94 protein-coding genes, 2 tRNA genes, 1 other RNA gene and 6 pseudogenes (2 of these 103 cut by a window edge) are annotated in these 115343 nt (G+C 51.3%); 41 read left to right on the forward strand and 62 right to left on the reverse strand.

Features of this window, described 5'->3' with window-relative positions; genetic code table 11:
• The 4 genes from EGM51_07440 to phoU all read left to right on the forward strand — a co-directional run.
• Nucleotides 1–121, forward strand: partial view of a phosphate ABC transporter permease subunit PstC gene (locus EGM51_07440; protein ID QBG47237.1) — the end only. It extends 1025 nt beyond the left edge of the window; the window shows 121 of its 1146 coding nt (coding positions 1026–1146); its start codon lies off the left edge, out of view; its stop codon occupies nt 119–121.
• A 251-nt stretch (nt 122–372) separates the two neighbouring features.
• The gene (pstA, locus tag EGM51_07445) at nt 373–1635 is read left to right on the forward strand and encodes a phosphate ABC transporter permease PstA (GenBank protein ID QBG49268.1); all 1263 of its coding nucleotides are present in this window, start codon (nt 373–375) and stop codon (nt 1633–1635) included.
• Between the two features lie 13 nt (nt 1636–1648).
• Nucleotides 1649–2458: a phosphate ABC transporter ATP-binding protein gene (locus EGM51_07450; protein QBG49269.1), complete on the forward strand. Its 810-nt coding sequence runs from the start codon at nt 1649–1651 to the stop codon at nt 2456–2458.
• Between the two features lie 50 nt (nt 2459–2508).
• Nucleotides 2509–3204, forward strand: coding sequence for a phosphate signaling complex protein PhoU (gene phoU, locus EGM51_07455; GenBank protein QBG47238.1), 696 nt, complete (start codon nt 2509–2511; stop codon nt 3202–3204).
• 237 nt (nt 3205–3441) lie between these two features.
• On the opposite strand, the gene EGM51_07460 is transcribed toward phoU, so the two are convergent.
• From EGM51_07460 to EGM51_07470, 3 genes are all read right to left on the reverse strand, one after another.
• On the reverse strand, nt 3442–5079 hold the full coding sequence (locus EGM51_07460) for a hypothetical protein (protein QBG47239.1): 1638 nt from the start codon (nt 5077–5079) through the stop codon (nt 3442–3444).
• Nucleotides 5079–6026, reverse strand: a complete 948-nt coding sequence (locus EGM51_07465; GenBank protein ID QBG47240.1) for a hypothetical protein — start codon at nt 6024–6026, stop codon at nt 5079–5081. Before EGM51_07465 ends, EGM51_07460 begins: the two co-directional genes overlap by 1 nt.
• A 307-nt stretch (nt 6027–6333) precedes the next feature.
• Nucleotides 6334–6867: a hypothetical protein gene (locus EGM51_07470; protein ID QBG47241.1), complete on the reverse strand. Its 534-nt coding sequence runs from the start codon at nt 6865–6867 to the stop codon at nt 6334–6336.
• Nucleotides 6868–7048: 181 nt separating this feature from the next.
• Here EGM51_07470 and EGM51_07475 point away from each other — a divergent pair, with 181 nt between their 5' ends.
• A complete protein-coding gene (locus tag EGM51_07475; GenBank protein QBG47242.1) occupies nt 7049–8860 on the forward strand; it encodes a c-type cytochrome in 1812 nt (603 codons plus the stop codon).
• Here EGM51_07475 and EGM51_07480 read toward each other — a convergent pair.
• Both EGM51_07480 and EGM51_07485 read right to left on the reverse strand, forming a co-directional pair.
• The gene (locus tag EGM51_07480) at nt 8857–10038 is read right to left on the reverse strand and encodes an aldo/keto reductase (protein QBG49270.1); all 1182 of its coding nucleotides are present in this window, start codon (nt 10036–10038) and stop codon (nt 8857–8859) included. The genes EGM51_07475 and EGM51_07480 overlap by 4 nt on opposite strands.
• A 2-nt stretch (nt 10039–10040) precedes the next feature.
• The gene (locus EGM51_07485; GenBank protein QBG47243.1) at nt 10041–11513 is read right to left on the reverse strand and encodes an excinuclease ABC subunit UvrC; all 1473 of its coding nucleotides are present in this window, start codon (nt 11511–11513) and stop codon (nt 10041–10043) included.
• Between the two features lie 124 nt (nt 11514–11637).
• Here EGM51_07485 and EGM51_07490 point away from each other — a divergent pair, with 124 nt between their 5' ends.
• Complete coding sequence (locus EGM51_07490) at nt 11638–12642, forward strand: permease (protein ID QBG47244.1); 1005 nt, start codon at nt 11638–11640, stop codon at nt 12640–12642.
• Nucleotides 12643–12752: 110 nt separating this feature from the next.
• A complete protein-coding gene (locus tag EGM51_07495; GenBank protein ID QBG47245.1) occupies nt 12753–13415 on the forward strand; it encodes a response regulator transcription factor in 663 nt (220 codons plus the stop codon).
• 35 nt (nt 13416–13450) lie between these two features.
• On the opposite strand, the gene rnpB is transcribed toward EGM51_07495, so the two are convergent.
• From rnpB to nrfH, 5 genes are all read right to left on the reverse strand, one after another.
• Nucleotides 13451–13792: RNase P RNA component class A (rnpB, locus tag EGM51_07500), an RNA gene on the reverse strand.
• 69 nt (nt 13793–13861) lie between these two features.
• Nucleotides 13862–14578, reverse strand: coding sequence for a hypothetical protein (locus EGM51_07505; GenBank protein ID QBG47246.1), 717 nt, complete (start codon nt 14576–14578; stop codon nt 13862–13864).
• 151 nt (nt 14579–14729) lie between these two features.
• The gene (locus EGM51_07510) at nt 14730–15305 is read right to left on the reverse strand and encodes an orotate phosphoribosyltransferase (protein ID QBG47247.1); all 576 of its coding nucleotides are present in this window, start codon (nt 15303–15305) and stop codon (nt 14730–14732) included.
• 140 nt (nt 15306–15445) lie between these two features.
• On the reverse strand, nt 15446–16882 hold the full coding sequence (locus EGM51_07515; GenBank protein ID QBG47248.1) for an ammonia-forming cytochrome c nitrite reductase subunit c552: 1437 nt from the start codon (nt 16880–16882) through the stop codon (nt 15446–15448).
• Complete coding sequence (nrfH, locus tag EGM51_07520) at nt 16875–17390, reverse strand: cytochrome c nitrite reductase small subunit (protein QBG47249.1); 516 nt, start codon at nt 17388–17390, stop codon at nt 16875–16877. Before nrfH ends, EGM51_07515 begins: the two co-directional genes overlap by 8 nt.
• Before the next feature lie 222 nt (nt 17391–17612).
• On the opposite strand from nrfH, the gene mtaB reads away from it, so the two are divergent.
• Genes mtaB through rnc form a run of 3 tightly spaced genes read left to right on the forward strand, consistent with a single transcriptional unit; the run spans nt 17613 to nt 20517 of the window.
• Nucleotides 17613–18896 (forward strand): tRNA (N(6)-L-threonylcarbamoyladenosine(37)-C(2))-methylthiotransferase MtaB, encoded by a 1284-nt coding sequence (gene mtaB / locus EGM51_07525; protein ID QBG47250.1) that lies wholly within the window; start codon nt 17613–17615, stop codon nt 18894–18896.
• 32 nt (nt 18897–18928) lie between these two features.
• Nucleotides 18929–19807, forward strand: a complete 879-nt coding sequence (locus EGM51_07530; protein QBG47251.1) for a class I SAM-dependent methyltransferase — start codon at nt 18929–18931, stop codon at nt 19805–19807.
• Nucleotides 19804–20517 (forward strand): ribonuclease III, encoded by a 714-nt coding sequence (gene rnc, locus EGM51_07535; GenBank protein QBG47252.1) that lies wholly within the window; start codon nt 19804–19806, stop codon nt 20515–20517. The genes EGM51_07530 and rnc overlap by 4 nt, the downstream gene beginning before the upstream one ends.
• On the opposite strand, the pseudogene EGM51_07540 reads toward rnc, so the two are convergent.
• The 6 genes and pseudogenes from EGM51_07540 to EGM51_07565 all read right to left on the reverse strand — a co-directional run bounded on the left by EGM51_07540 (nt 20514) and on the right by EGM51_07565 (nt 27393).
• Nucleotides 20514–22078, reverse strand: a pseudogene (locus tag EGM51_07540) (ABC transporter ATP-binding protein). The gene rnc and the pseudogene EGM51_07540 sit on opposite strands and share 4 nt — an antisense overlap.
• Nucleotides 22071–22949 carry an ABC transporter permease gene (locus EGM51_07545; protein QBG47253.1) on the reverse strand — a complete coding sequence of 293 codons (879 nt, stop codon included), beginning with the start codon at nt 22947–22949 and terminating at the stop codon, nt 22071–22073. The pseudogene EGM51_07540 and the gene EGM51_07545 overlap by 8 nt, the downstream one beginning before the upstream one ends.
• 4 nt (nt 22950–22953) lie before the next feature.
• Nucleotides 22954–23979: an ABC transporter permease gene (locus EGM51_07550; protein QBG47254.1), complete on the reverse strand. Its 1026-nt coding sequence runs from the start codon at nt 23977–23979 to the stop codon at nt 22954–22956.
• Between the two features lie 251 nt (nt 23980–24230).
• Nucleotides 24231–26111, reverse strand: a complete 1881-nt coding sequence (locus EGM51_07555) for a hypothetical protein (protein QBG47255.1) — start codon at nt 26109–26111, stop codon at nt 24231–24233.
• 21 nt (nt 26112–26132) lie between these two features.
• Entirely contained in the window at nt 26133–26522 is a 390-nt protein-coding gene (secG, locus tag EGM51_07560) for a preprotein translocase subunit SecG (protein ID QBG47256.1), read from the reverse strand.
• A gap of 115 nt (nt 26523–26637) precedes the next feature.
• Nucleotides 26638–27393, reverse strand: a complete 756-nt coding sequence (locus EGM51_07565) for a triose-phosphate isomerase (GenBank protein ID QBG47257.1) — start codon at nt 27391–27393, stop codon at nt 26638–26640.
• A 457-nt stretch (nt 27394–27850) separates the two neighbouring features.
• Here EGM51_07565 and EGM51_07570 point away from each other — a divergent pair, with 457 nt between their 5' ends.
• The 3 genes from EGM51_07570 (at nt 27851) to polA (ending at nt 31654) form a co-directional block, all read left to right on the forward strand.
• Nucleotides 27851–28291: a hypothetical protein gene (locus EGM51_07570; GenBank protein QBG47258.1), complete on the forward strand. Its 441-nt coding sequence runs from the start codon at nt 27851–27853 to the stop codon at nt 28289–28291.
• On the forward strand, nt 28264–28677 hold the full coding sequence (locus EGM51_07575; GenBank protein ID QBG47259.1) for a PEP-CTERM sorting domain-containing protein: 414 nt from the start codon (nt 28264–28266) through the stop codon (nt 28675–28677). The genes EGM51_07570 and EGM51_07575 overlap by 28 nt, the downstream gene beginning before the upstream one ends.
• 187 nt (nt 28678–28864) lie before the next feature.
• Complete coding sequence (gene polA / locus EGM51_07580; GenBank protein QBG47260.1) at nt 28865–31654, forward strand: DNA polymerase I; 2790 nt, start codon at nt 28865–28867, stop codon at nt 31652–31654.
• Nucleotides 31655–31886: 232 nt separating this feature from the next.
• Here polA and EGM51_07585 read toward each other — a convergent pair whose 3' ends face one another.
• Together EGM51_07585 and EGM51_07590 are read right to left on the reverse strand one after the other, a co-directional pair.
• The gene (locus tag EGM51_07585) at nt 31887–33275 is read right to left on the reverse strand and encodes an IS1380 family transposase (protein ID QBG47261.1); all 1389 of its coding nucleotides are present in this window, start codon (nt 33273–33275) and stop codon (nt 31887–31889) included.
• 644 nt (nt 33276–33919) lie between these two features.
• The gene (locus tag EGM51_07590) at nt 33920–35011 is read right to left on the reverse strand and encodes an IS630 family transposase (GenBank protein ID QBG47262.1); all 1092 of its coding nucleotides are present in this window, start codon (nt 35009–35011) and stop codon (nt 33920–33922) included.
• A 179-nt stretch (nt 35012–35190) separates the two neighbouring features.
• Between EGM51_07590 and EGM51_07595 the strand changes: the two are divergent.
• Both EGM51_07595 and EGM51_07600 read left to right on the forward strand, forming a co-directional pair.
• Nucleotides 35191–35374: pseudogene (locus tag EGM51_07595) on the forward strand (type II toxin-antitoxin system VapB family antitoxin).
• Nucleotides 35374–35727, forward strand: a pseudogene (locus EGM51_07600) (type II toxin-antitoxin system VapC family toxin). The pseudogenes EGM51_07595 and EGM51_07600 overlap by 1 nt, the downstream one beginning before the upstream one ends.
• Before the next feature lie 2 nt (nt 35728–35729).
• Here EGM51_07600 and EGM51_07605 read toward each other — a convergent pair.
• Together EGM51_07605 and EGM51_07610 are read right to left on the reverse strand one after the other, a co-directional pair.
• Entirely contained in the window at nt 35730–36137 is a 408-nt protein-coding gene (locus EGM51_07605) for a hypothetical protein (protein QBG47263.1), read from the reverse strand.
• A 325-nt stretch (nt 36138–36462) separates the two neighbouring features.
• Complete coding sequence (locus tag EGM51_07610) at nt 36463–38223, reverse strand: response regulator (protein QBG47264.1); 1761 nt, start codon at nt 38221–38223, stop codon at nt 36463–36465.
• A gap of 248 nt (nt 38224–38471) precedes the next feature.
• On the opposite strand from EGM51_07610, the gene EGM51_07615 reads away from it, so the two are divergent.
• A complete protein-coding gene (locus EGM51_07615; GenBank protein QBG49271.1) occupies nt 38472–39260 on the forward strand; it encodes an endonuclease III domain-containing protein in 789 nt (262 codons plus the stop codon).
• Nucleotides 39261–39321: 61 nt separating this feature from the next.
• Here the strand turns inward: EGM51_07615 and gatB are convergent, their stop codons facing one another.
• The 5 genes from gatB to EGM51_07640 all read right to left on the reverse strand — a co-directional run bounded on the left by gatB (nt 39322) and on the right by EGM51_07640 (nt 44364).
• On the reverse strand, nt 39322–40746 hold the full coding sequence (gene gatB, locus EGM51_07620) for an Asp-tRNA(Asn)/Glu-tRNA(Gln) amidotransferase subunit GatB (GenBank protein ID QBG47265.1): 1425 nt from the start codon (nt 40744–40746) through the stop codon (nt 39322–39324).
• Between the two features lie 32 nt (nt 40747–40778).
• A complete protein-coding gene (gatA, locus tag EGM51_07625) occupies nt 40779–42242 on the reverse strand; it encodes an Asp-tRNA(Asn)/Glu-tRNA(Gln) amidotransferase subunit GatA (GenBank protein ID QBG47266.1) in 1464 nt (487 codons plus the stop codon).
• Nucleotides 42243–42250: 8 nt separating this feature from the next.
• A complete protein-coding gene (gene gatC / locus EGM51_07630; protein QBG47267.1) occupies nt 42251–42547 on the reverse strand; it encodes an Asp-tRNA(Asn)/Glu-tRNA(Gln) amidotransferase subunit GatC in 297 nt (98 codons plus the stop codon).
• A gap of 78 nt (nt 42548–42625) precedes the next feature.
• Complete coding sequence (locus EGM51_07635) at nt 42626–43420, reverse strand: exosortase-associated EpsI family protein (protein QBG47268.1); 795 nt, start codon at nt 43418–43420, stop codon at nt 42626–42628.
• The gene (locus EGM51_07640) at nt 43390–44364 is read right to left on the reverse strand and encodes an exosortase/archaeosortase family protein (GenBank protein QBG47269.1); all 975 of its coding nucleotides are present in this window, start codon (nt 44362–44364) and stop codon (nt 43390–43392) included. The genes EGM51_07635 and EGM51_07640 overlap by 31 nt, the downstream gene beginning before the upstream one ends.
• A gap of 228 nt (nt 44365–44592) precedes the next feature.
• Here EGM51_07640 and EGM51_07645 point away from each other — a divergent pair.
• Together EGM51_07645 and EGM51_07650 are read left to right on the forward strand one after the other, a co-directional pair.
• Nucleotides 44593–44667, forward strand: a tRNA-Gly gene (locus EGM51_07645).
• A gap of 93 nt (nt 44668–44760) precedes the next feature.
• Nucleotides 44761–44837 (forward strand) — tRNA-Arg (locus EGM51_07650).
• Here EGM51_07650 and EGM51_07655 read toward each other — a convergent pair.
• Nucleotides 44796–45545 (reverse strand): hypothetical protein, encoded by a 750-nt coding sequence (locus EGM51_07655; protein QBG49272.1) that lies wholly within the window; start codon nt 45543–45545, stop codon nt 44796–44798. The two genes, EGM51_07650 and EGM51_07655, sit on opposite strands and share 42 nt — an antisense overlap.
• On the opposite strand from EGM51_07655, the gene EGM51_07660 reads away from it, so the two are divergent.
• Nucleotides 45537–45725 carry a hypothetical protein gene (locus EGM51_07660; GenBank protein QBG47270.1) on the forward strand — a complete coding sequence of 63 codons (189 nt, stop codon included), beginning with the start codon at nt 45537–45539 and terminating at the stop codon, nt 45723–45725. The genes EGM51_07655 and EGM51_07660 overlap by 9 nt on opposite strands.
• Nucleotides 45726–45770: 45 nt before the next feature.
• Here the strand turns inward: EGM51_07660 and EGM51_07665 are convergent.
• A pseudogene (locus EGM51_07665) lies at nt 45771–46163 on the reverse strand (hypothetical protein).
• Nucleotides 46114–47208, reverse strand: coding sequence for an undecaprenyldiphospho-muramoylpentapeptide beta-N-acetylglucosaminyltransferase (murG, locus tag EGM51_07670; GenBank protein QBG47271.1), 1095 nt, complete (start codon nt 47206–47208; stop codon nt 46114–46116). Before murG ends, EGM51_07665 begins: the two are co-directional and overlap by 50 nt.
• Before the next feature lie 285 nt (nt 47209–47493).
• Between murG and EGM51_07675 the strand changes: the two genes are divergently transcribed.
• Nucleotides 47494–47904 carry a hypothetical protein gene (locus EGM51_07675; GenBank protein ID QBG47272.1) on the forward strand — a complete coding sequence of 137 codons (411 nt, stop codon included), beginning with the start codon at nt 47494–47496 and terminating at the stop codon, nt 47902–47904.
• 9 nt (nt 47905–47913) lie between these two features.
• Here EGM51_07675 and genX read toward each other — a convergent pair whose 3' ends face one another.
• On the reverse strand, nt 47914–48762 hold the full coding sequence (gene genX, locus EGM51_07680; GenBank protein QBG47273.1) for an EF-P lysine aminoacylase GenX: 849 nt from the start codon (nt 48760–48762) through the stop codon (nt 47914–47916).
• Nucleotides 48763–49329: an elongation factor P gene (gene efp / locus EGM51_07685; GenBank protein ID QBG47274.1), complete on the reverse strand. Its 567-nt coding sequence runs from the start codon at nt 49327–49329 to the stop codon at nt 48763–48765.
• 218 nt (nt 49330–49547) lie between these two features.
• Here efp and EGM51_07690 point away from each other — a divergent pair, with 218 nt between their 5' ends.
• Together EGM51_07690 and deoC are read left to right on the forward strand one after the other, a co-directional pair.
• A complete protein-coding gene (locus EGM51_07690) occupies nt 49548–50270 on the forward strand; it encodes a hypothetical protein (protein QBG47275.1) in 723 nt (240 codons plus the stop codon).
• Nucleotides 50271–50354: 84 nt separating this feature from the next.
• Nucleotides 50355–51026 carry a deoxyribose-phosphate aldolase gene (gene deoC, locus EGM51_07695; protein ID QBG49273.1) on the forward strand — a complete coding sequence of 224 codons (672 nt, stop codon included), beginning with the start codon at nt 50355–50357 and terminating at the stop codon, nt 51024–51026.
• Between the two features lie 26 nt (nt 51027–51052).
• Here deoC and EGM51_07700 read toward each other — a convergent pair whose 3' ends face one another.
• The gene (locus tag EGM51_07700) at nt 51053–51745 is read right to left on the reverse strand and encodes a DUF4230 domain-containing protein (protein ID QBG47276.1); all 693 of its coding nucleotides are present in this window, start codon (nt 51743–51745) and stop codon (nt 51053–51055) included.
• A 41-nt stretch (nt 51746–51786) separates the two neighbouring features.
• Nucleotides 51787–52526: pseudogene (locus EGM51_07705) on the reverse strand (endonuclease/exonuclease/phosphatase family protein).
• Between the two features lie 91 nt (nt 52527–52617).
• Here EGM51_07705 and cls point away from each other — a divergent pair.
• Both cls and EGM51_07715 read left to right on the forward strand, forming a co-directional pair.
• A complete protein-coding gene (gene cls / locus EGM51_07710; protein QBG47277.1) occupies nt 52618–54114 on the forward strand; it encodes a cardiolipin synthase in 1497 nt (498 codons plus the stop codon).
• Nucleotides 54115–54174: 60 nt separating this feature from the next.
• Nucleotides 54175–55452 (forward strand): hypothetical protein, encoded by a 1278-nt coding sequence (locus EGM51_07715; protein QBG47278.1) that lies wholly within the window; start codon nt 54175–54177, stop codon nt 55450–55452.
• Nucleotides 55453–55526: 74 nt separating this feature from the next.
• Here the strand turns inward: EGM51_07715 and EGM51_07720 are convergent, their stop codons facing one another.
• From EGM51_07720 to EGM51_07740, 5 genes are read right to left on the reverse strand one after another with little or no spacing between them, the layout of a single operon-like run.
• Complete coding sequence (locus tag EGM51_07720; GenBank protein QBG47279.1) at nt 55527–55838, reverse strand: hypothetical protein; 312 nt, start codon at nt 55836–55838, stop codon at nt 55527–55529.
• A 16-nt stretch (nt 55839–55854) separates the two neighbouring features.
• Nucleotides 55855–56634, reverse strand: coding sequence for a hypothetical protein (locus EGM51_07725; protein ID QBG47280.1), 780 nt, complete (start codon nt 56632–56634; stop codon nt 55855–55857).
• Nucleotides 56635–56652: 18 nt separating this feature from the next.
• Entirely contained in the window at nt 56653–57162 is a 510-nt protein-coding gene (locus EGM51_07730; GenBank protein ID QBG47281.1) for a ferritin, read from the reverse strand.
• Nucleotides 57163–57210: 48 nt separating this feature from the next.
• On the reverse strand, nt 57211–58098 hold the full coding sequence (gene folD, locus EGM51_07735) for a bifunctional methylenetetrahydrofolate dehydrogenase/methenyltetrahydrofolate cyclohydrolase FolD (protein QBG47282.1): 888 nt from the start codon (nt 58096–58098) through the stop codon (nt 57211–57213).
• 23 nt (nt 58099–58121) lie between these two features.
• Nucleotides 58122–58517 carry a DUF4870 domain-containing protein gene (locus EGM51_07740; protein QBG47283.1) on the reverse strand — a complete coding sequence of 132 codons (396 nt, stop codon included), beginning with the start codon at nt 58515–58517 and terminating at the stop codon, nt 58122–58124.
• Nucleotides 58518–58862: 345 nt separating this feature from the next.
• Between EGM51_07740 and EGM51_07745 the strand changes: the two are divergent.
• Nucleotides 58863–60218, forward strand: a pseudogene (locus EGM51_07745) (DDE transposase).
• Nucleotides 60219–60457: 239 nt separating this feature from the next.
• Here the strand turns inward: EGM51_07745 and EGM51_07750 are convergent.
• The 4 genes from EGM51_07750 to gcvT all read right to left on the reverse strand — a co-directional run bounded on the left by EGM51_07750 (nt 60458) and on the right by gcvT (nt 64860).
• On the reverse strand, nt 60458–60664 hold the full coding sequence (locus EGM51_07750) for a hypothetical protein (protein ID QBG47284.1): 207 nt from the start codon (nt 60662–60664) through the stop codon (nt 60458–60460).
• Between the two features lie 303 nt (nt 60665–60967).
• Complete coding sequence (locus EGM51_07755) at nt 60968–62416, reverse strand: glycine dehydrogenase subunit 2 (protein ID QBG47285.1); 1449 nt, start codon at nt 62414–62416, stop codon at nt 60968–60970.
• A gap of 12 nt (nt 62417–62428) precedes the next feature.
• Nucleotides 62429–63778 carry an aminomethyl-transferring glycine dehydrogenase subunit GcvPA gene (locus tag EGM51_07760; protein ID QBG47286.1) on the reverse strand — a complete coding sequence of 450 codons (1350 nt, stop codon included), beginning with the start codon at nt 63776–63778 and terminating at the stop codon, nt 62429–62431.
• Nucleotides 63775–64860, reverse strand: a complete 1086-nt coding sequence (gene gcvT / locus EGM51_07765) for a glycine cleavage system aminomethyltransferase GcvT (protein ID QBG47287.1) — start codon at nt 64858–64860, stop codon at nt 63775–63777. Before gcvT ends, EGM51_07760 begins: the two co-directional genes overlap by 4 nt.
• Between gcvT and EGM51_07770 the strand changes: the two genes are divergently transcribed.
• The 13 genes from EGM51_07770 (at nt 64828) to EGM51_07830 (ending at nt 80291) form a co-directional block, all read left to right on the forward strand.
• On the forward strand, nt 64828–66000 hold the full coding sequence (locus tag EGM51_07770) for a hypothetical protein (GenBank protein ID QBG47288.1): 1173 nt from the start codon (nt 64828–64830) through the stop codon (nt 65998–66000). The two genes, gcvT and EGM51_07770, sit on opposite strands and share 33 nt — an antisense overlap.
• On the forward strand, nt 65997–67004 hold the full coding sequence (locus tag EGM51_07775) for a hypothetical protein (GenBank protein ID QBG47289.1): 1008 nt from the start codon (nt 65997–65999) through the stop codon (nt 67002–67004). The genes EGM51_07770 and EGM51_07775 overlap by 4 nt, the downstream gene beginning before the upstream one ends.
• A gap of 84 nt (nt 67005–67088) precedes the next feature.
• Nucleotides 67089–68024: a hypothetical protein gene (locus EGM51_07780; protein ID QBG47290.1), complete on the forward strand. Its 936-nt coding sequence runs from the start codon at nt 67089–67091 to the stop codon at nt 68022–68024.
• Between the two features lie 7 nt (nt 68025–68031).
• Complete coding sequence (locus tag EGM51_07785) at nt 68032–69033, forward strand: hypothetical protein (protein ID QBG47291.1); 1002 nt, start codon at nt 68032–68034, stop codon at nt 69031–69033.
• A gap of 56 nt (nt 69034–69089) precedes the next feature.
• Entirely contained in the window at nt 69090–70781 is a 1692-nt protein-coding gene (locus EGM51_07790) for a carbon starvation protein A (GenBank protein QBG47292.1), read from the forward strand.
• A gap of 86 nt (nt 70782–70867) precedes the next feature.
• Nucleotides 70868–71410, forward strand: a complete 543-nt coding sequence (gene folE, locus EGM51_07795; protein QBG47293.1) for a GTP cyclohydrolase I FolE — start codon at nt 70868–70870, stop codon at nt 71408–71410.
• Nucleotides 71411–71518: 108 nt separating this feature from the next.
• Nucleotides 71519–72844 (forward strand): tetratricopeptide repeat protein, encoded by a 1326-nt coding sequence (locus tag EGM51_07800; GenBank protein QBG47294.1) that lies wholly within the window; start codon nt 71519–71521, stop codon nt 72842–72844.
• A 192-nt stretch (nt 72845–73036) separates the two neighbouring features.
• Entirely contained in the window at nt 73037–73231 is a 195-nt protein-coding gene (locus EGM51_07805; protein ID QBG47295.1) for a DUF2007 domain-containing protein, read from the forward strand.
• A 110-nt stretch (nt 73232–73341) separates the two neighbouring features.
• A complete protein-coding gene (locus EGM51_07810; GenBank protein ID QBG47296.1) occupies nt 73342–74859 on the forward strand; it encodes a sulfatase in 1518 nt (505 codons plus the stop codon).
• A gap of 1 nt (nt 74860) precedes the next feature.
• Complete coding sequence (locus EGM51_07815; GenBank protein ID QBG47297.1) at nt 74861–76366, forward strand: heparan N-sulfatase; 1506 nt, start codon at nt 74861–74863, stop codon at nt 76364–76366.
• Nucleotides 76363–77745 (forward strand): sulfatase, encoded by a 1383-nt coding sequence (locus tag EGM51_07820; protein ID QBG47298.1) that lies wholly within the window; start codon nt 76363–76365, stop codon nt 77743–77745. The genes EGM51_07815 and EGM51_07820 overlap by 4 nt, the downstream gene beginning before the upstream one ends.
• A complete protein-coding gene (locus tag EGM51_07825) occupies nt 77746–78636 on the forward strand; it encodes a hypothetical protein (GenBank protein ID QBG47299.1) in 891 nt (296 codons plus the stop codon).
• 230 nt (nt 78637–78866) lie between these two features.
• Entirely contained in the window at nt 78867–80291 is a 1425-nt protein-coding gene (locus EGM51_07830) for a DUF4976 domain-containing protein (GenBank protein QBG47300.1), read from the forward strand.
• A gap of 33 nt (nt 80292–80324) precedes the next feature.
• Here EGM51_07830 and EGM51_07835 read toward each other — a convergent pair whose 3' ends face one another.
• The 11 genes from EGM51_07835 to EGM51_07885 all read right to left on the reverse strand — a co-directional run bounded on the left by EGM51_07835 (nt 80325) and on the right by EGM51_07885 (nt 95585).
• Nucleotides 80325–81482, reverse strand: a complete 1158-nt coding sequence (locus tag EGM51_07835; protein ID QBG47301.1) for an aldo/keto reductase — start codon at nt 81480–81482, stop codon at nt 80325–80327.
• A 36-nt stretch (nt 81483–81518) separates the two neighbouring features.
• Nucleotides 81519–83987, reverse strand: a complete 2469-nt coding sequence (locus EGM51_07840; protein QBG47302.1) for a DUF4982 domain-containing protein — start codon at nt 83985–83987, stop codon at nt 81519–81521.
• Nucleotides 83988–84063: 76 nt separating this feature from the next.
• Complete coding sequence (locus tag EGM51_07845) at nt 84064–85542, reverse strand: phosphomannomutase/phosphoglucomutase (GenBank protein ID QBG47303.1); 1479 nt, start codon at nt 85540–85542, stop codon at nt 84064–84066.
• An 89-nt stretch (nt 85543–85631) separates the two neighbouring features.
• Nucleotides 85632–87614 carry a transketolase gene (gene tkt / locus EGM51_07850; GenBank protein ID QBG47304.1) on the reverse strand — a complete coding sequence of 661 codons (1983 nt, stop codon included), beginning with the start codon at nt 87612–87614 and terminating at the stop codon, nt 85632–85634.
• A gap of 306 nt (nt 87615–87920) precedes the next feature.
• Nucleotides 87921–89234: a D-tagatose-bisphosphate aldolase, class II, non-catalytic subunit gene (locus EGM51_07855; GenBank protein ID QBG47305.1), complete on the reverse strand. Its 1314-nt coding sequence runs from the start codon at nt 89232–89234 to the stop codon at nt 87921–87923.
• Nucleotides 89235–89315: 81 nt separating this feature from the next.
• On the reverse strand, nt 89316–90350 hold the full coding sequence (locus tag EGM51_07860; GenBank protein QBG47306.1) for a galactitol-1-phosphate 5-dehydrogenase: 1035 nt from the start codon (nt 90348–90350) through the stop codon (nt 89316–89318).
• Between the two features lie 39 nt (nt 90351–90389).
• Nucleotides 90390–91901 carry a hypothetical protein gene (locus tag EGM51_07865; protein QBG47307.1) on the reverse strand — a complete coding sequence of 504 codons (1512 nt, stop codon included), beginning with the start codon at nt 91899–91901 and terminating at the stop codon, nt 90390–90392.
• 42 nt (nt 91902–91943) lie between these two features.
• Complete coding sequence (locus EGM51_07870) at nt 91944–92561, reverse strand: histidine phosphatase family protein (GenBank protein ID QBG47308.1); 618 nt, start codon at nt 92559–92561, stop codon at nt 91944–91946.
• 77 nt (nt 92562–92638) lie between these two features.
• Nucleotides 92639–93073: an L-fucose mutarotase gene (locus EGM51_07875; protein QBG47309.1), complete on the reverse strand. Its 435-nt coding sequence runs from the start codon at nt 93071–93073 to the stop codon at nt 92639–92641.
• A 14-nt stretch (nt 93074–93087) separates the two neighbouring features.
• Entirely contained in the window at nt 93088–94473 is a 1386-nt protein-coding gene (gene fucP / locus EGM51_07880) for an L-fucose:H+ symporter permease (protein QBG47310.1), read from the reverse strand.
• A gap of 98 nt (nt 94474–94571) precedes the next feature.
• Nucleotides 94572–95585 carry an aldo/keto reductase gene (locus EGM51_07885; protein QBG49274.1) on the reverse strand — a complete coding sequence of 338 codons (1014 nt, stop codon included), beginning with the start codon at nt 95583–95585 and terminating at the stop codon, nt 94572–94574.
• Nucleotides 95586–96066: 481 nt separating this feature from the next.
• Here EGM51_07885 and EGM51_07890 point away from each other — a divergent pair, with 481 nt between their 5' ends.
• Both EGM51_07890 and EGM51_07895 read left to right on the forward strand, forming a co-directional pair.
• Entirely contained in the window at nt 96067–97557 is a 1491-nt protein-coding gene (locus EGM51_07890; GenBank protein ID QBG47311.1) for a DUF4976 domain-containing protein, read from the forward strand.
• Nucleotides 97558–97656: 99 nt separating this feature from the next.
• Nucleotides 97657–98529, forward strand: coding sequence for an AraC family transcriptional regulator (locus EGM51_07895; protein QBG47312.1), 873 nt, complete (start codon nt 97657–97659; stop codon nt 98527–98529).
• A gap of 356 nt (nt 98530–98885) precedes the next feature.
• Here the strand turns inward: EGM51_07895 and EGM51_07900 are convergent, their stop codons facing one another.
• From EGM51_07900 to EGM51_07910, 3 genes are all read right to left on the reverse strand, one after another.
• Nucleotides 98886–99293: a hypothetical protein gene (locus EGM51_07900; protein ID QBG47313.1), complete on the reverse strand. Its 408-nt coding sequence runs from the start codon at nt 99291–99293 to the stop codon at nt 98886–98888.
• A gap of 71 nt (nt 99294–99364) precedes the next feature.
• On the reverse strand, nt 99365–101056 hold the full coding sequence (ilvD, locus tag EGM51_07905; GenBank protein ID QBG47314.1) for a dihydroxy-acid dehydratase: 1692 nt from the start codon (nt 101054–101056) through the stop codon (nt 99365–99367).
• Nucleotides 101057–101470: 414 nt separating this feature from the next.
• Entirely contained in the window at nt 101471–102718 is a 1248-nt protein-coding gene (locus EGM51_07910; protein ID QBG47315.1) for an amidohydrolase, read from the reverse strand.
• Nucleotides 102719–102834: 116 nt separating this feature from the next.
• Here EGM51_07910 and EGM51_07915 point away from each other — a divergent pair, with 116 nt between their 5' ends.
• Complete coding sequence (locus EGM51_07915) at nt 102835–104757, forward strand: GHMP kinase (protein QBG47316.1); 1923 nt, start codon at nt 102835–102837, stop codon at nt 104755–104757.
• A 54-nt stretch (nt 104758–104811) separates the two neighbouring features.
• On the opposite strand, the gene EGM51_07920 is transcribed toward EGM51_07915, so the two are convergent.
• From EGM51_07920 to EGM51_07950, 7 genes are all read right to left on the reverse strand, one after another.
• Nucleotides 104812–106245 carry an exopolysaccharide biosynthesis polyprenyl glycosylphosphotransferase gene (locus EGM51_07920; GenBank protein ID QBG47317.1) on the reverse strand — a complete coding sequence of 478 codons (1434 nt, stop codon included), beginning with the start codon at nt 106243–106245 and terminating at the stop codon, nt 104812–104814.
• Nucleotides 106246–106330: 85 nt separating this feature from the next.
• A complete protein-coding gene (locus EGM51_07925; protein ID QBG47318.1) occupies nt 106331–108499 on the reverse strand; it encodes a hypothetical protein in 2169 nt (722 codons plus the stop codon).
• A gap of 89 nt (nt 108500–108588) precedes the next feature.
• On the reverse strand, nt 108589–109554 hold the full coding sequence (locus tag EGM51_07930; GenBank protein QBG47319.1) for an NAD-dependent epimerase/dehydratase family protein: 966 nt from the start codon (nt 109552–109554) through the stop codon (nt 108589–108591).
• Nucleotides 109554–111158: a hypothetical protein gene (locus EGM51_07935; GenBank protein QBG47320.1), complete on the reverse strand. Its 1605-nt coding sequence runs from the start codon at nt 111156–111158 to the stop codon at nt 109554–109556. The genes EGM51_07930 and EGM51_07935 overlap by 1 nt, the downstream gene beginning before the upstream one ends.
• Before the next feature lie 55 nt (nt 111159–111213).
• Nucleotides 111214–113598 carry a DUF2961 domain-containing protein gene (locus tag EGM51_07940; GenBank protein ID QBG47321.1) on the reverse strand — a complete coding sequence of 795 codons (2385 nt, stop codon included), beginning with the start codon at nt 113596–113598 and terminating at the stop codon, nt 111214–111216.
• A 150-nt stretch (nt 113599–113748) separates the two neighbouring features.
• Nucleotides 113749–114765, reverse strand: coding sequence for a glycosyltransferase (locus EGM51_07945; protein QBG47322.1), 1017 nt, complete (start codon nt 114763–114765; stop codon nt 113749–113751).
• Between the two features lie 30 nt (nt 114766–114795).
• Nucleotides 114796–115343: the 3' portion of an NAD(P)-dependent oxidoreductase gene (locus tag EGM51_07950; protein QBG47323.1), read on the reverse strand. It continues 421 nt past the right edge of the window; 548 of the gene's 969 nt are visible here — the last part of the coding sequence; its start codon lies off the right edge, out of view — the gene reads right to left on this strand; the stop codon is at nt 114796–114798.

Raw genomic sequence — 115343 nt, forward strand, 5'->3', positions numbered from 1 at the left:
CGGCTCCTCCCGCTTTCACGTCCTTTTCGCCATGGCATTCTGCCTTCTGGCCTTCTCATTCATCATGAACCTGGTCAGCGAAATCATTGTTAAACGCTCACGCAGGAAACTGGGTAAATAAGCATGAGACTGGAAACCCGCAAACTCCTGGACAAAGCGTTCTCCGGCCTTGGGCTTATTGCTATTGCCGTCATGGCCATGGCCCTGCTGGCGATTCTTACCCCGATCATCTGGCGCGGCTCCAAAGCATTCATTTTCAAAGGAACCATTGAACACCGCCGGGTTATGCTCGAACAGTTCGACCGGGGAAACCCGGACCGGTTCAACCGGGAACTCGACCTTGTCACTGCGGCCCGCGCTCCGGTCTATGATATGCTTGAAGCCTTTGAGGCTGAAACCGCCGAACTCAAAGCAGCACTTGAAGCACAGGAAGATGAAAAGAAGAAACTGGCCAAAGCCCTGAAAAAACAGGCCCGTGCTCTGAAACGGGAGGGCGGCAGCGAAGAGGAAATTGCACGGCTTGAAACTGAAGAAGACCGGTTAAAGGATGAAGCCAAAATCCTGAAAGAACAGGCCCGTAGCCTGGATGAAACCCGCGATGAACCTTACGAAGCCCTTGTGGATGCCGTAAAAGAACTGTTCGGTCCGATGCCCGGACAGAAAAAACCGGTGCTTATCCGGCAGCAGTACGGCCAGACCCGCTGGGACCGCACGCTCGTAAAACTGCATGAAGTGATGTTTGAGGAGGAGTGGGACTACTCCAACCCCGATGCCATGGGAGTTCTTATTGAAAAACCGCGCATTGAAAAATTCCGCGGTACCGAACTCGAACCTTTTTTCCAGTATCTGGAAGAACACATCGATGACATGATGCGGCCTAAAACGACGTTCTACTGGCAGTTCATCACCGATACCTCTAAAGACTCCCACATTTTCGGCGGAATATGGCCGGAAGTGCTCGGCACCATCTACCTCACCCTCGGCGCCATGATCTTCGCTATCCCGATGGGGGTTATTGCCGCCATCTATCTGTGCGAATATGCGCAGGAAGGACGGATGGTCAGCTTCCTGCGCATCTGCATCAGCACACTCGCCGGTGTACCCTCCATCGTGTTCGGCCTCTTCGGTCTCGCCTTCTTCCTGAACACGATCCATATTTCCGATTCCAAAAGTGTCCTCGCCGGTTCGCTGACACTTTCGCTGCTGATTCTGCCGACCATTATCCGATCTTCGGAAGAAGCCATCCTGGCCGTGCCACGAGCCTATAAAGAGGCCGCACTCGGCCTCGGGGCCGGTCGCTGGCATACGGTAATGACCGTGATCCTCCCGGCGGCACTTCCCGGCATTCTCACCGGTGTGGTCATTTCCATGGGCCGCGCAGCGGGAGAAACCGCTCCGATCATTTTCACCGCCGCCGTATCAGTCGGGGCTCCGCTGAAAATCTGGGAAACCCTGAACCAGCCCACCCCCGCCCTGCCCTGGAATATTTACAATCTCTGCACCGAGCATGAAGCGGTCGACGAAATCCGCCACGTCCAGTACGGTATGGTATTCACCCTTGTCGCCATTGTACTTCTGCTTAACCTGGTCGCTATCATGATGCGCGCACGAATTTCGAAGAAACTGAGAGGCTGATATGTCTGAAGAAATCACCATGAAACAAATCGATACCTTTGCGGATCACAACGATATCGATACAAACGCAGAAACCCATATCGAAGCCCGGGACTTTTCCCTATTCTATGGCGATTTCGAGGCGGTGCGTAAAGTCAGCATGAAGGTGCCCAAAAAGAAAGTCACAGCCATGATCGGTCCGTCGGGCTGCGGAAAAAGTACACTGCTGCGTTCAATCAACCGTATGAACGACCTGATTCCGAACACCGGAGCCACCGGTGAAATGATTTTTGACGGACATAACATCTATGCCAAAAACATTGATGTGGTTACGCTTCGCGCCCGCGTCGGCATGGTTTTCCAGAAGCCGAATGTTTTCCCGAAATCCATTTTTGACAATGTGGCCTACGGGCCGCGCCTTCAGGGAGTAAAAAACAAACAGGAACTCAATGAAATCGTTGAGCAGAGCCTGCGCCAGGCCGCAATCTGGGACGAGGTTAAAGACCGGCTGCAGGCCAATGCGCTCGGTATGTCAGGCGGTCAGCAGCAGCGCCTCTGTATTGCCCGGGCCCTTGCCATTAAACCGGAAATTCTGCTGATGGATGAACCCACCTCTGCGCTGGACCCGAAAGCCACGGCCAAAATTGAAGATCTGATTGGCGAATTGCGTAAAGCATACACCATCATTATCGTCACCCACAATATGCAACAGGCCGCCCGGGTATCCGACCTGACCGCTTTCATGTACGAAGGTGTGCTGGTGGAATTCGGCAAAACAAAACAGCTTTTCACAAACCCCGAAAACCCGCAGACAGAAAATTACATTACAGGACGATTTGGATAAAAAATGAGGCGTGAACAGTGGCCCATAAGTCGTGATTCCGATCGCGGATTATGCCGCACACATCACGCTCCGAAGGAGCGAATATGGCTAAACATCTGGAAAAAGAACTCGAACGCCTGAAAAAACTGATCTACGCCCTGAGTGCCCGTGTGGATGAAAACCTCGAACTGGCCGTTAAATCATTTCTGGAAAATGATGTCGATCTGGCCCGGCAGGTGATGGATTCCGATGTACGGATTGATGAGCTTGAAATTGAGGTTGAAGAGGAATGCCTGAAGGCACTTGCACTATACCAGCCGGTCGCCATCGATCTCCGCTTTATCATCGCCGTCATGAAAATGAACAACGATCTGGAACGCATCGGCGATCTGGCAGCGGACATCGCTAAAAACGGCATGCATATAAACCAGGCCCCCAGACCGAAGGTGCCGCTTGATCTCTACCAGATGACCTACCTGGCCAAAGCCATCGTTCGGAAAACACTGGATGCTCTGATCAACATCGACACCTACCTCGCCCGCGAGGTCATCCGGGATGACGAAGAAATCAACGAAATGAAGCGCGAAATGAAAGCGGAAATCGTTGAAGCACTGAAACGTGAACCGGAACATGCCGACTCGCTCATGACCCTTTCAGCTATCACCCATCGCCTGGAACGTATTGGCGACCATGCCTCCAACATTGCCGAGGATATCATCTATATGGTGGAGGCGGAAATCGTCCGTCACCAGTCTCCCGAACAGTAGACAGGAAACTTTATTAGATCCGTTGCAAACGGACTCCTTCTGTCCGGAAAATCTTTACCGACGCGGCTTCTCAAGTCACCAACCTGTCAGTGTTGATCCCAACCGCATCGACTGCACTGAATATCGGCGCGTGATCATCCCCCGGAAAAACAACCCCGCCATAATGACGGGGTTTTCAACAACCGGAACCCTGCCGGTTCAGGCAGAGCTCCTTTTATATCAGTTCAGATACCGGCTCTACTGCTTTTCCAGATACAGCTTCACAAAGATCCTTCCTGTTCCGGAATCCGACACAGTATTCGTGATTTCACTCATTTCAAAGTCATTGAGTGTCACCACTGTTACCTCACCGGTAGTCCAGGGACCCATAACGAGATCTTCTGTGGTAATCAGAGCATATCCAACCGTGCTGTCATTTCTGATCGAGAACACATAATCGGAACCGCTCATCACCGGAACAACGCCAACATCCGAAGAGTCATTCGGGTCGCCATCAAGCACCCATTCGCCCCAGTTTGAAATACCGTCGGCATCGTTATGCCCCTCCGGATCAGTCACACCATAGGTGTCCGCCCAGAGATCGTAGCCATACAGCGGCGGAACAATGTGCTTCACCAGCAGGTTATCAACAGAAATTCCGTTGGTGTTTCCATAGTTGGAAGCTCCGTAGAATCCAAAGAACAGCTCTTCAGCATTATAGGTGCTTGGCTGAACCACATCCACACCCGTGAGAGAGTCAGACCAGCCGCTTACCAGGTTGGATACCGTCACATCAACCAACCAGGTATCGGCCGTTTCAGATTTCTCCAGCGTGTAGGTAACCCGATGCCATTCAGAGGTGGTTGTGCCATCAGCGGCAACATCGCCGAGATCGCTGAGCGACGCAAAAAAGTCGTCCGCACCAGGGCTGTCGGCATAGGTCTCAATCTGATAATCGCCGGTCGCCTTTTTGCTGATGCGGATTCCGATTGCATTTTCATTATCATAGGACGTTGCGGCATTGGTATAAACCGAAGACAGCATCACATCAAGCATCGTCGAATTAAGAGCATCACGCCCGTAAATCTTCTCGTCGAAACTGATTTCAATCGTTTCGCCCGGTTCTACAGCACCGATCGAACTGAAGGTATTCATTTCTCCGCGCCAGACCACACCGAGTCCTTCAGACGGCCAACAGCTTGCCACACCATTAGAGATCGCAAAGTGATCGCCTTTATTGAGCGGCTCCCATTCCCGATCATCATTCAGCAGGGTTCCGTCGGCGAAATCATCAAAGTCCTCATCAATAATCACACCGTCCGGAAGCTCATCTTCCGGATCTGCAGCACGGATAATTCCCTGCAGATTATCAAACTCATTACCTTCCATACCGACTGCATAGTTATTGTTACCAGCAAATGCCGCGTAGAAACTTTCCTGCGAATACAGCGCCGCATTATCCACCAGGAACTCTACATTCACAGATTCTCCATTAACGGTATTGGTAATATTCAAACCGGCAAACAGAGCACCATCCTTCTCTGTGCGCTCAATCGAATAGGTGACACGCACGGTATCACTGGTGTGGTCTCCATTCGCGGGATCAATCCCCAGAACGGCATCGTCAAAATCCACCGCCGTGACTTCATTGCTGGTCTCATAATAGTAAATCCTCCATCCACCGCTGCCTTTCTGATACAGACGGAAGCCCATGGCAGAATCGGCCGAATCCGCATAGACCTGGGTACGTTCCTCCCATACCCCATTGGTACGAACCGAACCGACCATACAGATATCCATCATGCTGTTATTAGCTACTTCACCCGTAAATACGCGCCAGTCAAATTCAACCACTGCGGTTTCTCCGATCTGCGGCTGCATGGCGGTTGTATTCACTACGCCCCCCAACCGGTGCCCGTTTTTTCTTCAGAAAAATTCGGCCGCTGCATGGCATAGCCATTATAACCGACCCATTTATCGTTGTTACCATTCACATCCCACTCGGGCAGTGTCTGTACCGACGCATAATCAGCAAGATCATCAAAATCCTCTGCCCAGATAACGGTTTCAAGCGGAGGTGTACCGACATAGAAATTGTCAAAATGAACCTCACTGACCTGCGTTACCGCCTCAACCGTATTGGACGGATCTTCATTGAATCCCGTCGTCACACCGGCATATACCATTGTTCCTTCAGCAAGCCCCGTATCCATCGGCGTACCGTCCGCAATCAGACCGTTTCCGCCTTCGCCATAAATATCGGTATCAATCCAGATGGTTCCATTGGAAACGATCAGACTCGATTGCACAGAAAACCAGTCACTCGTCCCACCGGCAGTTGCATCCACGCCGAGATCACTGACCGGCACCCAGCCCTCAACCCACACTTCAGCGGTTCCATCGTGCTTGAAACCGATAGCTGCATTCCGCATGACCAATGCTTTGTTTACATGACTGCCTTCCCACCAGTTGGTGCTGGTGCTCAGGTTCAGCGAAAAAAAGGACTGATTGGGGGTTTCAGGCGCACCTCCAGGAGCGTGCACAAACCGCATGTCGGCTTTGATGATCATATTGTCATCGCCTTCGAGTGTAAATCCGTGCGTGGTCGGTGCATGGTAGTTCCGCAGAGCCCGGCTGTTATCCAGTACAGCATAGGTGCCGTCCGATGTCAGCAGATCGGTCTGCGCCGGAGTAACTGAATCATCCCATTTCGGGCGCCAGTCGGCACCATTGACGGTACCGCCGGTGTAGGTACTGAAGTCATCTTCAAAGATGATCTGTTCAGCAAATGTTGCACCTGCTACGGCTGTTGCAAGCAGGAATAAAGCAGATTCTTTTTTCATCTCAAGTCTCCACAAGAACGGCCGCCCATCCGGACACTTTCATGCGCCCCGCCGCCGAGACAGGAACACGGCCTAATTTAAAAGTCGCCGAAGGTATCATGTGATCGATAACATTCAACTTCATTCTAGAAGAAAATGCTATTCTAACAGATGCAATGAGAAAAAATGCTTTAGATTACGCGAATCTGAACGCGTTTATGCTGCTGCAAAGAAAAGTGGAAACAGATTAAAATCAACAGTTTATGTTTCCGATAACATTAAATTCTGCAACAGTATTACGCACTTAAATAAAGAGACCGGATCTGATTTATTTCACCTGGATACGCACATTATCGAACCGCCACCACTCGGTACTTTTAACCGGTTTGGCAACCTCGACCATCAGCATGACATACGTTTCCGCGGTTTTCGCAGGAACAATCAGCTCAGGAACCGAAACCGTCTGGAATTCCGATGGCGGCACTGCAACCTTTTTTTCCACTTCCTGCAGAATATTTCCGGCGGCATCCACACAGATTACGGATATTTTTACCCGGGAACTTCTTTTCTTTGCCTTTCCGACAAGATCCAAATCCACCTTAACCACAAATCCCGGTTGTGCTTTAATCACCTTCGCGCAGGCCATGACTCCGCCCGCAGGCTCACCCTTCGACACCGTGCACATCGCAGATTTCGAACCGTCAGATGCATCTTTTGCATAGATTGACCACCCTTTGCCCTGCACGTTCCAGCCGGTAAAATCACCCGTTTCGAAACTGCTCTTGCCTTGCGCCAATGCCCCCTCCGCAACAAGAAACGCCATTGATGCAGCCAAAATTAAAATTGTACGGCCTGTTGCCATTATCAGAATCCATCCCCACTTATTTTCTGAGATAATACATGTATGCAATACATGCATTCAATATGCCAGAAAACATTGAAAATTTAACTCAATCCAAATTTTATGCGCCTGATCAGCATAAAAAAGAACATATATATTCTTCGGCTGTCTCCATATAGACCCCGTATCCGTCTACCTGTATATGAAAAAGCACCAAATGATGAAACGGTTTTCAATTCTCCTTCTATGCAGTCTGAATACTCTCAGCTCTGCAGCGCAAACCTATCATTCTCCAAGTGTTATTAAAAATGCGCCTAAAGGTAAATCACTATATATCGCCACTCACGCCGGAAAACAGATTAGACAGCTCAACAAAGAAAATCTCAAAGTAACCACCTGGCTTGAACTCCCCGCAGAACCCAGCGGCTTTATTCTGAACGGCGATCAGCTCATCATTACCGGCGGCGGCTATAACGGCTCTGTATGGCTAGCTGCAGATGGAAAAATTATCCGAACCCTGAAAGCCGGCCACACTCCGCTCTCCCCGGTGCTCTCTCCTGATGCCCGGACACTCTACGTCTGCAACCGTTTCAACAATGATATCTCTTTTATCAATCTCGCCACGGGCAAAACCACCGCACGCGTCCCTGTACTTCGCGAACCCATCGCCGCTGACATCACCCCGGATGGCCGCTACCTTTTTGTGGCCAACCACATCCCCGACGGCCGGGCCGATGTCGACTATGTTGCATCAAAAATTTCTGTAATCGACACACAGACCCGGACCGTAAAAACCATTCTTCTTGTCAATGGAGCTGAAGGCCTGCGCGATCTCAAATTATCACCCGACGGAAAAAAGGTTTTTGCAACACACCTCATGGCCCGCTTTCTCGTCCCAACCACACAGCTTGAGCGGGGCTGGGTTTCCACCGATGCCCTCAGCGTCATTGATGTGGATTCCCAGACACTGGAATACACCGTGCTGCTCGATGACGTGGATCAGGGCTTCCCCAATCCCTGGGCCATCGATTTTTCCAGCGACGGAAAAACCCTGGTCGTCTCCTCAGCCGGCAATCATGAACTCAGCCTGATCGACCTCCCGGCACTTACGGAAAAAATAAAAACCGAAGCAGCCCGCAACAACGGAAAAGCCCACCTAAACGCACACAATAACCTATCGTTCCTCTCCGGCATCAGAAAGCGGGTCAAACTGAAAGGCAACGGTCCGCGCGCACTGACCGTGGACGGAGACACCATTTATGTGGCCCACTATTTTTCCGACGATATCGAAATCGTCCGCGTTTCCGAAAACCGGGAAACCAGCTCCGGCCTCGTGCCTCTTGGCGACGAACAACCCATCACACCGATTCGTCAGGGCGAAATCTTCTTCAACGACGCCCGTCTCTGCTTTCAGAACTGGCTCAGCTGCGCCACCTGCCACCCCGACGCCCGCACAGACGCCCTCAACTGGGATCTGCTCAACGACGGCATCGGAAATCCGAAAAATGTAAAATCCATGCTTCATGCCCACGAAAATCCTCGTGCCATGTGGCTCGGTGTTCGGGCCGATGCCTATGCCGGAGTACGGGCCGGCCTCCGGCATATTCAGTTTGCCGTCCGGCCGGAGGCCGACGCACAAGCCATTGATGCCTATCTGAAAAGTCTGAAACCCGTACCCAGCCCCTGGCTGGTCGACGGAAAACTCAGCAAAGCCGCCGAACGCGGAAAACGTATTTTCAACACCGCAGGCTGCATCCACTGCCACTCAGGCCCCTATCACTCCAACAACCAGATGTATGATATGGGAACAACCAAAGGGCAGGACGAAGGTCTTCCGGTTGATGTGCCCCACCTCACCGAGGCCTGGCGTACTGCGCCCTACATGCACGACGGCCGGGCCGCCACTATGCAGGAGCTCTTCTCTACATTCGGCCATGGTGATAAATACGGCAGCGTTTCCGCACTCTCCCCCGAAGAACTGAACGATCTGATCGAATACGTTCTGTCGCTCTAGCTTTCGCTCAGCCGCTTCGCTTCTCTGTCCTCCCAATAAAGCGAATGCGCCTCTTTCAGTATCCCCGGAATACGATCCGCAAACCGGCTCTCTTTCAGACAGCTCCAGTCCACGGAATCCACTTCCGCAGCCTGCTGTCCGGGAAACCAGTGCGAAGCATTACCCAGCAAGTTGTACCGCATTTTTGCAAATTCCCGCAGTCCAAGCCCCTGATCAAACGTCCACAGGCGCAGAATCTCACGCACATTGATTTCGCCGGGCACATCCAGATAAAACGGCAGTCCTTCATGCCAGTGCCGCACCCAGTCGCTCCCGAGATCACTTTCCAGCGACCGGACAATACGCCGCTCAATATCGCCGACCATCGGATCATCCAGATAACGGGACACCGCTTCAACGTGTTCATCAAAATCCGTCGGTTTGGCCGCCCCAATACTCAGCGTATGCACTTCCGGACGCTGCAGGCAGTAAAGATCATTCCACTGCATCGGAGTCAGCGGCCGGCACAGAGCCGACATCTTTTCAGTCGGTTTATACAGCATACCGCCCTTATCATTGGGACTGATGATAAAGACGCCCATATCCTGCTTTGCCGCCGCCTCCACCATCGGCCGGTGCAACTGATCATAAATAAAATACCAATGAAGATTCACATAATCAAATTCACCGGTTTTACAGGCCGGAATCACCGCCTCCGGACCGCCGTGCGTTGAAAATCCGCAAAACCGGACCCGGCCCTCCTTCTGCAGCTTTCGGATAGCCTCCACACAACCGCCCTTTTTCAAACAGGTATCAATATGTTCCGGCAGATTGATCCCGTGAATCGAAAGAAAATCCACATAATCCACCTGCAGATTTTTCATTGAAGTTTCAAACACCTCCAAAAACTCCTCCGCCGTTTCCTTCACCCCGATCTTGGTCTGGAGCAGATATTGATCCCGGTCGATTTTCGGAAGTACCCAGCCAAGCTGCATTTCCGAGGGCCCGTAACCACGCGCCGTTTCGATATGAGTAATCCCCAGCTCCAGCGCACGATGTACTGTTACCTCAAGATTTTCCTGAATCTTCGGATCAATTTTATCCGGCTCCAGATCCTCCCATCCCTGTTGATACCGCATGCCGCCGCAGCTCAACACCGGCATCTGCACTTCTGTTCTTCCAAATCGTCTTCTCGGTATTCTCATTTTTTATCCAGTTCTGTACGGATCAGCTCCGCTGTTTTTTTCCCGATCCCCGGGACTTCCGAAATCTGCTCAACCGAAGCCCGGTTCAGACGGGCCATCGATCCGAAGTGTTTCAAAAGCATCTCCTTCTTTGAACCTCCAATCCCCGGAATTTCATCCAGCCGCGATTCCATAATCCGCCGGCGGCGCAAATCACGATGATAGGTAATCGCAAAACGATGCGCCTCATCACGCAATCGAGTCACCACAGTCAGCGCCGCCGAATTGCGCGGAAGCACCAGGCTGCCCGAGTTTTCTTCATAATCCCAGACGATCTCTTCATAGCGTTTGGCCAGACCGACGATTGGCAGGTCATCCAGTCCCAGCAAGCGCAATTCAGCCTTCGCGGCGCGCAACTGTGTGATCCCTCCGTCTACCATCACCAGCCCCGGCATCGCCTTCTTTTCACGCTGAAGCCGCGAATACCGCCGCCGCACCACCTCGGCCATCGACCGCGGGTCATCCGCCCCTTCCACCGTTTTGATCCGGAAACGGCGATAACGGTTCGGATACGGCACTCCGTCCACCGCACACACCATACTGGCCACCGAATTCGTTCCCGAAATATTCGAGATATCGAAACACTCAATGACACGCGGCTCCGCCGGAAGCTTCAACCGCCGCTGTAACTGCTTCAGCCCTTCGCGTGCCTCATCCTGCTTCATCTTCGGCGTTTTACGCACCTTTGCCCGCTCACGCACGGCATGATTCAAATGCAGCAGCATATCCCGCAACGCCGCAGCCTCTTCAAATTTAAGCTCCGCCGCCTTCTGCTCCATCTCGGAGCGGAGCTCTTTCAGCATTTCCATCCGCTCACCGCGAAGGAAAGCACAGGCCTCCTCCACCCGCCGCCGATACTCCTCGGGTGACACCTTTCCGATACAGGGAGCCGAACAGTTGGCAATGATATCATCGTTGCAGTGTTTATAGGTTTCTTCATCCGGAATACGCGGGCGACACCGGCGCAGCCCGAATTTCCGTTCCAGAAACTCCACGGCCATTTTAGCCGCCATTCCCGAAGTATAGGGCCCGAAATATTCCGCTCCGTCCTTCTTTTTTATCCGGCATTTTTCAAGACCCGGAAACGGATGCTGTACATCGGCGCGAATCATCTGAAATCGCTTATCATCTTTCCAGAGCGTATTGTAGTGCGGCCGGTACTCTTTAATCAGCCTGCCTTCGGTCAGAATCGCCTCCGCCTCGCTTTTGAGCACCACAATATCAAAATCCTCAATGGAACTGATCAGACTGCGGATTTTCGGCTGGGCGGTACGGCGCGTATGCGAACGGAAATAACTCCGCACCCGTTTCCGCAGCGAAGCCGCTTTCCCGATATAAATAATTTTCCCATCGCGGTCGCGCATCAGATAACAACCCGGTTTATCCGGCAGTTTTTTCAGTTTTTCCTGAATGGTTTGCGAAAATTCCATACCCAATAGATATAACAAGCCACCCTCTAACGCAAAACAACTTCAATCCGCAGGCATCAAACCCTGCCGATAAGGCTTGTACCGAAAGCCACATTGCATAAGCTTAATTTTTAAGGAATTTAAAATGGAACTGCTGAAAAATATCCTCAACGAAATCTGGCTCGTCACCACAGAAATGGCGCCCTATCTCCTGTTCGGCTTTCTTATGGCGGGTATTCTGTCGCAACTGATCTCGCGTAATTTTGTAAAACGCCATCTCGGCGGCGGAGGACTTGCAGGCTCCGTAAAAGCCGCCCTCGTCGGAGTTCCGATGCCCATCTGTTCCTGCGGGGTCATCCCTTTTGCCGCACTGTTGCGCAAGCACGGGGCCAGCCGTGGCGCCACCGCCTCGTTTCTGTCTTCAACACCACAAACCGGTGTTGATTCGCTGATGGTAACCTACGCCCTGCTCGGCTGGGTTTTCGCGGTATTCCGCGCTCTGGCAGCTTTTCTTTCCGGCATTCTCTGCGGAATTGCCGTCGAAGCCGTTCCAACCTCTGACAAGGATAAACCGGAGGAAGAGGAAAAAACCGAGGTAACCGACAAGCGCGATCCAATCCTCCTTCGCATGCTCAGATACGGTTTTATTACCCTGCCCGGAAAAATTGCCCAGGCCATGCTGATCGGCATCGTGATCTCCGGCGTCATCAGCGGAATTATTCCCGATAACTTTTTCGCCGACCGCCTGGGGCATTCCCCCTTTGCAATGATTCTGATGCTCTTCATCGGCATCCCGCTCTATGTCTGCTCCTCAGCCTCGGTTCCGATCGCACTGGCCTTCATTAAAGCCGGCCTTTCCCCGGGAGCCGCCCTCGTCTTTCTCATTACCGGTCCGGCAACCAATGCAGCCACACTGACTACACTCTGGCAGATCATCGGAAAAAAACAGCTCATCGTCTTTCTCATCACCCTTTCCTTATGTGCTCTGGCAGCAGGATATATCATGAATTTATTTTCTCCTGCACTGGGTATTCAGGAACAGGTTTGCCACATGCACGAATCGGCTTCCCCCCTGAGCGCTGTATGGACAATACTGCTTCTGGCGGTGTTGATCAAAAGTATCATTCCTTCCCGCTCAAAAAATACGTAATTACCTATCCGAAACACGGAATATCAGGGATTGGCTCTAAAAATGCGTTGTCGGAACCCCTGTTGTTCCCTATTATAAGAGTGAGTCATGCGTTCTAGGGTTGGAATCGAATGAGTAAGTTGAAATGCAGTATTATGGTCATAGATGATCATCCGATTATCCATGACGGGTTGAAAACGTTATTGGCAACCGAGAGCGATATGGAAATATCCAGCACCGCCTCATCGGCTGACGAAGCGCTGGAAAAATTATCTAACATCAACGTAGATATCGCCATCGTCGATCTGTCACTCGGCGGAACCGATGGCACCTACCTGATTCAGCAGATCAGAAAGCTTTATCCGGATCTTAAGATTCTGGTTTATACCATGTCTGAAGAAAAGCTCTTTGCAGAGCGTTCGGCCACAGCCGGAGCACATGGTTATGTCATGAAAACTTCTCCGCCGAATACACTGAAAAAAGCGATTAGGACTGTTTTTTCCGGTGAACTCTATTTTACTGAAGACACGATTAATCGCATCAGAAAAAAATCCGAAGGCTACACAGACGCACCGCGAACGCTGCTCGACAACCTCTCCAACCGGGAAATGGATATTTTCAAACTGATCGGAGAAGGGCTCGATACCGCCCTGATCAGTGAACGGCTCAATATCAGTCGAAATACAGTCGACACCCACCGGATTAACATCAAAAACAAACTTGAGCTGCCTAACGGAAAAGCTGTTGAACGCCTGGCCTACGAAGTCATTCAGCAGGGGCGGATGCCGAACTGAATAAACACACATTGCTGCCCGCAATGTGTATTCAGAAAACAGGCAGGGCGGTAAGCCGGATTCTGTTCACCCGAAGGTGTCGATCATTTATCTATGCGATCTACCCGGAACCTTAAACAGAGCGGGCCGCTCCTAAGTCCCCTATTTGATCTTGCTCCGGACGGGGTTTACCCTGCCACGGTCGTTACCTTCCGCGCGGTGGGCTCTTACCCCACCATTTCACCCTTACCCCGCGAACGGGGCGGTATATTTTCTGCGGCACTTTCCATCCCATGCGATCTGGCACATGGATTCCCGCGTTAACCCCGGGACGTCCTGCCCTGTGGAGTCCGGACTTTCCTCCCCGCATATGCGGAGCGACCGATACACCCTGCCTGAAAATTAAAACTGATTCCTGAAAAAGAGCCGAAATTCACCGAAAATGAATTACGTCTCTCTCACCTATGCTATCCACCGTACGGCGGATTGTAGACAATACGCCCACAAAAGTTACACCCTACAATTTTTGTCGGGTTACGCGCATCGTTGATTACCTGCGGCGGAAGCTTCATATGACATCCGCCACAGTATCCGCCCTCTTCCACCAGAACAATCGCCACATCTTTTTTGTTCTGCAGTATACGCATATATTTTGCGAGGAGTTTCCTGTCGCAGCCTTCTGCCATCCGGTTGCGTTCAACCTTCATTTTCTCGACCTTCTCTTCGAGATAGGCCTTGCGCTCATCGAGTTCCTGCAGCTCATCGGCAATACCCTCGCGTTCATGGCTCAGCCGTTCTTCGCATTCAGCCACAATCGCTTTCCCCGCTTCAAGATCCTCCATCAGCTTGATCTCTTTTTCCTCAAGCGCTTTGATCTCATCCTCAACAGCACCGATCTCTTTCACGAACGCCCGATACTGCTCGTTCGTCTCCGCATCCATCTGCTGGTTTTTGTATTTGGTGACCCGTTCCTTGAGTGCTTCCACCTCCAGCTCCTGCTCCTTCAGCGTAGCTTCGGTGTGCTTTTTACTGTCGAGCGCCATTTCGAGTTTCTTTTTCGAACCGCTCAGCTGCGCTTCAATATCGCTTTTACGCTTTGGAATATCGCGAATCTCCCGCAGGAGTTTGATCAGTTTACGATCCTTCTTCTGAAGGGCAAAAATAGGTTCCAACGGATGCGACACAGGCAACCTCCTTAAATTTTCTAAAAAACAAGCTTCGTAAAGTACCCATTCAGTTTTCCCAAGTCAAAGCGATTGACTATTTTTGTCACCGCCGTCTTTTCCGGGAAAACTCAATAAAAAAGTCCCGGCCAAAGCGGGACTTATCATAATCTTATTTACTTCCGGGATGTACCAGTTCCAATCCCGCTTTACAGAGCGGGCAATCCGCGGGATCATATGTCACCGGTTCAATGTCAAGCAGACTGATCAACGGCGCATCAAACGCCGCCTTTCCGCCGCTGCGATTCACCAGAATACCGATCGCGGAAACCACGCCCCCGTTTTCTTTAACAATATCAATGGTTTCCTGCACCCGGCCGCCGCGCGTCACCACATCTTCGGCAATAACGAACCGTTCACCCTTTTCAATCCTGAAACGACGCAGCCTGAGAGCATTGTCTTCTTTTTCCACAAAAATAAAACGGACCCCCAACGCCCGGGCCACATCATGACCGATGGTAATTCCGCCCATAGCCGGAGCAATGACGGTATCCACTTTCAGATCGGCCAGTTCAGCTTTCATTTTTTCCACCAGCGCTTCGCAGAGCTCCCCGGAAATACGCGGATGCTGCAATACCAGCGCACACTGGAAAAACTGATTGCTGTGAAGGCCGGAACGCAACTCAAAATGGCCCTCAAGCAATGCATTGGTTTTTTTAAAAATACCGAGCACTTCTTCCTGAGTCATAACTTCTCCCTGAACTGTTAATCAATAATGGTGCTACTTTTTCATATTCTGCCCGATGTCGTCCATCCTGATTAAATGAAAAGGACGCCCGACGTAAAATCAGGGCGCCCTTTTTCCGAACGACTCAGCCGAACGGAAGTTTACTTACGGATCAGCTTAAGCGCCTCAACCTGTCCCTGACGGGCATAGTCCGCCGCTTCTGCCAGAATCCGTGCCGCTTCCTGTGGCGCATGGAAACCCATCGAATTTTCGGCGGCGATATAGTCGAGGCGCCACTGCGCCTTACGCTGAAATTCAAGAGCCGCAGCAAGCTCCTCTTCCGTCACCCCGGATTCTTTTGCCTCCATCACCGCATCCATCAGGTCATTCAATGCTTCACCGCCACGCAGCAGCAACTTATAGTTTTTCTGCTGGATAGAATCCACAAGATCCAGAATCTCCTGTTCCGATTTACGGTGACAGGTCTGACAGGCACGATTCACATTCAGCAACGGACTGCGTACCCAGTGATCAGATACTTTCGATGCGCCGTCACGCATATAAGGCATATGGCAGTCGGCACAGGAAACTCCACTTCGGGCATGCACACCCTGACTCCACAGTTCAAATTCGGGATGCTGTGCTTTCAGAATCGGAGCTCCGGTTTCTTTATGTTTGTAATCATAAAACCGCTCTCCGCTCGTAAGTCTGGTTTCATCCCAGAATTTTTCCTCACTATCCATACTCAAGCCGTTGCCCCACGGAAAGGTAAGCGGGAAATCAGAGGAACAGTAGTATTCGACATGGCACTGCCCGCAGACAAATGAACGCATTTCATTGCGGGTAGCATCCACATTCGGATCATACGGCGTTTCACGTCCGCTCTCCCTCCAGATATCGATCGACGGAATAGCCGGCACCGGGGCATCCGAATTCGCCAGACGCCGGATACCGTCGATGAACCCCGGACGTGTTACCCGAATGGCCATCGTTTCCGGATCATGGCAGTCCACACAGGAAACCGGATGCGCATGCCCCATATCATGAGCCATTTCGTTCAGTTCCCAATACGACATTGCATGCGTCTTTTTCATACCGGCCATAGCATCGCCGTCGCCCAGTTCACGGTAAACCGGCATAATTGAAGCATGGCAGTGCAGACAGGAACCCGACTGTTTCGCCTTGTGCCGGTCGGTATGCTCCTGATCATAAAGCATATAGGCATGGCCGCGGCGGTCGCGATAGTCGATAGAAAATGCATACCCGAGAAACATGCGCTTAAGCCAGTGATATTCCGGCCGGTCGATTTTCTGCTCAGGAAGTGCTTCGCTGCCGCCGTGCCCGCCAAACGTTGTTTTTGTGGAAAGCGCCGTACGCTTGTAACTGTCGTACTGTTTCGGCCAGTTTTTACCCCAGACCGCCGGATCCGTTGTCTCCTCGGTCACTTCCACCAGACGCAGATACTGCTGACGGGCCTCCACTTTCCGCTCGGTGATATTGGTCAGCAACGCAACAATCAGAGCCGAAAGAATGGCTACGGCCACCACAATGATAATATAAATTCCGGACGCACCCTGTTTTTTCACTTGTTTACTCATAACTTTCCCTTTCTTTTTCCACACCTCGATCCGCTCCGCCGATACCGGTGGGTAAAACCCCATGCCCCACCGATGCGTGACAATGAATGCAGCTCACCGCATCAGGATCCGTAATATCCCTTCTGAACATCTCATGTACCATATCCTCATGACACGCCACGCAGTTGTGCTGCAGAATCCGCTTGTTTTTCCCCTTGATCATAATGGGCTCGTGAAAATTCTGCGTGGTAAACGCTTTCGAGTGATGCCAGCCGTTTTCCGCTTTTGCGATGTATTTACCGATGAAATCATGCGGCAGATGACAGTCGACACAGGTGGCCTGTGCATGATGACTGGACTTCACCCACGAATCATACTGCGGCGTCATAATATGGCAGTTCACGCAGGCCTTCGGATCAGAACTCATATAGGAAAGCCCCTCGGCATATCTCATAGTAAACGCGCCTGTTCCGACCAGAATGCCCACCATCACCGCAAGAACCACCGCTCTTTTTTCTAACATCCTCATTACTCCCCTCTGAACCGCCATTACAGCAGTCGGATAAAAAGACGACCATTCCCATCGCCTTTTCAAGGTTTAGCACCATGGCCGACCCGTTAAGCCTTTGGAAGGAATAAATCCGATTCGGCCATATTTAAATTCAATCCGAATAACATGATGACAATTCCGCTTGCTTCCAACCTCCGGAAAACGTAAGAGAGTCAACCTTTTGAGCCTCATCTATTAATCATGAATACACTGCAAACCTATTTCGTTAACGTACTCGGCTGCAAAGTCAACCAGTATGACGCCCAGCAGATTGAACAGCTGCTCGAACGCTATGGCCTGAAAAAGGCGGAACAGTCCGACGACGGCGACATCATCGTTGTGCATACCTGCGGCGTTACCGCAGCTGCCGCCCAGAAATCGCGCCAGACCATCCGCAAAATGCAGCGGAACAACCCCCTGGCTCATGTCTTTGTCACCGGCTGCGCCGCCGACATCGAACTCACAGACGTCGGACAGGACCCCGTATTCCGTGTGCCCGCCGGAGCCGACTGGATTCAGCGCCTCGATCAGCAGCTCAGCGAACTGGCCATGCCCGAAAAACACGGGATGGAGAACATCGAGACCGACACCTTCACCATTTCCCGTTTCGGTGACCACACCCGCGCTTTCTTAAAGGTGCAGGACGGCTGCGACATCGGCTGTTCCTTCTGCATCATTCCACAGCTCCGCAAAGAACCGCGCGACAAAGCCATCGAAGACGCCGTCCGCGAAGCCACCGCACTTACCGAAGCCGGCTACCGCGAAATTGTCGTCACCGGCGTCAGCGTCGGCCTCTATGGCCGCGGCCGCGGCTCATCGCTTGCTGAAATGCTGCGCAACCTCGTGAAAGTTCCGAACATTGGAAGAATCCGCCTTTCCAGTCTGCATCCCGGTGAACTGACCGATGAATTACTGGAGGTATGGTCCGCCAACAAAAATATTATGCCGCACCTCCATCTTTCACTGCAGTCCGGCTCCAACGCCGTTCTGCACGCCATGCGTCGCGGGTACACCGCAGAGGAATACTACGACGCCGTCATCCGCGCCCGCGCCGTGCTCGACAATCCGGCCTTCACCACTGACGTCATCGTCGGCTTCCCCGGCGAAACCGACACCTATTTTGAGGAATCCTACGATTTCTGTAAAAAAGTCGGTTTTTCACAGATGCACGTCTTCACCTATTCGCCGCGCCCCAAAACAATCGCGGCCAGAATGGGCAATCAGGTCAACGGCGCCATCGCCATGGAACGCAGCGAAAAACTGCGCGAACTGGGCGAAACCATGGCCGTTAACTATCACCGTCTGTTCCGGGAACTGGAAGTCGAGGTGCTCGTCGAGCGCGTCAAAGACGGCATTGGAAGCGGATATACCCGACATTATATCCCGGCAGAATTCCCCTGTTCGGAAGATCAGCAGAACTCGGTTCTACGGGTGCGGGTTTCCGAAACAACATCAAACGGCATTTCGGGTGTGATTAGTCTTTAACAGAGTCCCCGGCATTTTTATATTTACCGCCTATGACCGACCCTCAACTGGACCAAAAAATACGCGACTGGCAGGACCGGCTTCTCAGCCGTTCCGTTCGGCGCACCCTGAAATGCAATCGGATGATCAAGACGTTAGGAAGTGTATCCTCGTTCCAGTGTCTGGAAATCAGCGAAGGCGATGGAGCCATCAGCGCCCGCTTGCGCGCCCTCGGCGGAAGCTGGAAAACCGCTGCACCGACCCGCCCGGCATCGGACTCACTCAAACACAGTCTCTCCGAAAATATCAGCTATATTCACAATGGCAGGCTCCCGTTTGAAGATCAGTCCTTCGACCGGCTCGTGATTGTGGATGCGCTGAAATATATTGACGATGATTATACCTTCATTCGTGAATGCCACCGTGTTCTGCGCAACGACGGATGGGTGGTCATTTCCGAAACCAAACGCGCCCCTGCCAGTCTGACCGCACTGCTGCAGAAGCTCGCCGGAACCAACCCAGCTGCACGCGGCGCTGTACGCAACGGCTATAAAGCCAATGAACTGTTTGATCGGTTGAAAGACGGTTTCGACGTTCCTGAAACCATCATCTATTCCAACGGACTGCTCGAAACCGCTTCCGCCATCGGCTCCCTGTTCCGGAAAAGAACCCTGCCCATACCCTACTGGCTGATCCCGGAACAGGTTCCGCCTGCCATCGAAAAATCCTACAGAACATGCAGCACCCAGGCCGCCCTGTTCCTGCCGCTCGCCAAACTGTTCGCGTTGTTCGAATTTATTCCAGGGCACCAACTCCTGGTCCGCAGCCGACGGCGTCACTGGCGCCCGCGCCTGCAGCCCAAACTCATCGACGGCCGCTCGATTGCCGAAGCCGCCATTAACACCAAAATAGGAACTGCGGCACCGTTTTGATCCTTTCTCCCTACAAAACACTGGAACAGGCCATCGGCTATCGCTTCAAAAAGAAAGCCGTACTTGAGCTTGCCCTCACGCACCCGTCGTACCGCTACGAAAATCCCGAAACCGAGGACGACAACCAGCGGCTCGAATATCTGGGCGATGCCGTGCTCAGTCTGATGGCGGCCGAGTATCTTTTTGAAAACAATCCCGATGCGCGCGAAGGTGATATGTCTAAACTGCGCAGCCGACTGACACAGGATCGCAAACTGGCGCAGATCGGGGCGAAAATAGGGATCAGCGAATTTATCCGCCTGGGTGTCGGCGAACGCAAAAACGGCGGTGCAGAACGGGCCTCCAACCTCGCCGATGCTGTTGAAGCCATCATCGGCGCGGCATGGATCGACGGCGGAGCCAAAGCCACCAACAGAATTTTCAGAAAAATCTTTGTTCCGGAACTCGGAAAACTACAGTCCGCTCCTGTGAAAGCCAACCCCAAAGGCGCTTTGCAGGAATATGCCCAGAGCCACGGCCACCCCATTCCGGAATACGAAACCATTGAGGCCGAAGGACCCGAACACGACCGCACCTTCACGATTGAGGTTTCGGCCTGTGGAAAAAAATGGAGTGCCAAAGCCGGAAGCAAACGCGAAGGCGAACGTCTCGCGGCTTTCCAGGCTCTGGAAGAGCTGAATCGCGCCGCAGAAAAAAAAGGCGAAAACTAAAGCGCAGGAACCGCTGAAAGCAGCTTCCGGGTATAGGCGTGCTGCGGATGATCAATCACCTCTTCGACATTGCCCATCTCCACAATCTCGCCGTTAAACATCACAGCCACACGGTCACAGACATTGCGGACAACAGCCAGATCATGACTGACAAAAAGAAACGCCAGGTTCATCTTCTCCCGCAACTCCAGCAGCAAGGCTAAAATTTCCGCCTGTACAGAGACATCCAACGCGGAAACCGGCTCATCGGCAACCAGCAGATCCGGATTCAGTGCCAGCGCCCGGGCAATACAGATCCGCTGACGCTGCCCCCCGGAAAATTCATGCGGATACCGCCACGCCCAGACCGGATTGAGGCCCACCGCCTCAAAAAGCTCAGTCACGCGCCCGCGCCGTTCCGCCACATTCGCCCCGATTTTATGCACATTCAGAACATCCACAATCGCATGGCCGACTTTCATACGCGGATTCAGCGAACCATAAGGATCCTGAAAAACCATCTGCACTTCCTGCCGATAGGTTTTCAGCGCTTTTCCCTTTAGCGATGCCACATCAATGCCCTTGAAATCTATTCTTCCGGACGTCGGATCCGTAATACGGATAATCGCTTTACCGAGCGAACTTTTTCCGCAGCCGCTTTCCCCCACCAGACCGAAAATTTCGCCCGGTTTAATCTCAAACGTCACGTCCTTTACGGCATGAACAGCGCTATCGCCTTTGCCGTAAATGATATTCAGATTTTCAACTGTAAGCAGATTTTCCATTAGGGTTTCTTCGGCCGCAGCCGCGGCACAGCAGCCATTAATTGTTTGGTGTAGTCATCCTGCGGATCATCGAGCACCTGACGGGTTCTTCCCTCCTCAACAATACGACCTCGCTGCATCACACAGACGCGGTCTGCAAGATCGGAAACAATACCCAGATTATGGGTAATCATCAGAACCGAGAGCCCGACCTTATCACTCAGCTCATTTAAAAGGTTCAGAATTTCGCGTTGCACCGTCACATCCAGTGCCGTCGTCGGCTCATCGGCCACCAGCAGTTCCGGCGAACACGCCAGGGCCATGGCAATCATGCAACGCTGCAGCTGACCGCCGCTCATCTCATGCGGATAGGCCTTGTCCAGCCGGGCCGGAAGATGAACCAGATCCAGCAGTCGCGCAATTTCCGCTTTACGGTCCACATCATTCCGATGCAGCTTCAACGCCTCTTCAATCTGCCAGCCGATGGTGAAAACCGGATTAAAGGAAACCATCGGTTCCTGAAAAATATATGAAATCTGACGCCCCCGGATCCTACGCAGTTCGGCATCCTCGAGCGCAAGCATGTTCCGACCGCCGAATAAAATCTCACCGCCGGCATAAACGGCCTGACGCGGGGCCAACCGGGTCAGCGACAGCGCGCTGATACTTTTTCCGCTGCCCGACTCGCCGACCAGCGCCAGCGTTTCGCCGTGAGCAATCGAAAACGATACGCCATCAACAGCTTTTACCAGCTCATCGCCATGCCCGAAATGAACGCTCAGATCTCTTACTTCTATGATGGATTTGGAATCAGTCATTGAGTCGCGGGTCCAGCGCGTCGCGTAATGCGTCGCCTAACAGGTTAAAAGCCAGCACCAAAAGAAACAGCGCAAGCGTCACAAAGGTCATTTCCCACCACATGCCCTGCCAGAGACGCATGCGGGCATTGTTGATCATGAGGCCCCACGACGGCTGATCCTGCACACCGATCCCAAGAAAACTGAGAAAAACCTCAGTTCCGACCGCTGCCGGGAAACGCAGCGAAAAGGTCACAATGATCACATGCGAAATGTTCGGCAGAATATGCTTAAACATAATCCGCCCGGAACTCAGACCCAGTGCTTTGGCGGCCTGCACATAGGTCTGTTCCTTATGTTTCATGACCTCCCCGCGAATCAGACGGCAGATGCCGACCCATGTCGTCAGCCCGATGCCCAGATAAATACCCAGCAGTCCTTTTCCAACCACCATCGCAATGGCCAAAATAAAGAGAAGCCCCGGCATGGAGGCAAAGGTGGAATAGAGCCAGACCACAAAATCATCCACTTTCCCACCGAAATATCCGGCAATACACCCAAAGAACACACCGATCGGAATGGCAATGAGCGACGTAATGATGCCGACTTTATAGGCAATACTCACGCCCTGAATCAGCCGCGACATCACATCGCGCCCCAGTCCGTCGGTTCCCATCCAATGCTCGGCGCTCGGCGGCTGAAACTGCAAATCCAGATTGGTCTTCTGATACGCCGGAGTAACGTCGCGGAATTCGTACACCTGATAGACGATCTCACCGTAAACCGCCAGCAGCGTGAACATCACCACCAGCCCGAGACAGACCATGGCCATCCGGTTCTTTTTCAACCGCCGCCAGGCATCGCCCCATAAACTGTTTGATTTTTCAGCCATTGTTTTATTTCAGTTTTACGCGCGGATCAGCCGCAGCGTAGCAGATATCCGTCAGAAGGTTCGACACCACAAAAAGCAGCGCCCCGATCAGTACAATCGCCCGGACTACATCAATATCCGCCGAAAGAATGGCATTGATGCTCAGATACCCCAGCCCCGGAATTCCGAAAAAACTTTCCAGCAGCAGCGAACCGGTGTAAAGAAACGGAATCGCAATTACCACATTGGTGATAATGGGAATCATCGCATTTTTCAGCACATGCACAAAAAGAACGCGCGGTTTGGATACCCCTTTGGCGAACGCGGTGCGCACATAATCCTTGTACATTTCATCCAGCATGATCGTCCGGTAAAAACGGATATTCGAGCCCAGCCCGCTGATCACACCAATGAGAACCGGGAGAAACAGATATTTTGCCGATTCGTATCCCCACACCGGGAACCAGCCGAATTTGTAGGCGAAAAAATACTGCCCCGCCACAATGAAAACCAGATAGTTGATGCTCATCAGTGCCACGGAAAAAATCACCAGAAACCGGTCGATAAACGTGTCGCGGAAATAAGCACAGACCAATGAAAGACTGATGGATACCACGATACCGATAATAAAAATGGGAATAGTCAGAGAAAGCGACGGAAGCACCCCGTCCCGCAACAGCTTGGCCACCGGCTGTTTAAAGCCTTCTGAAAAACCGAGGTCGCCGTGCAAAAGCTGGCGAATATAAAACGTCAACTGGGAATCGAATGGATTCCGGTTGATCTTGCGCAGTTTCAGCTGCTGGATTTCCAGCGGTTTTTCCAAAGTCCGGAAACCGCCGTCCTCATCCCCGGGAAAACGGATATTCACCTTTTTCCACTCTTTGGAAGCGAGCTTCTGCCCCGCCAGAACACCCCCCCACGATAGCGGATCGTCCAAATATAATCCTCTTCGGCATCCAGTGCGAAAGCAATCAGATTCACCGTGGTTCCGGGCTGAATGACAACCGTTCCGCTCTCCGCAGAATAGGTAATATTCGACCAGCTGCGCCAACGCCCTGCCCCTTCGCTTAGGTCCTGGTCCTCATAGGCGCGTGTTTTTGCGCGCGTCCCGAAAAAGAGCGGTTTATTCAACCCTCGCTGTTCATCAAAATTCTCCAGCGTCTGAAGTGACACTTTTTTACCCAGTGCAATGGCGGCCAGGTCACCGCCCACCACGTTGAAGAGAATGAAAGTCAGCAGGATCACCCCGATCACGGTCGGGATCATCTGAAGGATACGTTTGACGATATACTTAAACATCCGTCACTCCCGCCCCGTCATATCCAGCTTTTTATTGCCATACGATTCCATCCAGGCTTTGCGAATCTCCGGATTACTGCGCCTGTATTTCCCCATACCGTAGGGATAATCATGCGGAATATAATTTTCAATCCAGCGGTGTTTTACGGCAAAACTCATCGGCTGGAACTGGAAAATCCACGGAGCATCCTCAACAATGATTCTCGCCATCTGTTCATAGAGTGCCGTGCGTTCCGGCGAATCGGGCATAATGCGGACTTTTTCGTACAACCGGTCAATTTCAGGGTTCCGATAGTTCGAATGATTCGGACCGGGCGATGCATTTTTACTGTAGAAAAGCTGCAGGAAATTTTCCGCATCGGGATAATCCGCCACCCACGCGAGCCGGAAGGTCTGGGCCTGACGCCGGTTCATTTTTTCGATAAAGGCCGGCCATGTATTATAATTGGCCTTCAGCACTACACCGATCTTTTCAAACATATCTGCCAGCAGCGCCGTTGACTGGCGCGTATTTGAATCCGCACTGCCCATCTCAATACTGATTTCCAGGCGACGACCGGTTTTCTGATCAATCCCGTCCGGATAGCCCGCTTCTGCCAGCAGTTTTCTGGCCTTCTCCAAATTGAACCGATAAGGCGAAGGCTCCTTCAGTTCTCCTGCCAGTGGCGACGGAATGGGACCTTCAACAGGATAGAGCCGGTTATTCATAAACCGGTTCATCACATCAAATTCATAGGCGCAGCTGAGTGCCTGGCGCAGTTTTCGGTTCCGCATGTTCTGCTCAGGATCATCCACTTCACCCACCACCGGATCATCCCAGTTGAATCCCAGATAATAAACTGCGGTGTACGGGGAGGAAATCAGCTCAATTCCGCGATCAGCCAGCGATGAACTCAGACTTTTGTCCGGCATCACCACCGCATCCCAGTTGTCGGGCGAAATCGAGGAAGCCCCGAGCTGTCCGGCCAGAAACATCATCCAGGACGTCGTCGAATCATCGATAACAAACTGGACCACCCGGTCATTGAACGGAATCGGTTTCCCCGCATCCTTCAGCAGACCGGCCGCTGCCTGCTCCGGTGTTCCTTTCGACGGATACCGCTCCACGCGGCCCGTCTCCTCCCATTTCGGACTGCGATAAAATTCAATGCGGGAATTCCGCCGCCATTCCACCAGTTCATAGGGCCCTGTTCCCACAGGATTGTTCACGAATTCCTTCCCGTAGAACTCCACTGCTTCATGCGGAACTACAAAGGCATAGTGCATCGCCAGAATATAAAGCAGTTGAGGATACGGTTCGAGCAGGGTGATCTGCAGCGTGTAATCGTCCAGGGCTTTCAGTCCCTCAACCTCCATGGAATAGTCGGTCGGCGCTTCGCCCTTCGACGCTTCATGGAAGGCATCGATCCCTTTGATACGGTTATTAAACACCCAGAAGCCGGACGATGCATTTTTCACATCAGCCACACGTTTGAAGGAATAGACAAAATCACCGGCTTTAAGCTCGCGCCCTTTGCCATCCGGGAAACAGGGATTATCGTGAAAATAAATACCCTTGCGGATTTTGAAGGTATACACCAGTCCGTCGTCAGAAACCTCAGGCATTGATTCCGCCAACGCCGGAATCACTTTATACGGCCGGGCCAGATAGTCGTATTCCAGCAACCCCTCATAAATCTTTGAAATCGCCATCGACGAAGACACTTCGCCGCTGATCGCCGGGTCCAGCCCGCGAATGCGTGAGGTCTGTCCATACTGAACGGTCTCTCCGGGCTGCAGCGGAAATCGGCTCTCTTTGCCGCCACACCCGAAAAGCAGAAAACTCCCCGTCAATACCGCAACTGCGGCTGAGAGGAGTCTTTCCACTGGAGGCTCAAATGCCATTCAGTAAGGCACTTAACCTTGTTACTCTGCAACAGATGCAGGCATTTCGGTCTGGGGAACAACCGGAGCCGGCTGCGTAGCCGGCACCTCTGTTTCCAATCCCTGAACCGGTGCAGGCTGAACTGCAACCGGCTGAACCGGATCACTCTGCACATTGTCCATCAGCGTTTTATCTTTCTGGGCGAACATAACACCCAGCGCGAGCGACGTTCCCATGAAAACCACACCGAGAACCACAGTCGCTCTGGACAGAACGTTACCTGCACGTGCACCGAACAGCGATTCACCGGCACCGGCACCGAATGCCAGCCCCAGTCCTTCGCTCTTCGATTTCTGCAACAGCACCAGGCCGATCAGCAACAGACAGCTGAGAACCAGTACAACAATCAGAAGTGCCTTAAGAACTAACATAATTTTTCCTCTATTCCTTTGGTCCAGGGTTTTCCGGTCAAAGCTGAAGCCTCTCCACTGAAAAGCGTTCAGGCTTCGACATTCAGACCTTCAACCACGCGGCACTGCCGCGACTTTACATAGCGGCTTTAACGATTCCGGCAAACGATTCTGCGTCAAGTGCAGCACCGCCAATCAGACCGCCGTCAATATCCGGCTGTGCCAGCAGTTCCGGAGCATTGCCCGGTTTCATGGAACCGCCATACTGAATGCGAACCGCATTGGCCGCTTCTTCACCAACCATATCCTTCACCGTTGCTCGGATGAACGCATGTACTTCCTGCGCCTGTTCGGCAGAAGCCGTCTTTCCAGTACCGATGGCCCAGACGGGTTCGTAGGCAATCACCAGTTCGGTATAAGCTTCAGCCGGAACGTCTTTCAGACCTTCACGAACCTGAAGTTCAACCACCTTCTCCATGTTGCCGGACTCACGCTCTTCCAGCGTTTCACCCACACAGAGAATCGGGCGTAGATTCTTTTCCAGTGCCTTGAGCACCTTCTTATTGATCCATTCGTCGGTTTCCTTGTAATACTCGCGGCGTTCACTGTGTCCGAGAATCACATAACGAACAAAAAGTTCTTTCAGCATGGAATGACAGATTTCACCGGTGTATGCGCCTTCATCTTCGGAAGACATATTCTGGGCGCCAACGGCGATTTGCGTTTCGGATACGATATCGCTCACTGATTTGATTGCGGTAAACGGAGGACACAGCACCACATCCACTTCCGTGCAGTCGGCCAGTTCACGCTTCACGCCGTTCGCCAGTTCAACGGCCTCTTCAACCGTTTTGTTCATCTTCCAGTTACCGGCAATAATCTTCTTTCTCATCTAAACATCTCCGTTTCGTTGAAATTTATTTCGTTAACACCCAGTTTTGCTCAAAAAATGAACGGGGAATCTAGCGAAACCCGGCTCAATAGGCAAAGGTGAAAATCAACGAAAAAGACCGGGCCTTTCCACAGGATTAAAGCCTGAGAACACTCCGGAGCACAACCCGATCAGCTTATACCTCTGCGATACCGAATTTAAAATCCATACACCCCACCGAACTGATCACGCAAGGGAGATTCGATAAAACGGATGATTCCGTTCCCATATACTATATCCCATAATGATCACTTCCTACTGAACAAAATACACAACCCCAAACATAACCCTTTAATATAAAGCATATTAAACCATCTGTGATGCGCAATATGCAACTTGACTGACCCAACTGTTTATGATCTCATTTAAAGAACATGGATTTGATTATATTAAATCATTAAAATGGAGGAGAAATGACATGAAAAAAACAATAACAGCAGTCGCCGTTATGTTGGCTTGCGGAACTGCAATGTCGGCACTTTATTCGACAAGCTTCGACAGTCCGACCTATACCTCCGGAAATCTCTCCGGTCAGGACGGCTGGGTAGCACAGACGCAATGGCAGGTAGATGGCGCCGGAAATGTAACAAATACTTCCGGTGCTTTTATTCGTGCCCATAATACAAATGTTCTGGGATCTACCGCGATTAATGAAGTAATGACGCTGACATCGGTCCTTACACTGGGTACATACACCACACCCTCAGCGGACATAGCCTCCTGGGAAGAAGGTATCTTCACACACGCAATGTCTCATCAACAGGGAAGTGCCTCATTTGCGGCCGATCTCGCAGTAGGCCTGCATTATAATGCCAGCACCGGCAACCTCGAATTACGCGCAGCGCAGGGGCAGAAATAAGCGGTACTTCATCAGCAGTTATCGGTACCGCATCCGCTTTGGGAGAAACAACCTACACCTTCACCACTGTTTTCACAAAAACAGCGGCAGACACATGGACCGTTTATGCGGATCTGATCAACGACGGAAGCTCAGTAGGATCGGTCAGTTACACTGCTAACGGAGAGACGGCAGATCTTGATGCCGACACGGATGGCGGCGGAATCCTCGGTGGATTTCAGGCTCTGCCGGCCGGCGGCGGTTCAGGCGGAATTGCCACAGCTCCATTCGGACCGACCACAGTCAGCGACTTTTCGATCGAAGTCATTCCGGAACCGGCCACTCTTGGCTTGGTCGCAGCCTTCGGCGGAGCAGTGCTTTTTATTCGTCGGCGCTTTTCGCTCTGAACATAATTCGGGAGTTACTGAAGCCGAGGTCGTCACCTCGGCTTTTTTTATTCCTTTTAAAACCGGAATCCTCCATCTTTCTCCATCTTTTCCCCTGTAAAATTTTCAACGGAATTCCCGGACATTCCGACATATTCCATGTAACGTCTCCAACTGATTTATAATAACCAAGGACGGGAACCCTGTTATGGAAAAAAAACTCTTTCTCATCGACGGCATGGCCATCATTTTTCGCGCCTATTTCGGCTTCATCCGCAACCCGCGCATCAATTCCAAAGGCGAAAACACCTCCGCCGTATTCGGTTTCGTCAACACCCTGCTTGACCTTATTCATACCTATGAACCCACTCATATCGCCGTTGCGCTCGATGCATCCGGCCCCACCTTCCGCCATGACGAATACCCGGAATACAAAGCCACGCGCGACGAAACACCCGAAGGTATCCGCACCGCAATTCCTCGGATTAAAGATCTGCTGCAGGCCTTTAATATCCCGATGCTCGAATATCCCGGTTTCGAAGCCGACGACGTAATCGGCACACTCGCCCGCCAGGCCGAAAAAGAGGGCTATGACACTTATATGGTCACGCCCGATAAAGACTACGCCCAGCTCGTCGACGAGCACACCTTCATGCTCAAACCCGGCCGCAGCGGCGGCGACGCCGAGCTCCTCGATGTCAAAAAAATCCTGGAACAGTGGGACATCTCCAACATCGAACAGGTCATTGATATTCTCGGCCTAGCCGGCGACACCGCTGACAATATTCCCGGCGTTCCCGGCATCGGCCCCAAAACCGCCGTCAAACTCATCAAACAGTTCGGCTCCGTTGAAAATCTACTGGAAAATACCGATCAGCTGAAAGGCAAACAGAAGGAAAAAATCGAAGCTAACAAAGAACAGGCTTTGCTCTCAAAACGCCTCGTTACCATCAAATGCGATGTCCCCGTCAAAGAAGATCCGGCCGGGCTGATTATCGGGAAACGCAACGACGATGCCCTCAAACAGATTTTCACCGAACTCGAATTCAAGAGCATGATCAAACGCCTTTTCGGCGAATCCCCCACGCCCTCTTCCGTTGCCGTTGCGGCCGCTTCCTGCGGACAGGGCGATCTCTTCGAATTCGCCGCAGCAGAACACCCTGAAATGACGGAATCCGTGCCGGGATTTAAAACCATCAAGGATGTAAAACATAACTATCACCTCGTAACTACTGCTGCCGAACGCGCAGAACTGGCCGAAAAACTTTCGGGAGTTCGGGAAATCTGTTTCGATACCGAAACCACCGGTCTCGATGTCCGTACCGCCGAACTGATCGGCATTTCCTTCTGTATACAACCCGGCGAGGCCTGGTTCGTCACCCTCCCCCCGGATACGGAACAGACCAGACTGGCTCTAGCCCCCTTTCTTCCAATCCTCGGCAATCCGGATGTACGGAAAATAGGTCAGAACCTCAAATATGATATCAGCGTCCTGAAGTGGAACGGCTTCGAAATCAAAGGGGAACTGCTCGACACTATGCTCGCTCACTATCTCATTGATCCCGATCAGAAACATAATATGGATCACCTCGCCGAATCCCTGCTCAACTATTCCCCCATTCCGATCGGGGCCTTGATCGGCGAAAAAAAATCAGAACAGAAACCGATGCGCGAAGCCGATCCCGACCAGCTCTGTGAATATGCCTGCGAAGATGCCGACATCACCCTCCAACTCTGGCACAAACTCAAACCGATGCTGAAAGAGCGTGGCCAGGAGCGCGTGTTCTACGAAATCGAAACACCCCTCCTTCCGGTACTCGCACAAATGGAATACAGCGGCATTAATCTCGATGTTCCGAACCTGGAGAAATATTCAGAAAAACTCGGAGAAAAAATAAACTCTCTGGAAAAAGGCATTTACACCAAGGCCGGCATGGAATTCAACCTCAACTCCCCCAAGCAGCTCGGAGAAGTTCTCTTCGATGTGCTGCAGCTTGTGGAAAAACCGAAAAAGACCAAAACCGGACAGTATAAAACCAACGAAGAGGTTTTATCCGAACTCGCCCGCGATCATGAAATCGCCCGCATGGTGCTCGAATACCGCGGCCTCACCAAACTCAAATCCACCTACGTCGATGCCCTTCCCAAAGACGTTTTCCCAAAAACCGGAAGAATTCACACCACCTTCAGCCAGGCCATTACCACCACCGGACGGCTCTCCTCGGTAAACCCCAATCTGCAGAATATTCCCATCCGCACCGAAGAAGGCCGTGAAATCCGCCGCGCATTTATTCCCCGCGAAGGCTTCACCCTGCTCGCCTCCGACTATTCCCAGATTGAACTGCGCATCATGGCCGAACTCTCCGGCGATGAAGGACTTCGCGAAGCCTTCATCCACGGTGAGGATATTCACACCGCCACCGCCGCCCGCGTTTTCAACGTTGATAAAAACGACGTCACCCGCGAAATGCGCTCCAAAGCCAAAATGGTCAACTTCGGCATTATCTACGGCATCTCCGCCTTCGGCCTTTCCCAGCGCCTCGGCATTCCTCGCAAAGACGCGCAGGAAATTATCGGACAGTACCGCGCCAACTATCCCGGCGTGCAGGACTACCTCGACAAAACCATCGAATTTGCCCGGAAACATGAATATGTCGAAACCATCACCGGCCGGCGCCGCTACATCCGCGACATCAACGCCAAAAACCAGATGGTCCGTTCCGGCGCAGAACGCAACGCCATCAACGCCCCCATTCAGGGCACCGCCGCCGACATGATCAAAATCGCCATGATCGCCATTCAGAACATGCTCGAGGAAAAACAGACCCAAACCAAACTCCTGCTTCAAGTCCACGACGAACTCGTCTTCGACCTCGCCCTCAACGAAGCCGACGAACTCATTCCCCTCATCGAAGAAAAAATGCGCTCCGCCATCCCCATGGAAATTCCCATCCTCGTCGAATCCGGCACCGGCAACAACTGGTTAGAGGCGCATTGATTATCCCGACATGAAAAAGCGGATTCAAAGAATTCTTCGATCCAAGTATAAAGACGAACTAGCCTGATCTATTCACGCGCCCGGTATTGAGTTTGTTTTTTTGCGTTGGATGGGTGCTGGCAGGCCGCAAACGATTGATGCCTGCTTGTTTTTTTCGGAGTTTGATCGGATTCGGGCAGACCTCCCCCTTACCCCTGTATTTTATTTGCGCAGGGGACCGCCGGTCTGCCGCCTATCCTGTATTTGCGAATACGGATGTTTTCAGGGTCGTGATTTCTGCAAAGGCCTGGGGCATATGCAGCTTGATGCGGGTCTTTCCGTTCTCCACACGAACGCCGATTTTAAGCAGCTTCAGGCGAATGGTTTTAAATTCTGCGCGACACAGCCGCGTCCCCTTGAGCCGCACGCTGCGCAGGTGATGCATTACGACATAGGCGGCCGAGTGCAGGAACAGGCGAAACTGATTGGCGGTGAAACGGTGGCAGCTCGTGCGGTCCGAGAGCAGGCCGTTCTTGTGATCCTTGATCATCAGCTCCATGGCCCCGCGACCACAGTAGACCGTCTCGTAAAGATACTTCGCCCCGCTGTTCTCGAACGATGTGACGATGAAGCGCAGATCCTCCCCGTTCGCATTGACCAGTACCCGGCAGATCACGCGGCGCGCCCGGCTCCAGGTACGGGCCTGATAAAAGGCGGATGCAAAAACACACGCTTCACGGCCGGTACATTCATGCTTTTTGCGTGCGTCAGCAAGGGCCTGTGCAAACTGTGCTTTTAAACGCGAGTTCGTCTGGAGTCCGGTGACAAAGTCCACTGATTGTGCCTCCAGCCAGTCCATGACCACGGGCTTCGTGTGGTGCGAGTCTGCACGGAAGATCAGGCGGGTGCATGGAAAGGCCGCCCGGATACGTTTTACCACCCGCTTGAGTACGCTGATAATTTCCCGGTCCGTCGGCGTCTTGCCCGGGCGAAGCACTGTGGTGATCAGCTTCCCGCTGAGTCCGTCGTACAGGTGAAACGGCATGAAGCAGTATTCATCCTCGAAGGCATTGAACAAGGCCATCTGCTGCCGGCCATGGACATGGTCGGCGGTGGGATCCAGATCAAGCACGATGGCCTCCGGCGCATGATCAAACGATGCAATGAACTGATCCACCAAGGCATACCCCATCCGGAGCAGCTCCCGGACAGACACGCGGTTTTCGAGCCGCGACATAGTGGGCTGCGAGGCGAGCGCACCGTCTTCGGGAAGACGGCCCGCCGCCATTTTGAACAGCGGATCGTCGCGCAAGGCGTCACAATCATTCGCGTCTTCGTAGCCGCAGCAGATCCGGACAACACGCTGGGTCAACAACTCCTCCATCGTATGGTCGACATACGACGGATGGCGGGGATCGTGCAACGCCCCGGCGAGCGAGCGGATGATTCCGGTCTCTTCGAGCACCTCGCGAACAAGCATCAGCCCGCCGTCCGAGCTGACCAGGGGTTCGTCAAAGACAGCCGTGAGTTTACGGTTTTTAAGAGGTGAGAAAGGGAGCAGTATCTGTTTATCTTTATCCATTGTCGGCCTTGGTTGTTTTTTGCCGGGAAGCAATTCGCAATGTATTCTATTTGCGTGCATTGCGGCAACCAAGGCCGTTTTTATGAATAATTCAGGTTAGCTCCATCGAGTATTAACCCAAGAAGCCGAAGGCGTTCAAACGCCATGGACGGACTCCATGTTAGGGCGACAAGCTCATGATAGTTTGCCATGATAGACGCGCTTTTCTTATGGGCGTCTGACATATTTTCGCTTATGCGTATTCCGCCACATCGTTTTTCATTTTGAGTTACCCCTTGTTCTTTATGTTTCTACCGCATGATATTACAAAGTCTCTGATAGAGTTGCAATAATGCCGCATAAAAAACAAGCAGGATGTCAGTCCTGAATGGTGCTAAGTTAAGCGAAAAAATAAAGGTAAATAAGCTTCGGAAATACTGCCGAAATGATACCAAAAGTTTAAACTATCCGGTATAAATTTGATCTCTCGCAGAGGCGCTGAGGACGCAGAGGAATTCAGTTATAAATGGTTCCGCGCTCTCTGCGTCGCTGCGCGGAATAACGCTGTCGTTAAGACCGGAATGTTTTAGTAAACGGTATGAGTTCGTTTTCGTTATGCTTCGTTATGCGAAACACAACTCCTATTTACCCTTCGGACAGGCACCCTGCATCCTGGAAATCCATTTATACAAGACATAGAAGAACTTATTGTAGAAGCCCAGCAACTAGTGTCCTGATTCATAAATAGGTTTATTTAACTTCGTTCTTGCCCGATTGATTTTTTCCAGGATGTCTTTGCCTTTGGCAACCCAGCGATAGGGCTTGGGGTCAGCGTTCCGGGCCAAGATGTATTTTTTTATGCTCGTCTCTAATTTTCTGACGCTTGTGAAGCTTCCATCACGGATGCACTCACTGGTGATATCGGCAAAGAAACGCTCTACAAGGTTCATCCACGAGCTTGAAGTCGGCGTAAAGTGAACATGAAAGCGGGGATGCTTTGACAACCATTTGCTTACCTCCTTGTGCTTGTGGGTGCAGTAGTTGTCGACAATCAGATGCAACTCTAATTCTTTCGGGGTCTCCCGGTCGATCTGCTTAAGGAAACGCAGCCATTCCGTATGAGTGTGCCTCTGTTCTGTTCGCTCGATTATAGTGCCTTCGATATAGTCGAGGGCTGCGAACAATGTGGTTGTTCCATGGCGGGTATAATCATGGGTTTTGGTTTGAATGTGACCGACACCCGGCGGAAGACCGGGCTGGGTTCTTTCCAGTGCCTGGCACTGACTCTTCTCATCGCAGCAAAGCACTAACGCCTTTTCCGGTGGATCGAGATAAAGGCCAATGATATCCCAGAACTTTTCCTCAAATCGGGGATCATTCGACACCTTAAAGGTTTTGATCAAATGCGGTTTGATCTGGTTGCTGTTCCATATCCGACGAACGCTCGTAGCCGAGATTCCAGACTCCTTGCTCATGCTGCGGGTGCTCCAGCGGGTCCGCCCTTCGGGAGGTTGCATGGCTTTTGTTATAACCATCTCAACTTTCTCCGGCGGGAGAGAAGGTTTGCGTCCTCGACCGGGAGCATCGCAAAGCCCATCAAGTCCCTGCTCCAGAAACCGACGGGTCCACTTGGAAACAATCACATGGCTGATATCAAGTTCGGCGGCTACATCCTGTTGTTTTTTACCCTCGGCCCGCAGCAGTATAATGCGAGCCCGCAAGCAATCTCGCTGGGATGTTTTTCCTGAACGCACTCGACGCTCGAGTTCATTGCGCTCGTCGTCATTGATTTCTATTTGAAGAATTGGTCTACCCATGCAAACCATCATGCCATAACCTTTTATAATGTAAACTTAATTGCGGCGCACTACACTAGAGCAAGCTCAATATCGGAAGCTGTACAGACGATGAAATTACGTAACAAAAAAACCTCCCTTCAGCCCGACATATTCGCACTCCCTCGCTTGACTCTTCCATATGGTAAATCCATACACACATAAAAACGACATTAAACATTGATGACGGAAGCGGCGCGTTTGACGGGTATCAAGGAAAAGACCACGTTGGTCCGATAAGGGCTGGAAGCGTTGATCGCGCAGGAAAGCGCACGTCGCCTGGCCGCGCTCGGCGGAACGGAAAATGACCTTAAGCCGGTGCCGCGCAGCCGGAGTGCCGCCTGATGGTTCTGGTCGATACGTCCGATCGATCACCTGAATTCCGGGAATAAAAAACTGACCGCTTTGCTGAATGATGGTGAAGCGGCAATCCATCCGTTCGTCATCGGAGAGCTGGCCTGCGGGAACCTGAAAAACCGTCAGGAGATTATTTCACTGCTCCACGCCTGCCCCACCTTAATAAGGCGGAGGACGACGGAATTCTCTTTTTTATCGAAAAGTACCAGCTGATGGGGCTGAGCATCGGCCTGATCGATATTCACCTACTGGCCTCCTGCAAACTGGGTAACGTGAAACTCTTCACCAAAGACAAGCGACTGAATGCCGCTGCCGAAAAGCCGGAATTGAAACACAGGTAGACTCAAACCCCGAGGAACTTTCCGAAAAAGGACTTTTTCTTTTTTTGCTTTTCCAGACGCTCAAGCTGTCTGCGGGTCTGCTCATCTTTTTCAGCCTGTTTTTTCCTACGCTCTTCAGCTTCCAGCCGGCGTCGTTCCATATCCCGCCGCTTGGCTTCGGCCCGCTCTTTTTCCCGCCGGTTTTTTTCCTCCCGCATGAGCTGGGCCTGATTTTTTTTCTTCACCTTCCGGCTCACTTTTTTCTTTTTCTTTACAGAAGCCGGAGCCTGCCCGGCACCGGCTTTTCCGGCTGAGGAATCGGCTTTCGGCAGACTGTCCAGAAAGGCAAGGTGCTCATTGAGCACACTGCGTTTCGGCTCCGGTTTATGAATCGTTGGCAGACTGTTTAGAAACGAAAGGGTATCATCCATACCACTTTCTCGCGGTTTTGCACTTGTATCAAATGAATCAGATCTATCTTCAACTGTTCCTGCACCCGATGACTCGGGAATCCCATTTTCCAACTTCATTTTCAAACCTTGTTACATCTAAAAAAACCAATATTAAATTTGAGGTATTCCGGCGTCGATACCTAAAAGGCACAGAAATAAGCAACCCCCAGCCATTTCCCGCACCACTTTGCCGCAGAAGACTCTCAGCCCTGTACATTTTCATAAACGCAGAAGAAACTGAGGCTTCACCGCTAAGCGTTCAGGTTTTTCTGTTCATATGGCCAGTCGGCCACCGACTCCAACACTAAACCTGTTGCACATGCCGGCCGAGTACTTCAATCAGTCGTTTGCGGCTGATCGGCTTGGAAAGATAAGCCGTCATACCGGCGGCAGTACATTTTTCGATATCCTCTCTCATGGCACTGGCGGTGAGCGCAATGATGGGTACATCACAATAAGGCGCCGGCATTTTCCGTATTTTTCTCGTACTTTCAAAACCATCCATCACCGGCATTTCGCAGTCCATCAGCACCGCATGGTATTCGATTTTCCGAACCTGAAGCACGGCATCGCGTCCGTTTTCAACCGTATCAACACGGCATCCGGTTTTCAACAGAAGATCCTCTGCCACTTTCCGGTTCAGGCGATTATCCTCTGCCAGCAGAATATGCATATTTTCAAAGTGCAGCTGATGCGGACCACTCTTTTTCGGACGATCTGAAAGACCGGTCGGTGAAGCCACTGGAAGCAGCAGATTAAAGTAAAAGGTTGTGCCCTGCCCGGTCGTGCTGCTGACACCGAGTATACCGCCCATCAGCTCCACCTGTCGCTTACTGATGGCCAACCCCAGAGCGGCGTCATCCGGCTGGGATTTCACAAATTCGCCGGTATAGACAAATTTTTCAAAGACCCACTTCTGTTTCTCCGACGGAATACCGATACCGGTATCTACAACCTCAAAATAGACCGAAGCACCGGTATCACTGATGGACCGGCATTCCACCAGCAGACGGACCGATCCGGAATCCGTAAAGGCGAACGCATTGGCGAGCAGATTTCCAAGTACCTTCTCCAGCATTCCCCGGTCGCCTATAAGAAGTTCCGGAACATTATTTTTGCAGGCACACTCCAGATAGATCCCTTTCTGTACGGCATCCCGGCGGAACCGTTCCTCCAGCTCCGTACACAATTCACGCATATCAAAACGTTCTGACAGCGTTTCCATCTGCCCGGATTCAATTTTTGCGATGTCGAGAACGTGGTTCAGCACCTCTTGAAGCCGTTGCGAAGAACCTTGGATAATCTCCAGATACTCCTTCTGCTTAGCAATCGGAAGCTTCTCATTCAGCAACTGCCCGGCCCCGACAATATTATTCAGCGGTGTCCGGAGATCGCGGCTCATAGCGGCCAGAAATTCACTTTTAAGCTGACTCGACCGCTCCGCCTCCTGCCGGGCCTGATGCGCCATTTCGAGCGCCTCTTCCGCCATCTGCCGCGCAGCATGAATTTTATTATCAGCCTCTTTCCGGCCGCTGATATCCCGCACATGGATTTCCAGATGACGGATACCATTCACCTGCTGCAGACACGGCACCATTTCCACATCCAGCATCCGGAACGCATCGCTCTTTATCATGGTTTCCCAGCGAATCGGGCGGCCTGCAAACCACTCCGATAATTTTCCTGCGAGTTCCCCCTTCTGCTCATCGGAAACCAGATCATAAATCCGCTGGGCGGTAAGCGTCTCCGAATCGGTATGGAGCAGTTCCACGGCTTTCCGGTTGGCCGCCTTCAGCCGCCCGTCCTTTTCGGCGATCAGAATCGCATCCGATGAATCTTCAAACAACTGCAGCACCCGATTCCGGCTTTTTTCATAACGTTGTTCCGCCTCTTTCGCCTTTGCCCGAAACAGGACATTCGCATAGAGGGATGCGCCCAGAAGGATCAGGACAAAAAATAAAACTATAATAACCGCTGTACTCATAAACACCCGCAATCCATTAAGACGTTTAAAACTTAGAGCACCCGGCATGCCAAATAGACCGCACCTGCCCCGAAGAAACATAAAACCTCACTCAATGCCTTTTTGACAAAACGACACGGATCGAGCATAGATAACCGATTATGACGAAAAATCCCCGCCTTCCCATCTGGCTATCCGCATTCGGTTTCCCTGGCCTTGGACAATTTATCCAGAGGCGCTGGATCGCCGGAATTCTGTTTTCCGGCGGTTTTCTGACCGGTTTTTTCTGGGTTCTGCTGCTGGCGATTCAGAATATAATTAAACTCTATTCTATGGCCTTCGATGAAACGATGACCGATCCCCAACCGGTTTCGATTTCCGCATTCGGCCGACCGCTCCTGCTGGTGACGGTCGTCTATCTGGTCAATCTGTTCGATGTCTTTATCGCCCAGCAGAGAATCGCCACCCGGCAGCACGAAGAAGAATTCCTGAAAGCCCATGCCCCTCCGATTCATGAAATATTTAAAACCCTGTTGAACCATTACGGCGAGCAGCATTGGTGGCCGGCCGAATCGCGGCTGGAAATGATGATCGGGGCGATCCTGACCCAGAATACCGCCTGGAGCAACGTGGAAAAAGCGCTTTCCAATCTTCGGAAAAACAACGCACTCGATTTCCGAAATCTGGAAAAAGTTCCTGCGGAACAGCTCACTCAATGGATTCAACCGGCAGGCTTCTTCAATCAGAAAGCGGCCTACCTGCAGGAAATGATTTCCAACATCCGGAACAGATTTGACGGCTCGCTCGACGTACTTTTTGCCTTAGAAAAATCCGAACTCCGCAAAGAGCTGCTGAACTGGAAAGGCATCGGCAAAGAAACCGCCGACTGCATCATCCTCTACGCAGCCGCAAAACCGGTCTTTGTCGTCGACGCCTACACCCGGAGAATCTGCAGCCGGCACCACTGGATCGACGAAAAAACGAAATATGACGAAGTCGCGGACCTGTTTACCCGCAACCTTCCGGAAAACGTCCAGCTCTTCAACGAATTCCACGCCCTGATTGTTCAAACCTGCAAAGACCACTGCACCGCCCGCAAACCCAACTGCAAAGACTGCCCACTTAAAAAATTTCTATAATCCACAGATTACCCATATTAGAGGATTCTAAATCCAGGTCATCCGTGAAATCTGTGGATAGTTATCCGTCAAGCTTCTGCTTGAGCATCTGCATCACAGCACCGGGGTTGGCTTTGCCGCGACTGGCCTTCATCACCTGCCCCATCAGGAAGTTGATGGATGCCGCATTGCCGGCTTTATATTCCTCAACCGGTTTCGGATTATTGGCAATGGCTTCATTGGCCCAGTTTTCAAGTGCGGAATCGTCAGAAACCTGTGCCAGTCCTTTTTCATCCATAATCTGCTTCGGATCGCCGTCGTCATTGAAGACGGCTTCAAAGATCTGTTTCCCCCCGCCGGTACTGATGGTTTTCGCGTCAATCAGCGCAATAATTTCGGCCAGTTTTTCCGGCGTCACTTTACAGTCTTCGATAGAAGAATCCGTTTCCGACAACAGCCGCAGCATCTCTCCCATGATAAAGTTGGAAACCGCTTTGGCATTTTTCGTGTGCGTCATCGTTGCTTCAAAATAATCGGAAGTGGCCTTATCGGCCGTCAACACGCCGGCATCATATTCCGGCAGCCCCAGCTCTTTCACATACCGTTCACGACGCTGCGCCGGAAGTTCCGGAAGTTCGGAACGCCACTGCTCCACCTGTTCCGCCGTGATTTTCACCGGCATCAGATCCGGTTCCGGGAAATAGCGGTAGTCATGCGCGTCTTCCTTTGTACGCTGAACGAAGGTTTCACCGCGGTCCGGGTTATAACCCCGCGTCTCCTGCTCCACTTTTCCTCCGGCTTCAAGCACCGCAATCTGACGCTCGATTTCGTATTCGATGGCATCTTTAATGAACGCAAAGGAATTCATGTTTTTAATTTCCACCTTGGCACCGAGTTCCTCCTGGCCGACCGGGCGCACCGAGACATTCACATCGGACCGCATCTGGCCTTTTTCCTGATCGCAGTTGGAAATACCGCCATACTGCATGATCTGCTTCACAGCCGTCATATAGGCCAGCGCATCTTCCGAGGAATGCATACAGGGATTGGAAACGATTTCCATCAGTGCGGTTCCGGCGCGGTTGTAGTCCACCAGCGACGCCCCGGAAACGTGCGTGTTTTTCGCCGCATTTTCCTCCTGATGAATCCGTTCAATGGTGAACGTTTTCATTTCACCGTTCACTTCAACGGTAATTTCACCCCCGAGACAGATCGGCTCATCGGCCTGGGTGATCTGATAGTTCTTGGCCATGTCCGGATAAAAATAGTTTTTGCGGTCCCATTTACTGTAGGGATTGATTTCGCAGCCCAGCAGCAGCCCTGCCTTGCAGATCAGCTCAATGGCGTGCTCGTTCATCACCGGCAGTGCACCGGGATAGCCCAGACAGACCGGGCAGACATGCGTATTCGGCTCCGCGCCGTATTCATATTTGCAGGAGCAGAACATTTTCGTTTCCGTCTTCTGCATGATGTGGGTTTCGAGACCGATTGTTGCTTCGTATTCCATGATGAATGATCCGTGAGTCGTGATACGTAAAATTAAAGTTCCGGCTTCTGTTTATGCCATTCCGTCGTCTGCTCATAAGCATGGCCGATTTTGAGAATGGTTTCCTCCTGAAAAGCATCTCCGATGATCTGCAGCCCGATCGGCATGCCGCCGGTGGAAAACCCGCACGGCAGCGACAGCGCGCAGTTCCCTGCCAGATTGACCGGTGTCGTCAGAATATCGTCAAGATACATCTTCAGCGGATCATTCGTCTTTTCACCTTTTTTATAGGCCGGCGTCGGCGTGACCGGTGCCAGAATGGCATCGCACTGTTTAAACACTTCGGTAAAATCGTTGCGGATCAGTGTACGGACTTTCTGCGCCTTTTTATAATAGGCATCATAATAGCCGCTGCTCAGCACATAGGTGCCCAGGATGATACGCCGCTTCACCTCCGGACCGAAACCGGCCGCGCGCGTTTTCCCATACAGGTCCGCCGGATCTTTCCCATCAATCCGCATGCCGTAACGGATACCGTCAAAACGGGCCAGATTGGCAGACGCTTCAGCCGTGGCGATAATGTAATATACGGCAATCGCATATTTGGCATTCGGCAGACTGACATCCACAATTTCCGCCCCGAGACTTTTGCAATGCTCAACCGCATCACGCACGCATTTTTCAACTTCCGGATCCATGCCTTCCACGAAATATTCTTTCGGCAGTCCCAGTCTCATCCCCGCCAGCGACGTATCGCCGGTAAGTTTTTTTCCAAATTCCGGAACGTCCATCTCGATGGATGAAGAATCCATTTTATCGTGCCCGCAGATCGCTTCCATCAGCATCGCGGAATCTTTCACTGTTTTAGTGATCGGTCCGATCTGATCCAGCGAGGAAGCAAAGGCCGTGAGACCGAAACGCGAAACACGGCCATAAGTCGGTTTCACACCGACACAGCCGCAGAAGGCCGCCGGCTGGCGAATCGAACCACCCGTATCAGAACCGAGCGAAGCAATCGCTTCATCTGCCGCCACACAGGCCGCCGAACCGCCGGACGAACCGCCCGGCACATGCTCGAGATTCCAGGGATTGGATGTTTTACCCAGAGCCGCATTTTCAGTGCTCGATCCCATGGCAAATTCATCCATGTTCACGCGTCCGAGCAGAATCGCACCGGCCTCGCGTAACCTGGCAATCACCGTTGCGTCATACGGCGCCGTATAACCTTCAAGAATTTTTGAAGAGCAGGTGCAGGGCTGCCCTTTTACATTGAGCAGATCCTTGATCGCCACCGGAATGCCAAGCATGGGCAGCTTTTCACCCGCCGCACGACGCTCGTCGGCCGCACGGGCCTGGGCCAGCGCATCTTCACGGTTGAGGGTCAGATAAGCCCCCACTTTATCATCGTTGGCATCAATGGATGCCAGCACATCGTTGACAATTTCGACCGAGGTGCACGCACCCGCAGCCAGTTTTTCGGACAGTTCTGAAAGGGTAAGTCTATGTAGATCAGCCATGGGAATTCCTACTGGTCGATAATTTTGGGGACACGAATCTGACCGTCGGCAACGGACGGAGCATTGGCCATGACCTCCTGGTGATCCAGGCTGGTGCCGACCTCGTCTTTACGGAAAACATTGAAAACCGGAATGGCGTGTGCCGTCGGTTCAACATTGGAAACATCGAGCTCATTCAGCTGTTCAACATAGTGCAGCACCTGTTCGAGCTGGCCATGAAACAGATCTTTTTCTTCTTCGGTCAGATCAATGCAGGCCAGTTTCGCAACATACCCCACATCTATCCCGTTATTTTCTTCGGACATAATTTTCCTCAATTTCCAAAAATAAAGCCCGCAGTATAAATAAACTGCGGGCACGCGCAACTTCCAAGACTTGGAAGATTAATCGCCATAGGCCTTTTTCCGCATACTTTCAGTGAGAATATACGGATACATCTCCTGAATGAAACTGATGAGATCCTTTTCGTACGCCGTCCCTTCAGCCTCCCGCTCGCCCTGTACGGCAATATAGGCCCAGCGATTGGCCTTCGACCGGACAACACGGTCCCAGGCCAGCCAGAACATCCGGGCATAATGCGATGGCGTTTCGTGGTCCTGCCCCACAAACCAGTAGGCATAAAATGAATAGTATGGTTTTTCGCCCTCTTCCGTCCGAAAAGTACGCGAGGTTTTAATGACCCGCACCGTCAGCGGATCGCGCCCTTCAATCGGCACTTCAAGATTATATTCCCCATCGAGGGTATTTCCCTGCCCTTTAAGACAGCGCTGCGGACGGTGAATCGAATCGCGCGCGGTTCCCGAAAGAACAATCGAAGTGAAAAGCCGAGTTCCGGCAGCATTCGTATAGGCGGACTTTACAAATTCCGTATCCTCCGGCAGCTGCTCTTTTTCAGCCCGGGCCATATTGTAAAGGGTTGCCCCGCATTTCGGACAAATATCCGGAATCTCAAGTTCGCTGACATAAAACGATGCATCACGGTAATCTTTGGCGCACGCATCAGGGTTATGACAGAATTTCAACTGATTCCCATGCCAGTTTTTCACTTCCTGCGGGAGTTCCATTTTCACCCCCGGAACAAAGTCGAGCTCCACCCCCACCGTAAAAGCAAGCGCAAACACCGCCACCGTCATCAGAATGACAACCGTCAGGAACGGTTTAAATAGGCTTTTTTCCATGATACAAAGAGTTCCTTATAATTTACATCCAGTAGCTTTCCGAAACCGACCATCAGGCTGATCGCTACGGTAAACAGCACATAGCCTGACCAGTCATGATGCAGCGTGGTACCGAATTCCTGCCCGGTAGTGATCGACACCAGCGCAATAGAGATAATACGGCCGATGTTACCTGCAACCGCAATCGGAATGCAGCAGAGAAAAAGCAGCCATTTCTTCACAAAGGTTTTCTGAGTAAAATAGGCATAAACCGCCGTCAGTGCCGTCATAGCCAGCAATGACCGCAACCCCGAACATGCGGCCTCCACATTCAGCTGGAAATAATCAGAAATCAGCTGCGTACCGACCCGCTGCACCTGAATCCCCATATCGGTGAGAATGTTGTGCCCCATCGTTGTCGCGACCCGCTGCAACGGCCCGGACAGCGCATCCAGAAAGTTAAGCGGAACACAGAAAATCAGATACGAACACGGAAAAATCAGCAGTTTCGCCACTTCCCAGCCATAAAAATAAAACGGGATCCCCCAGATCAGACCGATCAGTGCCATCAGCGACAAACGCGGCTGCTGCATTTTTGCACCCAGCCAGTGAATAAAAAGAGAACCGATTACTACAACCAGTCCCCAATAAGAGCTCCTCTTCTTCGCCGCAAAAAAATCCTCCCGCTTGTACCAGATCACACCCAGACTAACAAACGGGATCAGATAGCCGTGCGAATAGTCCGCACCGAACGAAATTTTATCTCCCCAGCGGGCAACCATCCAGACAAACGCCGACTTACTGTCCACATTCTCAACCGTATTTCCAAACAGATGAAACAGCACAAACAGCATGCCGATGATCACCGACGCAAAGCCGATATTCATCAGCTCCGTCTTCGACAGCGCCCCCAGACGCCAACGGTCGCTCCAGATCAACGCATTTGAGGTTTTAACTTCTTCCATAATCAGGTTCCCATGCAATATTCGCCAGTTTCGCAATCTATACCAAAAAACTCCGGAAACTCAAGAACCGTTGCTCCCCCCCTTTCCTCCAACCAGTCGCTGCCGGCGCAAATCCAGCCTCGAAAACCTCTTCGATTCCCTCACCCCCCGTCCTGTTCATTTTTTTACAAAAAACGGCTTGCAAAGAAAACGGCCGTGCATACTATAGGCGCTCCTTTCGAGGGAAACGCGAGCGTAGCTCAGTGGTAGAGCCCCACCTTGCCAAGGTGACTGTCGTGAGTTCGAATCTCATCGCTCGCTCCAGTTTAAACCCGGTTTGCACCGCAAACCGGGTTTCTTTTTATTTTGAAGGTTGCAATTTAAACCGGATTTACGGATTTTATCTCCCTTTATGGCACCCCGGTAGCTCACCTGGACAGAGCGACGGATTCCTAATCCGTAGGTAGGAGGTTCGAGCCCTCTCCGGGGTACCAGTCTTTTTTTGCCCATTCAGCGATCTGTTCAATATCGCCGGCACCGATGATCAACAGCAGGTCGCCTTCACAGAGCTCTTTTTGAATCACACCCCATGCGGCTTCCAGAGATGGAAAATAATGGAGCCGGTTTTTCCAGTCTTCAGAAAACCACTTCATTAAGTCCTCGGTGGTGCCGCCGGACAATGGCTGTTCGGAGGCGGCATAAACCGGGACGAGCCAGAGTTTTTCCAGTCCCCGGAAGCTGCGCGGATAATCTTTTCCGAGAGCCAGGGTGCGCGTGTAGCGGTGCGGCTGGAAAATACCGAGCAGCCGTTGAGGGCTGAGTTCCTGCGCGGTCTGAATGAGAGCGGCAATCTCGGTCGGATGATGGGCATAGTCGGAAACAATGCGGATTCCATCCTGATTGAACACCGTTTCAAACCGCCGTGCAACGGGCCGGATATTTTCCAATGTCCGGAAAATCTCGGCATCGGTTTTCCAACGACTGGAAACCGCGCGCGCGGCCGAGGCATTCCATTGGTTGTGGATTCCGGGAATCGGAAGCTTCAGCCCTGCCATTAAGCTGTAAGGTTCGCATTTGGGGTTTCCGGAACAGATGCGTGCGGCAACGGGATCTGCGGAACAGTAAAATACGGTCTTTTTGGTCTGCCGGATGAGCTTTTCGAAACACCCGATAAATGCGGCTTCGGAGTCGTGATGCTCCATATGATCGTATTCGATATTGGTAATGATCGCGTAGTCCGGCGAATACCCGGAAACCGTGCCGTCAGATTCGTCAGCTTCCACCACCATGATTTCACCGTCGCGGGCGACTGCACCGTCGAACCCTGCAATTTCCCCACCGACAAAAAAGCCGCAATCGAGAATCTGGGCAATCATCGCTGAGGTCGTTGTTTTACCGTGCGTGCCGCTCACAGCAATGCAGATGCGGTTGCGCATCAGGGCCGGAAGGACTTCGCCGCGACGGGAAACCGGAATACCTTTTTCCAGCGCGGCCCTGATTTCGGGATGCCCATCCGGAACAGCAGTTGAACGGACTACCCAGTCGACGGAATCGGTGATGTGGGATTCCGCATGCCCGACAGCGATTTCCATCCCGTTTCCGGAGAGCCACCGGGTCTGACCATTCTGCTGCAGATCGCATCCGGTTACGGTGAACCCCCGCTCTTTCAGCAGCCATGCAATACCGGCCATTCCGATACCGCCGATACCGAGCAGATGCACGTGTCCGCCCTGCTCTATCAGCTGTTCAGCCCGATCCACCGGACTCATCTCAATCTCCACCCACTTTTTCAACAAGGTCGGCCAGCTGCTGTGCCGCATCGGACTGTCCCCGTTTTTTCATGGCAATGGCCATACGCTCGAGTCGTCCGGGTTTTTCAGACACGCGGATGATATAATCGCGCAGCCAGGTGGTACTGATATCCTCCTGGGCCACCACATCAGCAGCCCCGGAATCCTGCAGAATCCGGGCATTGCCCATCTGATGATCACGCACAGCGTGGGGATAGGGAATCAGCAGGGCCGGAACCCCGAAAGCGGCCAGCTCAGCACAGGTTGCGGCGCCGGACCGGCAGATGGCGAGATCACTGTTCAAATAGACCTCCTCCATGTGCTGCACAAAATGATAAACTTCGGCTTCAATTCCCGCTTTTTCATAAACTGCGGCAATGGGTTCGGTATCCTGCAGTCCGGCGATATGAATCACTTTTAGTGACACCCCTTTTTCAGCCACCAAGGCCAGCGAACGGGGAAGCTGCTCATTGAGCACCTGCGCACCGCGACTTCCGCCCATAATCATGATGCGCATCGGGCCGTCTTCCGCCCTGGGGATTCGCGGACGGTCACTGGCGGCCTGAATTTCCCGCCGAAGCGGCATCCCGGTACGGACGATATTGGAATGTTTGAGGTAATAGCTGGTTTTTTCGAAACTTACCGCCACCGTATCAGCCTTTCCCGCCAGCATGGAAACGGCACGGCCCGGCAACAGATTGGCTTCGTGAAGAACATAAGGGATATGCAGTTTACCTGCGGCCTTAACCGGTCCGAAGGAGGCATAGCTGCCCATCGCCAGAACCACATCCGGCGGTTTACGTTTCATTCTGGAAACAGCAAGCCGATAGGCCTTGAGTAACCGGAATACGGTCCGGACACTACGAAAGGAAAACCCGAACTGAAATCCCTCAGCGGGAATAGTGATGATTTCACCCTCCCAGCCCTTGACCGACTCGTGCTCAATGTCTTTTCCGGCGAGCCACAGCGTCACCTCGTGCCCACGCGAAGCCAGTTCATTCGCCGTGGCCAGGCCCGGAAAAATATGTCCGCCCGTACCACCGCATGCCACCCCGATTTTCAATTTCCGCCCCATTCAAACTCCCGTAAAAAAACAAGCGCAGGTTTTAGCACGCACCCCGACAGATTGACACGCTAATTTGTTAATGAAAGCTCGGAACAGTTCCCGATCATAAAAGTCTGTGTTGCCGGACAAACCACAGCATAAAGACCCATGGTTCGATTTCACTGATGAGTATGGCACGCTCAGACACCCCGTCTGCAGGAGCACGCGACCTGGCCGGAGGATTCTGTGACTGATTTTATTGATGCATTGGTATCCGGGGCTATAATCCGGCCAGTTATTACAGGAGATTTACGGATGGAAGAACTTGATCCCGTCAAACTGAAAGCCGAACTTGATCAGTTTAAGCGAGAAAAGGAAAAAATACGCCAGCTTATGGGACAGATCGGCGGCAAGGATGCGGAAAAGCAGGACCGATGGGTCAACCGTTTCTTTATTATTGCGATTGGTGCACTGGCCACCAACGACTTTGTGAATCATCTGCTTCACATTCAGGAACCGCTGATTCCGCCGCTTTTCTCTCTCGAAATTGCCGTTCTGCTGGTCTCAATCAAAATCATCTGGATGATGCATAAATCAACCAAAGTGGAGCACTTTCAGTTCTGGATTCTCAATTCCATTGAATACCGGCTCAACGATGTGGCTAAACAATTACGGCATCTGGAAAACACCGTGGAAAAATATCATCACGACAATAATTCCGACTAAAACACCCGACTAATTCCGGAACGGAAGGACGGCATCCAGCGAAGACTCCCCGAGAATCCGCATCAGCAAACGGTCGACCCCCAGCGCAACACCGCCGGCCGGCGGCATATTCTCCAAAGCCCGGATAAAGGTCTCATCGATGGGATATACCGTTTTCCCCATTGCTTTTCGCTGCACGGCACACGCTTCAAACCGGGCTCGCTGTTCAACGGGATCCGTCAGCTCGGAATAGGCGTTCGCCATTTCCACGCCATCGATATAAAGCTCCCATCGCTCCGCCAACAGCGGATAATCCGATTTCCGGCGCGACAGAGCCGCAGCCTCAACCGGATAATCTTTGAGCACCACCGGCCCGCTCATTTCCTTTATGGCCGGCTCGACCTTTTCCACCAGGTCGATATCAAAACGGTCTTCATCATAATTCCCCGCCGGATCCCAGCCCGCAAATTCCAGAAACGCTTCGGAAACAGACAGAATTTTCCAATCTCTGGAAACGTCTTTCCAGACGCTGGAAATCAACAGTTTGGTTTCCTCCAGAATATCCATGTAATCCGCGCCGGCCTGATACCATTCCAGCATGGTGTATTCCGGATTATGCCATGGACCCCGCTCGCCGCTTCGGAAACATTTTCCGATTTCAAAAATGCGCTGATGTCCTGCAGAGAGCAGCTGTTTATGAAAAATCTCGGGTGAGGTACGCAGAAAATAGTCCCCGGAAGGTTCCGCATCAATATGCAGCTCCATACACGGAATTTTCAGCCGGACCGGCGTTTCCACCTCAGTGTAATCACGCGCATAAAAAAACGCCCGGATGCCGCGCATCAGGACGTCTCTGGCTTTGACCGGACAGGAATTCATCTACCCTTTGGCCACGCGGTCGGCATAGGTTCCGGTCCGTGTATCAATCCGGATCATATCGCCTTCATTAATGAAGATCGGAACGTTGATTTCATACCCGTTGGCAAGTTTCGCCGGCTTCATCACATTGGTCGCAGTATCGCCCCGGGCCCCGGGCTCCGTTTCCGCAATTTCCATTTCCACAAAATTGGGCAATGTGATATCCAGCGCACGGTCATTGTGGAACAGAATCTCCACTTCCATATCGTCCACAATAAAATATTTCAGATCTCCCAGCAGCTCTTCGTTCAGAATGACTTCTTCATAGGTCTCGTTATCGGAAAAAACAAAATTATTCCCGTCGATATAGGAAAAAGTAAAATCGCGCGACATCAGCGATGCCTTATTCACCTTATCCACCGAACGGTAGGTTTTATCAAACGTATTGCCGGAAATCAGATTTTTGATTTTGCACCGGTAGAGCGCCTGGCCTTTCCCGGGTTTGGAAAATTCAAAATTTGTGATCATGCACGGATCGCCGTCGATCTCGATTTTCAGGCCTTTTTTCAGGTCGGATGCACTGTACATTATTATGTTCCTTGGTTGTGTAAACTTCAAAAAGGCCGCGCATTATGCAGAAACCCCTCCGGCCTGCCAAGTGTCTAATTCACGATTTCACAGACGTTCTTGAATAAAAGTGAGAAAAATATGGCGATTTCAACTCAAAGGCTTTATTTATGTAGAAAAAGTGGACACGATAGAATTAGGATGCAGTGATCAAATACCAGATAAGGAGACGATCAAGGATGAGAAATACACTTACAACATTGATTTGCGCCACTATTGCCACCACCGGCCTCCTGCAGGCCGAAGCCGCCAAGAAAAATGATCCCGACAAAAAAGAGGTTCTGAAAGAACTCCAGGAAATCGGAGAACCCCACTATCAGGAACGGATGAAAGTCTACGATGTCTGTTCACTGGAATTTGAAGGGAAAGACGGCGAAGAGGATTATTACCATGTTTATTCAGGCACACTGAAAAAGGGCGGATATCATATCATCATCTATAACAATGTTCCGGAATATCTCGGATACTATCTGGTTGATTTCGAAGCCACCGATTATGAAGAAGGTGCGGTTCTACTCGATTCAGGTGACGGAAGCACCTATTTCACACTGCCGATCCCCCCGTCAGGACCTGCTGAGACAGTCCGTGTAGACGGCATTCCGACCAAATTTGTGAAAAACCCGAAGCTTGAAGCGAAGAAAGACGGCTCGGTTATTGCGGCTGACGGAGGTATTCCGGCGCTCCCGAAAAAAGAAACTTCCGCCTCGGGAGAAGTGATTGATTACCGCGACTGGAGCATCACCATGAAAGGTCGCACCCTCACCGTCAACGCCCTTTTCGTTAAAGTTGAAAAAGGCCAGGTTACCCTGAAGAGCTCTAAAAACGGTCGTGAAACAACGATCCCGGGAAGCGCGCTTTCCGACGAAGACAAGGAATACATCCGGCGTATCACTGCCAAATAAATTCCTGCTCCACTGGAAAAGCGGAAGCCGCCCGAACGAATCAGGGCGGCTTTTTTATGAGGAGAACAGACGATGAACTACACCATGGAACAGGTTGCCGCAACGATCGACCACGCCGTACTGAAACCGAACCAGACCGAACAGGATGTACGCTGCAATGCGCAGCTGTGCATTCAATACGGTGTGGCCAGTATGTGCGTACGGCCCTGCGATGTCAGCCTTGCCGCCGACCTGCTGAAGAATTCAAACGTAATGGTTTCCACAGTGCTCAGTTTTCCCCATGGTGCAGATACAACATCCATAAAAGCCGCTCAGGCCCGGCAGGCTCTTTCCGACGGCGCGCAGGAAATTGATATGGTCATGAATATCGGCGCATTTCTCTCCGGAAAATATGATGCGGTGCGGAAAGATATTCAGGCTGTTGTTGAAATTGCACATGCAGGTAATGCCTCGGTAAAAGTGATTCAGGAGAGCTGCTTTCTGACGCTGAAAGAAGTCGCCACAGCCTGCGAACTTTCACTGGAAGCCGGAGCGGATTTTGTTAAAACATCGACCGGTTTCGGCCCCTCCGCCGCTACACCGGAAATAATCGACGTTATGGTAAAAACAGTTGGCGGAAAAATGGGCATAAAAGCCTCGGGCGGTATCCGCACCTGGGAACAGGCAGTTGGCTTTCTGAATCAAGGTGCTTCCCGCCTGGGGATCGGTTCTACAGAAACTGTACTGCACGGTGGAATCTCCGAATCCGCCTATTAGCTGCACTCCGCTGTATTTAAGCGGATTTACGATGCAATTTTTTCAGAAACTTCGACGGATACCCGGTTGACTTCCGCCTCCTGCGCAGTGAATGAAAATTCGATTTTATCAGCCCCGAAAGCGCGACTGATCGATTCCAGCGTATTTTTCGCCGACTTCTGAACTTCGGACTGAATATTATTGATCAGTTCCAGCGCCTGCTTCTGAGCATGTCTTTTTGCCGCATCCACCAGGTTGTTTTTATCCTGTTCCTTGAATCCGCCGCTCAGGAAACCATTGAGCAGATCCGGCAGCAGCCAAGGCAGCAGTTTCGAGCCCTGTTCATCATAAAAACGAATATCACGGATATTCACCTCATAATCACAAGGCGGCATACTGACAGCATAGATCCCCTCACTTTTCTCGTTAATTTCAAAGAGCGGACTCTGCAGGTTGTAGCGAAAATCGATTTCAAACTCGAAAATCATAGCCATTTTTTTACCGCTGAGCACCCAGCCGAGATAACGGTTTCCGAACTCGCCCCAGGTATGATCGGTCTCCGTCACAATCTCTTTAGTCAGTACTTTATATACGGACAGCTGTCCAATGGCCTTCAACTGCTCGATGCTGGAAAAAATTCGGACTTCTTTCGCCGGAACTTTCTTCCGGGTTCTGCTCCAGATCCACAGCGCCGCCGCCAGAATGAGCATCACCGCCATACCTATAAAAAATTCTGTCATCTATTCACCTCAAACCACAGAAGAGTATGGCTTTATCCGGGTTAAGTACAGGCTTTCTTCCCGATCTCGAAATCCAGTACCAGCGGAAGATGGTCGGAAAGTTCCACCCGAGGCATATCAAACTGATTCACAGTAATTTCCGGACTGTGAAGAATGAAATCAAGATGACGCTTCGGTTTCCGGCTGGGATATGACGGCTGCATATTAACATCCGCATTTTTAAGTCCACTGGCCGACATGAACAGCCGTATTTCATCCTCACCGGCAAATGCATTGAAATCACCAGCTACAATATGCGGTCGGTTGGTATTTTTGATCATATCATACAGATTCAGAATCTGCCGCTGCCTCGTTTTAAAACTGAGTGCCAGATGAACCAGAAAAAAGGTTATCTCCTCCAGCTCCAACTCCATTACAAGTTTTTTCATACCTTTATCAAAGTAATGAAATTTCTCTTTATGAATGACCTCTTTGGCCAAAAAGGCATTTCCCTGTTTATTATAGATCGGCACTTGCTGCCACCGGGAATTCTGAGCATATTTTGATCGATACGAATGAAAATGGCCCAGCTGTTCAGCAATATGCTCAACCTGGCATTTTCTACCATGCCGGTAGGATCCGTTATCCACTTCAACCAGACCGATGACATCAGGATTTTTTTCCTCGATAAAGTGTATGATTGCATCCAGATGGTGTTTCGTGCCCCGAGCAGACCGAGCAGAGGAAACTTTTTCTGGTTTCCATGTGTTCCATAGCAGATGTTATACAGAAGAAATCTCATGCCATAACTGTAGTCCATTGGATTCCGAAGGCAACCCCGTACAACGAATTTTCCCTGTTCATTTCCTCCGTACGCACATAGGATCAACCTTATGAACGAAACTCCTTCCGACCTCACATTCTGGGTAGTGTTCAGTACAGCACTGCACATTTGTGCATTTATCGGCGTCACACTCCATGCTCTGCAACGGCGGCGGTATGCCAGTGCTACGGTTCTCTGGATTTTCCTGGCCTGGTCCTTCCCGCTCATCGGCCCGCTGCTCTATCTTTCATTCGGCATCGACCGTGTTTCAACAAAAGGACTCGAACGGCAGCTCACCAATCAGCTGCTGATAAAAAAACGCGATGCCCGGCTTGCTGAAAAAACACCGTTTCGCGCCTGGCATCTTGACTATCGAACTCTATCCGATGCGATTGAAAACCGCATGAGCCGGAAACTGAACCACGTCATCGATGCCATCATCCCCGAACACCCTCTACTCTCCTCCAATGCCGTATTCCCGCTGGCCAGCGGTGATGCCGCCTATCCGCTGATGCTGCAGGCTATCCGCTCAGCGCAGCACCACATTCACATGCAGAGCTTTATTATTCATCGCGACGATACCGGCCGGAAACTGCTTGAAATTTTAAAGAAAAAGGCCGAAGAAGGCGTAAAGGTCCGCCTGCTTTTTGATCGTTTCGGCTCCACCCACGCCTATCTCAGCGGCATGTTCCGGAAGTACCGGAAAATCCCGAATTTTGAAATCTGTGGATGGACTCAGGCCAACCCGCTGAAAGCCCAGTTTCAGATCAACCTGCGCAATCACCGGAAAAATCTGGTGGTCGATGGTCGGGTGGCTTTCTTCGGCGGCGTGAACATTGCTTCGGAAAACCTGACATCCAATGGCCGGAAGGCCATTCGCGATTACCATTTTAAAGTGGAAGGGCCGATGGTTCATGAGCTGCAGTTTTCCTTCCTGAGCGACTGGTTTTTCATGACACGTGAATCCATCGATGATCTTCTGCATGCTGATCTTTTTCCAAAGATTATCTCCTGCGGCAATGTAAACGCACGCTTGATTGACAGTGGTCCTTCGTCGGAACCCGGCCTGCTGGCCGAGGTGTTTTTCAACGCCATCGTAGAGGCTCAGGAACAGATTCTGATTGTATCGCCATATTTTGTTCCAAGCTCCGACATCATCCAGGCTATCCGTTCCGCCGCCCGGCGCGGCGTCGATGTTCGCATTGTTTTACCGAAAAAGAACAATCACCGTTACGCCGGCATGGCCGCCAAAGCACTCTATGAGGATCTGCTTGAAACCGGCGTACGCATATTTCACCGCAATCCGCCTTTCATCCACGCCAAAGCCATGGTGATCGACACCTCGGTAGCACTGGTCGGCACAGCCAACATCGATATCCGCAGTCTGGAACTGAATTATGAAACCACTGTACTTTTCGAAGAACAGACCGCCGTCACCGCCATCAAACGCATGATCAGGGAAGATATTGATGACAGCACAGAAATTAAACTCAATGAATGGCTGAAGCGTCCGCCTTTACAGAAACTCGGTGAAAATCTCTGCTCCCTCATGACGCCCGTTCTGTAAACGGATTGATTTTTACGGCGGCTGAAATACTATATCCGGAAATCCTGAAGGCACAAATCCATGGCTGAAGTGAAACTTGACGATGCACCTGAGAGCGCCCTGCCCTATTTCAACAAGGGCATGCAGGCCCTTAACAGGAATAACCATGCCTACGCCATGGATATGTTTGAGACCGTTCTTTCCATCGAACCCCGCCTGCTGAGCGCACGCCGCAAACTCCGTACAGCAGCTGTTCAATATACAAAACAGAATCCCGCCGGCAAATTGAGTCTGGCCAGAAACCTGCCCCTCTTTATGAAAGCTTCGGGGCTCCTGAAAAAACAGCCGGAACAGGCGGTCGAACTTGCGGAAAAACTGCTCAGAACGGATCCCCTTAATCTCAAATATGCCAACCTTCAGGCCGATGCCGCCGAAGCGGCGGGGCTCCCCGAAATTGCGATTCTTACACTGGAAATCATCAGCCAGAACCAGCCTTCAGATACAGCCTTACTCACTCGGCTGGCCCGGCTGTATCAGCAAACCGACCAAACCGATATGGAATTCGAGTGCCGCGAAAGAATCGCAAAACAGAATCCCGGCGATGCGCAGGCCGCCAAAGCACTTAAAGATGCTGCGGCCCGTCTCACGATGGGAAAAACAGGATGGCAGAAAGCGGCACCTCCGACCGCCTCCACACCGACCATCCAGGAACAGCTGAAACAGGATCCTGATAATCCGGACCTGCAGCTGGCCCGTATCGATCAATTGATCCGCGAACGTAAATACGACCGCGCCATCCAAACGCTGGAAGCATTCTCTTTGCAACACCCGGAAAATACAGGCGCAGAAAAGAAACTGTTTGCCGTTCGCGAACTGGAACTCTCGGCGCGGCTGGCCGCGGCTGAAGATGAGGAGGATGAAGATGCAGTCACTTCACTGCGACAGGAGCTGATCAACCTGCAGATCCATTCTGCACGCCGGGAAACCGAACGCTACCCGAATGACCTGCAGCTCAGGTTTGAACTCGGAAAACGTTACTACAATGCGAGACAGCTGAACGAAGCCATTCAACAGTTTCAACTGGCACAGAACAACCCCCACCGCAGAATCAGGGCACTGATATATCTGGGCAAAGCCTTCAGCGTAAAAGGTCAGACCGACATCGCCACCGAGCAGTTTGAAAAAGCGCTGACTGAACTGCCGGACATGAATGAAACACGAAAAGAAGTGTTGTACGAACTGGGGGTACTGCTTATGCAAACCGGTTCAGCTGAAAAAGGGGCCAGCCTGCTGAAAGAAATCTATGCCGTAGACATTGGATACCGCGATGTCGCCAAACGTATTGAAAACCCTGCTTAGGCCGACCCCAATGTCTGATTACCGTAAATTCACAGTAATCAGACCTCTTCACACCTCTGACGGGTCACAACCGATCAATTGATCCGTGTATGACGAACAGTAAAATCAGGCAGTGGGCCGCGTGAGTTAAACTTCTTCTGCACTTCCACCTGTTCTCCTGTTCCCCGTATATTTTCACATCCCGGAACCAGCTTCCATACACGACTCTCAGGATCTTCGTAATAAATTGCGTAGGTGTACCCCACTTCGGTACTGATCGCAAACGTCACAATACCATCACTGTTCTGGGCAACACCCAGTTTCGGCCGGTGCTCCGGAACTTCCGGAGCTGAGGCACAACCCCAGAAACATGTAAGTGCGGATAGAAGAAAAAGTACCGTAAGCATTCTGTGTATCATCGCGCTACTCCCCGGTTTCTTTTTCGGAAGAAGCCTCAACTTCATCCGGACTTAAAACTACGGCTTCCGGCACATCATTGGTCAATGGATTCATGAGCATGGCATCTTCCGGCGTTTCCATTTCCGGCTGTTCCACGGCATCAACAGCATTGGTTTCAACCGCAGCATCCGCTGAAACCACTGCAGCTTCCGTCACTGGGGGCAGCGGATGTCGCACAGCCTGCCAGAATCTCAGATCATCAGCCGCTACCGGCTTGTTTTTGAGATTTTCGCTGAAACTCCTGTGATACCAGGCGACATTCAACCCCTCGGGATTGATGACCTCCATGGACATTTTATAATTCTCACAGAACCACTTCCAATCCTTGTATCTGAAGTCATAATACCGACCGGTTAAATGCAGCAGCGGCCGCATTTCCGTAGTCGTAATTTTATAGACAGCCGGGCACCAGCTCTCAGACGGCAGCAACGAATCGGTCAGCTCCCCCTTTGCATCGACAATCAGCGCCGAATCCGGTCCCGTACGGAAAAAGTCGCCGGCTTTGAAAGCATCAACCGTAATATTGACCCATTCCTTTCCCGTCCAGCCATGCAGAGAAGCTTCGCTTCCTCTGATCTTATAACTGACCAGCAATGTGGGATAGCGGTTAGCCAGATCAAGCCCCACGCGAACCACATTATCCTCGCGCGGAACCATGACCAACGTAATTTCATCCTTGCGCGATGCCAATGCCGAAGCGGCAGCCATCAAAACAACCAATCCTGCAAAAACCGTCTTTCTCATCTTTTATCTCCGTAATAATTATGCGGGCAGCGGAGTCGGCGCCGGGCGGCCGGCCAGCTGCTGATCGATCATCATCAGACCGCCTTTATCCTCACCGACCATACGCAACGGGGAAACAATATCGTTCACATTGGCTTCCTCTTCCACCTGCTCAGAAACATACCACTGCAGAAACGTCTGTGTTGCATAATCACGCTCTTCAACAGCCAGATCCATCAGTCGATGAATCAGATTCGTCACAAACTGTTCGTGTTCCAGCGTTTTCTCAAAAATATCCAGCGGCGAACCATATTTCTGCGGAGGCTGCTCAATCGCTTTCAGCGTAACAATACCCCCCTGATTCTGAATATAATCGTACATTTTGGTCACATGCATAATTTCCTCTTCGTACTGCATGCGCATCCAATGTGCAAACCCGGGCAACCCTAGACTGTTGCTGTAGGCCGACATGGCCAGATACATATACGCCGAATAGAACTCTTTGTTAACCTGTTCATTCAGTGCGTCCTGCATTTTTTTTGAGATCATACTATGGCTCCTTCATCTGGTTGGTTGTTATTTACACCCCTGTAAAAATCAGTCAATCCCGTTTGCTCGTTTCGCCGATTCAACGGTATTGAATAAAAGCATGGTAATTGTCATCGGCCCTACCCCCCCGGGAACCGGCGTAATCTTTGATGCAATCTGACTGACCGCCTCAAAATCAACATCACCTACAAGCCGGTATCCGCGCTCGTGCGAAACATCCTCCACCCGGTTGACCCCGACATCAATAACCACCGCGCCCGTCTTCACCATATCCGCCGTAATTGTATTCGGCCTGCCCGAAGCCGCAATAATGATATCCGCCTGTTTCACATGCGAAGCGAGATCTTTTGTGCGGGTATGGCAAAGCGTGACGGTAGCATTCGCCCCTTCTTTTTTCTGCAGCAGCATATTGGCCACCGGTTTCCCGACGATATTGCTGCGGCCCACCACAACCACATGCGCCCCCTCGGTTTCAACCCCGCTGCGCATCAGCATCTGCACCACTCCATGCGGTGTGCAGGGCAGAAATGCCTTTTCGCCAATCATCATTTTACCCACATTCATCGGGTGGAATCCGTCGACATCCTTATCCGGATCAATCGCCAGCAGAACAGCCGATTCATCAATATGATCCGGAAGCGGAAGCTGCACAAGAATGCCGTTGATTTTCGGATCATTATTCATACGCTCCACCACCGCCAGAACGTCCTCCTGCGAGGTTTCTGCCGGCAGCCGGTTGTCATCCGAAAAAATACCAATGGCTTCACACGCTTTTTCTTTTGCAGAAACATAGGATTTTGACGCCGGATCTTCGCCCACAAGAATCACCCCCAGCCCCGGGACAATACCCCGTTCCTTCAAAGCGACCACTTCTGCTTTCAGTTCCGCGCGGATATCCGCAGCAATCTGTTTCCCGTCAATACGTTCTGCAATCATTTAAATCAATTCTCCTGTATGCTCTATTTAATAAAATGAATACACAGCGGATACCGGAACTCCCGACCTTCACTCGCCTTCACGGCACCGATAATCGGGCAGACAAACCCGAAAACAGCCAGCGGAAGAAGCAGTAGCAAACCGATCACCGTCAGCGCCAGGACAACCGCATACAACAGCAGGCTGAGCTGGAAGTTAACCGCCTCTTTACCCTGCGTATCAATAAACGCACCGCAATCACGCTTCATCAGCCAGATCACCAGCGGAATCACAAACTGCGCCAGGACATAAGGCAGCAGATAGCCGCCGATTGCGGCGAGATGACAGGCCATCGCCCAGTTGCGCTCACTTGCATCGGGGCTGAACCGATGCGGCGGCCTGACACCATCATCCCTGTTCCTGAAATCCTCATCATTCATTTTTCCATCCGTTTTTCAGCCGGAATAGACAATACCGTCGCCCCACCCGCGCCGCAAACCCGATTTCCCTTTTTTCCGCAAACTGAACATCCGTTCGCCTGAAACCGCCATTCTTTTAAGCACTTAAAAGCTACTCCGAACATTAAAACTATCCGGTATAAATTTGATCCCGCGCAGAGGCGCCGAGGACGTAGAGAAATTCAGTCATAAACGGCTCCGCGCTCTCTGCGCGGAATAACGCTGTCGTTAAGACCGGAATGTTTTAGTAAAGCAGTCTGTCGGACTTATCTATTTTAGATTTAAGGCACCTACGATAGACTGGTTTAGTCTTAACGGATTAGACTTATGGCTACTCGACTCAAAAACCTCGACCGCAATACCCCGATGCTTTTACCGCCGGATCTTCGCGACTGGATTCCTCAGAACCACATCGTTCATTTTCTGATTGATGCCGTGGAACGGCTTCCGAGCGAAAACTTCCACGTCAACCGGCGGGGAACCGGCGACGAGCAGTATCCACCGCGCATGATGCTGACCCTGCTCATCTATTGCTACGCTACAGGCCGCTTCTCCTCGCGCGTGATTGAGGAGGCATCCTGGTCGGATGTCATCGTTCGTTATATCTGCGGGGGCGACCTGCATCCCGATCACGACACCATCTGCACGTTCCGCCGTACGAATCGCGAGCTGTTCGAAAAGGCTTTCGTGCAGGTGTTGCTTATGGCGCAGGAGACCGCCGGGCTCAAGAAGGTCGGCACCGTGAGCATCGACGGCACCAAAATCAAGGCCAATGCCAGCAGGCACTCCGCCGTCAGCTATAAATACGCAGGCGAGCAGATCGAACTGCTGCGCCGGGAGGTTGAGCAACTCACGGCCAAAGCCGAACAAATCGACAACGTTCCGCTCGACGACGGGCTGAGCATTCCAGACGAAATCGTCCGGCGCGAAGACCGAATCAAGAGCTTGGAGCAAGCCCGCTCCATCATCGAGGAGCGTTACAAAGAAGAACACCTGCAGAAACAAGCGGACTACGAAAAGAAGAAATCCAGGCGCGACGACCAACGTAGAAATGGACGCAAACCGCGCGGCAAGGAGCCCCAGCCTCCATCGGAAACGCCGCCCGACCACAAGCAGTACAACTTCACCGATCCCGAAAGCCGGATCATGAAAGCCGGGAACGGAAACCACTTCGAGCAGGCCTATAACGCACAGGCCGCAGTCGATACCGAAACCTATCTGATCGTCGGCCAGCTCGTCACCGACGCACCCAACGACAAGCAGCAACTCAACCCCGTGCTCGAAAGCATCCCTGCCGAGGTTGCCGATCCGGAAAACGTTCTTGCCGATACCGGCTACTACAGCGAAGACGCCGTCAGGAAAGCGGAGGCCAACGCTGGTCCGAGCGTTTATTGCGCCATGGCCAAAAGTGGACACCACGTCAGCGTCGCCGATCTTGAAAAACAATCCATCGCCCTTGCGCCGCCGCCGGACGCATCCGCAAAGGAGCAGATGGCCCACCGCCTCAATACGCCCGAAGGCAAAGCACTCTATAAAAAACGTAAGCAGACCGTGGAGCCCGTCTTCGGGATCATCAAGGAAGTCCTCGGCTTCCGCCGGTTCTCTATGCGAGGGAAAGAGAAGGCCGAAACCGAATGGAGCCTCGTCTGCCTCAGCTACAATCTAAAGAAAATCTTCACCCTATCGGGAAGGTGCGCCCCGGAACGACCGCTCCGAACCGCAAAACAGCACGCCAAGGCCTTGGCGCGACCTATTCTCGCGTTTTCCCGGGTTAAATCCTGCATCGAGATGAATTATTTGGCTTCAGCAGAAAAGTCTTTCGTAGTTTTGCAGTCAGGCAGTGTTTTAACTCCGACAGGCTGAAAGGCAATAAAAAACCCTCCCGAATCCGGAAGGGTTTTCGAAAATCGAAACAGAATGGACTATTTCTTAGAGCATTCTTTCTTGCTGGAGCACGCTTTTTTGTCAGCGTCGCATTTTTTATCCGCATCTTTTTTGCAGGATTTATCAGCCGAAGCGCATTCTTTCTTCGCTTCTTTTTTGGCCGTGCAGCCGCAGCTGTCACAAGCAAAAGCGGACGTTCCCGCAACAAACAATGCAACCAGTGCAATACTCAGTACTTTCTTCATGTTGAACTCTCCTTGATTTAGTTTAACCAACTGAAACAGGTAAGACCCGTTCTGCCGAATTCCGTTCAATAATATTACAAATATTATCGGATTTATCACAAATATCCTGTGATCAGGTTAAATACAGCAGGATTCCTTCCAATCTCCAGATTTTTTCATATCGCTCCCCGCCGGAAAATCCGGTCACAGCACATCCAATTTTCCCGGCTCCATCGCCTCGGAATTCCTAGAAATACGAAATACCTCTCATTTTCCGCCTTAAGCAGCGGCACCCGGTCCTCGACCCGTCAAAAGCACTTCCCATCAGGAAAAGCTGAGCCGCATATCGCGGGCGGCCTTCACCTCATCCAGACGACCGACGGGCGTCGTAACCGGCGCATTACGCAATTGATCCGGATCCGTTTCGGCCAGTTCAAACAGCTCCTTCATCACCTCAGCAAATCGGTCCAGCGTATCGCGGTCCTCCGATTCTGTCGGTTCGATCATCAACGCCTCGGAAATATTCAGCGGGAAATAGACGGTCGGCGGATGAATCCCGCGATCGATCATCCCTTTGGCAATATCCAGCGTGTGGATCCCATACGGTTTCAACACATCCCCGGAAAAAACAAATTCATGCATGCAGCGGCCTTTGTACTTTTCACCGAACAGCGGGCGAAGCTTTTCCTGGAGATAATTCGCATTCAGCACCGCCCGGTTACTGGTTCCCAGCATGCCGTCACGCCCGAGAGCAAGTAAATAAGCATAGGCCCGGACAATAATTCCGAAGTTTCCATAGAACGGCGCAATATAGCCGATACTCTTCGGTTCATCATAATTCAGGGTAAATGTACCGTCCTTCGTTTTTTCGACGCGCGAAACCGGAAGATACGGACGAAGCTTATCCACCACCCCTACCGGCCCGGCACCCGGGCCGCCTCCGCCGTGCGGCGTGGCAAAGGATTTATGCAGATTCAGGTGGCAGATATCAAAGCCCATATCGCCCGGGCGATACCGCCCCATAATCGCATTGAAGTTTGCGCCGTCGTAATACATCAGGCCGTCCACATCATGCACCGCCGAACAGATTTCCTTAATACGCGGATTAAAAACCCCCAGCGTATTCGGACTCGTCAGCATCACCCCCGCCGTTTTTTCATTCAGCGCCGCCATAAACCGATCAAAATCCATCACCCCATCTGCATCCGACGGAATCGTTATCACCTTATACCCCGCCACCTGCGCACTGGCCGGATTGGTGCCATGGGCCGAATCGGGAATGATAATATGATCCTTACCGGCATTTCCCTGATCCTTATGGTATGCCGCCATAATCATCACCCCCGTCAGCTCACCGTGTGCACCTGCCATCGGCTGCAGTGTGAATTCATCCAGCCCCGTCACCTCGGAAAGCAGCCGTTCTGTATGGTACAGAATGGCCAGCGATCCCTGTGTCAGCAGACCACCGCCGCGCAGCTGCGGCCAGAGCGGATGCACCTCCGTCAGCTCAGGAAGATTAGCCGCAGCCTCACACGCTTTCGGGTTATATTTCATGGTGCACGAACCCAGCGGATAGAAATGGGTGTCTACCGAAAAATTCAGTCTCGAAAGCGCTGTAAAATGGCGCACCACTTCCGCCTCCGAAACCTCCGGCAGCTCTGCCGGTTCACTGCGCAGGTATTTTGCAGGAATCTCCTCCGTCTCCGAAATTTTCAACGAAGACATCCGGATTCCCGGGCGACCTCTCGAGGATTTTTCATAAATCGTTTTCATTTTCAGATTTCCTTAGGCCTTAAGAGTGCTTTCCAGCTTAGCAACCAAGATATCGATCTCTTCCTTGGTCCGCTTTTCGGTAAAGGAGAGCAGGAGAACATTGTCCATATCCTCATAATAACGACCGACCGGAAAACCGGCGGCGATGCCCTGATCAATCAAAGCACTGACCACTTCCGAGGCATCCTTCGGCAGACGCACCGCAAACTCATTAAAAAAACGGCGCTTGAATGCCGGCTCGACGCCGTCGATCTTCGTCAGTCGGTGCCAGGCGTAGGACGCACGGTCCATACAGTCGCGGCCGACTTCGCGGAAGCCCTCGCGGCCGATGAGCGACAGATAGATAATGGCCCGCAGCGCGCAGAGCTGCACATTCGAGCAGATATTCGACGTCGCTTTTTCACGACGGATATGCTGCTCGCGCGCCTGCAGCGTCAGCACATAACCGCGACGCCCCTGCGCGTCTTCGGTTTCACCGACAATACGACCCGGCATTTTACGAACCAGTTTTTTACGGGTGGCCATAAAGCCCAGATACGGTCCTCCGAAGTTGAGCGGAAGCCCGAGGCTCTGACCTTCTCCGGTCACAATATCCGCTCCCATCGCGCCGGGCGTTTCCACGTGCGACAGCGCCATTGGATAAACCGACAGTATCGCCAGCGCGTTCACGGCATGGATTTCCTCGATCAGATCGGAAAGATTGTCGAGACAGCCGAAAAAGTTCGGATGCTGCAGCACCACAGCCCCGACAGAACCGTCGAGCACACCTTTATAAATTTTCCGATGCGCAATACCGGTCGGAGAAAGTTTTACCTCTTCATAATCGACCGAAAGATTCTGCGTATAACAACGGAGCATTTCGCGATAGATCGGGTTCACCCCTTCATCGACCAGCACCTTGTTCCTCCGCGTCTGCCGCAAAGCCATCATGATGCCTTCAATCAGAGCCGTCCCGCCGTCGAACAGAGAAGCATTAGCGACTTCCATACCGGTCAGCCGGCAGATCGCCGTCTGATATTCAAACGCCGCCTGCAACGTGCCCTGCGAAGCTTCGGGCTGATACGGCGTGTAGGCGGTATAAAATTCGCCGCGACTCGCCAATGCATTTACGGCCGCCGGAATATAATGATCATAAAAACCCGCTCCGCAGAAATTCACAAGACCGGTTGCATTTTTTGATGCGATTCTACGGATATGCTGCATCATCTCCATTTCAGAGAGTCCGTTGGGAATATTTAATTCGCCGACTTTCAAATCGTCCGGAATCATCTCAAACAGATCATCATAATTTTCAATACCAAGCGCCTCGAACATCGCCTGCTGATCCAGCTCACTCGTTGCGCAGAATGGAGTCTTTTTCATGATATCCTTGCCGTTCCCTCTTTATAAAACGGAAGCTCAACCACTTCGGCGGGAAAACGCCTGCCGCGGATTTCAACATCAAGTATCTTCCCTACTTCGGAATATTCAGGTTTCACGTACGCCATAGCAACCGCTCTCCCGAGACTCGGAGCGAGCGATCCGCTGGTCACAATGCCGATTTCCCGGTCACCGGAAAATACAGAATTCCCTTCCCGGGCCGCACGTTTTGAACTGAACTTCAGGCCAACCAGCAGATTCCGCGGAATTTCCAGATCCTGCATCACACGTTTCTTTCCGATAAAATTCTTGCTTCGATCAATAAACATACCGCGCGACATTTCGACCGGAGATCGTGATTCAGTGAGTTCGTGTCCATAGAGCGCATACCCCATTTCAAGACGAAGCGTATCGCGGGCACCAAGCCCGCAGGGTTCACAGAAGGGATGGGCCACGAGTTTTTTCCACAGCCGGACAGCAGCCTCGTTCGGCAGATACATTTCATAGCCCAGTTCACCGGTATAGCCGGTCCGGCTTATAATGGTCGACGCTTCCCATGCCTGAAACTCTCTGAACCGGAAATAGTCAAGCTCCGGAAGCGTGCAGCCGAACACTTCTTCGAGTACATCGCGCGATTCCGGCCCCTGCACATCCAGTTTCGCGGTTTCGGCAGACAGATCGACAAAAATCGTTTCTGCGGACAGATGACGCTGAATCCATTCCGCATCCTTTTCAGCCGTTCCGGCATTCACAACGAGCATATAGCGCATTTCATCCAGCCGGTAACAGGTCAGATCATCAATCACTCCTCCGGCGTCATTCAGCATGAATCCATAACGGACCTGCCCGATGTTCAAAGACCGGATATTGCAGGTGAGCAGATTTTCCAGATCCCGGAGTGCGGTTTTCCCGTAAAGTTCAAATTCACCCATGTGGCAGATATCGAATACCGAAGCATGATTCCGGGTATGATCGTGCTCTTCGAGAATACCCGCATACTGAATCGGCATATCCCATCCGCCGAATCCACCCATACGGGCGCCTAATTGCTGATGCTGCGCATGCAATGGCGTATTTTTCATCATTGCAACACCATACAAAAAGATCTGAAACGCCGCAAACAAATAGGGTCCTATATAGACTTTCTCACGATTTGCTTTCGTAATAACATGGATCAGATTAATGTGGGTCGAATGAGGATGAATGCGCACGGATTAAAATATGCTCTGGCATACAGCTTACTCTGGATCGGTTATATTGCCGCGACCTTTCTACTTTTTCCCCGCTTTAATATTTCATGTATACTTCCTGTGGTCCCTCTGATCGGACTCGGGGTCTGGTTTTTCGGGGTAACTGCCGGCCTTTGGCTAACCCTGTTTTCCCTGTTTCATAATTTTGTGCTTACGGGAATCGTGTATGCGAATCAGATTACGTATTATCAATACACGTTAAGCGGCTGTATCTTAATGATCGCCCTTTCCTATTTTGTCGGCCATCTGCGTACCATCCAGACTGAATTGAAAATAAAACATGCGGAACTGGACCATCTTGTGAAACTTCGCAGTCGTCAGCTGGATAAGCTGACCTCCGAACTTCTCTCCGAATCGGAAACCTTCAAAAACCACTTCGGCCAGGAACTCCACGACAGCGTGGGACAGCAGCTCACCGGCATACAGCTGCTGAGTTCATCTGTAACCGAGCAACTGCTGAAGGAACGAAATCGGAACGCCGCGCTTTCCGATCGCATCCTGTCGCGCGCGGCCAAGGTGCATATACAGATCCGGAAGATTTCACGTATGCTCTTTCCGGTCAGAATCAGTTCTACCGGCCTTATTCCCGCACTCAACGAACTCTCCTCAACACTGAAGGATATCAAGAAGGCTGAACTTCATATCGACTGCACCAGCATTGATCTGACTCTCCAGGAGGACACAGCCCTGCAATTATACCGTATATGTCAGGAAACCACCCTGCACACCATTGATCATTTGAACGCAACACATGTCGAAATCAGCATCAGAAAAAGTACGGACTGTATCCGAATACGTATTGCCTATAACGGAAACCGGTCACATCCCGAAAGAACGTCCCCCGATATCGCTCAGCTGATTCGCTATCGACTGGCAAGGATTCAAGGGATCCTGCTTCAGGCAGACCTCAATCCGGCACATGCGCTGGAGTTCGAGGTCCCCCTCGATCCTGTATATTCCGAGGCGGCGGCATGAGAAGCCTGACCACAATCGCATTCTGGACTCTCTTTGCCGGACAATGCATCTTCAGCTTTACCATGTTTGAACAATGGAACTCAAATGTATTGATTCCATTCATGATTTTTATCGCCGCAGCCACCTTGCTGTTCGGAAAAAACCAAGCACTTTTGTTTTATCTGCTGATATTTCTCATCCTGATCGGCATCTATGAAACTCATGCTGATTCTGTTGTATATTATGAAGATAAAGCCTCCGGCACCGGAATTGCCCTGCTGATCATATTCTCCGTCTCCTATTTAAAGGAGAAGGTTGACGGCATCCGGGAACTGAACCGGGAGCTAGACAGTCTGGTCAGGAAGCGCGACCGGGAACTGACCCGACTGACTGATGAACTCCTCGAAAATGCGGAAAACAGGCGCAGGATACTGGGGCAGGAGCTCCATGATGGTATCGGACAGCAGCTCACCGGCATTAAACTGCTCTGTTCCTCTCTGGAACTTCAGCTGAAGCAGGAATCGACCACTCCGGCCGGACTGGCTCACCAGCTGTCCGAAAAGGCATCAAATGCTCATGATGACATCCGCATGATCGCCCGCACACTGTTCCCGGTACGCATTGCACACGTCGGTCTGTATGCCGCAATCGATGAAATGATTGCCTGTTATTCCGAACTGCACCGAAAATACATGCGGGTGATTGAATGTTCCGACATGCGCAGGATGACCGAACCCCTTGCTCTCCAGCTCTACCGGATGTGCCAGGAATGCTGCACCTTCCTTCTGGAACACAGCAACGCAAACTCAATCATCATTACCTTAAGAACCGAAAACGGCTGTTATGTCGTCGAGATCGAACACGACGGACAGGTCAACATAAAGGATGAAACACGCTCCATTTATAATCTTATCCGGTACCGGGCCGACAGAATAAAGGGCTCCCTGCGAACAACAGTAAACGATATTTCAAAGCGTTCTGTCATTTATTTTAAAGTTCTGGAGCCCTTGAATCAAACTCATTAATCCTTCAGGCATGAACCGGTGATTTGTAGACAACATATTATACTTTCATTAGCGTGGACCGGATATATTGCATTTTCATTCAGAATGTATCCTGTTTTAAATGTTAATGTTGCAATCCCGAGTTTTGCGCTGGTTGCCATAACATCCTGGATACTCGGCACCAAAGCCGGACTGATTTCCACATTGCTCAGTATGATATACCACGCTTATCTACTGAGTTTTCTCTTTAGCGATCAGTTTCTATGCTATCAGACCAAACTCACCAGCCCTTTACTCTATATACTGATCTCTTTTACAGCGGGATATCTTCGCCGGAATCATGACGGCATCCGGGAACTGAATCGGGAGCTTGACAGTCTGGTCAGGAAGCGCGACCGGGAACTGACCCGACTGACCGATGAACTCCTTGAAAATGCGGAAAACAGGCGCAGGATACTGGGGCAGGAACTCCACGACGGTATCGGACAGCAGCTCACCGGTATTAAACTGCTCTGTTCCTCTCTGGAACTTCAGCTGAAGCAGGATCCGGCCACTCCGGCCGGACTGGCTCACCAGCTTTCTGAAAAGGCATCAAATGCTCATGATGACATCCGCATGATCGCCCGCACACTGTTCCCGGTACGCATTGCATACGTCGGTCTGTATGCCGCAATCGATGAAATGATTTCCTGTTATGCGGAACTGCACCGAAAATACATGCGGGTAATTGACCGCTCTGAAATGCACGGACTGTCCGAGCCTCTCGCCCTTCAGCTCTACCGAATATGCCAGGAATGCTGCACCTTCCTTCTGGAATACAGCAATGCAAACACAATCATCATTACCCTGCGATCCGGGAAAGACCGTTATATTGTCAGGATCGAGCACGACGGACAAGTCGACATAAAAGACGAAACGCGCTCTATTTACAATCTTATCCGATACCGGGCCGACAGAATAAAAGGCTCCCTGCGGACCGCAGAAAAAGATATCTCAACGCGTTCTGTCATTTACTTTGAAACCCCAATACCCACACACTGAAACAGAAATGAAAAAATTCGGAATCAAAACCTATCTGGCAACATGGACCCTCTATATTCTCTTTGCATTCTCCGCCTTTCCACAGCTCACCATAACCGTCATGCTGTTCTCCATTCCCCTGACGATGCTCGGCGGATGGATTTTTCTGTATCGCGGAGCTCTTATTACCACAGCAATAACCATCCCGGTCCATTTTCTCTTATTGACCACATATTCCAACGACCCTGAACTTATCCTCGAGAGCTTCAACCCCTTCGGCATCATTTCCCAACTGATTTTCTCATGCGGAACCGCACTGCTTCGCTCCACCCAACTGGAATACAAACGCCTCAACGAATCTCTGGAGGAAATCGTCCACGAACGCACAAAAGACCTGGAAAAACTGACCCAGTATCTGATCGATGCGCAGCAGCTGGAAAGCCGCGAACTTAACGCCAGTTTATTAAAACAACCCTACAGTGAACTCAAATCCATGCTGGCAACCAGTGAACTTCTAAAACAGCGACTGAAGGAAGCCAACCATCCCCGACTGTCCGATGCGGAAGAAATTTCCAGCATCATCAGCTCATGTATCTCACAATTACGGGCTATGGATGAGAATACGCTGAACACCATGCCCCACGGTGAAGACCTTAGAACCAGCCTTGAAAATCTAAAAAAACAAAGTGAACAGCTTTATGACGTGGAATTCAGAATCGAAGACCATCCCGCCTGGGCAACGATAGACGACAGCAAAATACGCTTTCTCAGCGAAATCATTTTCGAAGCGGTATCCAATGCCCTCCGTCATGCCGACCCCAAACAGATCATCGTCGGCATCATGCAGGATTCCTCGGCAACAACCGTATTCATCGAAAATGACGGAAAACCGTTCTCATTCACTACCCGGGAAGGAATGGGACTTCCGCTCATGCGGTTTCGTGCTTCAAAAATCGGAGCAGAACTATCCATCGACCCTTCACATACACTTTCCACCCGGGTTACATGTAAATTCGCGTCAAATAAGTAGTTAATAGTCAAAAAAGCTTTTCCCACCGAGTTGAATGCCGCTAAAACGGGTTCACTATGAATTCACTGGTTATTGCAGCTGTAGCTGCCGTTCTATACATCATCGCATATTATACTTACGGACGCTTTCTGGGCCGTAAAATTTTCAGAGTCGATCCCACGGCCAAATGCCCCAGCGAAACCCATCACGACGGCATCGATTTTGTAGCCACCGACAAAACCGTCCTTTTCGGACACCATTTCACCTCCATCGCCGGTACCGGCCCCATTGTCGGCCCGGCAATTGCCGTCATCTGGGGATGGGTTCCCGCACTGATCTGGATTCTGGTCGGCTCTATCTTCATGGGAGCCGTCCACGACTTCGGATCCATGATGATTTCATTGCGCCATGAAGGCCGCACCATCGGCGACATCGCCGGAACCGTGATCAATCCTCGCGTAAAATCACTCTTCATGCTCATCATCTTTTTTGCGCTATGGCTCGTCATCGCCATATTCGGCGTCGTCATCGCCGCGGTTTTTGCCATTTTTCCTAAATCGGTTATTCCGGTATGGCTGCAGCTGCCTATTGCCGTCTGGCTCGGATTCATGGTGTACAAAAAAGGGAAATCGCATATCACCTACGGTATCATCGCAACAATTCTCATGTATGCCACCATTGTTCTCGGTGCCGCTTTTCCGATCAATATGCCTGACGCCTTCGGCATGAGCAGTGTCGGTATCTGGGTGATTGCCCTGCTGATCTATGCCTACGTGGCCTCCACCCTCCCCGTCACCGTACTGCTGCAGCCGCGCGACTATATCAATGCTTTCCAGCTCTGCATCGCAATGGGATTGCTGCTTCTGGGCATCATCGTAACCCATCCGCCCATGATTGCTCCTCCCACCAATCTCGATGCCGAAGGCGCCCCCTCCCTTTTCCCCATTCTTTTCATCACCGTGGCCTGCGGCGCCATTTCCGGGTTCCACTGTCTGGTCTCCTCCGGCACCTCATCCAAACAATGCGATGCCGAAACCAGCGCCCAGCCGATCAGTTACGGCGGCATGCTGCTCGAGGGCATGCTGGCCATCATCGTTATCATCGCCTGCGCCGCCGGAATCGGGCTCGGCCTGGAAAAAGACGGCACCCTCTACACCGGGGTTGCCGCCTTCAATCACCAGTATTCCAGCTGGGCCGCCGCCGGCGGGCTGGGCGCTAAAATCGAAGCCTTTGTGACCGGGGCCTCCAACATGATCTCCGGCATCGGCCTGCCCAGAGACGTTGTACTGACCCTCATGGGTGTTTTTGTTGCCTCCTTTGCCGCCACCACACTTGACACCGCCACACGCCTTCAGCGTTACATTATTTCCGAAATCGCCGAAACCGTGAACGTTCCGGCCATCGGGAAAACACACCCCGCCACCTTTATCGCCGTAGCCACAGCTCTCGCCCTTGCTTTCTCCAGCGGCGGCGGGAAAGGTGCTCTCGCACTATGGCCGCTCTTCGGCGCCGTCAATCAGCTGCTCGGCGGCCTCGCCCTGCTGGTCGTTACCGTCTGGCTCGCCCGCAAAAAAATAAACATCATCTTCACCGCTCTCCCCATGGTCTTTATGATTGCCATGACGGTATGGGGCATGAGCATTAATCTTCTCTCCTATTACACCGGCGAAAAGTGGTTGCTATTCGTCATCGGAAGCATCATCACCGTTCTCCAGACCTGGATGATCATCGAAGGTATCGTCGTACTCGCCAAACTCAGACGAAATTAGTCTGCATTCCGTATTGCCTATGTTTTCCAAACTCTGGAACACTCCCTTCTCCACGCAATACAAGAACAGGAAACGGAGCTCGGTTCATGGAACATTTATATAAAGAAATTCTCAACAATATTGGCGAAGACCCTTCCCGCGAAGGACTGATAGACACCCCGAAACGCGCGGCAAAAGCCATGGAATTTCTCACTAAAGGATATCATCAGAAGCTGGAGGATGTCATCAACGATGCCATTTTCACCGTTGAAGACAACCATATGATTATTGTCAAAGACATCGAACTCTACAGCCTCTGCGAACACCATATGCTTCCCTTTTTCGGCAAATGTCACATCGGCTATATCCCTGAAGGCAGAGTCCTCGGCGTCAGTAAACTGGCCCGTATCGTCGATCACTTTGCCCGACGCCTCCAGATTCAGGAACGCCTGACCAACCAGGTTGCCACCACTCTCATGAGCACAGTGAACGCAGAAGGTGTCGGCGTTGTGATCGAAGCGCAGCACCTCTGTATGATGATGCGCGGTGTTGAAAAACAGAATTCCTGTATGGTCACCTCCGCCATGCTCGGCAGCTTCCGCCGAGAACAGACCACCCGGAACGAATTTCTTAAACTCATTGGAAAATAATTCTTTAAGCAACAACTTTAGAAAATCATTTTCTTATATCGAAAAATAATCTTTATCCGGGCTTAACTTTTTGTAACAACCTCCTTAAATAATTTCGGAGGATCTACGATGAAGTACCCGTATTTTGCTGCACTTATTCTAGGGTGCTCACTTTCTTTGCAGGCCGGAACACAGCTTTCTTTTGAAACAGAAACGAAAACCCGCATCGATTATGAGGGTCACAAAACGAATATAGTTCATGCGGGTTCTCTATCGGTCTATCTGGGGGCCGATGTAATCGACATGGCCGCAAAAAACGACATCAGAATCTACGACTATAAAACCCGAAAAATCCACACCTCCTCCGGAAACGGCTTCCAGCAAAGTTCCCTCTATAGCGACATCGGCTTCCGTTCCGCCGAATTTCGAAACCGGCTTAAAATCGGCGATATGCTGGCCGCAGCCGGTATGCAGGAAAACCCGATGGATCGGGTTCTGATGGAACATCTTTTTTCAATGCGATCCGGAAAAGCGGCAGAATTAAAACGGCAGAACAGGAAAACGGAAATCCAGATAAGCCATAACGCAAAACCGCTGCTCTCTTACAGCACCAACGGGATATCAGCTCAAAACCAGCTGAAGGCACCCTTTTTCGTTTTCCTTCGAATCAGATTCGGAATTCATCCCGATATCATCGACGAACTGACCACACTGGATTATATCCCCGAACAACTGATCATCAATCAGTACAACACCGGGCAACAGGAGGAAATCAGCCTCAAACTCACCGAAGTCAGTACAGATGCCCGCCGCCCGGAACGGGATCTGCAGAAAAACCGGATTTCCAATCCCGCTTCCGTTTACGTTCCGGCTCAGAAAGCCATGCAGATGAGCAGGTCCGACTATGATGCCGCATGCACATCTCTCTTAACCCGCGCCTCCGAACACGCAGGGGAAGGTGAAATGCTGGACGCCGCATGCCTGTTTTTAAGCGCCGGACTTGCAACCGGTATACAGGATATGCCCGCCGCCTTTTTCGACTGGAAGGAAAGCATCATCGCCGACCCGGATGTGACAGCCATGTTTTCCGCACTCTCCCCCCGGTCAGAGGAAGAAGCTGAAAAAGCCCTTGAAACCCTGGATAGACTCTATAACAAAACCGCTGACGGAAAATTCACACTCCTGATCTTTAAAGCCAACATCCTTGAATCACTGGGAAAACCCGAAGAAGCGACCGAATGTTTTATCAAAGCACTCGGTCAGGAACCGGCCATTGTCGGCGCATGGAAAGACCTTGGCAACATCTACTACAACATGTTCAACACACAGGAGGCATGGACATGCTGGGATACCGCACGCGCGCTCAATCCGCAACATCCCTTCCTCAAGGAAATCCGGGAACTCGAACGATCCCTCGAAAAACAAAACCCCGGTTTCTTTCCGCCTTCCCCGTAACCGCACCCTTGAAAGAGCATCATCGATAAAATCCGGCCCTTTTCACACTTTCATATACAGAATCCGTACTTTTCAATATTTATCTTCCGCATTCACAGCCCCTTTCTCTTCCGGAATATCCCGTGTCTGAATGTCCACACACAAATGCGTAAATAATTTCCAATCTCAGGAAAAATGAGAGATCATCGCTGAATGATCACACTCACAAAAGTTTCCTATGTTCACGAAGCCGATTTTCTGCGAATGAGACTCGAAGAAGCTGGTATCGAGTGTTTTATTCCGGACGAAAATTTAGCCGCTATTTATCCGCTTTACTCCGGGGCCATTGGCGGAATCCGCATACAGGTTCATGAGAAAGATCTGGAGCGGGCAAGACAGCTCCTTTAAAGCCAGCCAACCCGTGGCAAAAAACTGCATGCATTTTACGGAATGCCGCATTTCGGGCTCGGTTTCATTTGCTATCTTTCAACCTTTGTAAAACCGGATTAAGGAATGGGATGATGAAACACGCTCTGATTTTTACCGCCCTGCTGGCCACAGCCGGACTCGGCCGGGCAGCCGGCGATGAACGGCCGAACATTATCTGGCTGATGGCCGAGGATATGGGAACCGATCTGGAATGTTACGGCATGCCGGCCGTCAGAACACCGAACCTCAATAAAATGGCCGAAGAGGGTATTCTTTTTAAGCACGCCTACGTCGCCAACCCCATCTGCTCACCAAGCCGCTCCTCCATGATGGTCGGCTGCAACCAGACACTCTTCGACGCTCATCACCATCGCTCCAACCGCGACAAACCGATTCCGGAACCCTATAAACCGTTCACAGTTTTTCTGCGAGATGCCGGCTATACCTGTATTCTCGGCAGCGAATATGTTCTCAGCAACGGCCGTAAAATCGACTGCAATTTCAAGCATGAACCAACCGGACCTTACGATGGAGTTGAGCACTTCGGCCTCTTTGACAAACTGGATGTGGCCACGCCTGAAGATCAGCCGTTTTTCCAGCAGATTCAGCACAAAGTGACGCATCGCGGTGACTGGTGGAATAAAATCCGCAAGGAATCCAAACATCCGGTTTCCGTTGATGACGTGGTTCTGCCGCCCTGGATTGCGGATACGCCGGAAACGCGTTACGACTGGGCCGCCTATCTCGATACCGTTGAATATATGGACAACGAGGTCGGTATTATCCTTGAGGATTTAAAAACCAAAGGACTGGATAAAAATACCATCGTTGTTTTCATCGCCGACAACGGCCGCTGTAATCTCCGCGGCAAAGGCTATCTCCACGATACCGGAACCCATGTTCCCATGATTGTCTGGGGACCGGGACTCATTAAACCGGGTCAGGTTGTGGAGGACATTGTAATGACCACCGATATTACAGCAACCATTCTCAAACTGGCCGAAGCCGAAATGCCGGACTATCTCGATGGGAACCCGATTTTCGGCGTCGAAACCCCGGTCTACCGCGAATATGCCCGTTCCGCCCGCGATATCTGGGACGAAATTGACGAATGCTCCCGCAGTATCACCACTCGTAAATTCGCCTATATTAAAAACCATATGCCTGAAGTTCCGTGGGATGCCCACCAGGCCTATCTTGATTTGAACCGACCGGCAATCCACGTCATGCGCCGGCTCAAGGCCGAAGGAAAGCTCAGCGGCGCACCGCTGGCCTATATGGCGGACTCCAAGCCCCCGGAAGAACTCTACGATCTCGAAAAGGATCCGGATCAGCTCAATAACCTTGCCACAAACCCGGAATACGCCGAAGTGCTCAAAAAAATGCGTTCAATTGAACAAGAGTGGCAGGCCGCCAACCATGATATGGGACTGGCCGACCTAGGGCAACGCGTTCCGGAAATGACCATGGAATGGGCGGCGCAGACCGAAGCCGGTGTAAAAAAACGGGCCCCCGAACTCTGGAAACGACTGGAAGCCGGCGAGCTGATGGAAACCCAGCAATTTAAAAAATACCGCGATGACCACCAGAAAAAGAAAAAACAGTAAAATGAAAACCATCATTAAATCCACCCTGCTCTCACTGTTTACGCTGTCAGCCGTTGCTCAATCGGCAGCGCCCCCGAATATTCTGTTCATTATTGCCGATGATGCATCAATGAACACCTTCGGGGCATATGGCGGCACCATGATTGAAACCCCGGCGTTTGACCGCCTCGCAGAAGGAGGTGCGATATTCAAACAGGCCTATAACTGCAATCCAAAATGTGCACCGGCACGGGCCTGTCTGGTCACCGGGCGCTACAGCTGGCAGCTTGGCGCTGCCGCGAACCACTGGCCGGAATTCCCTGCCGAATTCAAATTCTATCCACACCTGCTGATGAAACACGGATTCCATGTGGGTTACACCGGAAAGGGCTGGGGACCGGGCTCCTATGCTACCGAACACAACCCGGCCGGACCGGCATATAACAACCTTAAAGAAAAACCGCCGTATAAAGGAATCAATCCGGTCAATTATGCTGCAAATTTCGAAGTCTTTCTGGATGAGAAACCGGCGGAAACGCCGTTCTGCTTCTGGCTCGGAACCTATGAACCTCACCGGTTTTATGAAAAGGATTCCTGGAAACGTGCAGGCATGAAGCTGGAACAGGCGGAAGTACCGCCCTTCTATCCGGACAATGAAACCATCCGTGGCGACCTGCTGGACTACGCGCTGGAAGTAAAACATTTCGATAAACACATCGGCCTGGCCATACGGGCCCTGGAAGAGCGGGGGCTTCTGGAAAACACCCTGATTCTGGTCACATCCGACCACGGAATGCCTTTCCCGCGGATAAAAGGCCAGATCTATGAAGAAGGTTTTCACGTTCCGCTCGTCGCCTATTGGAAAGGTGTCGTGAAACCCGGGCGGATCATTGATGATTTTGTCAGCTTCCCGGACGTCGCCCCGACCATCATGGAAGCTGTCGGAATGCAGCCGCATGAACAGATGACCGGGAAAAGTTTTCTCGATCTACTGAAATCGGAGAAATCCGGACAGATTGACCCCTCCCGGAATTTCGTACTTCTTGGCAAAGAACGGCACGATACCGGCCGTGCCGATGGAAAAGGCGGAACCGATCTCGCCTATCCGGTGCGGGCTATCCGCACAAAAGATTTTCTCTATGTGCATAATATCAAACCGGACCTCTGGCCCGCCGGAAATCCGGAATACGGCTGGCGTAATGTCGACAATAGCCCGACCAAATCCTATCTCACTGCGCTGCAGCCGGATGATCCTGAATATAAATTCTACGAAATGAGCTTCGGCAAACGCCCGGAGGAAGAACTCTACCAGATCCGGAAAGATCCGAACTGCATGAACAATCTCGCCGGGAACCCGGAATACGATGCCGTCAGAAAAGAACTGAGAGAACGTATGGAGAAAAAACTGACCGTGCAGGGTGATCCACGCACGCTGGGACAGGGCGACATCTTTGATGCGTTTCCATATGCGGGAAAACAATTTGATTATCAAACCGGCAAACCGGTCCAGAACAGAAAGAAAAAATGATGAAAAAAACACTTCTCCTCTCCCTGCTGGCACTATCCTCTCAGACTTTTTCCGGGGCCAACCCGCCCCGTCCACAGCCCAACATTGTTCTGTTTTTTGTGGACGATATGGGCTGGGCCGACCTCGGCTACCGGCAGCCTGAAGTATTTGAAACCCCCAACATCGACCGGCTGGCCGAACAGAGCGTCGATTTTCAGCAGGCCTATATCGCCTGCCCCACCTGCAGCCCCAGCCGCAGCACACTCGTGACCGGCAAACACCCGGCCCGCCTCGAAATCGTGCGCCATATTCCCACCGGCTCCCGTAAACACCCTGAATTCGATAAATACGGCCGCACCGAACAGGAGTACAGCTTCTGGGAAACAGACCCCGCACATTTCCCGGTCCGGAACTGGCTGCCCAAAGAACACATCACCTATGCCGAAGCCCTGCAAGAACTCGGTTATTACAACCTGTTTGTTGGCAAATGGCATCTCGGCCATGAACCTTATCATCCCGTCCATCAAGGCTGGGATAAACAGATCGGCACTTCCAACTGGGGTCATCCTAATTCCGGGTACAACGCTCCCTTCTTTAAAAATTCCGATGTTTATGCCGATGTTAAAGAAGGCTATCTCACAGACAAACTGACCGAAGACACCATTCAGTGGCTTGAAAATTATGATCAGAAAAAACCCTTCATGATTTCGCTCTGGTATTATGCGGTCCACAGTCCGTTTGACGGTCGTCCGGATTACGTAAAACACTTTGAGGCCAAAGGGATTGAAGGAAAATATGCGCATTACGCCGCCATGGTCAAATCCGTCGATGACTCGATCGGTCGGATCCGCAAGGTCCTGAAAGACAAAGGGGTCGACGACAACACCATTATCATTTTCCTGTCTGACCAGGGCGGTGCATTCGATAACCCGCCTTTCCACGGCGGAAAAAAACTCGATACCCTTTATGAGGGCGGCGCACGCGTTCCCTTCCTGTTCTACTGGCCGGGCGTAACCAAAGCCGGAAAAAATCAGAGTATCGTACAGTCTACCGATCTTTTCCCGACACTGATCGAAATCGCCGGCGGAAATCCGGATAAATTTGATGATCTGGACGGGGTTTCACTGAAAGAGACCATCGAGAAAAACAGCACATTGAACCGCGGCGAACCCATCTTCGGCTTCCGCGCCTACGAAGACCTCTATGCTTCCGTACGCGAAGGCGACTGGAAACTGCTCGCCTACCGCTCCGGTACCCTCAAGCTGTACAATATTGCACAGGATACCGGAGAGACTAACGATCTCGCCTCTTCCCTTCCCGAAAAGGTGAAAGAACTCAAAGCCAAGCTGATTGACTGGGAAAAGGAGATGAACGTCGAAAAATATTCCGGTGTACAGTAGATGAAACTGCTTTCCTCAATCTTTATCATGGCCAGTGCCTGTACCTTTGCCGGAGGCCCCGTTCAAGTGCTTTTTCTTGGCGGACAATCCAATATGGGCGGGCACGGAAACTATGATGCGCTCTCTGAAAACGACCGGAGCCGCATCGAAGCTGTCGCCCCCCGCGTAATGCTCAGTCGGAACGGCGGCCCTGCAACCCCACTTGCCCCGCTTGCATCTGAATATGCGCTGAAAAAACGCGGATTCATCAATTGTTTTGGCCCGGAGATGTTTATCGGTCTGACACTGGCTGAAAAAAATCCTGATCAGGAATTTCTGTTGATTAAAATCGCTCAAGGCGGAACTGCGCTCTATGGAGCCTGGAATCCGGAATGGTCAGAGGAAAAAGCAAAAGCCGTCGAGGCCGGACCCCGCAAACAGCAGATGAAACTCTATCAGCAGCATATCAGTGTCATCCAAGAAAACCTGGCGCAGCTGGAGGCTCAAGGACGGAAATATAACCTCATCGGCATGGTCTGGATGCAGGGTGAAAATGATGCGGCAAAAGAAATCTCTGCGCGCAGCTATAAGGCCAATTTGAAAAAATTAATCGCCGGTTACCGCAACACTTTCAACCAGCCCGACCTGCCGTTTATTGCCGGACAAATCAACTCCCGCTATGGAGATTTTGAAGAAGGCCCCGCCATGGTACGACAAGCGTTTATCGATGTTGCTGACGATGATGCTCTGGTGAAAGTCATCCGAACTGTGCCCCGTCCACCGTGGAACGATTTCCCGAAGCATGAGGACCAGGTTCACTACAATACTATCGGTCAGAAGCGCCTTGGCCTGGCCATGGCCGACGCGCTGCTTGCACTCCAGCAGGAGCAAATAGAATCAACCAATCAATAAACCTGAGCTCTCACCCTCGACATCCGTTACCAAAACACGTCATCCGATAAGACCGTTGGTCACAACAACATCCGATCTTTTCCGGGTGGCCGCATTTTTAACGATCTTAAAGAAACGCGAGGAAACAGCCCATCTACGCCGTTATCGGACATAATCTTTACGTGATATCTGATATTTTGATCTCTGCTCTTCGGTTATTCTGACACACTTAATCAATATAAAGGATTGTCATGAAAACATTACATCTTGTGGTGATTGTTCTGATTACATGTATTCAGACCATGGCCGAAAAACCGAATATTATCCTATTCGTCTCCGATGACCACGGTCTTGATGCACTAGGTTGTTATGGTAATCCTATTATTAAAACGCCCAATATGGACCGACTTGCAGCCGATGGTGTCCGTTTCACCCGGGCCTACTGCACCAGCGCCAGCTGTGCGGCCAGCCGCTCCGTCATCCTGACCGGGCAATTCGGTCATGCCTCCGGCTCCTACGGTCATGTGCACGATTATCACCACTTCAGCACGTTCGACACTGTAAAGTCACTGCCTGTTATGCTCTCCGAAGCGGGTTATCATACCGCTCAGATCGGCAAATACCACGTGGCGCCCGAATCGGTATATAAATTTGATATCCGCTATGAATGTGATCCGAGATCCACTATCGAAATGGCGGAAACCGTCACACCCTCCATACAGCAGAATAAACCGTTCTTTCTCTATTTCTGCCCCGACGACCCCCATCGCGGTCATCCGTTCACCCCCGACCCCTGGGATGCACCGAATTCTTTTGGAAACAAAGCAGAACCCTATCCCGGCGAAACCATCGTTAAATATGATCCGAAAGAAGTCATAGTCCCTCCCTTTCTGCCGGATACCCGCGAATGCCGTGAAGAACTGGCCCAGTATTATCAATCCATCAGCCGCATCGATCAGGGACTCGGCAGACTGCTGAAGATCCTTGAAGAATCCGGAAAAGCTGATAACACCGTTATTATTTATATCTCCGATAACGGTATCGCTTTCCCCGGGGCCAAAACAACGGTATACGAACCAGGCATTAAACTCCCCTGTATCGTCAAGGATCCCCGAAGCGATTTTAAAGGCCGGATCAACAACTGCATGATCTCCTGGGTCGATCTCACCCCCACCATTCTCGACTTCGCTAACGTGGCTTTTGACAAAAAGCGTTTCCACGGTCGATCCTTTGTTCCCGTTCTCGGCAAACAAAACGACAAGGATTGGAACACCATTTATGCCGCACATAATTTCCATGAACTGACCATGTACTATCCCATGCGCGTCATTCGCGAAAACAACATGAAGCTGATCTGGAATATCGCCTATGGCCTGAAATACCCGTTTGCATCCGATCTATGGGCGGCCTCCACCTGGCAGAGCGTATACCGGAATAAGGGCGAATACTTCGGGCACCGAAAAGTGCAGGACTATCTCTACCGTCCTGAGTTTGAACTTTATGATCTGGAAAAAGATCCGGAGGAAAGCAATAACCTTGCTGACAACCCGGAGTATGCCGACCAACTGGAAAGTATGAAGAAAAAAATACAGGCCTTCCAGCTGGACACCAATGATCCCTGGCAGATTATCTGGGGGAACAAATCCAGGATGCAGGGCACCGGTGTGAATTTATAGGTCTTTCCGGAAATCACCGGATCGGCCCGTCCTTCAAACCGGAGCCAACGCCACCTTCCGCCCGACCACCTGCAGATTATCGTTCAGCTCCGTTTCATTTTCCATCTGGGAAACACAGCAGGAAAGATGCGGGTTCTGCAGCGCCCAGAGATAGGATTTGGCAAACAGAGAAAGGTGTTCATCCGGGAGCGTGGCATTCAGCTTTTCTGCCCGCCACGGCGGCTGATTTCTCATACTGAACAGTTTTGCCACTTTCATGGCAATGAGACCCATGCCGGACTGATGAGCACTATAAATCGCCGAATCCAATGCCGCATGGTTGGCAATGTTATAGGCAAACATCGCCACATCATAAAAACCGACCCGCGAAGCATTCAGCAGATTCCCGGTGACATCGTTATGAAAAGATACTGCCGATGCCCGGATCATTCCTTTCTGCTTAAATTCAGAAAAAAGCTCTTCCACAAGGTCATCCATCAGTTCCGGCAGAGCGGAACCGTGCGGCAGATACAGCACATCAACATAATCGCTCTGCAGCCGTTGCAGCGATTCTTCCAACAGCTTATGCGCGTTCGCCTTGATGCGTTTCCGCCACGCATCGGTCATACCGTATTCTTTGAGAACCACATAGCGCAGATAGGCCTTATCAAACTGCTTCTCCTGACCTCCGAAATAGTTGATATGATATCCCGGCCGCTTCACCGTTCGTTCTGCCAGCAGATCCTGCGATGCTTTCCGCAGTTGCTCCTGCCGGGCGGCAGGCAGTCCCTTCAGAATTTCCTGAACACACCGCTCAACCATGCCGTAATAGGCACTCAGTTTGGTGGACACAAAGATACGGTCCCGGTTCCCGGACTGCCTTAAATAGCGCCCGATATTTGCCTCCACTCCACCCTGACTATAGGCCGAAGCGCAATCGAAATAGTTAACCCCGCGCTCCAGACTCCGGTCAAACAGCGGATAGCTGTCCGGCGAGGTAAACGGAAAAGTCCCCAGAACGATTTCCGAAACCATGAACCCGGTACGGCCCAATGGCCGATAACTCATGCCTTCGATTTTATTCCGCCACTCCACGGCACCGGCATCTGCCGGAGTCGCACGGACTGCAGTAGGGCTGATCGACCCGATCAGCGGGATCGAAGAAGCGGATGTTCGTAAAAATGACCGACGGGTTTCAGGTGACAGGCTCATAAAGGGAAGCTAATCGATCACCTTTTACACATCAACTCATCTTATGGCCAGTTTCACCTGATCCGGCTGCAGCCCCTCCGATTCCGCGATTACCCGGACTTTTCCACTCTGTTTTCCGGCTTTTACAATCAGCAGACACATCCCGCTGAAGGCCTCTCGGTAATTCGCCTGAAACGGAGCGGTTGTTGAAGCATTTCCGTTTCCTACCGCGGCAATGGTTCCCGCACCCTCCACACTGAACTTCACAGTATTGTCCGCCAACGGACACAAGCTACCTTCCGCATCTTCAATGCGGACTGTCACATAACAGAGATCAGAACCGTCTGCAGCCAATCTGGTTCGGTCCGGAATCAATCTGATTTTCGCCGGTGCTCCGGCCGTTCTGATTTCCTTATCGGCAACTGCTTTTCCTCCGATATAACCCACCACCCGGATCGAACCGGGTTCATAGGGAACATCCCAGGAGAGGCGATACGGCGAATCAAAATAATCTTTTTCATACCGGTTGAATTTCACCGGCAGACGCGTCAGATCTTTGCCTTTCACTTTCCGACCCTGCGACACTCCGTTTACGAACAGCTCAGCCTCTTCGCAATTCGTATAGGCCATTACCGGAATCATTTCATGCCCGGACTCCTCCCAGTTCCAGTGCGGCAGCACATGCACCATCGGTTCCTGCGTCCACTGACTCTGATAGAGATAAAACCGGTCTTTCGGAAAACCGCAGAGATCCACCGCCCCGAAATAGGAGCTCCGGCACGGCCAGTCATCATTCCAATACCCATTCGTACTGTTATCCCGGCCGCCATACGGAGTCGGCTCTCCCAGATAATCAAACCCCGTCCAGACATATTCCCCGTAAACTTCCGGATTCAGCTTCAACTGGTGGAATTCCACATCCGGCGGATACGCCCACGGCGGGCCGATAATGTCGTAACTGGTAACCTGTTTTGATTCATGCGTCTTATATTTTTCAATCGGAAGATGATAGACGCCTCGACTGCTCGTACACGAAGACGTTTCAGAACCAACCACGGGATTATTCGGCAGATATTCATTTACCGGATCACCGTAAGCCAGCGGTTTATAATTCATTCCGGCAATATCAACCTGCGCCGCCATACCGGTTTCATAAGGTCCCGGCCACCAGTTGAATCCACAGGTCGTCGGCCGCGTGGTATCCATTTCCTTCACCCAGTCATTCAGCTTTTTCGCCATTTCCGGGCCGATTTTCGCATCGCGCTGTTCCAGTATTTCATTACCGATGCTCCACATGAAAACCGAAGGATGATTCCGGTCCCGCCTGATCATATCCTTCAGATCCCGCTCACCCCATTCCGCAAAAAACGTATTATAGCCATTGGGTACCTTTGCAATTTCCCAGACATCGAACGCCTCGTCCTGAACCAGAATGCCCATCTCATCGCAAAGGTCCAGCAGTTCGTTCGATGGCGGATTATGGCTGGTACGGATCGAATTCACCCCCATCTTCTTCATGATCTGAAGCTTCCGCTCATCCGCACGCCGATTCACGATCGCACCCAGCGGGCCGTTATCATGATGCAGACAGACGCCCTGAATCCGCACCGGGCGACCGTTCAGCCTGAATTCCTTTTTGGTGAATTCCAGCGTCCGGAAACCAAAACGGTTTTCAACCCGATCAATCTCTTCACCCGCTTTTCTGACCGTGGTCACCAGTGTATACAGATTCGGCGTATCAAGATCCCAGCGCTTCGGCTTTTCCACCGTCATCGTCTGAAAACCGGTTACTGTTCCCGGAAGTTCAAGCTGCGCCACCGTTTTACCGGAGGGACTGACCACCTCATGCATTACCGAAAGCGTCTGATCTTCCGGCACATCGCCGGCGAGTTCCGTGCGAACCGCGACTTTTCCAATGCGATCGCTGATCTCCGGCGTTTCAATCGTTACACCCCATTGCTTCACATGAACGGGATTACGATAATCCAGCCACACATTGCGGTAAATACCGGCACCGGGATACCAGCGTGTAGACAAATCTTCAGGTTGCAGACGAACCGCGATCACATTCGCAGCACCAAACTTCAGAAATTTTGAAATGTCGTATTGAAACTCAATGTATCCATACGGACGGTTACCGACAAAATGTCCATTCACCCACACATGTGCATTATACATCGCCCCATCAAAGGTAATCAGGACCTTCTTATCCGCAGCGGACGCCGGCACATTAAATGTTTTCCGGTACCAGCCTGTACCATGAAACGGCAAGCCGCCGGAGCGGGCATTATATTTTACGTCAAAAGGTCCTTCAATCGCCCAATCGTGCGGCAAATCGAGACTGCGCCACCCCGAATCATCAAATGCCGCAGTTTCTGCCCCTTCAGCTTTGCCTTTATGAAATTTCCACCCCTCGTTGAAGGACTCATGCATCTTAAAACCGGAAAGTTTACGCGAAGACATCGCCCCGACCGACGCCGTCATTGCCACAGTTGCACCCACAAAATACCGTCTGTTCATACCCATCTCCTGCCATTAAAAACAGCGGTGATCGTCGCACAAACCGTCCACAGAGTAACGCGCAGATGACTAGATCTTTCGGTCAGAACTTCAGGCCGTCGAAGGCCGAAAGACATTCACACACCGCCGCTTTGAGCGGCTCCGCTCCACCCGCCACATCCGATTCGATATTAATCGGAATCTGCGGATCATGAAGGGATTTACGCGCAAGAATCCAGCCGTCGGCCGTCGTGACATGCACACCTTCAAAGTTGTTCGGCGTCAGCGACCAGCCCTCCTGTTTTTCAACAAAAGCGCTAAAGGTGTCCAGCACCCTGTCGGCATAAGCCGAAAAATCATCCACCAGAATCTGTGGACGGAACTCAATAGCTTCAGCCGGTTCCGGCAGTTCGGCAATCAGTTCATCCACGGTGCCCGCACCCGCCGCCTTGAGTCTGGCGATTTTGATCAGAATTTTGGCGATCTGATAGGCACCGTCGTCGAGAAAATAGTTTTCCTTCAGCGCCCCGTGACCCGAGGTTTCCAATGCCAGAAAACTCGGAGTCCCGGATGCATTCAGACGAACCGCCTCGTTAATCACATTTTTATAGCCGCGTTTGAAACGATGATGCACCCCGCCCAGTTTTTCCTCTATCCACCATTTCAGACCGGTGGACGTCACGGAATCCGTCACAATCGTGGAACCCGGATGCTCTTCGAGCACAATCGCCGCCATCAGCGCAATAAAACGGTTCCGGTTGATCGGTTTTCCGTTTTTGTCCACTGCACCGGCACGGTCCACATCGGTATCAAAAATGATGCCGAAGTCCGCTTCATTCTTTTTCACAGCGGAAATAATCGCTTCCATCGCAGTTGCATCTTCCGGATTCGGAATATGATTCGGAAACGATCCGTCAGGTTCCAGAAACTGACTGCCTTCAGTATCAGCCCCCAAAGGCTGAAGAACATGATCCACAAAATAACCGCCCGCGCCGTTACCGGCATCCACCACGATTTTCAATCCCTCCAGCGGTTTTTCAGCACCGGCCCCTTCCCGGATAATCTTCACCAGGTGCGCCGCATAATCCGCCATCAGATTGATTTTATGAACATGGGAATTTTCCAACGGCTTAAATGCTCCGGTCTCTGCCGCAATCGTGAGAATCTCTTTAATATCCTCTTTGCCGAGTCCGCCTTCACGGGTAAAAAATTTCAGCCCATTGCGGTTGAACGGAAGATGGCTGGCCGTCAGCATGATGGATCCGTCGTAGCCGTGATTTTCAAAAACCGTGGACATAAACATCGCCGGAGTCGATGAAAGGCCACTGTCGAAACAGGCAACGCCCGCTTTTTCCAGGCCCTGGAAGACTCCGGTTTTAATCGCTTCCGCCGAAAGACGGGAATCATTGCCTACCGCAACCCTCAATTCGGTTTTATCCAGCTTCTTCTCCAGCCATTTTGCAAATGCAAAACCGATCGTCCGGGCGATCTCCGGCGTCAGATTCACCGGTTCGCCGTCAACGCCCTCAAGGGCAACTCCACGCACATCGCTGCCATTCTGCAATCTAAAATAGGTATCCATCTTTCATCCCCGATTAAACAATCAAAAGGTTACAACGCTAAAGAGCCGTTCTCCTTAAACGATGCAACCTTTCAATCCGAACATCTGCTTCAGCCCAACAGAGCTTTGGCTTTCTCGTAGACATTTTCAGCGGTAAAACCAAACGCTTTCTGGAGCACCTTAAACGGTCCCGATGCACCGAAGTCATCTTTGGTTATCTTAACCCCACTCATGCCAACATAGCGTTCCCAGCCGAATGAAGTTCCCGCCTCAACCACAATACGTTTGCTGCAGGCTTCCGGAATAACAGTTTTTTTATACTCGGCGTCCTGCTGTTCAAACAGCTCCCAGGAAGGCATATTCACGACACGAACATGGACTCCTTCTCCGCCCAGTTTTTCAGCTGCTTCCAACGTAATCTCCACCTCGGACCCGGTGGCAATCATCAGCAGATCCGGTTCACCATCCCCGTTCTGCCAGAGCGTGTAGGCCCCCTTCTTCAGGTTATCGGCCGCCGGATATTCATCGCGATCAATCACCGGCAGGTTCTGGCGCGTCAGCAGCAGCGCGGTCGGGCCCGACTTATTCTCCAGCGCCGCCACCCAGGCCGCCGCCGTTTCAGTCGGATCCGCCGGACGGATTACGGTCATATTCGGAATCATGCGCAGACTCGCACAGGTTTCAATCGGCTGATGTGTCGGTCCGTCTTCACCCACACAGAAACTGTCATGCGTAAAGACATAAATCACCGGCAGCCCCATCAGTGCCGCCAGTCGAGCCGCCGGGCGCACATAATCGGCAAACACCAGAAACGTTCCGCCGAAAATACGGAAACCGCCGTGCAGCTGCACCCCGTTCATAATGGCGCCCATCGCCAGTTCACGAACACCGAAGTGGAAGTTACGCCCTTCAAACGCATTTTTTCCGATATCGCCCATATCAGCCATATACGTATTGTTCGAAGGTGCAAGGTCGGCCGAACCGCCCACCAGAAACGGCAGTTTCTCTGCGATCGCATTGATCGTTTTTCCGGAAGCGGAACGAGTCGCCAGCGAAGTGCCTTTTTCAAACTCCGGCAGCACATCCTGCAGATCAGGCAGTTCACCTTTCTGCCCGATATCCCACTCCAATGCCTTTTCCGGATTCTGTTGAGCAAACAACGCAAAAGAAGCATTCCAGAGTGCTTCCGTTTCCGCATTTTTCTGCGCGACCGCTTTAAACCCTTCATACACCTCGGCCGGCACGTAGAATTTATCTTCCGGCATGCCGAGGTTTTTCTTCGTGAGCAGAATCTCCTCGTCCCCCAGCGGAGCGCCATGGCATTCATGACCGCCCTCTTTATTCGGGGAACCGAATCCGATTTTGGTATTGCAGATAATTACGGACGGTTTTTCCGTTTCCGCCTGCGCGGCCTCGATGGCGGCGGAAATTTCCTCATGATTATGACCGTCGACCTCCAGCACCTGCCAGTTATAGGCCTCCATGCGTTTGGTCACATCATCCGTATACGTGATATGCGTATCGCCCTCAATCGAAATGAAATTCTGATCGTAAAAAACGATCAGCTTTCCAAGCCCGTGATTACCGGCCAGCGAAAACGCCTCATGCGATACGCCCTCTTCGAACTCACCTTCGGATGCAATAACATAGGTATAGTGATCAACAATCGTGCGGTTATCGGTATTAAAACGGGCTTCAAGCATTTTTTCCGCAATCGCCATACCCACCCCGTTGGTCACGCCCTGTCCCAGCGGACCCGTGGTGGTTTCCACCCCGACCGTATGACCGTACTCCGGGTGACCGGCCGTTTTGGAACCGAACTGACGGAAATTCTTCAGCTCTTCAATCGGCAGGTCATAACCGGCCAGATGCAGGAGCGAATAATGGAGCATCGAACCATGTCCGGCGGAGAGGATAAACCGGTCGCGGTCCGGCCACTGCGGATTCACCGGATTGTGCTTCAGATACTTTGCCCAGAGAACCGCCGCCACATCGGCCATTCCCATCGGCATCCCCGGATGTCCGGATTTGGCGGCCTGAACACCGTCCATCGCCAATCCACGAATCGTATTTGCTACAAGTTTTAGATCCATTCTTCTTTCCTTTTTTTGACTAAAATAAATAGGAATACTAGTGCGGCTATCGGCCCGCTAACAGCCTGAATTACGCAATATATTCCGGATTATCCACCATAAATACTACCAACAGCCCCTATCAGCCCGCTTCAAACCGACAGGAGGGCGCAGAATCACATAAACGCCTTCATTCCGCCACAAACTTATTCCCAAAAATAAGGACGATAATCCAAGGCCCGCCATGAGAGCGGAAACACGGCATTATTAACATAAAAAGCCGATCCCCGAAGGAACCGGCTGTTGCAGAAGATCCTGAGTACGGAACTATTTTGCCATCTTGCAGGCACGCGCATAAATGCCGATAACGTCCTGCGTACGGTTGATAATGATCTGCTCCACATCGTTTTCAATGAGGCCTTCCGACACCGCATAATACTGGTTCGGCATGTACTGACTCAGCAGCGACAGCGAAATCGGATTTTCCTTCAGATTAGAGATCAGTTTTGCAACCGCCGCCTGAATTTTTTCATTCGGCCAATAATAACGCGAACGGTCGGAGAAGCTGTATTTACGCTTATACGCCTGCTCTACGGCATCACCCGGATAATATTTCTTCCAGTATTTCGGCTCTTCCACCATGACGGAGTCAATCACTTCACGCAGTTTCGAGGTTTCAATCCCGCGCGGTGCAAGCATTTCCTCTTCGATCATCGCCAGTGCAAAAAGTGCTTCACGGTAACCGAACGTCAGCCACGGACCGACTTTCAGAATGCAGAAATGGTCCTCCACCAGTTTCGTCAGACCGCTTTCAGACTGATAGTCGGTGGAGTGCGCTTCATAGACAAAACGCTCCTGCTTCATGATCTCTTCGCTCAAACCTTTGGCCGCTTCGCGGTCATAATGGAAAACCTGATCATCTCCGAATTCCACCCCCGGCTGAACCACAACGCCATAAACCCGGTTCCAGGCTTCGGAAAGCCCTTCAGCCTCAAATGCGGCTTTAGTGACTTCGATGGTTTTGATCGCATCCGCCGGTGTAGTCGGTATAACCGTCTCTTCCTCCTCCTGGGCACCGCCCGGAATCGGGACCTCAGTACCGATAATGTAAACCGGAGCCGGCTGATCCGCGCGGAATTCCTTATGGGTCTCCTCCGCAACTTTAGCCATGGCCGCCGCACGGGAGGCCACAATCTCATCCGCCAGCGGCTGATGCCGGTCGCCCTCGTCGTCCGCGCAGAACATCGATGCATCGAGATGGATTTTCTGATATCCGGCCTTCACATATTCCTTAATCAGGGTAAGAGCCTTTTCCATGGCCGGTTCGGCATTTTCATTCTGCCACGCATTCGGCCCCAGATGGTCGCCGCCCAGCAGGATATTGTCTTTATTAAACCCGACCTTGTCAGCAATACCGTGCACATAAGCCACAAAATCCGCCGGTTTCATACCGGTGTATCCGCCAAACTGATCCACCTGATTTGATGTGGATTCGATCAGCAGGATGGATTCATCTTTTTTAGCCTGAAGCATGGAAGCCTCCAGCACGGTCGCCTGGGCGGAACAGACCGAATAGATTCCGGTTCCTTTTCCGGCCCGGTTATCAGCCAGAATCTGCACATATTTTTCTACAGCGTTCATTTTTAACTCCTTTGGAGATTTCAAATTTCAGATTTCAGATTTCAGATTTCAAATCCTCTAATTCAGAACAGTTGTTCTGCATTAGAAGTTGATCATCACTTTCGCCCACAGCTCTTCATTCTTATAAATGACATCGTAGGCATCCTGAATCTGCTCAATCGGGAAGGTATGGGTTTTCAGCGGATCAACATTAATCAGCCCGGCTTCCATCATCCATACGGCAGTGGTCCATTCTGCACCGGGGAACGGCGCAGAATAATTCATCCACGAACCGATAACCTCCAGCTCCTGACGGCTGATCCGTTCAAACTCAGGTCCTGTAAAAGTGATCGGCGCATGGGACGTACCGACCAAAAGGATCTTTCCGCGGCCTTTTGCCACATTGATGGCAGAGATCTTGGCCGGAGCCGCACCGGAGGATTCGAACACCACGTGCGCACCGTCTTCCAGTTCGCGTTCACAAACCTCTTCCAGCGGCTCCTTCATCGGATTGCAGACAATCGTCGCCCCCATTGCACGCGCCATTTCCAGTTTGCCGTCGGAAATATCCGAAGCAACGATTTCACGGCAGCCCATGGCCTTGAAAATCTGAATGGCCAGCAGGCCGATGGTTCCGGCACCGGTGACCACCACATCTTTACCGAGCAGATTTTCCAGCCGCAGAATCGGATGCAGACAGACCGTAATCGGCTCAATAAATGCAGCCTGATCATACGACAGATCCCCGATGGCAACGAGGTTCCGGGCAGGTACCCGGAGAAATTCACCAAAGGCTCCCTGCACGCGCGATCCGATGAAACTGTAGCTTTTACAGAGCGAATAGTTGCCCTGAGCACATTTATCGCATTTCATACACGGCATCAGCGGCGCAGCCGAAGCCCGGTCGCCCACGTTCCAGCCTTCGACCCCTTCACCGACCGCAACAATTTCACCGGCAAATTCATGGCCCAGAACAATTTTATCCCATTTCGGATTATCTTCCTGAATACGGACAATGTCCGACCCGCAGATTCCACAGGATTTAACCGCAATCAGAACTTCGTTCGCCTGCGGCTCGGGTTTTTCCATTTCAATTACGTCGACTTTTTTAATGCCGTTACGCAGTGCAGCTTTCATTGTATTATTTCTCCAGGGGTTGATTTCCACTTATCTAAATTATGCACGTTTCTTTCCGTATTTCTTATCAATTTCAGCGAGCATATCGAATTCGTTAACGAGGTTGTTGTAGAGGTTACGGAACACCTTATACATCTCACTATAATAGGCATGATTATGAGCATCCGGTGAGAAACTTTTGCGGATCGGAATCTTCTCGATGGCTTCATCAAAGCTCTTGATCGCTCCGACACCGTAAGCGGCGGCAATCGCCACGCCCAGCGGAGGCAGGTCCACCGCACCGGGTATTTCAATCGGCTGCCCGAGCACATCCGAAAAGATCTGAACCCAGACGGCCGAATTAGCAACCCCGCCGGTAATCTTCACGTTTTTAATCTCCACGCCTTCTTCTTCCGCAATACTCAATACGTGCCGCGATCCATAGGTGGTTCCTTCAATCACAGCCCGGGTAAAATCGCGGCGGCTCGTATTCGGCTTGAGCCCCATCACCACACCGGTGGTATTATCGTTCCAGATCGGGCAGCGCTGCCCCACCATGTACGGCAGAAAAATCACCGAACTTTCCGCAGTCACGGAAGTATCAATGAGCTTATCGAGCTCCTGATAACCATCCAGCTCCAGAATCTCCTCATTAAACCAGCGGATAACCGCCCCGCCGAAGTCCACCCCGCCGGCAGTGATCCAGGTGCCCGGAACGATGTGCGGATATACATGCAGATTTTTGTTATATTTCGGTTCATCCAGACAGACGTTATTGGTGGTAACCGTTCCGCCCGAAATAAACACTTCACCGCCTTTGGAAACACCGGCCCCCAGCCCTGCAGCCACATTATCCATCGAGCCGGCGATAACCGGAGTCCCTTCAGCAAGACCGGTCAGTTTCGCCGCTTCGGCCGTCACCTTACCGACCACATCGGTACAGTTGAAAACCGGCGGAAGCTTGGCCCGGTCGATCCCGCAGCCTTCAAGCAGAACATCGGAATACTCTCCCGTCTTCGTATTACAGAACTGCGACAGTCCGGCCTCGGAAATATCCATCGAATACTCACCCGTCAGCTGATGCACCAGATACCCGTTGGCATGCAGAAACATATGGGTCTTTTCATAAATTTCCGGCTCATTCTTTTTAATCCACATAATCTTCGGCGCCGGATTGCCCGCATCCGAAACATTGCCGTTGATTTCCCAGAGTTCCTCGCCCAGATGTTCTCGAATCCAGTCCGCCTCCTCTGTCGCCCGGCGATCCATCCAGATCAGCCCCGGACGAAGCGCGTTTCCGTTTTCGTCCACCGGAACAACCGTGGTGGAAAAGGCATCAATACCTACCGCGATAATCTCTTCCGCATTCACGCCGCTCTCGGCCAGCATGTTTTGAGTATTCTCTTTCAACGCATCCCACCACTGCTCCGCCGGCTGTTCAGCCCAGCCCGCATGCGGATAGAAAGTGTCATATTTTTTACGCGCAGTGGCCACCACATTAAAGTCGCCATCGAACAGCACCGTCTTGGTGCTTGAGGTACCCACATCGATACTCAGAATATATTCAGCCATGATTCAGCCCTTTTGATGTTAAATTGATGATTGCGTATCTGCTTATGCTCGTGATACGGCGGCTTTACTGCCGCCTAAAAAAATGGATTCCACCTGATGTTTTTTTCCGAAGCCGACAAATTCGGTCTTCCAGATTTCACCGTTTCTGGCGATTTCGCGGGGATACTCCGGCAATGTCTGTTCCAGGTGCGCTTTAATCAGCCGCATGGTCACTGCATGCGTCACAAAAAGAACACACTCGCTCTTCATCGGATCCAGAGATTGAAAAAAAGGCTCCAGCCGTTCAGCGATCATTTCATAGGACTCGCCGCCGCCCTCCGGAACCCAGTTCCAGCGCTTTGAACGCTCATGCATATAATCCGGCCGGTCTTCGAGTTCCGCATAGGTCATTCCGGAAAAAACACCCAGCTCCTGCTCGATGAGCCGTTCATCGGTTTCAACCTCCACCCCGAACGCTTTGGCAATCGGTTCCGCAGTCTGCTGCGCACGCAACAGCGACGAACTGACCACCCGGTCGAGTTCGGCGATTTCCCGGAACTCTGCAGCAATCGTCTCCGCATCCGCCCGGCCCTTTTCCGTAAGCGGAAAATCCTGGCGGGACGCCAGAATATCCTTCAGATTGGCCTCACTCTGTGCGTGCCGTATAAAATAAACAGTCATTTTCAAACCCACGGAATACACAGAATACACGGAACCCGCACCTTTCTGCGCATTCCGTGTATTCAGCGGTTAATGAACTAGGCGGTCGGTGTTACCCCTTTTTTCAGGATAATATTGCCGTATTTCGCCGTTGTACCGGTAACCACGCAGGCGAAGGCCTTTTCCGCACGATCGTAAAACTCGAACCGGCCGATACGTTTCGGCGCCGGCGCATCCGGAGCGGCTTTTCTGATGGCCGCCATGTAATCCGCTTCCACCTGCGGGTCGAGCTCGTCACCTTCAACCGCCGCCATCATAATCAGCGGATCGTCATAGCTGTCGAGTTCGAAGAGCGGAATAATCCCCTCAAGAAGATCCGGAATCTGCAGTCCGTCGCCACGCAGTACATTTTTCGGACAGAATGTGTGCCCCGGAAAATGCGCATCCGACAGAACGATTTCGTCGCCGTGCCCCATTTCGGCGAGAATTTTCAACAGTTCGGGGCTGATAATCGGATCAATTCCTTTAAGCATGATTTTTCTCCTGGTTATGCTTTTTCTTTATGATGAATCGCAAACGTGCGGTAGCCGAAAACGGCAATAACGACAAAACAGATGAACGGCATGAAAAAGGCCAGACTTACCGCATTGAGCGGCCCGAGCCCATCGCCATCCATCACGAATCCCATCGCCAGCGGCATCAGTGCACCGCCGACAATGGCGAATACGAGACCGGCGGAACCGATTTTGGCATCTTCGCCGGTTCCATCGAGGGCAATACCGTAAATGGTCGGAAACATAAGCGACATACAGCCGGAAATGGCTACCAGACAGAGCAACCCGATGTAGTTCTGTAAAAAGATCGTACAAAGCATCAGCACTGCCGCCAAACCCGCCAGCTGCATCAGCAGCTTGCTGGGCGTCAGGAACTTAAGCAGGAATGTGCAGATAAAACGGCTGACCAGGAAAAGTCCCATTGCAGCGATGTTATAGTTCTGTGCCTTCGACATGGTCATCCCCGATACATTTTCCATGGCATACTGAATAATGAACGTCCAGCAGGTGATCTGAGCGGCAACATAGAAGGTCTGAGCAATAACACCCTCCCACCAGCAACGATTTTTGAACAGCCGTTTCGCACTTTCCAAAGGATGGATTTTTGCATCTTTATGCGAATCAACCGGCATTTTTTTGATGGCAAAGATGATAAACATGACCAGAACAACGATGCCGAGAATGGCATACGGATTACGAATGACTGCAACGTCGGCAATCTGATTGGCCGCATATACATCCGGTTCCGCAGCTTTAAAGGCGTCATAAGCCGCGCCGATTTTCGCATTAAATTCGTCAACCCCCATGGTTTCCCAGTCCGGATGAGCCATTTTCCAGTCTGTCCGGAACTGCTCTGTGGAAAGTTTTGCCAGGACCAGTTTGGAAGCCACAACCATCCCCATCAGCGATCCGATCGGATTGAAAGCCTGAGCAAGATTCAGACGCTGTGTGGCCGTCTCTTCCGGCCCCATGGAAAGAATAAACGGATTGGCTGTGGTCTCAAGAAACGCAAGGCCGAAGGTCAGAATATACAGTGAAACCGGGAACCAGAAAAACTGCATGGTATTGGCCGCCGGGATAAACAGCAAAGCACCGGTGGCGTATAGAGCCAGTCCCACCAGAATGCCCGCTTTATAGGAAAATTTCTGAATAAAAAGTGCCGCAGGAATAGCCATCGTGGCATAGCCTCCGTAGAAGGCAAACTGAATGGTACTGCTCTGCCAGTTCTTGAGATCTGTGAAAATGGCTTTAAAGGCCGCAACCAGCGGATTGGTAATATCATTGGCAAACCCCCACAGCGCAAACAGTGTGGTCACCAGAATAAACGATCCCAGCAATGCTTTCGGCACCACGGGACTTTTCTGCGCATCCTTACTCATCTTTAACTCTCTCCTTTATGTCCGCAACAAACCCCTCTGCTGGAAACAGGTTGGAACCCGGCCGGAGCCGGGTTCCGTTTTCTTCCCTTGGCTGATAACTACTGGGCAATGGTGCCGTCTTCGTCCCAGAGGTCTTCCCACCCCTTACTACCTTCCCAGAGGAATACCTGACCTTTGATCAGGCGGCAGTTTTTATCGATCGTTGCCAGCTCGGCCATTTCTTCGTCGGTAATGCGCATGTAATCCGGAAGCGCACACTTCAGATTACTGCGGTATTCCGCTTCATAGATCGAGAAAGGAATCGGAATCTGGCCGCGCTGTACCGCCCATTTAATGCAGACCACAGCCGGGTGCACGCCAAGGCGCTCAGCGATTTTCTTCACCACCGGATCTTCGATATCCACGGTATCGTTTTCCGTTTTATCGCGGTCCGGACGGGTCGGGGAGCCGATCGGGCAGAAGGCAATCGGCTGAATTTCATTTTCAACATAATAGTTGAACAGTTCCGTCTGCTGGAAGTGCGGGTGCATCTCCATTTCTGTAACGACCGGCTTGATTTTGCAGTCGCGCAGCAGCAGCTCCATCTTAGCCTTCGTCATGTTGGAAGTACCGATGGATTTAACAAGTCCCATCTCAACCAGCTTTTCCATCTGCGCCCAGGTTTTCATGAAATCTTCATGAATATACGGTTTCGCATTCGGATCGCGCGAATCCACGGAAACACCCTTCGCATGGAAATTCGGGAACGGCCAGTGAACCAGATAAAGATCCAGATAATCCAGCTGCAGATCTTCAAGCGACTGTTTGCACGATTCAATCACCCGATCATGCGCATCATTCCAGACTTTGGAAGTAATATAAAGTTCCTCGCGCGGAACGCCGCCGTCCTGAATGGTTTTCAGTGCAACACCGATTTCCTTTTCGTTTCCGTATACGGAAGCGCAGTCGAACGCACGCTGGCCGTATTCCGCCGCGCCGACCACCGCATTGGCAATCTGCACGTTATCAAAACGGTCGGAACCGAACGTGCCCATACCGATAGCCGGAATCTCCTCGCCGTTATTCAGTTTCTTTTTCGGAACAATGTTCGGATCGACACCGTCTTCGGCCATTACGAATGTAGTTTTCAGTTCTTCGGACATAAAGCCCTCCTTCTGGTTGGTTAACGTTACTCTCTCAAAACGTTGCGCGGTGCAGACACCGCACATATGAAGGATATAAGTTAACGATACCTATCGCTTCCGCCAATGTATCAACTTGACTGCATAATGGATATATTTGACTTTATATAACTCAATATCAATAATACCCTGATTTTCAGGGATAAGGAATAAGCATGAAAAAACAAAAGAAAAAACCGCATCAGGCTTTATTTTCGCCCAAATAATGCCGGAAAAGGTCTCTTATCTAAATTTGACCGGATCAAAAGGAGGTCCGCCTTCAGAAAATTCATTAAAAAATCTGTCCAGCCGAAATTCCGGAACCTCTCCTTTTTATTAATTAATCCGGATTCACAACCGTTTTTTTCAACGTAGAATCTCCCCTCAAAAACCTACCCCTATTGTTCATATTCAATGCAGAAAGGATCCCGTTATGAACAGGATTATATTAGCCGCAGCCCTCCTGACACTGAGCACAGTCACCGCACAGGCCGGAACCGACAAACCGAATATCCTCTTTATTTTCGCCGACGACCTCTCCTACGAAACCATCGGTGCCCACGGCATGCTGGATATTGATACCCCTCACCTCGACACCCTCGTTGAGGAAGGCACCAGTTTCACCCATGCCTACAATATGGGCGCGTATAACGGAGCTGTTTGCGCCGCCAGCCGGGCCATGCTCAACTCCGGCCGTTTTTTATGGAATTCCTGCTGGCTGGGAAAAAGTAATTTTAAAATGTCCCGCGAGCGCGATGCACAGCATATGTGGTCGCAGCAAATGAAAAAAGCGGGCTACAAAACCTATATGACCGGGAAATGGCACGTGAATGTTCCTCCGTCACAGGTTTTCGATGTTGTAGAAGATCCGCGCGGCGGCATGCCGGAAGATTTCTGGAACAAAGGATCGGATGACGGAACCAAACCCCGTTATTACGGCTACTTTCGGCCCGCTGACGAAGAGGACTACAAAAACGGCTGGAAACCGTGGGATAAATCAAACGGCGGATACTGGAAAGGCGGAAAACACTGGAGCGAAGTCGTTGCAGACCACGGCATCGAATTTCTGAAAGATGCCGCAAAGCAGGACAAACCCTTCTTTATCTACCTGGCCTTCAACGCCGCACACGATCCCCGCCAGGCCCCGAAGGAATATATCGACCGCTATCCCCTCGACCGCATTAAACTTCCGGAAAATTTCAGACCGGAATATGAATTCAAGGACGAAATCGGATGCGGAAAAAACCTGCGGGATGCCGCACTGGCCCCTTTTCCCCGCACTGAATTCGCCGTAAAAGTTCATCGTCAGGAATACTTCGCCCTGATCACACACATGGACGACCAGATCGGCCGCGTTCTTCAAACCCTGAAAGATACCGGTCAGCTCGATAACACCTATATTGTATTTACAGCCGACCACGGCCTCGCTGTCGGCCACCACGGACTGATCGGCAAACAGAATATGTATGATCACAGCGTACGCGTACCCTTCCTCATTGTCGGACCCGATGTAAAACCCGGCGCCAGCAACGACACACCGATCTACCTGCAGGATGCCATGCCAACCGCTCTGGAGATCGCCGGCGAACCGGTACCGGACTACGTGGAATTCAAAAGCCTGCTTCCGCTGCTGGACGGATCGGAAACCCGGCACTACGATTCCATTTACGGGGCCTACAAAGGCCTCCAGCGCATGATCTGTAAAAACGGATGGAAACTGATTCACTATCCAACGATCAATAAAAACCGGCTCTACAACATGAAAGCCGACCCGATGGAAATGAACGACCTTTCCGCCAATCCGGAATATGCCGCAAAAATCCATGAATTGCAGACCGAACTGCAGAACTTAAGCACTGCAATGAACGATCCGCTCGATTATGATGATCCCGTTGGAAGCTGGGAGAAAGCATCCTCCCCGTAAAAAACGGACATTAAATACAGGTTTCCGGAGAGATTTGCGGGAAACCGTTGAATCCCGCAGATTTCACCGGCACCAGAAAGACAAAACCCGGCAGATCATATGGAAAAAACAACCGCCCCATTCATTTCAACACAGGTCAGTTCGGGGGAATACTACTACCTCAATTTAACCCCGGAAAAAGACGCGACCGAAGTTGTGGTCTGCGGCGGCCGCGAACAGTGCGCACCGAGTTACCGCATTGAACGGAACAGCTTCCGCTTTTTCTCCATTGAGTTTGTCTCGTCCGGCCGCGGATCCCTCACCATAAACAATCAAACCTATCCGCTGCGCCCCGGCGCCATCTATTGCTACGGACCGCGAACAAAGCACATCATCGAAACCGATGCCGAAAACCCCATGCTGAAGCATTTTATCGACTTCACAGGCAGCTCGCTGGCTGCTCTTCTGAAACGCACCGGTTTTGCAAAAGGAGAACCGCTCTTTGTCTCCCGCCCGTTCCGCATTCGGAACATCTTCGAAAACCTCATCACCACCGGCAATACCGAAAGCCGGAACCGGAATGAACTTTGCGCCCTGCTGCTGCGCCAGCTCATTCTCACGGCCGACGATAATTCCATGGATGCCGATGCCGCATTTTCGCCCGCGTGGCAGACCTATATGCGATGCCGCCAATACATTGAACGCAACTACCTTGATCTGCCGAACATCGGGAAAACCGCCGAAGCCTGCTTTATTGATCAGGCCTATCTCTCACGCCTTTTCAAGCGGTTTGCCGAAGAATCTCCTCTCCAGCTGCTGACCCGCCTGAAAATGAGTAAGGCCGCCGACCTGCTCAGCAGCGGTGATTTTCTGATCAAACAGGTCGGCGAGCAGGTGGGCTTTCCCGATCCCTACCATTTTTCCCGCGTTTTTAAACGCGTCTACGGAATCCCGCCCGAAACCTTCACCCGTGCAGCCCGACGACAGGGATAAAAAAACGGCGCACAGGAAAAGAGGAGAAAACCTGCGCGCCGCAGACACCGGAGTGTCTTATAATACCAAACGTTAAAACTATCCGGTATAAATTTGATCCCTCGCAGAGGCGCCGAGGACGCAGAGAAATTCCGTCATAAACGGCCCGCGCTCTCTGCGCGGAATAACGCTGTCGTTAAGACCGGAATGTTTTAGTAAATGGTATAAAATGTGATTCACTCTGCGCTCCGCTTCCCGTCCATCACCCGGCGCAGTGTGTTCCGGTGTTTCCGAAGGTAAAATGACCGGTTATTCAGAAAATTGCACCTGCACTTCAAAAAAACGTACGGCAACGCGCATTATCATTCAGCAAACCGCTATACCGGAGTTGGGCGCTGCATTTTCCGGACGCGCAGCGGAAGCGAGGCCATCGCCACATCATCAATGGAAAGATTGATCTGATAATCGGTGAACTCATCGAATTTCACATTCTGGAAATTGAGAATCAGATTCACCGCCACCGAACCGATATCCGACCCCATCCGGGGATGAACCTCCCCCTCCATGGTCTGAAAAACCGGAATCCCGTCTGGATTCACCAGCTGAAGCTTTACGGCATGCCGACCCTCCTCCATTTTATCGAACCGAAGCCGGAGCGCAATGGCACAGGCCGGATGAACAACCGGAAGCCGGGCCGCATAAATCTGATCGAATGTGCCCAGCAGATTCAGTTTTCCGTGGTTATCGGTGGCAGCATCGCAAAGTGCAAAAACTTCAACTTTCATAATCAGTCTCCGTCACTGAAGTTAGGCGAAGGCCCCTTCCGGAAAAAGAAAGAAGTTCCGGAGATTGGAAATCAACCTGTCACCGCCCCTTCAGAAGCAGGCCCGACCAGCTTGGCATATTTGGCCAGCACACCGGTTTTATGTTTCGGACGCGGCTGTTTCCAGGCGCTTGAACGCCGGGAAAGTTCCGCTGCCGAAAGCTTTACCTCAATAGAACGTCTGGAAGCATCAATGGAAATAATATCCCCGTTTTTCACCAGTGCCAGCGGACCGCCCACATAGGCTTCCGGCGTAATGTGACCGATCACAAAACCATGGCTTCCGCCGGAAAACCGACCGTCGGTAATCAGCGCCACCTCTTTACCCAGCCCGCGCCCCATAATCGCCGATGTCGGCGAAAGCATTTCACGCATACCGGGTCCGCCCTGTGGACCTTCATAACGAATCACCACCACATGCCCCGCCTTAACTGAACCGTCGAGAATTTTTTTCAACGCCTGCTCCTCGGAATTGAACACTACGGCTTTTCCTTCAAAAAAAAGTCCCTCTTTACCCGAAATTTTAGCGACGGCTCCGTCAGGAGCCAGGTTCCCTTTCAGAATGACCAGATGCCCCTCCTTTTTAACCGGACGGTTCATGGGCCGGATAATCTCCTGCTTTTTCGGATAAGGCTTCACCAGAGCAAGATTCTGCTTCAGTGTTTTACCGGTAACCGTCATGCAGTTTCCATCAATCAGCCCCTCCTTCATCAGTCGGGCCATCAACGGAGCCACCCCCCCGATCTGCGCCAGATCATTCATCACATATTTTCCGCTCGGCTTCAGATCCGCCAGCACCGGCACCCTTTTTCCAACCGCAGTAAAATCGGACAGCCGAAGCCGGACCTTGGCCGCTTTGGCCATAGCCAGCAGATGCAGCACCGCATTGGTGGATCCTCCCAAAGCCATAACCACGGTTATGGCATTGAGAAATGCCGTCCGCGTAAGAATATCGGAGGGTTTAATCCCCTTTTCCACCAGATGCATCACCGCCCGCCCGGCAGCATGCGCCTCCTCTTTTTTATCCTTCGAAACCGCTACGCGCGAAGAACTGTTCGGCAGCGCCATCCCCAGCGCCTCAATGGCTGAAGCCATTGTGTTGGCCGTGTACATGCCGCCGCACGATCCCGCACCCGGAATGGCACAGCGTTCGATTTCCGCAAGCTCCGCTGAACTGATTTCGCCTTTGGCATGCTGCCCGACGGCTTCGAATACAGAGACAATATCCACATCCTTTCCGCAATAGCACCCGGGTTTAATGCTTCCGCCATATACAAAAACCGATGGTCGGTTCAGCCGGGCCAGCGCCATCAGACAGCCCGGCATATTTTTATCGCACCCACCGAAAGCCACCACGCCATCAAACCCTTCGCAGGCCGTAACGGCTTCAATAGAATCCGCGATGATTTCGCGCGAAACCAGAGAATATTTCATCCCCTCAGTGCCCATGGAAATGCCGTCGGAAATAGATATCGTATTGAACTGCACTGCTTTGCCGCCGGCAACGGAAACCCCCTTTTCCGCCTCATCAGCCAACCGGTTGATGTGCATATTGCACGGGGTCACCATACTCCAGGTGGACGCGATGCCGATCTGCGGTTTTTTAAAGTCGGCATCCGAAAATCCCACCGCACGAAGCATCGACCGGCTGGGGGCCCGCTCTACACCGTCGACAATGGTGGATGAATACGATCGCTGCTCTTTCCCGAATTTTCTTGCGCTCATATATTGCCCTCCGAGGTTAACGGCAGTTTAAAAGGCTTTCATCCGGTTGCAACCCATTAAACCGTATTTCACCTACGAGAAAAGGTGCTTTCCGGGCTCCCGTAAATTCGCATTTTCCGGAAACCGGAAAAAAGTTCCATAGGCTGAAACCGGTATTTTTACCTGAAATCAACCGCCATTCGCCAACTCCCCGTAAAGTTGGCGCATTTTTTGCATAAAGTGCGAAAGTAACTTTTAAAAGAAGGAGCTTAATATGAAAACGTGGTCAATTGTTGCAGTGGAAATTTCAATGGCTCTGACGGGAATCGCCATGATCGGTCTGATGGTCATCGTGGCATTCGATTAATCTGATTTAAAAAAGGGATATTCTCCCGTGGTTCCAATGGCTGGAAAAATCCTCCTCCCGGGATCCAGTCATTGGAACCTTTTTTTATAGGTACGTGCCGCGGCGATAATCTCTTCTTCGCCATCGACATAACCATGCCGCATAACCACCCGACCGTTGCAGATCACCGTATCAACACACGATGAATCCGCGCTGTAGACCATATCTGAAATAAGATCGTATCCGGGAACAAGGCGCGGATTCTCCAGATCCACCAGAACGCAGTCGGCCAGCCGCCCCTCCGCAATCACGCCCGCTTCCAGCCCCAGCGCTTCAGCCCCGTTAACCGTAGCCATATCAAACACCGTCTTTGCCGGCATTAACGTCGGATCAGCATGAACCACTTTAGCCTGCAGCGCGGCCAGCTTCATCTCCTCCAGCATACAGAGATTATTGTTCGAAGACGCACCATCGGTCCCCAGTGAAAGCTTCACCCCCGCCTGCAGCATCTTCTGAAACGGGAAACTGCCGGAAGCCAGTTTCATATTCGATCCCGGATTGTGAACCACCTGCACACCGCGATCCGCAAGAATCCCGATTTCCTCGTCGCTTACATGCACAACATGTGCGGCAAGCGTCTGCTCATCAAGCACACCGTTTTTTTCAAGCCACTGGACCGGCCCCAGCCCATGCTCCGCCAGGCAGTCCTCCACTTCTTTCTCCGTTTCCGAAAGGTGGATATGAAAAAGCAGTCCGTGTTCACGGGCAAAACGCTTCGCCCATTTCAGCGATGATTCGGAAACCGTATAAATGGCATGCGGCCCCAGCGAAAAACCGATGCGGTCGGAATAGCGTACAGATTCTCCATACAGCTTTTCCGCAAGTTTACGTTCTTTTTCCGCCCGCCCCTCATCGTTGAGATCGATGAATACCGATGACAGTACGGCGCGCAGCCCCATTTCCTCAACGGCACGCGCCACACCGTGATAGTGCCAGTACATATCCGCAAAACAGGTTGTCCCGGATTTAATCATCTCCAGGCAGGCCAGCCTCGCCCCGTGGTAAATATCCTCTTCCGTCATTCCGGCTTCAAGCGGCCAGATATGATTGTTCAGCCAGTCGTGCAGATGCAGATCATCAGCATAACCGCGCAGCAGCGTCATCGAAGCATGCGTATGCATATTGATGAGCCCCGGAATAATCGCCATTCCCTTCCCGTCCAGCACCTCATCCGCCCCGGTTTCAATATCCGGAGCAATGGACTCAAAGCGGTTTCCTTTAATCAGAACATCTGTACACGCCCCGTTCAGCTCTACATTTTTAATCAGTAAACTCATACAATTCTCCAATCACCGGAAACTCTAAACACCCCGCCGCAAATAGTCATTCCCCTTTTGGCTTCCAACCACTGAAAAACCATGGCTTTAATTAGGTTTTGGATAAGGGGAATTTCATGAAGCTATTTGTTCCGGGCAGAATCTGTCTTTTTGGAGAGCACTCCGACTGGGCAGGCGGATACCGCCGCATAAATGCAGACATCGAAAAAGGTACGGCACTGATCGTGGGAACCAATCAGGGTCTGTATGCCGAAGTAAAACCGCATCCGGATAAACTGATTCTCAAAGCCTGTTTTGAAGACGGCCGTCGGGCAGAGCCCATTGAACTCCCTATGGAGCGTGATGCCCTGCTGAACGAAGCGGTTAAAGGCGGATTCGCCAGCTATGCCGCCGGTGTGGCCTATCAGATTCTTACCCACTACCGCGTCCGGGGCCTGGAAATCGATAATTACCACACCGACCTTCCGGTCCAGAAAGGGCTTTCCTCCTCGGCAGCCATTACCGTGCTGGTGGCGCGGGCGTTCAACCGGATCTATGATCTGAAAATGACCGTACGCGGGGAAATGGAATACGCCTATCTCGGCGAAATTACAACGCCGTCTCGCTGCGGCCGCCTGGACCAGGGCTGCGCATACGGAAACCGACCCGTCAAAATGACCTTCGACGGCGACCGGCTCGACGTAGAGGAACTGAACGTTCCGGTTCCGCTCCATTACGTCATCGTTGATCTGAAAGCGCACAAGGATACGGTCGAAATCCTCGCCAAACTGAATCAGTGCTATCCTTTCGCTGAAAATGAAACCCAGAAAAAGGTTCAGGAATACCTCGGCCCGATCAATGCCGATATAAATGCCCGTGCTGCAGAAGCCATCCGTCACGGCGATGCGGAAACCGTCGGCAGGCTTATGGTAGAAGCACAGGCCAGGTTCGATGAACATCTGCAACCGGCCTGCCCTTCCCAGCTGACATCACCCGTACTGCATAAACTGCTGGCCTATGAACCGATTCAGAACTACATCCTCGGCGGAAAGGGCGTCGGCTCGCAGGGCGACGGCACCGCACAGTTTCTGGTTAAAAACCGGGAAGCTCAGGACAAGGTGATTGAAATTATCGAACGCGACCTGCAGATGCCCTGCATGAAACTGGATATTGAATCCGTCAACCAGCTCCGCAAAGCGGTCATTCCGGCCGCCGGTTTCGGCGACCAGCTCTTCCCCTCTTCCAAAACACTGAAGAAAGAAATGTTCCCGATCATTGATCACGACGGCCGCGCCAAACCGGTTATTATGGTGATTGTTGAACAGGTACTGAATGCAGGTGTCGACGAAGTCGGCATTGTTATTCAGGAATCGGACCGCGAACTGTTCGAAGATTTTTTTCATCAGCGACTGCCGATTGAACATCTGCACAAACTGCCGCAGGAAGACCAGCGCTATATGCAGCACATCATGGACATCGGAAATAAAGTTTCGTTCATCGTGCAGGAGGGGCAGGAAGGCTTCGGACACGCGGTCTATTCGGCCAGAGAATGGGTGGGGAACGAACCGTTCATCCTGATGCTGGGCGACCACCTATTTGCTTCAGAAACCGACAAACCCTGCATTCAGCAGTTGATTGAAGTGTATGAAAAAACCGGTCGAAGCGTGGTCGGCCTGCGGGAAACCCCGGAAGAAAAAATCAAACACTTCGGCTGTGCCACCGGCATTTGGGAATCGGACTGCGATATGCTTTCCATCACGGAGTTTGTGGAAAAACCGACGGTGGAATATGCCCGCAAACATCTGGATACACAGGGCGTTCCCGAAGGTCATTTCCTCGCCATTTTCGGGCAGTACATTCTCACCCCGCACATCTTCCAGCTGCTGGAGGATCATATTTCACGGAATGTTCGCGAAGGCGGCGCGTTTCAGCTGACTTCCTGTCTCGACCGACTGCGCCAGGAGGAAGGCTTCCTCGGTCTGCGGATTAAAGGACGGCGTTTCGACATTGGAAATCCGGAAGATTATCGTCAGACCCTGATCGAGTATCAGAACAGTTAGCACGAGTTTCCTGTTTACTGAACTGAACTCATCCTCCGCACAGGCCCGGAAATCTTAATATGCACCATCCTGTTTAAAGACCGCCTTGAACGTACGGAAGATGATAACGACATCAAGCCAGATGGACCAGTTCCGCACATAGTACGGATCCCATTTTTCCATGCCGGCGGTACCGGCCTCACTCCGGCCGGAAACCTGCCAGAGACCGGTAATACCCGGCTGCACCTTATCACGGAGAAAACGGACCTGTTCCGGCAGTTCATCGAAATGGTATTGGGGCAGCGGCCGCGGCCCCACCAATGACATCGTTCCGCGAAGTACATTGAACAGCTGCGGGATTTCATCCAGCGAGGTTTTTCGCAGAAAATTTCCAACCTTTGTTATCCGCGGATCCTTCTTCAGCTTAAAGTGCTTTTCCCATTCCGCCCTCAGTGCGGCATCCTTTTTCAGCGCACGTTCCAGCACTTCTTCAGCATTCGGCACCATGGTCCGGAACTTCACGGTACGGAACGTCCCCCCCGTCCGACCGACACGTTTCTGCAGAAAAATCGGATTTTCCCGGTCCTCCAGCCAGATCAGAATGTACAGCAGAAGCATCAGCGGAGCCCATAACGGCGATGTCCCGAGAACCAGCACCAGATCCATAAACCGTTTAAAAAACCGGGAAAACGGATTCAGCAGATTTTTTGTAATCTCCAGTCCCAGAATCCCCTGCAGATCGCGGGGAACCACCCAGAGCGAAGGCGCATCTTCCAGGTCAGGAATCAGAATGACCCGGCGGTAATAGGCCAACGGTCCTTCGAGCATTTCGACCACCTGATGCCGGGAACGCCGCGTTCCCGAAGTCACAATCGCTACCGGTGTTCTGCTGGTGATGTTATGAAGATCTCCCCTCACGGATACCCCGCGAATAATCGACCCCTGCGCCGCCTCATCCGAAAAAACGGCCGCCGGAATATAGCCAAGCCCCGGCTCCCCACGCAGCGCATCAATCACCGTTATCACCGATCGGCGGTCCCCGTACACCGAAACCGGGACGCCCCACGCAGCATGCCGGATAATAAAACCGCGCATGAACGCCCGTCCCAGCGGAATCAGCACCGCACTGAACAAATAGGTGAAAAGAAAAACGATACGACTCTGAACAATGGTTACTTTGGCAAAAAACGAAGCAACCAGAACAAGGGTCAGCATGATGAACAAGGCATACTGAATCCGGCGGAGCTCATCCACCACCCCGATGCCCCAGCCGGGCAGCAGCCGGAAAACCGCAGCAATAACAAGCCAGACCGGTACAATCAGATACCCATGTTCCAATTTTAGCGGCAGATCATTGATCCATAACAGAATCAGCTTTGCCCATACAACCGCAATACTCACCACAAACGCATCGGAAAAGGCCACGGCCATGGCATTGAATACGGCACGACGGTAATAACTGGATGGTTTCGCTCCCGCAGAATCAACATTAACAATACTTTTTTTCAAATAAACTCCCTGAATATTGAAAAACTCATACCAAACTAGTACAATATACTAGATCAACTAATATGATTACAAATAATGTTAACGACTAATGCTCCATCAGCCTGAAGAGCTCATCAAGCGAACGGTCACCCTCCGCCTCTTCCGGCTCGCCGGAGAACTGGTTAATCACAGCTTTCACATCAACTTTTTCAGTTGGTGCCGGAGCTTCAGAAGCCGGATCATTCTCTCCCCGCAGCTGCCTTTCCAGCCATTGGATATTTCTGCGTGATGACGGAGAACGCCGGATCGTCTCCATATGCCGGAAGGCCGCAAGCGAAGCCTCAAACGCCTCCGCTTTACGAAGTTCCGCTCCCAGAATCCACCAGTATTCATCGTTGAACTTCCGGTAATTACAAGCTTCACGAATCAGCTGCAGCCCTGCGGATTCCAGCACTGTATCCCGCTCAAACTCCCGGGCATCAGGAGCATGATAGCGACTCAGAAATATTAATGTTCGCCCCAGCGATATCAGCGACTCAGGATCTTTAGGATTATGCACGACCGCTTCTTCAAAAGCATCCCGAGCTTTTTCCGCCCAGGCGATTTTTTCATCCGGAACCAGACAGTGACGGCACTCTTCATGCGCGATCTGCCCCAGGCCGCGATGCGCCTTCCAGTTATCCGGTGCCAGCCTGACCGCCATTCGATATTTTTCAGCAATGCGCTCTGCATTCCCCGTCGGGTCAGACTGTTTCGCCGATATATAATCCCCCGCAGCATTGAAAAAGGCCGACCCCATCACCGGCACAGCCGCAATCGCCAGCAGAAGAAATCCCAAAGCCGGTATCCCTTGAAAAATACCGCTCAACACATTGCGTTTTCCGGCCGTTCTTCGCTCAGCATCAGCACGTTGCTCATCCCCATCATCGACTCGACGTTGCGACCGGTTCTTTCTGCGGTTTTCTGAATGCTTCGATCTGCGGTCCGACCCCGCAATCGGCCCCACTGCCAGCGCCGCCAGCAGCGCAAACATCATGGCATTCGGAAAAACATGCATTTGAAAATCAAAGAATGAATGCACCATCGTACCGGCCACCGCCCCGAGAAACGCAAAACCCATAAAGGCATGACGCGTCTCCTCAGCCCGCAGCGACTTTACCAGCAGCCAAAGGCAGCCCCACAGCCAGGCCAGTGCAAACAGAATGAACCCGACCAGACCGAATTCGGAAATCAGCTCAAGATATTCATTGTGCGGATGTCCCGTCAGAATTCGCTTCCCTTTAAACCGCTTCCTGAACTCCGGATAAGCATACCGATAAGATCCCGGCCCGTATCCCGTCATTGGATTCGCCGAAATCATATCCAGCGTATCCATCCAGGTCTGCGGACGGAAATCCGGCGCATCGCTGCCGATCCCTTCCTTTGCCTGCCCCTCAATAAATTCCACCACCGGCTCCATGCGCCGCTGGAAGGTCTCCGAATAGCGCCAGGCTCCCACGAGCAGCAGCACAGAAGAGAGCGGCACCAGAATCACCAGCCCCGCAAACAGTTTTTTACTTTTCCGCAACGCCATCAGACAAAGCACAACCCCGACCCCGGCAATACTGCCCAGCCAGCCCGCACGCGACTCCGTCAGAAACAGCGGCGGAAGCATCGCCACAAAGCTGTACGCCGCCAGAATTTTCAAATAGATCCCGCTCTGAGGAATAAACAGCAGCGCCAGACAGAACGGCAGCAGCATCTGCATCAGATGCGCAAAATGATTGGGACAGATATACGTCGAAGCCAGCCGTTTTGAAGAAGTCAGATAATGATCCGTATACCGTTCCGTCCAGAGAATGGACATCGGCGATTTGAAATGAATAATCATACCGTACAGCGCCAGCAGCATGACGATAAAAATCAGTACGCCGAGAATAATACGATTATCCTTAAAGGCTGTAAGTTCCCGTCCCCAGACCATGAAAGAACCGATGACTGTTGCCAAAAACAGCATCCGCACCTTGGCCTCAAACGTCATCAACGCATCCGGAATCATGGCCATACCCCACAACACAAACAGCACCCAAAGCCATGACGAAACCGGAAATTTCACATCCGCTTCCCGCTCATCCGCCCGCCGGAACGCCCCCGCCGCCCCCCGCAGCAGCGCCGCCGCCACCGCAAACAGCCCGACCACAAAAACCGGAGCCAGCAGCAGATGCTTATCCTGACCGACCACACCGTAGAGCAGGAAACAGACAATTGTAATAATCAGAAGAAGTAACGAACTCATATAGATATTTATTTAAACGGATTCACTTCCATTGGAACACAAAAAAAGCGCACACAACTTTTGTGTGCGCTTTAACGCAGATCCATAGCTTACCGGCAGCCCCGAACCTGTTGTTCAATCCATGCATATGTTTTTTCCATACCGATATGCAATGGCAGAGAAGGAGCCCAGCCAAGCCTCCCCCGAATCATTGAATTTTCTGAATTGCGCCCCCTCACCCCGAGCGGTCCCGGAATATGCTTCAGATGAATTTCTTTCCCCGCAATAGTTGCAATCATTTCAGCCAAACCGTTAATCGATATCATCTCATCCGATCCAATATTCACCGGATCCATACAGTCGGATTCCATTAGCCTCCGTACCCCTTCAAGACACTCATCAATATACAGAAACGAACGCGTTTGTTTCCCATCACCCCACACCTCAATCTCTCCGCCATTTTCTACTTCGGCAATTTTACGACACATGGCTGCCGGGGCTTTTTCTTTACCGCCGGACCACGCTCCTTCGGGTCCGAAAATGTTATGAAACCGGGCAATATGCACCTCGATCCCATAATTACGGGCATAAGCCATATAGAGCCGTTCACTGAACAGTTTTTCCCAACCGTAATCCGAATCCGGCTGAGCCGGATAAGCATACACCTCCTTTAAACCCGGATTATCGGGATCAGTCTGTATCGTTTCCGGATAAATACAGGCCGAAGAAGAATAAAATATTTTGCCGACTTTTTTCCGCACAGCTTCTTCCACCACATTCAGATTACAGAGAGATGAATTATGCATTACTGCGGCATCATGCTCGCCGGTAAAAATATATCCTGCTCCTCCCATATCCGCAGCCAGCTGATATATTTCATCTATCCCTTCATCTACTACTGAAGCCACCAGTCGCGGATCACGTAGATCTCCAACAATAAATTCATCCGCAGGTACGGCAGAAAATTCATGCCTTTTAAGATCCACTCCCCGAACCCAATATCCTTCATTTTTCAGTCGCTTAACCAAATGCCCGCCAATAAAACCGCCCGCTCCGCATACCAATGCTTTTTTCATCAATTACCCTGCCTTTCTAAAATATATACTCCACCAAACGGATCATCCTCAACAAGCCGGACATGCTCTTTAATCACATTGGAAAACTGTTCAATAGCAGCGGTCTTTCGTGGAAAACGAATTCGTAATGACGAGGGTTGATTAAACACGTCACCCAAAATAAAGACTTCACCCTCTGTCTCCGGAAGTTCAAATGCAAGCAGCCTATCTTCAGACCATTCGTGTAAATAAAGCACATCTCCTTTGAAATGATATCTTAAATACCGTTCAAAAACCGGATTTCCCGCAGTCACCACCAGATCGGATGCCCGGGCAATTTTCAATACACTTTCCGCTTTGTTCTGCTGATAATCTTTATCCGCATCATAGAGCTGCTGTAACGCGCCCGAATTATGAACAAACAGCAGCACCGTCATCAGAAACGGTAACCAGAGACGGTTATCAACGGTTAAAGGCAATAATACCACACCGCACAGCAACAGACAAAACGGCATCATTCCCATTACCCACAACTCCGGATTTCCGGGTTCTATAAACAGAAGCAGGAAACCATAACCTGAAAAAAATAAAGCGGGGGGAATCAATGCCCGGATACCGAAAGGGAGTCTATATCGTTTCCTCTCTGAAATGATATTTTTCCAAATCCATACCGCCCGGCCGATACACACGGCGAACACTCCGAAAAAAAGAAAAAAAGTACATGTGGAAAAAAGAACATGATAACGGGACAGACGTACACCGAGGTAGAATTCCTCCTGTAACATACGTCCGGCAAACAACTCCCCAAGAAAAGCCCTTATTGACCGAAATCCCAGCAAAAACTCATTAGAAATAAGACACTGGAAAAAACCGACCGCAGCCTTAACCAAACTGCCTAATCCGATCATCGAAAACTGAGTTCGTCCGCTGAGATGTATATGAACCAGCTGATCGGTTACAAAGTAGATCCCGCTTATGAAAAGAAAACTCAAACCGATATGCAGACTCATAAGTTTCGGTCGGCGCTGAACCAAATAAAATGCAGGAATTGCAATAAAAACCGCAATCGCATTCATGATATGCATCATCACCGCTGCAATGGAAAAAATTACCGACAAGATAAAACTGCGTTTCCCCAAAACCTCATCTGTAGAATAGTATAATGCCGCTGTAATAAAAAAAGAAGCTATAAGCGGTATTTCCGATTCAGCCGAATACCGCCAGAACCCATAACTCACCCCCATAAAAAGAGTGGAAATCAGAGAGCTGACAGGACGCAGGCTGTACCGCTTATAACAGAATAAAAAAAAGAAAAATAAAGTCCCGGCCGCAGAAAGCGCACTGAACAGGCGCATCACGGATATTGCCCGCCCTTCATAGCCTAATGTTCCCGCCGCCGTAAAAACCGACCGCATCAATGGTGCATACAAAAGATGATGCTCGTGATAAAACCATAGGTGCTCACTTCCCTGCTCCACCATTAACGCATATTCAAATACGTCTTCTGCTTCCGTTCGGTTCTCTATCTTATTTCCTGTTTCCCAGTAAAACAGAAACGACCCGACGAATAACAGAATGTAAAAAAGACGTTTCATATCAATCTCAATCCGGCGTTCGAGCAACATGCGGAATCACAAGCTGCGAAAAGTCCTGCCAAGTTGCCCAACAGACTTCCAGGCATCATGGCAGACGCACTCTGACCTTAAAAAATCCCTGATCAGTATCCACCAACTCATTCTCCTGAATCATGCCTTCAGTCGTTGTTGAATTCGTACGAACAGCACTCCATCCCGTTGCACCTTCCGCTAAGTTGGTTGAAAAAAACACGGTATAAATGCGCCCACTGATAACGTTGTAAGAAAGCGAACTCTCATTCAGACTCATGGAAAAATATGAATACCGGTCAACGGGATCAGTTCCTGCAATAAACTCATCCATATTGCGCATCCCATCGGCATCATCATCCGCATCGCTCATAGCACAGCTTATATTATTAAAATAAGTTGTTTCCCATGCATCCGGTAATTGATCTGCATCCATGTCATTCGCAGCAACTAAAGGATTTATAGCATAAACAGCGTAAGCATATTCATTCCAGGTCATCCCTTCATCCGCTTCAAAGTGCAAAACACTACGGGTTTTACCGGCAGTATATTCAAACGGGACATAAAATTCCCCTTGTACCCACCGAGTCACCTCATTCGAAAAACCGGCATCAGCAAAGTACCATTCACCGACCTCCGCATCATCCACAAAAACACGCGCCTTCTGCCGACCACTTCCGGCATCAAAAATACGGCGGATCAATAATCCGTCGTTCATTGAAGGAATATTCACTGCAAACGTTGAACCGGTACAAATATACCCCGTATTCTCCAGAAAAACGTCCTGATGATCTCCCGTAAAAGAGAAGGTATTTGTAACACTTCCCTCATTGGATCCATAACACTGATATTCAGATAACGCCTCATCTTCGGCATTTCCCAGATCAATGTTTCCGCAGTGTGATAAACCGGAGGACTGCCCAAGCTGCTTATAATAATAGACCACCGAAGACATCCTGCAGCCCACTTCATTCACCCTCCCGTGCTCCATCCCGATTTTAATAGAAGAATTAAAGGGAATTACATCCCCCACATGAATCCGATACGCACTAATCCAGTTATTCTCCGCACTCATACTAAAAGGATTGGAGCGTATTGGCGTCCCATGATACGGCAATAAATCGGAACCCTGATTATAATACCACCCGCAATTAAAATAGTCCTCATTCCCCGTTCCATGCAATTGAGGGGTCAGGCATCCATCAATATAAAACCGCTCATCCCCTTCCAGAAAAGCCAATCCGTTATTTCCTGATTTTTCGCCCCCCGTACTTGCCAGATTAATGCCGACATAATGCCCTCGGCCCACTTCATTCAAAGCAATAAAATCGGATGTGATAATGCCGTTTGTATACGAACCGACCGCATGATGAGCCATAAAATAACCGGCGAGCTGTGAAGAGAACTGATTTGTTCCGACCCCAATGCGGAACGGAACATTGCCCACAGCAGAACTTCCTCTGTTTTCCAAAGAGATCGTTGCTGAATTCCAATAAGGCATCGGGAAATAACAATAACAGGTCCGATTACTCATCCCGACCATCAAACCGTTTACCGACACCTGTCCGAACCCGGATCCGAAAAATTCTCCCAAAGGCACCGACCACGAAGATTCGATCTGCCCATCCCAAGTGACAGACAACCAAAGATTTGACCAGCTCTGCTTATTAATAACCGGCATCTCAAACACCAAACTGTTTACGACACCGCTTCCTTCTAAATCAGCAACTAAACAGTTCGTATCCGCCCCAAGCGTCAACTCGCCCGCATAATATATATTTTCATCCGTCGGCTTCGGGTCCTGTCCAACGGCATTAAACTGAGCCAGAACCGATTCATTATCTTCAGTCCCCGTCCATGAAACCACTTCATCAGAAGACGAAAATCGATGATAGGTTATATTATAATACATCCAATACGTATCATCACTCCATGCCTGACGCATCTCCTCACCGGGAATATCATCCAACGTAATACGACACCGAGTCGCATATGCAATCGGAACATAGGAGTACAACCCACCGCTCGAGTCTTTTTTATCTCCCACAAACGGTTTTATAAAAGGATCAACGGTTCCGGAAAACAGATCCGCTATAGAACACGAAAAACGGGGAACAACATCATCATCGATATAAATTTTTACCCAGGTGTTGGATGCATAATTTTCTTTATAATCTGGATGAGGGCCACCATGTGTCATCCAAATTCGATAAATACACCCCGCCCCAATCTCATCAAAAATCACGTAGTCGCCCTGATCATCCCGATAAAGCCAGCTATTGCGATCTGCATTTCCCCCATTCCGCTCAAAACTTGAAACCTGATGGGCAGACACACCACGACGAATTAAAGGCAGTTCTTCAATGTGCTCCAAGGCGGCCAAACCATAATTTCCAATCCCCGCCCAGGCACCTCCTAACAAAGTAATCCACGCCGAAAAAACACAAAACACCTTCCCCATTTATAATTCCCCCGTATCCACAATTTATATTCTTCCGGAAAAATGACGGCACAACGACACAGAGTCACTTTTCCATCGACCAAACCCTATTCGCAGAAAACAACATCATCCGGTCATTCACGAAAAATTCAAAAGAATGAACGCCCTGATTCATTCAGAGGATATTTCGTACGTTTTAATTCCTAAAACCTGAAGCGTCGCCAGCCAGAGAAACACCGGAACAATATAAAGGTACCGTCGCCAGAGTCGTTTAGGATCCTGACATAACCGATAAAGCCACTGTAACCCGGAATTTTTAATCCATTCCGGCGCATCCTTCTGCAATCCGGCATGAATAGGAAACGCCGCTCCAACCCCAAGCATAATGCCGGCCTCCAAAGGGTGTTCGTTTAACCCGGAACGATGAGGCCTATAATTTGGATCAGACAGACGGGGATCATGACTCGACATGAATTTTTCCTGCTTGGGCGTCGAAAGTCCTACCCAGAAAAAATCAGGTTTACATTCAGAAACGATTTTCCGGAGCTCCTCTTCCTCCCCCTCATTCAAGGCTCTGAATGGAGGCGCATACATACCGACAATCTGAACCCCGGGAAAACGGGTTTCCAGGTTTCTTTTCAAGCGGACCAACACCTCCTCGGTTGCGCCATATAAAAAATGGGTGCGCAATCGAGGAGACTTCATCATTTCATCCTCCACAGCAGCACCAACATCCAACCCCCCCGTTTCATCCTGAGAGGGATAGAGGTAGTTCGATTCCAACGCCCCCGAACCTCGCTTAACGCCTTCAGCTTCAGGCTTTAACCCTTGCCGATCCATCCCCTCACAACTCCGGCCCGACACAGGATTAGCAGTCGCCTCAAAAACCCTAAGCATTAAATCCGGCCCATACACCCGGCCCATTTTTGTAAACCCCTGTTCCCGGCCCATCCAAACCGTTGGCATACCATCCGGCACCGTTAAAAAAGATCGGTTATGGATTTTCCGCAACTCAGGATCACGTTGCGACTCAATCACCCCATGCACTCCGGTCACACAAACATATCCCTTCTGACCCCGAGCCCGGGCAACCAACAAATCCTGAACCGCATCATTCATGTTGAGAGAAGACACCCCGACACCCAACACATTAGTACGTCGCCGCTCAGTATGTTCTTTATCTAACACACAAACCCCATTCCAAAATATACAGCCGATTCACCCATCATACTCATGCAGCCATCGAACCGTTTTTTCCACGCCTGCTTTCAGGCTGAAAGGCGGCTCTCCGAAAACATCAAAGGTTTTTTCAATCGGAGTCAGATAATCCTGTGTCATACTTTCATACCGGGAAGAAGTTAAAGCAAACTTTCTACCCGTAACAGCCGTAATCACATCCCCGACCCATCCTATCAATTGCAAAAAAAACCGAGGAACTTTTCGCGCCCTTTTACCGGTCAACTGTAACGAAAATTCATTCACCCAGTCATAAATATCTTCAGCTCGGTCGCCCACATAAAATACAGCTTTATGCACCTGAGCCTTCGGAGCTTTAAAAATTTCATCCATCTGCCAAATAATATTTCCCACATATCCATAGCAACGGATAACAGGCTTCCCCCCCGGATGCAGATAAAGCCCCTTTCGAATTATCCTCCAGGCTTCGGAACGATAGCGCATATGCCAAGGCCCCCAAATATTTTCCGGACGGATCAACGTCCAGATGCAATTCAACCCCGCCTCCCGTGTCAACTGCTCCGTAATAA

This window comes from Verrucomicrobia bacterium S94 (genome assembly GCA_004299845.1).
Lineage (GTDB): Bacteria > Verrucomicrobiota > Kiritimatiellia > Kiritimatiellales > Pontiellaceae > Pontiella.

What these genes read in the sequence shown, in the direction of transcription:
- EGM51_07725 (QBG47280.1), bottom strand. Translation starts at nt 56,634, where the DNA reads ATGAGAAAGACGGTTTTTGCAGGATTGGTTGTTTTGATGGCTGCCGCT.
- EGM51_07545 (QBG47253.1), bottom strand. Translation starts at nt 22,949, where the DNA reads ATGGCTGAAAAATCAAACAGTTTATGGGGCGATGCCTGGCGGCGGTTG.
- EGM51_07785 (QBG47291.1), top strand. Translation starts at nt 68,032, where the DNA reads ATGAAAAAATTCGGAATCAAAACCTATCTGGCAACATGGACCCTCTAT.
- EGM51_07860 (QBG47306.1), bottom strand. Translation starts at nt 90,350, where the DNA reads ATGAAAGCTGCACTGCGTAACGGCATTAAAAAAGTCGACGTAATTGAA.
- EGM51_07510 (QBG47247.1), bottom strand. Translation starts at nt 15,305, where the DNA reads ATGACTCAGGAAGAAGTGCTCGGTATTTTTAAAAAAACCAATGCATTG.
- EGM51_07570 (QBG47258.1), top strand. Translation starts at nt 27,851, where the DNA reads ATGAAAAAAACAATAACAGCAGTCGCCGTTATGTTGGCTTGCGGAACT.
- gcvT (QBG47287.1), bottom strand. Translation starts at nt 64,860, where the DNA reads ATGATGAAAAATACGCCATTGCATGCGCAGCATCAGCAATTAGGCGCC.
- EGM51_07820 (QBG47298.1), top strand. Translation starts at nt 76,363, where the DNA reads ATGATGAAAAAAACACTTCTCCTCTCCCTGCTGGCACTATCCTCTCAG.
- secG (QBG47256.1), bottom strand. Translation starts at nt 26,522, where the DNA reads ATGTTAGTTCTTAAGGCACTTCTGATTGTTGTACTGGTTCTCAGCTGT.
- phoU (QBG47238.1), top strand. Translation starts at nt 2,509, where the DNA reads ATGCCGCACACATCACGCTCCGAAGGAGCGAATATGGCTAAACATCTG.
- polA (QBG47260.1), top strand. Translation starts at nt 28,865, where the DNA reads ATGGAAAAAAAACTCTTTCTCATCGACGGCATGGCCATCATTTTTCGC.
- fucP (QBG47310.1), bottom strand. Translation starts at nt 94,473, where the DNA reads ATGAGTAAGGATGCGCAGAAAAGTCCCGTGGTGCCGAAAGCATTGCTG.
- EGM51_07790 (QBG47292.1), top strand. Translation starts at nt 69,090, where the DNA reads ATGAATTCACTGGTTATTGCAGCTGTAGCTGCCGTTCTATACATCATC.
- EGM51_07865 (QBG47307.1), bottom strand. Translation starts at nt 91,901, where the DNA reads ATGGCTGAATATATTCTGAGTATCGATGTGGGTACCTCAAGCACCAAG.
- EGM51_07690 (QBG47275.1), top strand. Translation starts at nt 49,548, where the DNA reads ATGAGAAATACACTTACAACATTGATTTGCGCCACTATTGCCACCACC.
- mtaB (QBG47250.1), top strand. Translation starts at nt 17,613, where the DNA reads ATGAATACACTGCAAACCTATTTCGTTAACGTACTCGGCTGCAAAGTC.
- EGM51_07490 (QBG47244.1), top strand. Translation starts at nt 11,638, where the DNA reads ATGGAACTGCTGAAAAATATCCTCAACGAAATCTGGCTCGTCACCACA.
- EGM51_07635 (QBG47268.1), bottom strand. Translation starts at nt 43,420, where the DNA reads ATGGAAAAAAGCCTATTTAAACCGTTCCTGACGGTTGTCATTCTGATG.
- EGM51_07755 (QBG47285.1), bottom strand. Translation starts at nt 62,416, where the DNA reads ATGAAAACGATTTATGAAAAATCCTCGAGAGGTCGCCCGGGAATCCGG.
- EGM51_07845 (QBG47303.1), bottom strand. Translation starts at nt 85,542, where the DNA reads ATGGATACCTATTTTAGATTGCAGAATGGCAGCGATGTGCGTGGAGTT.
- EGM51_07465 (QBG47240.1), bottom strand. Translation starts at nt 6,026, where the DNA reads ATGAAAAAAGAATCTGCTTTATTCCTGCTTGCAACAGCCGTAGCAGGT.
- efp (QBG47274.1), bottom strand. Translation starts at nt 49,329, where the DNA reads ATGTACAGTGCATCCGACCTGAAAAAAGGCCTGAAAATCGAGATCGAC.
- EGM51_07825 (QBG47299.1), top strand. Translation starts at nt 77,746, where the DNA reads ATGAAACTGCTTTCCTCAATCTTTATCATGGCCAGTGCCTGTACCTTT.
- EGM51_07890 (QBG47311.1), top strand. Translation starts at nt 96,067, where the DNA reads ATGAACAGGATTATATTAGCCGCAGCCCTCCTGACACTGAGCACAGTC.
- EGM51_07610 (QBG47264.1), bottom strand. Translation starts at nt 38,223, where the DNA reads ATGTTTCTTCGGGGCAGGTGCGGTCTATTTGGCATGCCGGGTGCTCTA.
- EGM51_07800 (QBG47294.1), top strand. Translation starts at nt 71,519, where the DNA reads ATGAAGTACCCGTATTTTGCTGCACTTATTCTAGGGTGCTCACTTTCT.
- EGM51_07495 (QBG47245.1), top strand. Translation starts at nt 12,753, where the DNA reads ATGAGTAAGTTGAAATGCAGTATTATGGTCATAGATGATCATCCGATT.
- EGM51_07770 (QBG47288.1), top strand. Translation starts at nt 64,828, where the DNA reads ATGCTGCGCATGCAATGGCGTATTTTTCATCATTGCAACACCATACAA.
- EGM51_07585 (QBG47261.1), bottom strand. Translation starts at nt 33,275, where the DNA reads ATGCACGCAAATAGAATACATTGCGAATTGCTTCCCGGCAAAAAACAA.
- EGM51_07940 (QBG47321.1), bottom strand. Translation starts at nt 113,598, where the DNA reads ATGGGGAAGGTGTTTTGTGTTTTTTCGGCGTGGATTACTTTGTTAGGA.
- EGM51_07835 (QBG47301.1), bottom strand. Translation starts at nt 81,482, where the DNA reads ATGAGCCTGTCACCTGAAACCCGTCGGTCATTTTTACGAACATCCGCT.
- EGM51_07655 (QBG49272.1), bottom strand. Translation starts at nt 45,545, where the DNA reads ATGGAGCATCACGACTCCGAAGCCGCATTTATCGGGTGTTTCGAAAAG.
- EGM51_07590 (QBG47262.1), bottom strand. Translation starts at nt 35,011, where the DNA reads ATGGGTAGACCAATTCTTCAAATAGAAATCAATGACGACGAGCGCAAT.
- EGM51_07640 (QBG47269.1), bottom strand. Translation starts at nt 44,364, where the DNA reads ATGGAAGAAGTTAAAACCTCAAATGCGTTGATCTGGAGCGACCGTTGG.
- folE (QBG47293.1), top strand. Translation starts at nt 70,868, where the DNA reads ATGGAACATTTATATAAAGAAATTCTCAACAATATTGGCGAAGACCCT.
- EGM51_07870 (QBG47308.1), bottom strand. Translation starts at nt 92,561, where the DNA reads ATGACTGTTTATTTTATACGGCACGCACAGAGTGAGGCCAATCTGAAG.
- EGM51_07910 (QBG47315.1), bottom strand. Translation starts at nt 102,718, where the DNA reads ATGAGTTTACTGATTAAAAATGTAGAGCTGAACGGGGCGTGTACAGAT.
- gatA (QBG47266.1), bottom strand. Translation starts at nt 42,242, where the DNA reads ATGGCTGATCTACATAGACTTACCCTTTCAGAACTGTCCGAAAAACTG.
- EGM51_07915 (QBG47316.1), top strand. Translation starts at nt 102,835, where the DNA reads ATGAAGCTATTTGTTCCGGGCAGAATCTGTCTTTTTGGAGAGCACTCC.
- deoC (QBG49273.1), top strand. Translation starts at nt 50,355, where the DNA reads ATGGAACAGGTTGCCGCAACGATCGACCACGCCGTACTGAAACCGAAC.
- EGM51_07565 (QBG47257.1), bottom strand. Translation starts at nt 27,393, where the DNA reads ATGAGAAAGAAGATTATTGCCGGTAACTGGAAGATGAACAAAACGGTT.
- genX (QBG47273.1), bottom strand. Translation starts at nt 48,762, where the DNA reads ATGAATTCCTGTCCGGTCAAAGCCAGAGACGTCCTGATGCGCGGCATC.
- EGM51_07815 (QBG47297.1), top strand. Translation starts at nt 74,861, where the DNA reads ATGAAAACCATCATTAAATCCACCCTGCTCTCACTGTTTACGCTGTCA.
- EGM51_07885 (QBG49274.1), bottom strand. Translation starts at nt 95,585, where the DNA reads ATGGCCGAAGACGGTGTCGATCCGAACATTGTTCCGAAAAAGAAACTG.
- EGM51_07515 (QBG47248.1), bottom strand. Translation starts at nt 16,882, where the DNA reads ATGAGTAAACAAGTGAAAAAACAGGGTGCGTCCGGAATTTATATTATC.
- EGM51_07740 (QBG47283.1), bottom strand. Translation starts at nt 58,517, where the DNA reads ATGAATGATGAGGATTTCAGGAACAGGGATGATGGTGTCAGGCCGCCG.
- gatB (QBG47265.1), bottom strand. Translation starts at nt 40,746, where the DNA reads ATGGAATACGAAGCAACAATCGGTCTCGAAACCCACATCATGCAGAAG.
- nrfH (QBG47249.1), bottom strand. Translation starts at nt 17,390, where the DNA reads ATGAGGATGTTAGAAAAAAGAGCGGTGGTTCTTGCGGTGATGGTGGGC.
- EGM51_07925 (QBG47318.1), bottom strand. Translation starts at nt 108,499, where the DNA reads ATGAGTTCGTTACTTCTTCTGATTATTACAATTGTCTGTTTCCTGCTC.
- EGM51_07895 (QBG47312.1), top strand. Translation starts at nt 97,657, where the DNA reads ATGGAAAAAACAACCGCCCCATTCATTTCAACACAGGTCAGTTCGGGG.
- EGM51_07475 (QBG47242.1), top strand. Translation starts at nt 7,049, where the DNA reads ATGAAAAAGCACCAAATGATGAAACGGTTTTCAATTCTCCTTCTATGC.
- EGM51_07830 (QBG47300.1), top strand. Translation starts at nt 78,867, where the DNA reads ATGAAAACATTACATCTTGTGGTGATTGTTCTGATTACATGTATTCAG.
- EGM51_07840 (QBG47302.1), bottom strand. Translation starts at nt 83,987, where the DNA reads ATGGGTATGAACAGACGGTATTTTGTGGGTGCAACTGTGGCAATGACG.
- pstA (QBG49268.1), top strand. Translation starts at nt 373, where the DNA reads ATGCTTGAAGCCTTTGAGGCTGAAACCGCCGAACTCAAAGCAGCACTT.
- gatC (QBG47267.1), bottom strand. Translation starts at nt 42,547, where the DNA reads ATGTCCGAAGAAAATAACGGGATAGATGTGGGGTATGTTGCGAAACTG.
- EGM51_07730 (QBG47281.1), bottom strand. Translation starts at nt 57,162, where the DNA reads ATGATCTCAAAAAAAATGCAGGACGCACTGAATGAACAGGTTAACAAA.
- EGM51_07935 (QBG47320.1), bottom strand. Translation starts at nt 111,158, where the DNA reads ATGTTGCTCGAACGCCGGATTGAGATTGATATGAAACGTCTTTTTTAC.
- EGM51_07810 (QBG47296.1), top strand. Translation starts at nt 73,342, where the DNA reads ATGATGAAACACGCTCTGATTTTTACCGCCCTGCTGGCCACAGCCGGA.
- ilvD (QBG47314.1), bottom strand. Translation starts at nt 101,056, where the DNA reads ATGAGCGCAAGAAAATTCGGGAAAGAGCAGCGATCGTATTCATCCACC.
- EGM51_07855 (QBG47305.1), bottom strand. Translation starts at nt 89,234, where the DNA reads ATGAACGCTGTAGAAAAATATGTGCAGATTCTGGCTGATAACCGGGCC.
- cls (QBG47277.1), top strand. Translation starts at nt 52,618, where the DNA reads ATGAACGAAACTCCTTCCGACCTCACATTCTGGGTAGTGTTCAGTACA.
- EGM51_07470 (QBG47241.1), bottom strand. Translation starts at nt 6,867, where the DNA reads ATGGCAACAGGCCGTACAATTTTAATTTTGGCTGCATCAATGGCGTTT.
- EGM51_07660 (QBG47270.1), top strand. Translation starts at nt 45,537, where the DNA reads ATGCTCCATATGATCGTATTCGATATTGGTAATGATCGCGTAGTCCGG.
- EGM51_07875 (QBG47309.1), bottom strand. Translation starts at nt 93,073, where the DNA reads ATGCTTAAAGGAATTGATCCGATTATCAGCCCCGAACTGTTGAAAATT.
- EGM51_07700 (QBG47276.1), bottom strand. Translation starts at nt 51,745, where the DNA reads ATGACAGAATTTTTTATAGGTATGGCGGTGATGCTCATTCTGGCGGCG.
- folD (QBG47282.1), bottom strand. Translation starts at nt 58,098, where the DNA reads ATGATTGCAGAACGTATTGACGGGAAACAGATTGCTGCGGATATCCGC.
- EGM51_07530 (QBG47251.1), top strand. Translation starts at nt 18,929, where the DNA reads ATGACCGACCCTCAACTGGACCAAAAAATACGCGACTGGCAGGACCGG.
- EGM51_07485 (QBG47243.1), bottom strand. Translation starts at nt 11,513, where the DNA reads ATGGAATTTTCGCAAACCATTCAGGAAAAACTGAAAAAACTGCCGGAT.
- EGM51_07555 (QBG47255.1), bottom strand. Translation starts at nt 26,111, where the DNA reads ATGGCATTTGAGCCTCCAGTGGAAAGACTCCTCTCAGCCGCAGTTGCG.
- EGM51_07760 (QBG47286.1), bottom strand. Translation starts at nt 63,778, where the DNA reads ATGAAAAAGACTCCATTCTGCGCAACGAGTGAGCTGGATCAGCAGGCG.
- EGM51_07780 (QBG47290.1), top strand. Translation starts at nt 67,089, where the DNA reads ATGTATCCTGTTTTAAATGTTAATGTTGCAATCCCGAGTTTTGCGCTG.
- EGM51_07930 (QBG47319.1), bottom strand. Translation starts at nt 109,554, where the DNA reads ATGAAAAAAGCATTGGTATGCGGAGCGGGCGGTTTTATTGGCGGGCAT.
- EGM51_07675 (QBG47272.1), top strand. Translation starts at nt 47,494, where the DNA reads ATGGAAGAACTTGATCCCGTCAAACTGAAAGCCGAACTTGATCAGTTT.
- EGM51_07720 (QBG47279.1), bottom strand. Translation starts at nt 55,838, where the DNA reads ATGCTTACGGTACTTTTTCTTCTATCCGCACTTACATGTTTCTGGGGT.
- EGM51_07750 (QBG47284.1), bottom strand. Translation starts at nt 60,664, where the DNA reads ATGAAGAAAGTACTGAGTATTGCACTGGTTGCATTGTTTGTTGCGGGA.
- murG (QBG47271.1), bottom strand. Translation starts at nt 47,208, where the DNA reads ATGGGGCGGAAATTGAAAATCGGGGTGGCATGCGGTGGTACGGGCGGA.
- EGM51_07715 (QBG47278.1), top strand. Translation starts at nt 54,175, where the DNA reads ATGGCTGAAGTGAAACTTGACGATGCACCTGAGAGCGCCCTGCCCTAT.
- EGM51_07605 (QBG47263.1), bottom strand. Translation starts at nt 36,137, where the DNA reads ATGGATGATACCCTTTCGTTTCTAAACAGTCTGCCAACGATTCATAAA.
- tkt (QBG47304.1), bottom strand. Translation starts at nt 87,614, where the DNA reads ATGGATCTAAAACTTGTAGCAAATACGATTCGTGGATTGGCGATGGAC.
- EGM51_07805 (QBG47295.1), top strand. Translation starts at nt 73,037, where the DNA reads ATGATCACACTCACAAAAGTTTCCTATGTTCACGAAGCCGATTTTCTG.
- EGM51_07900 (QBG47313.1), bottom strand. Translation starts at nt 99,293, where the DNA reads ATGAAAGTTGAAGTTTTTGCACTTTGCGATGCTGCCACCGATAACCAC.
- EGM51_07775 (QBG47289.1), top strand. Translation starts at nt 65,997, where the DNA reads ATGAGAAGCCTGACCACAATCGCATTCTGGACTCTCTTTGCCGGACAA.
- EGM51_07615 (QBG49271.1), top strand. Translation starts at nt 38,472, where the DNA reads ATGACCGATCCCCAACCGGTTTCGATTTCCGCATTCGGCCGACCGCTC.